We start from the raw sequence: 114,043 nt of genomic DNA, 5'->3' as shown, positions 1-114,043 counted from the left end.
CGGGCTTTATTCAGCGTTCGATAATCGAACGGTTATCCACAGTGCAGCGCTTGGCCAATTGACCAAATTAACCATTCAGTACATTTTGTCTCAATCAATAAAAACAACAGTGGAGACATCCCTATGGCGCCTATCGTGCTGGTCCTCAACGGCCCTAACCTGAACCTGCTTGGCACCCGCGAACCGGCCACCTATGGCCACGAGACCCTGGCCGACGTCGCCGCGCTGTGCGGTCGCAGCGCCGAACAGTTCGGGCTGAAACTGGAGTTTCGCCAGACCAACCACGAAGGCGAACTGCTGGACTGGATCCATGGCGCGCGCGCCCGTTGCGCCGGGATTGTGATCAACCCGGCGGCCTGGACCCACACCTCAGTGGCCATCCGCGACGCCCTGGTAGCCAGTGAACTGCCGGTGATCGAAGTGCATCTGTCCAACGTGCATGCCCGCGAACCCTTCCGCCATCACTCCTTCGTCTCGCCTATCGCCAAAGCCGTGCTCGCCGGGTTTGGCAGCCACGGCTATCACCTGGCCCTTGAGCATTTCAGCCGGGAGCTCAAATGAAGCCACGTATCCTCGCCGGCCTGATCGGTGCCGGCATCCAGGCCTCCCGCACGCCGGCCCTGCATGAGCAGGAAGGCGATGCCCAGGGGTTGCGCTACCTGTATCGCCTGATCGATCTGGATCAGTTGCAAATAGACAGCAGCGCCCTGCCCGACTTGCTCACGGCCGCCGAGCAGATGAACTTCACCGGGCTGAACATCACCTACCCGTGCAAGCAAGTGATCCTGGCGCTGCTCGATGAACTATCGCCCGAGGCCAAGGGTATCGGCGCGGTCAACACCGTGGTCTGGCGCGACGGCAAGCGCATCGGCCACAACACCGACTGCCTGGGTTTTGCCGAAGGATTTCGCCGCGGCCTGCATGCAGCTGCGCGCCAGCGCGTGGTGCAGATGGGTGCTGGTGGCGCGGGCGCGGCAGTGGCCCACGCACTGTTGGCCGAAGGTGTCGGGCAGTTGAGTATTTTTGATGTCGACAACGGGCGCGCGCAAAGCCTGGCGGATAACCTCAACCAGCATTTCGGCCCCGGCCGGGCATGTGCCGGCAGTGATCTGGATAGCGCCATGGCGGCGGCTGACGGCCTGGTCAACACCACGCCCATGGGCATGGCCAAGCTGCCGGGCATGCCAGTGCCAGCAGGGTTGTTGCGCGCAGCGCTATGGGTGGCGGAAATCGTCTACTTCCCGCTGGAAACCGAACTGCTGCGCACGGCCCGGGCTTTGGGCTGTCGCACCCTGGATGGGGGCAATATGGCCGTGTTCCAGGCGGTGAAGGCGTTTGAGTTGTTCAGCGGCAAGAAAGCAGATGCACAAAGGATGCTCGATCATTTCCAGAGCATGAATACTTCACTGTAGAAACCGGTTCCTAATGTGGGAGCTGGCTTGCCTGCTCCCACACAAGCCCGCACACATTGAATTCGGCGGTGGATCAGGCCTGTAGGTAACGCAGCACCGACTCGCAGATCATCGCCCGATGCCGTTGCTTGATCGCTTCATCCGATAACTCGATCTGAAAAATCTCACTGAAGGTATGCCGGTTGGACACCCGGTAAAAGCTGAACGAATTGATCAGCAAATGCACATCCAGCGGCTCCAGCCCCGCGCGAAACACCCCCTGCTCCGCGCCCCGGCGCAAGGTCGCGCCCAGCGCTTCAAGGATATTGCTGTTCATCGCCTTGATCGCATCCGACTGTTTCACATACTCGGCGTTGTGAATGTTCTCGATGCTGACGATCCGCACAAAATCCACATTCTGGTCATGGTGGTCGAATGTGAACTCCACCAGGCGCCGGATCGCTTCCCGCGGCTCCAACGCCGTGAGGTTCATCCGGGTCTCGGTGTTGCGGATATCACCGTAGAGCTTTTCCAGGACCTCGACGTACAACTGCTCCTTACTGCCGAAGTAGTAATAGATCATGCGCTTGGAGGTGTGGATGCGCTCGGCGATGGCGTCCACCCGCGCTCCGGAAAGCCCCTGCTGCACGAACTCGACAATGGCCTCTTGCAGAATGTTCTCGCGGGTCTTTTCCGGGTTGTTCTTGCGACTCTTGCGCGGCGCCACGGCGGCGGCGGGCAGTTCGGGCGTCGGGGTCATGGTGCGCTCACGGCCATTTATGCAGGCCGTGATTATGGGCCGCCAGGTCTCACGAAGGAAGCGCCAACGCCCTACAACTTGGCCTGGCGCACCGCCCCACTGCGCGACTTGGCCATCGCCGCCAGGCGGACCGCCACGTTGGCGGCGCCATAGCCGGCGTACCCGTTCTTGCGCTGGATAATCTCGAAGAAGAACCGCCCTTCGAAGGGCTCGGTGTACACATGAAACAGCTCACCGCCCTGGGCGTCACGGTCGTACAACACGTTGTAGTACGCCAGTTCGCTGAGGAACTGATCGTCGAAATCAAACCGCGCCGCCAGGTCATCGTAGTAATTGAGCGGGATATCCAGCAGTGGCACACCCGCTTCCTTGGCCCGGCTGACCTCGGCAAAAATATCTGCACAATCGAAGGCAATATGATGCACCCCAGAGCCACGATAGCTCGATAGCGCGTGGGAAATGGCGGTATTGCGGTTCTCGGAAATATTCAGCGGCAGGCGGATCGAACTGCAGCGGCTGCGCAGCGCTCGGCTCTTGACCAGGCCGTAGGGGTCCGGCAGCACCACTTCGTCGTCGGCCTCGAAATCCAACAGGCTCTTGTAGAACAGCACCCAACTGTCGAGGCTGTCGGCCGGCAGGGCCATGGCCATATGGTCGATGCGCAACAAGCCGCCGCCGCTGGCGCTGGCGGCCTGCAGGTTGAAATCGGTGTCGTAGATCCCGCCCGCGTGCTGGTCCACCAAGTAGATCAGGCTGCCATCCGGCGCGCGGACGGCCGCCAGCTCCAGTTCATTGGGCCCGACCAGGCCGCGATAAGGTTGGCCCTTGTAGGCCACCGCCCGTTCCAGGGCCTTGGCGCTGTCCTTGACGCGAATCGCCGTGGCGCACAACGACGGGCCATGGGCCTCGAAAAAGTTGTGGGCAAAGGAGTAAGGCTCGCAGTTGAGGATCAGGTTGATATCGCCCTGGCGCAGCAGGCTGACGCTCTTGGAGCGGTGCTGCCCAGCCTTGACGAAGCCCAGGCGTTGCAGCCACTGGGTCAGCCGAGCGCCGAGGTTTTCATCTACCGCAAACTCGAGAAACTCGATGCCGTCGTACTCGCTGGCGGCCGGTGTCTCAAACAGGATATCCAGCGGCATGGCCTGTTGTTCCAGGCGTTGACGGGTCTTCTCTTCCAGGTACAGCAACGACCGCAAACCATCCGCCGCGTTGGCCCGGGTGGGCGCGGCGCGAAAGCCATCGTTGAAAATCTCCAGGGACAGCGGCCCGGTGTAACCACTCTGGATGATCGGCGCGAGAAAACCCGGCAGATCGAACTCGCCCTGGCCGGGGAAGCAGCGGAAGTGCCGGCTCCACTCCAGCACGTCCATGGCCAGAATCGGCGCGTCGGCCATTTGCACAAAGAAGATCTTGTCGCCAGGGATCTGCGCGATCGCCGTTGGGTCGCCCTTGAGCGACAAGGTATGAAAGCTGTCCAGCAGCACCCCGAGGCTGGGGTGATCGATCTCGCGCACCAGTTGCCAGACCTGTTGCCAGGTGTTGACGTGCCGCCCCCAGGCCAGGGCTTCATAACCAATGCGCAAGCCACGGCGGCCAGCATGTTCGGCCAGCAGGCTGAGGTCATCCCGCAGGATCGAATGCTCACCCGTCGAGTCCGCCGAGGCATTGCTGCACACCAGCACCAGGTCAGTGCCCAATTCCTGCATCAGGTCGAACTTGCGCTCGGCCCGCTCCAGGTTGCGCGCCAGGCGCTCGCGGCGGCATCCTTCAAAGTCACGAAAGGGCTGGAACAAGGTGATAGCGATGCCCAAGTCAGCACACATCTGCCGCACTTCCCGGGGGCTGCCGTCGTAATACAGCAAGTCATTCTCGAAGATTTCCACCCCATCAAACCCGGCCGCGGCAATGGCTTCGAGCTTTTCCGGCAGGGTGCCGCTCAGGGAAACAGTGGCGATGGAACGTTGCATGGGGTGACTCCCGGCAATGAAGGCTGGTCTTGTTTGCGGCAAATTATTGGCCGCGCGCGATAAAGCAGCAATTTAAAATGTACCAACCAGTTAGTTTTATGGGCGATTATCGAACACAATGCCGATTGGCGAATTGACGATTTTTTAGCCACTGCGCACCATCGATTGCGCATCCAGGGCCGTTTTTTGTCGGCACGCACCTGTGATCACGACCCAGAACACACCATAAAAATTTCAAAAACGGGTACCTCTCATGCCTTCGCAAAATTCCGCCGTGGCCCCGCGCCCCGGCAACCCGCAAGCGGCCATTGGCGACAAGATTCGCGGCGCCCTCGCCGTCGGCAAAACCCGCTGGGGCATGCTGGCCCTGGTGTTTTTCGCCACCACCCTGAACTACATCGACCGCGCCGCCCTGGGCGTGATGCAACCGATCCTGGCCAAGGAGATGAGCTGGACGGCGATGGACTACGCCAACATCAACTTCTGGTTCCAGGTCGGTTACGCCATTGGTTTTGTCTTGCAAGGCCGGCTGATCGACCGGGTCGGGGTCAAGCGCGTGTTCTTCTGCGCCGTGCTGCTGTGGAGCATCGCCACCGGCGCCCACGGCCTGGCGACGTCGGCAGTGGGCTTTATGGTCTGCCGCTTTATCCTCGGCCTGACTGAAGCGGCCAACTACCCCGCCTGCGTCAAGACCACCCGCCTGTGGTTCCCCGCCGGTGAGCGCGCGGTGGCCACCGGCATCTTCAATGCCGGCACCAACGTCGGCGCCATGCTCACGCCGATGATGTTGCCGCTGGTGCTGCATGTGTGGGGCTGGCAGGCTGCCTTCTTGTGCATGGCGGCACTGGGTGGGATCTGGCTGGTGTTCTGGGGCCTGAAGTACTACAACCCTGAAGACCATCCGAGCGTGAAACAGTCAGAACTGGACTACGTGCAACAGGAAGTCGAGCCGGAACAACCGCGCGTGCCTTTCAGCCGTATCCTGCGCATGCGCGGCACCTGGGCCTTCGCCATTGCCTACGCCCTGACCGCCCCGGTGTTCTGGTTCTACCTGTACTGGCTGCCGCCGTTTCTCAACCAGCAATACAACCTGGGGATCAACGTGACCCAGATGGGTATCCCGCTGATCATCATTTACCTGACGGCGGACTTCGGTAGCGTGGGCGGCGGGATCCTGTCCTCATTCCTCATCGGTCGCGGCATGCAGCCGATCAAGGCGCGCCTGCTGTCGATGCTGCTGTTTGCCTGCTGCATCGTCGGCGTGATCATGGCCGCAGGCTCCAGCCAGTTGTGGGTCGCAGTGTTTGCCATCTCTCTGGCCATCGGCGCGCACCAGGCCTGGACCGCCAATATCTGGAGCCTGGTCATGGACTACACGCCCAAGCACATGATGAGCACGGTATTTGGCTTTGGCGGGATGTGCGCGGCCATCGGCGGGATGTTCATGACGCAGATCGTCGGCCATATCCTGACCGTGACCCACAACAACTACACCGTGCTGTTCACCCTGATCCCGGCGATGTACTTCATCGCCCTGACCTGGATGTACTTCATGGCGCCGCGCAAGATCCCGACGGTCGAGGTCTGATTCACCGCCGCCGCTGCTGCCAGGCAGCGGCCAACCCGCTCAAGCAGATCACCCCGATCCCGACCACCGTGGTCAGGTCCGGGGTGTGGTTGAACACCAGCCAACCCAGCAACCCCGCAAACACGATCTGGCAATAGCCAAACGGTGCCAGCAACGCCGGCGCGGCGAAGCGGAAGGCCTGGGTCAGCATCAAGTGCGCGGTCATGCCGCAACTGCCCAACGCCAGCATCAACAGGCCATGGCCCAGGGTTGGCACCTCCCAGAAGAACGGCACCAGCGCGCTCATGACCAGGGTGTTGCACAAGCCGGCGAAGAAGTTGCTGGTGGTCGGGCTGTCGTACTGGCTGAGGATGCGGGTCAGCAGTTGGTAGAAGCAGAAGAACAACGCCGAGACCAATGGCAACAACACCGCCGGGGTGAACAACTCACCGCCCGGGTGCACGATGATGAGCACCCCGACAAACCCGCAGATCACCGCCAGCCACTGGCCCCGCGTCACATGCTCGCCCAGCAGCGGTACCGACAGGGCCGTCACCAGGATCGGCGCGAGGAAGTTCACCGCCGTGGCTTCCGCCAGCGGGATGTAATGCAGGGCTGCGGTAAAAAACAGGCTGGTGCCCAGCAGGCACAAGGCCCTGGCGACCTGCAACAACGGGCGCTTGCTGCGCAGCACGCGCAGGCCCGATTGCGGTAGGAAAATCCCCGCCATCAGCAGCGTATGCACCATGTAGCGGGCCCACACCACCATCACGATGGGGTAGAAGCCAGCGAGGTATTTGGACAATGCGTCATGGCTGGAAAACAGGAACGTCGCCAGCACAATCAGCACAATGCCCTTGAAAGGATGGTTGACGCCGGAAAGTGGAGTGCTGAGGGTCATTGAATTCTCGTGCGTGACAGGCTGAAATGACCGCCGCAAGCAGTGGCACTCAACGCGCTAATCTAGAGCGGGTGGTGCATCGGTCTCAAGAGCATAACCAAACAGCGGGCGATCAGCGCACTAAATTGCCCAAACCCAGTCCAACGCTGCACGCCAGCCTGCCATTGCACGTTTTTTAATCAAGGCCAATTCTCCATGAAAAAAACCCTGTTGCTCCTTTCGACCCTCGCCCTGCTCAGCGCCTGCGATAAAGCCCCCGACGCCCCGAAGCCGGCGCCGCCCTCGGTGCAGGCGACCCTGGTCCCGGAAACCCTGCCCACCGACAAATGGGTCGGCAAGTGGATCGGCGTCGAAGGCCTGCACCTGACGGTCAGCAAAGACGAGAGCATTGGCCGCGGACACTACCTGCTGACCATGCAATACGGCCTGGATACAGACGCCTCCGGCACCTTCAAGGGTGAGGCTGGCGAAGGCGGCATCATCTTCAACCGCCCGGACGGCCCGCAAGTGCTGCGCGCCGGTGACGGTGCCGCGACCGGTTTGAAATGGCTGGCTGATAAAAAGGATTGCCTGGTGGTCAATACGGGCGAAGGGTATTGCCGCCAATAACGACCATACTCACTCACCACAACCCCGATTACTGTAGGAGCGAGCTTGCTCGCGAAAGTCGTTAACGCTAACGCCGCATGCCTGGTTTAACGCGGTGCCTTTGCGTTTTTCGCGAGCAAGCTCGCTCCTACATAACGATCATCAAGAGGATTGCCCCATGCTATGGAAAAAGGGTCGACGCAGCGATAACGTGGTCGACGCGCGCAATGACAGCGGCGGCGGTGGCGGCATGCGCTTTGGCGGCGGCAAGGGCCTGAGCCTGACCGCCATCGTATTGATCGTCGGCATCGGCCTGCTGACAGGCCAGGACCCGATGCAGATCCTCGGGCAACTGAGCGGCCAGATGACCGAGCAGGCACCTTCGGTCAGCCCACAAACGCGCCAGGCACCACCGGCCAACGATGAACAGGCGGACTTCGTGCGTGCCGTGCTGGGCGATACCGAAGACACCTGGGGCCAGGTATTCAAGGAAAACGGCCTGGCCTACAAGAATCCCAAGCTGATCCTGTTCCGTGGCCGGGTGAATTCCGCCTGCGGTGGCGCGACTTCCGCCAGCGGCCCGTTCTATTGCCCCGCCGACCAGCAGGTCTACCTGGACTTGGATTTCTTCCGGGAAATGTCCCAACGCTTCCAGGCGGCCGGGGATTTTGCCCAGGCCTATGTGATCGCCCACGAAGTGGGTCACCACGTGCAAACCCTGCTGGGGATTTCCTCGAAGATCCAGATGGCGCGTCAGCAAGGCCGGCAGATGCAAGGCGATGGTGGCCTGCTGGTCCGCCAGGAACTGCAAGCCGACTGCTTCGCCGGGGTCTGGGCCAACCGTGCGCAAAAGCGCCTGAACTGGCTGGAACCGGGTGATATCGAAGAGGCGCTGAACGCTGCCAACGCCATCGGCGATGACCGCTTGCAGCAACAGGGCCAGGGCCGCGTAGTCCCCGACTCGTTCACCCACGGCACCTCACAACAGCGGGTCCGCTGGTTCAAGACCGGGTTTGCCCAAGGTCAGATCAGCCAGTGCGATACGTTTTCGGCCAAGAGCCTGTAAATGAATAAGCGATGCGCATGGCTGCTGGGCCTGCTGATCACCTGCTCTACCGCCACCCTGGCCGCCGGGCAGGCGGTCAAGGTGATCAGCCCCGATCGATTCACCCTGCAAGCCGGCGACCTGAGCCTGGGCCTGAGCCAGGACTGGCGCCAGCCGCTGCCGCAGATCACCCGCGCGTTGATTATCGTGCATGGTCGACTGCGCAACGCCCAGACCTACCTCAAAAGCGCCCAAGCCGCTGCGGCCCTCGCGGGGCAAAGCGCCAACACCCTGGTGATCGCGCCGCAGTTTCTCAACGACGCCGATATCCAGCGCCATCACCTGGGCGATAGCGTGCTGCGCTGGCACGGCAATGGCTGGATGGCTGGCGAGTCGTCAATCGGCCATGGCCAGATCAGTTCCTACGGCGCGCTGGACCAGATCATCAAGCATCTGGGCAACCGCAAACTGTTCCCGGAGCTCAAGGAAATAGTGGTCGCCGGGCATTCCGGTGGTGGCCAGGTGGTGCAACGCTTTGCCCTGACCGGCCATGACCACCCGGCCCTGCACGCGGCGGGGATCAGCCTGCGCTATGTGATCGCCAACCCGTCGTCCTACGCCTACTTCAGCCCGCAACGCCCGGTGCAATTCGCCCCGGCCAGTTGCCCGGACTTCAATGACTGGAAGTACGGCATGCAAAAGCTGCCGGCCTACGCCAACGGCCAAAGCCCCGAACAATTGGAAAAAGCCTATGCCGCGCGCGAAATCACCTACCTGCTCGGCCAGCAGGACACCGACCCCAACCATCCGGCCCTGGACAAAAGCTGCGCGGCCGAGACCCAGGGCGCCTACCGCCTGATTCGCGGGCACAACTATTTCGACTACCTCAAACAGCGCCATCCGCAGTTGAGCCAGCGATTGGTTGAAGTACCAGGGGTTGGGCATGACGGTGACAAGATGTTTACCTCGCCGGAAGGGCAGGCGGTCCTGTTCCACTAATCCGTCAGACAAAACCCACATTTGATTTTTGATGCTTGCTTTAGATCATCTGGCGTAATGCCGCGCAGTCCTTGGCATGCCAATCGGCCAATTCCGGCCATGGGTTTTCGGGAAGGTTGACCAGCACCGTTCGCGTCCCCGCCGCCCGCCCGCAATCCAGGTCGAAACGATAGTCGCCCACCATCACCATCTCGGCCGGCGCCACATCCCAGGCCTGCGCCAGCTTCAACAGGCCACCGGGATCCGGCTTGGGCGGTGCGTCGTCGCGGCCCAACACGTCTTCCACGGCAAAACAGTCCGCCAGGCCGATCGCCTGCAAGGTGATATGGGCCAGTTCCTGAGCATTACGCGTCAGGATCCCCAGGCGATAGCCTCGTGCCGCCAAGTCCCGCACCAATTCCACCGCGCCCGTGGCCGCCACCGAGCCCAGTGCCAGCTCGCGCTCATGTTCCAGCAACCAGGCATGTTTGGCCGCCGACTCAGCGGCAGGCAGTGCCGCCAAGTGGGTGAGAATGTCGTCGGCAGGTGGAATATCCAGGGCCACGCGGATCGCTGCGAAGTCATGCACGGCCACGGTGAGGGTGCCGTCCATATCAAACACCCAGTGCTTAACATCCGCCAGGCTCATGCCCAATCCTTGCGATGGCGGATCAAGCCTTCCTGAGTCACCGAGGCCACCAGTTGGCCGGCGCGGTTATACACACTGCCACGGGAGAACCCACGGGAATTGCCGGCCCAGGGACTGTCCATGGCGTACAGCAACCAGTCGTCGGCCCGCAGATCGGCGTGGAACCACAACGCGTGGTCGAGGCTGGCCACTTGCATATCCTTCTGCCATACGGTCTTGCCATGGGGCAGCAACGAGGTGGTCAGCAGGCCGAAGTCGGAGGCATAGGCCAGCAGATATTTGTGCAGCGCTGGCAAGTCGGCCAGAGCGCCATCGGCGCGGAACCACACATATTTGACCGGATCGGTCGGCTGCGGGTTGAACGGGTCTTTCTCGGTCACCGGCCGCACTTCGATGGGCTTGGGGCACAGCAGTTTTTCGCGCATGGCTTCGGGAATCAGGTGCACGCGCTGCTGGGTCAGTTCCAACTCCGACGGCAGGTTCTCCGGCCCCACTACCACCGGCATGGTGGTCTGATGCTCGAAGCCTTCTTCGTCGTACTGGAACGAGGCGCTGCAGGTGAAGATCGGGTTGCCCTTCTGGATCGCCGTCACCCGGCGCGTGCTGAAACTGCCGCCATCGCGTACCCGGTCCACTTGATAGACCACCGGCAGCGCGGCATCCCCAGGGCGCAGGAAATAGCCGTGCAACGAATGCACATGCCGCGCTTCTTCGACGGTCTGGCTGGCCGCCGACAGCGACTGGCCCAACACCTGGCCGCCGAACAGTTGGCGAAAGCCCAAGTCCTGGCTGCGGCCGCGAAAGAGGTTTTCTTCAATCGGTTCCAGGGTCAGCAAGTCGACCAGATCTTCCAACACTTGGCTCATACACTCTCCTCAGAGCAAAACGGTTTCTACCTTCTATTTTCTACTGTAGGAGCGAGCTTGCTCGCGAAAAGAACAGCGACGACGCTGGGTATCAGGCCCTGCGCGTTATCGTTGACGTTTTTCGCGAGCAAGCTCGCTCCTACAAGTATTACCGCCTGCCTATCCGTGCAGCGTGTCCAACCATTGGGCGCGGGTGATGCGATACAACACATGATGGCGCAGCGGATCGTCCGCCGCGAGCCTGGGGTGTTGAAAATCTGCCGTCGGATCGTAATGCATGCCAATGGCCTGCATGACTTTCTGCGACGGCAGATTGGCCTCGGTGGTGAAGGCCACTATCTCGTCCAACTGCAAACGGTCAAAACCACAGCGCAATGCGGTCCATGCCGCTTCGCTGGCAAAGCCCAGGCCCCAGTGCTCGCGGGCCAGGCGCCAGCCAATCTCCACCGCTGGGGTGAAGTCAGCCTCAAAGCCGACATTCATCAACCCCGTCAGGCCGATAAACTCGCCGGTGTCCTTACGCTCAAGGGCCCACGCGCCAAACCCGTACTCGGCGAAATGCCCGCGTATTCGCCCGATCAATGCCGCGCTTTCCAGACGATCCAGGGGGGGCCGGAAAATAGCGCATCACCTGCGGATCGGCGCCCATCCGGGCAAACGCCGGCAGATCGCTGTCGCGCCATTGGCGCAGCACCAGGCGTGCACTTTCCAACTCCAGTATTGGCTCCATCGTTCCCCTCCCTTGCCATGTGCGTGAGTGTACAGCGCTGTTAAGATCCTTCGCTGGTTCCTGTCAGAAATTGCCATGCCTTTGCCACTGATCTACCACGACGACTACAGTCCCGAGTTCCCGGCGGATCATCGCTTCCCCATGGACAAGTTCCGCCTGCTGCGCGATCACCTGGTCGACAGCGGCCTGACCCAGGACAGCCAACTGCTGCGCCCGGCATTGTGCCCGGCCGAGGTCCTCGCCCTGGCCCATGACCCTGGCTATATCGAACGCTACATGAGCGGTGAGTTGTCCCGCGAAGACCAACGGCGCCTGGGCCTGCCCTGGAGCGAAGCCCTGGCCCGGCGCACCGTACGCGCAGTCGGCGGCTCGTTGCTGGCGGCCGAACAGGCCCTGGAACACGGCCTGGCCTGCCACCTGGCGGGCGGCACCCACCACGCCCATTACGATTACCCGGCGGGCTTTTGCATCTTCAATGACCTGGCGGTGATCAGCCACTACCTGCTGGCCAGCGGGCGGGTCAACCGCGTGCTGATCTTCGACTGCGACGTGCATCAGGGCGATGGCACCGCGCGCATCCTCCACGACACGCCGGATGCCATTACCGTGTCCCTACACTGCGAAAAAAACTTCCCGGCGCGCAAGGCCACCAGCGACTGGGACATCCCGCTGCCCATGGGGATGGGCGATGCCGACTACCTCAAGGTGGTGGACGACGCCCTCAACTACCTGCTGCCGTTGTACCAGCCTGATCTGGTGCTGTATGACGCCGGCGTCGATGTGCATAAGGACGACGCCCTCGGTTACCTCAAGCTGACAGACGCAGGCGTCGCCGCCCGTGATGAAAGCGTGATGCGCCATTGCCTGGGCCGCGACATCCCGGTGATGGGCGTGATCGGTGGCGGCTACAGCAAGGACCGCCCTGCCCTGGCCCGCCGCCACGGCATCCTGCATCACAGTGCCCAGCGGGTGTGGACGTCATCAGGTTGTCATTGAAGTGTGGGTGCGTTACCCACAATGCCTGTGGAACGGCCTGTGGATAAGTTGAGCGTAAACACCTGTAAGGCACGCACTGCATAGCCTGTAAGAAGGTGTACGTTTTTTGATCAGGCAGTTTCACGGTCCTCGGGTAGAATGCTCGGCCTACTTCGCCGAACCGCAGTCACCGCCATGCCCCAGATCCCAGCCCAGCCTTATCACGTCACGATCATCGGCGGCGGTCCCGCCGGGCTGATGGCCGCCGAAGTCCTGAGCCAGGCCGGGGTCCAGGTGGACCTGTATGACGGCATGCCCTCGGTGGGGCGCAAGTTCCTGCTGGCCGGCGTAGGTGGCATGAATATCACCCACTCCGAAGCTTATCCGGCATTTCTCTCGCGCTATGCCGAACGCGCCCCAGACATCGCCCCGCTGCTGCGCCAGTTTGGCGCCGAGGCGTTGTGCGAATGGATTCATGGCCTGGGGATAGAAACCTTTGTCGGCAGCTCTGGCCGGGTGTTTCCGACCGATATGAAAGCCGCCCCGCTGCTGCGCGCCTGGCTCAAGCGCTTGCGCGACCAAGGAGTAGTTATCCACACCCGCCACCGCTGGCTGGGCTGGAATGCCGATGGCGGATTAATTATCCACAGCCCGGATGGCGAGAAAACTGTCCACAGCGATGCCGTGCTCCTGGCCCTCGGCGGCGGCAGTTGGTCGCGTTTGGGATCCGACGGTGCCTGGCTCAAGTTGCTGGAAGACCAAGGCGTGCCTTACGCCCCGCTGCAACCGAGCAACTGTGGCTTCGAGGTAACGGCCTGGAGCGACTTGATGGTGAGCAAATTCGCCGGAGCACCGCTGAAAAACGTCGCCATTGGTTTGGCAAATGACAAACCCCGATTGGGCGAATGCGTGGTCACCGCGACCGGTATCGAAGGTAGCCTGATCTACGCGCTGTCGGCGCCGATTCGCGAAGCGATCAACCACGATGGATCCGCCACCGTGCATATCGACCTGCTGCCGGGCAAGCCGCTGGACAAGGTGCAGGCGGCATTGGCCAAACCCCGTGGGTCACGCTCGATGAGCAAGCATTTGCACAGTCAGTTGGGGCTGGATGGGGTAAAAGCCGCGCTGTTGCGCGAGTTGGCGCCCGCCGAACACTTCAACGACCCGCAACAATTGGCCACGGATATCAAGGCTCTGCCGCTGACACTGGTGAAAACCCGGCCAATGGACGAAGCCATCAGCACCGCTGGCGGTGTGCCGTTTGAGGCTCTGGATGAGCGCTTGATGATCAAGCAATTGCCGGGGGTGTTCTGTGCCGGGGAGATGCTGGACTGGGAAGCGCCGACGGGAGGCTATTTGCTGACGGGGTGTTTTGCCAGTGGGCGGGCTGCGGGGCGCGGGATGCTGGAATGGCTCCAACGCCGGTAATTGCGGCGAACTCAGGTCCGCCATCGCAGGCAAGCCAGCTCCTACCTTTGAATGTGTTCACAGTTCAAAATGTGGGAGCTGGCTTGCCGGCGATAAGGCCCTGACAGGCAGCAAAGAATTACTTCTTCTTACGCGGCCCGGTATTGAACACCGGCACCTTGCGCACCGGCTTGATCGAAGGCTCGGCCGCCACTTCCCCGCTTTCTACCCATTTGCCCAGATTGCGCTTGCCGCCACCACCCGAGGTTTTCGGCTTCTTCGGTTTTTTCGGCTTCTTCACCACCTGGCCACTGGCATCGGTGTCCGGCACGCGGTGTTCCGGTTCGAAATCCTGTTCCATTTTGCGGGTCAGGGTCTGGCGGGTCAGCATCTCGATGGCCGAAAGCATATTCACTTCATCGGCACACACCAGGGAAATCGCCTCGCCGGTGTTGCCAGCCCGGCCAGTACGGCCGATGCGGTGGATGTAATCCTCGGCGACAATCGGCAGGTCAAAGTTGACCACCATCGGCAAATCTTCGATATCCAGGCCACGGGCCGCCACATCGGTGGCCACCAGGATCTGCACGTCGCTGGCCTTGAAGCGGTCCAGGGCTCGTTGGCGCGTAGCTTGTGGCTTGTCGCCGTGGATGCCGTCGGCATTAATGCCCAGGCCTTGTAGCTTATCTACCAGCGCATCCACGCCATTGCGGGTCTTGGCGAACACCAGTACCTGCTTCCATTTGCCCTTGCGCATCAGGTGCACAAACAGCTCGGCCTTGCGCTTCTTGTCCACCGGCACCACCCACTGCTTCACCGTGTTGGCGGCGACGTTGCGCGGGCTGACTTCGATGCTCAACGGGTCATTGAGCATCTGCCCGGCCAGCAGGCGGATGTCATCGGAGAAGGTCGCGGAAAACAGCAGAGTCTGGCGCTTTTTCGGCAGCATGCGGTAAATGTTCGCCAGCTCTTCCGAGAAGCCCAGGTCGAGCATGCGGTCGGCTTCATCGAGCACCAGGGTTTGTAGCTGATTAAGCTTCAGCGCGTTCTGGCGGAACAGGTCGATCAAGCGCCCAGGGGTGGCAACCAGAATATCGACGCCCTTGCGCAGCTTCATCATCTGCGGGTTGATGCTGACGCCGCCGTATACCGCGTAGGTGGTCAGGGGCAGATGTTCAGCATACTCGGCGACGCTGGCGTGGACCTGCTCGGCCAACTCGCGGGTCGGGCACAGGATCAAGGCGCGCACCGAGTTAGCGGTGACTTTCGGCCCTTCCATGGTCAGCAATTGCAGGAGCGGCACGGCAAAACCGGCAGTCTTGCCGGTACCGGTCTGGGCCGCAGCCATCAGGTCGCGACCGGCCAGCACCGCCGGAATGGCTTGCGCCTGCACCGGCGTTGGGGTCTGGTAGCCAAGCGCCTCAAGGGCGCGCAGCAAGGGTTCGATCAGGCCAAGTGTGGCGAAAGTCATGTGTTTACCGTAGGAAAAATTCAGCGCAAGGGCGTAATGCGCGGCAGTTTACCTTATTTCCGGCTTCGGCTTACGCCACTGGGGCAGGCTGATCAACAGCACTGCGCTGATGATCACGAGCATCGCCAGGGCTTCTTCCAGGCCGATGGTCTCGCCGACAAACACAATCCCCAGCAATACCGCCACGGCCGGGTTGACGTAGGCATAGCTGGTGGCCGCAGCCGGACGCACGTGCTTGAGCAGGTACATATACGCGTTGAAGGCGATGATCGAGCCAAATACGGTCAAGTAGGCCAGGGCCAGCCAGCCTTCCACCGGGGGCATCGCGTCCAGGTGTTCGCCCTTGAGTGCGCTGCCGATCAACAGCACCACACCGGCGATCAGCATTTCAGCGGCGCTGGCCATGGCGCCCTGAGGCAACGGCAAGTGCCGGCTCCAGACCGAACCAAACGCCCAGGAAGCGGCGGCGAACAACAGCAGCCCAGCGCCCAGCGGGCTCGACTGCAGGTTGGAGCCCATATTGAGCATGGCGATGCCGATCATCCCCAGGATTACCCCGGCCCATTCCAGACGGGTATTACGCGCGCCCCAGAAATATCCGCAGAGCAAGGTAAACAGCGGCACCGTCGCCACCGCCAGCGCGGCGACGCCGGAGGTCACGCCGGTGTGTTCGGCCACACTCACGGCACCATTGCCGAATGTCAGCAGCAAAATGCCGATCATGCCCGCGGCTTTCCACTGCACCCAGGTCGGCGCCGGCACCCCGCGCCAGCGCAAGTAGCCATACATCAGCGCCCCCGCCGTACAAAAGCGAATCCCGGCCAGCATCAACGGCGGCCAGTACTCCACGCCAATGCGGATAACCAGGTAGGTAGAACCCCAGATCACGTACAACGCAAAAAAAGCGGCGATCAACGGTAACGGAAAACGACGTGGGCCAGGCATGGGCAGCTCTGCGGCAAGACAAGGGATCGCTATTTTAGGAATCCACGCCAGTAAACATAAGTTACAAAACCTGTTTAAAGCGCCCATACACTTTTCAAATCATGGTTATCAAGGCTATAAGCCTTGTATTCGAAAGCCCCCTATCGCCAGAGCCTTATCATGGACAAATACGACCGCATGCTTCTCAGCGCCCTGCTGGAGGATGGCCGCGCCACCTACGCGCAACTGGCCCGCACCGTTAACCTCTCCGCCCCCGCCGTGGCCGAACGCGTGGCCAAGCTGGAAGCCAGCGGCGTGATTACCGGCTACCAGGCCAAGGTCGACCTGTCCAAGATCGGCTTGCCGATCCAGTGCACGATCGAACTGCGCTTGACCAACAACGGCAGCCAGAAGGTGTACGACGCGCTGGCAGAAATCCCCGAGTTGACCGAATGCCACCGGGTCACCGGCGACCCGTGCGTGATCATGCAGGCGGCGGTGGGTTCGATGCCAGAACTGGAAAACCTGATCAACCGCGTGGCGAAGTTTGGCTTCAGCAAGACCTCGATCATCTTGTCGAGCGCCATAGCTCGGCGGGTGCCGCTGGGGCATTTGGAGGGGAAGAATGGCGGCGCCTGAGCGCAGGCCTAGTGTTGATCGGGTTGCCGGGGCTGGATGCGAGTAAGTGTTGGAGCGGGCTTGCCCGCGATAGCCATAGGTATCTACACAACTTTGCCGCAACGCCTAAATCCAGGCAGATAGCGCAGTTGTGGCGAGCGGGCTTGCCCCGCGCTGGGCTGCGAAGCAGCCCCAAAACCAGCCGCTGCGGTGTATCTGGTACAACGCATTCGGTTTATTGGGGCTGCTTCGCAGCCCAGCGCGGGGCAAGCCCGCTCGCCACAGGAGAGTTCGTCAGTTTCTGAAAGTTGTGTAGATACCTATGCCACGATAGCGGTGTGTCAGGCCCGAATGGCTAAACTGACCCACCTCCATCGCGGGCAAGCCCACTCCCACAGTTTGATCTTGGTTGTGCTCGGGATTGAGATCAGAACCCGCGATGCTTCTTCAGATGGTCATTGATCTTCGCCGCCGGCACTTTCTGCAAGCTGCACAGCAGGTCATGGGACAGCTCGCGCAAGCCGTGGGTGCGGCGCAGTTCCTGGGCCAGGTGGGCGGTGAGGTTGGCGGCCATTTCCGCGTCCGCCATCGCCCGGTGAGCCTTGCCGGTGTGGGGCAACTGGGCATAGGAGGTCAAGGTGCCGAGCTTGTGGTTGGGCGCCGTGGGCATCAGCCGGCGGGCCAGGAGCAGTGAACAGGCAAATTTTTGCAGGCGGGTGCGGCGGATCAGGCCCAGTTCGAAGTCCCAGAACTTCTGGTCGAACGCGGCGTTGTGCGCCAGCAGCGGCGTGGTGCCGACAAACTCATTGACCTCATTCATCACCCGCTCCGCCGGCGGTGCGCTGCGCAGCATGGCGTTGCTGATGCCGGTCAGTTGCTCGATAAACCCCGGCACGCGTACGCCGGCGTTCATCAGGCTCTGGTAGCGGTCCACGATCTGGCCCTGTTCCAGGATGACCACGGCAATTTCCGTGGCCCGGCAACTGCTGCTCGGCGAGATGCCGGTGGTTTCAAAGTCGATGACCGCTATACGTTCCAAACCTGTTCCAACCCCATCTGAAAATCTATTTGAGCAACAACGCGCCTTCGATAGGCACGTAGCGGCTGGCTGCGCGGATCAACGAGTTGGCCGTCAACCCCGGCACGCCGTAAGCCACGGCTTCGACGCCATGTTTATGAATGATGCGGTCAAGCAACATGTCGAAATCGCCATCCCCCGAGGCCAGTACTACTTCATCGACATGGTCGGCGGCGTCCATGATGTCGATGGTGATGCCCACGTCCCAGTCGCCCTTGGCCGAGCCATCGCTGCGCTGGATATAGGGCTTGAGTTTCACGGTAAAGCCCAGGTTGCGCAGGATCTGCTGGAACTGCTGCTGCTTGCTGTCGCCACGGTCGATGGCATAGGCATACGCCTCGACGATCTGCCCACGCTGGCTGATATCAGCCCACAGGGCGGCGTAGTTGAAGTGGCAGCCATAGGCTTGGCGCACGGTGTAGTAGAGGTTCTGCACATCGGCGAACACTGCTATTTTTTTCACCGCATATCCTCATGGCACCGGGGACGTGATGGCCCGCAAAGGCGCTCAGTATGCCAGCCAAGAGGAGGTTTCCGAGAAAAATCAGACCGGGGCGACAGAGCGCCCCGATTCAGTGAGTGTCAGACGAAGGAATCGTCGTCGCCAAAGTAGGAGGAATCGTCGGCATAACCACTGTCGGCGAAGCTGTCAGCGCTGTCATTGCCCCAACCGCTGTTGTCACTGGCCGGCGCCGGCTCTTCGCGGACGATCTCTTCCACCACCTGCGGCTGCTGGTTATGGCTGAACAGGCTGCTGATGCCTTGGGCCAGCATCACACCACCGGCCACGCCGGCTGCGGTTTTTAGGGCGCCGCCGAGAAAGCCGCCACCGGCGGGCGCTGCCTGCTGGGGTTGCTGATAATTCTGTTGCGGTGCAGGCGCGCTGTTGAAGCCCGGTCGGGTCGGCTCGCGCCAACCACCCGCGCCAGAGGCCGGCGCGCTGGGCACAGGCTGCGGCTCGCGGGAGCTGCCGCCAAAGATGCTCGACAGGAACCCACCGCTGCTCGCGGCCGGCTGCGCGGTCTTGGCCCGCTGCAACTCATCCTGCAATTGCTGGATCTGCTGCGCCTGCTGCTTGTTCTGCGCATCCAGGCTCTTGATCGCGGCTTCCTGCACCAGAATCGCCTGGGTCATGAAATACCCGGCGGCTGGTTGGCGAGTAATGTGCTCCTTGATCCGCGCTTCTGCCTGGGCGTCGCGGGGGGCTGAGTCCGTTTCGGCTTGCTGCAACCGTGAAAACAGTCCATCGATCAGGGTTTGCTCTTCGCTGTTCATGGCGACCTCGTTAGATTGCCGGTAAAAATCTGCGTCCCGCCCGCAATGGGCAAGGTACGCCACCAGTAATGGGGCTGGCCCGCGGCGTTTCAATGGTCTTTACCCAAGGTTTACGTTTGTCGGTGATCGGTTAAAGTGTCCGCTGCTTTTTTGGCCTGTGATGACTTTGATGAATCCGTTGACCGTTCTGCGCGACTCTTTCTACTTTTTCCAGCGCAACCTGGGCGCCATCGTGCAGTTGTGCCTGCCGCTGGTGATTCTGGAAGCCGTCCTGCAACAAGTGCTCGACCGTTCGCTGGGCCCGGATGCATTCCCCGGCTACAGCGTGGTCGTGGGGTTGCTGGTGTATCCGCTGTACACCGCGGCCTTGATCCTGTTCCTCGACGCCCGCAGCCGTGGCGAGTCGCCGCGCACCGCCGACGTGCTGGCCATGGCGCTGACCCTGTGGCCTCGCTATGCACTGCTGACCGCCATGAGCACCCTGCTGATCCTGCTGGGGCTGTCACTGTATTTCCTGCCGGGGATATGGCTGATGGTCACCCTGGCCTTCGCCGAGTACTTGTTGGTTTTGCGCGGCATGTCTGCGCTGGCGGCGATGAAGGAAAGTTTGCGCCTGACCCGGGGGCATTTCCTGCGCATCCTGGTGTGCCTGTTGTGCGTAATGGCCCCATTGTGGCTGCTCAAGGGCGCCAGCGTCGCAGCCTGGCCCGACCCGCAGAACCCACTGCTGGCGGTGCTGATCGACAGCGCCCATAGCTTCTTGCAGTTGTTTACGAGCGTGGTGCTGTTCCGCCTGTTCATGCTGATCGCCGGTGATGCAGACGCCCGCTAACATGACCCTTGGGCTCCCGGCCGCCGGTCGGGTATGCTCGGTGCCTGTCCAGCAGCGCCATAAGGCGAGCCGATGACCCGTTTACTGCGTATAACCCTGCTGAGCCTGCTGATCCTCGCAGGTTTGTTGAGCGCCCTGCTCTACAGCCTGACCTGGCGCCCCGCCGACAAACAGACCTTGCCCGTCAGCTGCGTCGCCCCGCGTGCGCCGACGCTGTTGCCCGGCCAGGCGCTCAAGGTGATGACCTGGAACGTGCAATACCTGGCGGGCAAGAACTACGTGTTCTGGTACGACACCCCCGACGGCAGCGGCCCGGACGAGCGCCCCACCATTGAAGACATGGCCTCCAGCCTGGACGAAGTGGCACGGGTGATCCGTGACGAACAGCCGGACGTGCTGTTGCTGCAGGAGTTGGACGAAGGCGCCAAGCCATCCCATTACCAGGATCAACTGGCGCTGCTCCAGGAGCGTCTGGTGGACCTCTACCCGTGCAGCGTCCAGGCCTTCGACTGGAAAGCCGATTTTGTCCCCGACTGGCATATATTCGGCAGCGTCGGCCGCAAGCTGGTAACCCTCAGCCGCTACCAGATCGAACATGCCGAACGCCTGCAACTGCCGGTGGCTTCGGGCAACCTGATCAGTCGCCAATTCCAACCCAAGCCAGCATTGCTGCTCAGCTACCTGCCATTGAGCGATGGCGGCCAACTGGCGGTGCTCAACACCCGCCTGGACAATGGCGCGCCCGGCCACAGCGCGGTGCGCGAACAAGTACAGGCAACCGTCAAACTGCTGGATAAATTCGAAAGCCGGGGCACGCCGTGGCTGATTGGCGGGGATTTCAACCTGCTGCCGCTGGGGCAATTCCTGCGCCTGGACGCCGGCAGGCGCGGGCAGTATTCACCGGACAGTGAGCTGCATCTGCTGTGGGACAAATACCCGATGATCCCCAGCAACAGCCAATCCAGCGGGATTGACCGAGCGCAGTGGCTGACCCACTTCCCCAATGACCCGAGCCTCGATGGGCCGGATCGCACGGTGGATTATCTGTTCTTCAGCCCAAGGCTGAAGAAAGTTGATGCCAGAGTGCGGCAGGACGATACGTTGCGTATTTCCAATCATTTGCCGGTGATAGCGCGGTTCCTGCTGCCTGCGGCGCAATAGCAAACACCCCCAAACCCACTGTGAAATAGGGTTTGTGTAGGAGCTGGCTTGCCTGCGATAGCGGTCTGTCATCCAGAACCTGGCTAACTGACCCACCGCCATCGCAGGCAAGCCAGCTCCTACATTTAGATCTTCATCGGGCTTACTTGCGCGGCTTGATCCGCGCAGTCGCCTCTGCCACCAAGGGGTCATCCGGCCAGTAATGCTTAGGATACCGCCCCTTCAGATCCTTCTTCACCTCGGCGTAGGTACTGCGCCAGAAGTTCGCCAGATCCTGGGTCACCTGCACCGGCCGCCGCGCTGGCGACAGCAGGTGCAACTTCACCACCTGCCGCCCACCGGCGATGCGTGGGGTGTCGGCCAGGCCGAACAACTCCTGCAAGCGCACCGCAAGAATCGGCGGCTGCTCACTGTAGTCCACGCGCACCGATGAGCCCGACGGCACTTTCAAATGATGGGGCGCCAGTTCGTCCAGGCGCTGGGGCAGCGGCCAAGGCAACAGGTTATGCAGGAAGCTGGAAATATCCAGGTTGGCGAAATGGCTCAAGCGCGAGACCTTGCCCAGGTACGGCATCAACCAGTGCTCCAGGCTGGCGAGCAAGGCACTGTCGCTGACGTCAGGCCACTCACTGGGTTTGCCGGCATCCAGTTGACGCAACAGCATGACGCGGGCCTGCCACTGGCGCAGCTCCGGGGTCCAGGGCAGCAGCTCCAGGCCCTTGCGCCGTACCAGATTGACCAGCGCCTGGCTGCGGGCGGACTCGTCCAGACCCGTCAGCGGCTCGCGGCTGAGCACCAGTTCACCAACCTTGCGCTGGCGTTCGGCGCGCAACACGCCTTCGCGCTCATCCCAATCCAGTTGATCGAAGCTGCGCACTTGCTCGGCCAATACCGAATCGAACAGCGCCGGATCAAAATCCGCAGCCAGGTAGATCCGCTCTTCACGCTGGCCCTGCCGGCTGCCCAGGTCGGCGATCACCAACCATGCTTGTTTCATCAGGCTATCGGCCTCTGCAAACAACGCGGCGCGACCGTTGGCCAGGCGATATTCCGCACCGCCCGCACGACGCTGCTGCGCCACCCGGTCGGGGTAGGCCAGTGCCAGCAACGCGCCAAGCCAACGCGGGTGATCGGGATCGGCCACCGGCTGCTCGGCCTTGCCTCTCAGATAGCCGCGATATTGCCGGGCCAATTGCCTGGCCCGCTGTACGCCACCCTGGGTGCCACGGGCGCGCTCCTCGCCGGACAACAACGCCAGGCGACTGTGCAAATCGGCGCCCGCACCGCGCAAGATGTCGCGCTCGCCCAGTAGCGCGGCGACATCACACGCCATGTTCGCCAGCCCCAGGTCCTGGCCGCGCAATAACAAATGCGCGATACGCGGGTGCGCCGGCAGGCTGGCCATTTTCTGCCCGTGGGGAGTCAAGGTCGCGTCCTTCAACGCGCCCAGACGCTCAAGCAAATCCTGAGCCTGGGCATAAGCAGCCGTAGGCGGCACATCGAGCCAGACCAACTGCGTCGGCGTCACGCCCCAACGCGCAAGTTGCAGGGCGAGGCCGGCCAGGTCCGCCGAGAGAATTTCCGCGCTGCCATAGGCCGCCAGCCCTTCATGCTGGTCTTCGGACCACAAGCGATAACACACGCCTGGCTCCAGTCGCCCGGCCCGGCCTGCGCGCTGGGTAGCACTGGCACGGGAGATGCGCTGGGTGTCGAGGCGGGTCATGCCGCTACCGGGGTCAAAACGCGGGACCCGCGCCAGCCCCGCGTCGATCACCACCCGCACGCCGTTGATGGTCAGGCTGGTCTCGGCAATGTTGGTGGCCAGCACCACCTTGCGCTTACCCGCCGGCGCCGGGTCAATGGCTGCCCGCTGGGCTGCCAGGTCGAGCTCGCCATGCAGCGGGCACAGCAGCACATCGCCACGCTCACCGAGGGCATCGGCCAGTTGTTGATTGACCCGGCGAATCTCCGCCTGCCCCGGCAGGAACACCAGCACGCTGCCGGTTTCGTCGTGCAGGGCTTCAAGGATGGTCTGCACCAACCGTGGCTCGATAAATTCACCGGGCTGGAACGGCCGCCCCCAGCGCATCTGCACCGGGTACATACGCCCTTCACTGCGCAGGATCGGTGCGTCGTCCAGCAGACCCGACAAGCGTTCGCCTTCGAGGGTGGCAGACATGAGGAGGATTTTCAGCGGCTGCTTGTCGCGAAACAGCTCGCGGCCATTAAGGCTAAGGGCCAGTGCCAGGTCGGCGTCGAGGCTGCGCTCGTGGAATTCGTCGAAAATCAGCAGGCCCACGCCATCGAGTGCCGGATCATCCTGCAGGCGGCGGGTGAGGATGCCTTCGGTGACTACTTCGATACGGGTGTTGGGGCCGACCTTGCTGTCCAGGCGGATGCGGTAGCCAACGGTCTCCCCGACCTTCTCCCCCAGTTCACTGGCCAAGCGCTCGGCGGCGGCACGGGCGGCGAGCCGGCGGGGTTCAAGCATCAGGATGGTTTGCCCGGCCAGCCAGGTTTCATTCAACAGCGCCAACGGCACCCGCGTGGTTTTACCGGCGCCGGGCGGTGCTTCGAGCACGGCTTCATGGCGCGTCGCCAAGGCTTCACGCAAGGCGGGTAAAACATCATCGATTGGCAACGAATTCATACTGGCTCCAAGGCAGAGCGGCGAGTATAACGGCGAACGGCTGGATATCGGTGGAGTGCCGCTTCCAATTGGAATGCGACTAAAAGTAGGCGCTGGCTGGCCGGCGATGGGCATAGGTATCGACACAACTTGAACCCGAGCAGATAGGACTTTTGTGGCGAGCGGGCTTGCCCCGCGTTGGGCTGCGAAGCAGACCCAGTAAGCCGAACGCGGTGTATCAGATACTCCGTAGCGGCTGGATTTGGGGCTGCTTCGCAGCCCAGCGCGGGCGATGCGGCGTTCCGACAAGCCCGCTCGCCACAGGGGAACTCATCAGTTTCTGAAAGTTGTGTAGATACCTATCCACTTTAGGTGGGTGGCGCACGGTAGATCTGCTTTATAGTCACCCCATACAAGTTCAGGAGAATCCCATGCGTATTGCTACCCGTGTCATCGGCGGTGTTCTGGCCGTCACCCTGTTGAGCCAACTGACGGCCTGCGGTTCGATTTTCTATCCTGACCGCCGTGGCCAGATCGACGGCAAGATCGACCCGGCGATTGCCGTGCTCGATGCGGTCGGCTTGCTGTTCTACGTGATCCCCGGCCTGATCGCCTTCGGCGTGGACTTCGCCACCGGCGCGATTTACTTCGAGCCGGGCAAGACCGCACAAGTGGCCCCCGAGAAGCTGCAAGAAGCCATCGGTGCCGACGGCAAGGTGGATAACACCAAGCTGCAAACCATCATCGAGCACGAAACCGGGCGCAGCCTGCCGCTGGATGACCCGCGCCTGATCCAGTTCAAGGGCAGCGTGCAGCAACTCGCGTCCCTGGGCCTGCAACCTGCCGCGTAAGGATTTGATTGCCCCATGAGCACCAGCACCGAACACGCCCGCCTACTGCGCCTGGCCACCCGCGCCTCGGTTGGCGTGGCCAGCATCCTGATTATTGGTAAGGCCGTCGCGTGGTGGTTCAGTGGTTCGGTGAGCATGCTCGCCGGGCTGACCGACTCGCTGCTCGACGGCGTGACTTCGCTGCTCAACCTGCTGGCGGTGCATTACGCGCTGCGCCCGGCGGATGACGAGCACCGTTATGGGCATGGCAAGGCAGAATCCCTGGCGGGCATGGCCCAGGCGCTGTTTATCGCCGGCAGTGCGGTGTTGATCGCCTTCCAGGCTTACCAGCGTTTGCAGCACCCGGAGCCGGTGGGCGCGCCATGGCTGAGTATCGCGGTGATTGTGCTGTCGCTGGCGCTGACCGTGGCGCTGCTGACTTTGCAATACCGGGTGATCCGCGAAACCGGCTCGAACGCGGTGCGCGCCGACTCGCTGCACTACCGTTCGGACCTATTGCTCAATGGCAGCATTCTATTGGCGCTGGTGCTGGCGGCCTTCGGCTTGCATCAAGTCGATGCCTGGTTTGGCCTGGGGATTGCCGCCTATATCTTGTGGAGCGCGATCCAGATCGCCCGGGAAAGCTTTGCCGTGCTGATGGACGAAGAACTGCCGGCCGAAGTCAGCCAGCACATGCTCGAACTGGCCCGTAGCGTACCCGGCGTGCTGGGGGCCCATGATTTACGCACGCGGATTTCCGGCCACCACTGGTTTGTGCAGTTGCATCTGGAGTTACCGGGAGAGTTGAGCCTGTCGGTAGCCCATGACATCAGCGACCAGGCCGCCGATGCCATCCATCAGGCTTATCCACGGGCCGAGGTGCTGGTGCACGCCGACCCGCTGGAAGTGGTCACCGGCAACAAGACTTAGTAGGTCACCTGATACCCGCGACTGCTCAGGCAGTTGCCCTGGGCCTGGCGGTAGGTTTGCACCACTGCCGGCGCAGGCGCGTAGGTGACGGTCTGCGGGTCGAAGCCACTCTGCTGCACCGCCCAGCGATAGCAATCGTAACCGTCCTGCTGCACCTGGGCGGGCGATTGGCCGTTGGCGGGATAGGCCACCACGTCATACCCATTGCCCTGGGGCGCCGGCTGCGGCGGCAAACTGGCCACCGGCGGTTGCACCACCACGTACTGCTGGGTACTGGTCTCGTAACTGTAATAGGCGCCAGCGGCGAGAAAAAACAGCGCGCCGCCCACCCATACTTCCCGCGCATAGTCCGGCAGGTAATGCACACGAATCCCATAGGGTGGCGCGACCACTACGTAGCGCGGGCCTTGGGGGCGATACCAATAGCCGCCCGAGAAGAAATAATCCTGGCCGCGATAGGGCACGCGGTAATTACGGTCGGGGAAGCGGTCCACCGTGTAGCCGGGCCGATACTGCGGGCCGGGGCCCCAGCCATTGCCATGCCCGTCGGGGCGGCCTGGCCAGCGATTGTCATTGGGATGGCCGTTGTAGCCAGGGCGCGAGCCGGGACCACCGGCTTGCCAATGCGGGTTGCCGTCGTTGCGCCTGGGAATATCACGGTAATTGCCCTGGCGCGGCTCCTGGGTCTGGCCTACGGAATCGGGCCGGCCCTGGATTGGCAGGTTGCTACCGGCCTGGGGTGCAGGGCGTGGTGCTTCGTGGCCTTGCGGACGAGCCTGCCACTGGCCATTCTGGCCGCCGCGCTCACCCTGCGGGCTTGGCTGGATGTGCTCCGGGCGCGGCGGGTTGGCTGAATGCCCTCGCTCTCGCTGCCCGTCACCGCCCTGCGGACCTTGCCCCTGCCGTGGAGAATTGTCTCGTTCATCGGCCATCACCTGCGTGCCGAAGGTGACCATCAACATCCCTACACCTGCCAAACGCCAGATGCGCTTCATGCTATTCCTCACTGCGGATTAGGGCCTACGCATGAGACTGGAAAAGCCGGGCCCGGTTCTGCAACAGGTTATCAGTCGCCAGAACAATTTTCGCCGGCAAAAGAAAAGGGGCGACCCGTCGGTCGCCCCTTGAGAACTTCGTCCTGGCTCAACGCTTATGACGTTGGCTCACCTCACGCCGTCTTGTGGACAGTGTGTAGCCCGGGGGCCGGCGCAACCCGGTGGGGTTGGCGGGCCGCAGCCGGCCTGATTGGGCGGGCTGCAGTGGACTGTATGTCCGGGCAGTGATTCTGTTGGTAATCATAGGCGTGAGGCGCCGGCAGATGATTGCGAAGATTGCGTCAATAAACAGTGCTTGCGCAATTTTTAACCCTGGATAGATAATTCACAGCAATAGTTACGACAAAGGCCATCCCCATGAGCAAACTTGACCGATACGACCTGAGTATTTTGGCGGAATTACAGCGCGACGCGAGGATCTCCAACCAGGAGTTGGCCGAGCGGATCGGCCTGTCGCCGTCACCCTGCTCGCGCCGGGTCAAGCAATTGGAAGACGACGGCTACATCTCACGCCAAGTCGCCCTGCTCGACCGCAAGATGCTTGGCCTAAGCCTTACAGCCTACGTATTGATCGGCATGGACCGACACACCCCCGAGCGTTTCGAGAACTTCGAAGCGGCCATCCGCACCTTGCCGCAGGTGCTGGAATGCAGCCTGGTCACCGGGATGGATGCCGACTATCAGTTGAAAGTGGTGGTGCCAGATATGGATCACTATCAAAAACTGCTGCTGGGACACCTGACCCGGATTGAGGGCGTGACCAGCGTGCGCTCAAGCTTTGTGCTCAACCAGGTGCTTAACAGCACGGAGTTGCCGTTGACTCACCTGCGTACCTAAGACTCACCATCGAACCCATGTGGGAGCTGGCTTGCCTGCGATAGCGGACTGTCTGCTGGCATATCAGCGACTGAAACACCGCTATCGCAGGCAAGCCAGCTCCTACATTTTGAGCGTGCTCAGGCAGTGACACCTGGGTGCGACGCACCGACGCAGGTCAACGTTGCACCTGCCTCATTGCCTTATACTTCGCGCCTGCCTTTGTCGGAAACTGCCCAATGAATTCGATTGACCCCGTGCTGTTTGAAGAGTGGATGATGACCGGACTGGTCACAATCCTGATCATTTTCATGGGCTTTATCGTCTGGGATCTGGCGAAGAAATCCAAAGCCGGGCGTTTTGGCTCGATGATTCTGTTCTTCGTGCTGGGCCTGGGCGTGGCCGCGTTTATCATCAAGAGCGTGGTGATCGGCCTGATCGAATCCGGGGCTTTATAAGCGCGCCGGCACTTCGCGGTACTGGCCTTGGCCTAGGCCTTCAATCGACCAATCGCCGATTTTCACCCGCACCAGGCGCAAGGTCGGCAAGCCCACGGCGGCGGTCATGCGCCGTACCTGACGGTTGCGCCCCTCGCGAATCACCAGTTCCAGCCAATAGGTCGGCAAGTTTTTACGAAACCGCACCGGCGGGTTGCGCGGCCATAGTTCTGGCTCATCCAATCGCCGGGCTTCAGCCGGCAGGGTCATACCGTCATTCAACTCCACCCCCGCGCGCAGGCGTTGCAGATGCTCCTCGGTGGGCTCGCCTTCTACTTGTACCCAGTAGGTCTTTGCCAGTTTGTGCTTGGGGTCGGCAATCCGCGCCTGCAACTGGCCATCGTTGGTCAGCAGCAATAGGCCTTCACTGTCCCGATCCAGGCGCCCGGCGGGGTAGATGCCTGGAATATCAATGAAATCCTTGAGGGTCGCGCGCCCGCCTTCGTCACTGAATTGGGTCAGCACGTCGAAGGGTTTATTGAACAGGATCAACTTCGGCTCGGCCGGCGGCGCCTTGGCGACACGGCGAGCAGCGGCATGTGGAGGTTTCACGCCAGGGCGGCGCGAGTCGGGACGGGCAGGACGGGACATGGCAACGGAATATCTAACAGTCAGGATCCACCATGCTAGTGGCCTGACCGTTAAATAACCACCCCGCTATTTAGCGGAACGGCGGCTCGTCGAAGCTGCGCAGTTTGCGCGAGTGCAACGAGTTGAGCTCGGTGCGCAACAAGTCCACCGCCTCGATACCAATCTTCAAGTGCTGGCTCACGGCCCGTTCATAGAACGCGTTGGCCGAACCTGGCAACTTGATTTCACTGTGCAGCGGCTTGTCCGACACACACAGCAATGTGCCGTAAGGCACCCGCAAACGATAGCCTTGCGCCGCAATGGTGCCGCTCTCCATATCCACCGCCACCGCGCGGGACAGGTTGATCAGCGGTCGCTCCTGGGCCCAGCGCAGCTCCCAGTTGCGGTCGTCGTAGGTCAACACGGTGCCGGTGCGCAGGCGCTTTTTCAGCTCTTCGCCCTTCTCGCCGGTGACGTTGGCCGCCGCTTGTTGCAACGCCATCTGCACTTCAGCCAGCGCCGGGATCGGGATGTTCGGCGGGACCACCCGGTCGAGAATGCCGTCGCGCCGCATGTAAGCATGGGCCAGCACATAGTCGCCGATGGTCTGGGATTGGCGCAGGCCACCGCAGTGACCGATCATCAGCCAGCAATGGGGACGCAACACTGCTAGGTGGTCGGTGATGTTCTTGGCATTGGACGGGCCGACACCGATGTTGACCAGGGTCACGCCATGGCCGTCGCTGGCCTGCAAGTGGTAGGCCGGCATCTGATAACGGTGCCAGACCACGCCTGCGGCAATGGCAGACGCTTCGCCATGGTCCATGCCTTTTTCGATAATCACGTTGCCCGGCAACACCATGCGGATAAAGCGTGGGTCGCTGCGCAACTGTTCCAGGCCATGGACGATGAACTGGTCGACATAGCGGTGGTAGTTGGTCAGCAGAATCCACGGCTGCACATGCCGCCAATCGCTGCCGGTGTAGTGCACCAGGCGGCGCAGGGAGAAATCCACGCGGGCCGCATCGAATAGCGCCAGGGGCAGCGGATCGGTGTTTTCCCAGTCGTACAGGCCATCGGCGATGCCATCGGTGGCGGCGGACAGGTCGGTGCTCGGGAACACCCGCGCCAGGGTCGCGGCGGTCACGCCGGAGCCGGCCAGCTCGTCGCCCTGCTCCACCACATAGGGGTACGGGATATTCTGCTGACTGACGCCCACTTCCACCGTCACGGTGAAGTCGTGCATCAACGGCACCAGCTGCTCCAGCAGGTATTTGCGGAACGCCGCCGGATGGGTGACGGTGACGCTATAGGTGCCCGGCAACTGCACCTTGGCGTAAGCGCGGGTGGTCTGTGGGACTTCGCCATGACAGTGGTAGGTCAGGCGCAGTTCAGGGTAGCGAAAGAGCGCACGTTGTGCAGCGTCGGGCTCGACGCGATCCTTGAGGTATTGCTTGAGAGCCTGGTTGAGCGCGCCGGTGGCCCGCTCATGCAGAGCCGCCAGCCGGTCAACGGCCTCTTCAGCGGTTTGAACGACAACAAAAGCTTCGGTCACGGTAAGCATCCTGTGTTCTGACGTGCAGGCCTTCATCTTGCCTGCATCGCCGCCAGACGCAAACTCTGAATTGGCATGCCTGGTTATCCATAGGCTGACCTAACCACCTCTGAATTGGAATGCGTTCAAATGTAGGAGCTGGCTTGCCTGCGATGGCCATAGGTATCTACACAACTTCAGACACTGATGAACTCCCCTGTGGCGAGCGGGCTTGCCACGGGGGGGCGTCAGTTTCTGAAAGTTGTGTAGATACCTATGGCCATCGCAGGCAAATCAGCCCCTACATCGTTTACCGTGGTTATTCAGAGCGATGGGGTTGAGCGGGCAACGATGGCCTGCACATCCACACCTCGTGGCAAGGTGCCGTACACCCGCCCCGACGACTCACCCAGGCGACTGGCGATAAACCCATCGCTGACACTGGCGTTGCCCGCCTCCAGCAACAACTTGGCCTGCAACGCCACGGCGATATCCTCAGTCAGTTGTCGCGCCCGGTACTGGATGTCCTGGGTATCCATAAACGCCGACTTCAATTGCTCGATATGCCGCGCCAGGCGCTTATCGCCATGCCCATCGCCCAATTCGACAAACAATGTCTCCAGCACCCCGGGCTCTTTCGACAAGGCCCGCAGCACGTCCAGGCATTGCACGTTGCCAGAACCTTCCCACGTCGAATTGACCGGCGCCTCACGGTACAGGCGCGGCAGGATGCTGTCCTCGACATACCCGGCGCCGCCCATGCACTCGGCGGCTTCGTTGATCATCGCCGGCGCGCGCTTGCAGATCCAATACTTGCCCACCGCCGTCACCAGCCGCGCGAACTTGGCTTGCTGCTCATCGTCCAGATGATCCAGCGCCTGGCCCATGCGCAAGCTCAAGGCCAAGGCCGACTCACTTTCCAGGGCCAGGTCGGCCAGCACGTTTTGCATCAAGGGCTGCTCACTGAGCACGCGGCCACCCACCAAACGATGGGCACAATGATGGCTGGCCTGGGTCAGCGCCTGGCGCATCAAGGCGCTGGAGCCGACCATGCAATCGAAACGGGTCATGGCGACCATTTCGATGATGGTCGGTACGCCACGGCCTTCTTCGCCGACCATCCAGGCCAGGGCGCCACGGAACTCGACTTCACTGGATGCGTTGGAGCAATTGCCGAGTTTGTTTTTCAGGCGCTGGATATAGAACTGGTTACGCGTGTCATCCGGGCGCTGGCGGGGCAGGAGGAAACAGGTCAGGCCCTTGTCGGTCTGCGCCAGGGTCAGAAAGGCATCGCACATCGGCGCCGAGCAGAACCACTTATGTCCCACCAACTCATAGGGCTGGCCAGGGCCACCGGCGCCTACGGGATAGGCGCGGGTGGTATTGGCACGCACGTCGGTGCCGCCCTGTTTCTCGGTCATGGCCATGCCGATGGTCGCGCCAGCCTTATGGGCGATGCCGACGTTGCGCGGATCATATTCGGTGTTGAGGATTTTCGGCAGCCAGGTGTCGGCCAGCTCAGGTTGCAGGCGCAGGGCCGGCACGCAGGCGAAGGTCATGGTCAGCGGGCAACCCGTGCCGGCTTCGGCCTGGCTGTGCAGGTAGGTCAGGGCAGCGCGGGCGACATGGGCGCCCGCCAGGGGATGGGCCCAGGGCAACGACGGCAAGCCATGCTCAACGGCGGTACGCATCAGCGCGTGATAGGCCGGATGAAACTCCACCAGGTCAATGCGGTGACCATAGCGATCATGGCTGCTGAACACCGGCTTGTTCTGATTCGCCAGGAACCCCGCCTCCATCAGCGGCCCGCCCGCCAAGGCGCCGTAGGCATCGATACGCGCCTCGGCCCAGCCCGCGCCAAAGCGCCGCGACCATTCCTGCAGGGGCAGGTCGAGGCGATACAGATTGGCGCCGTCCAGGGACGGCGGCTGGTTGGTAACGTCGTGGGTTTCGGCGAACTGGTGCAGATTCATGACGGGCCTCCTGAGAAAAGGCCACGCTGATTGAGGCCTTAAATTCAGTTAAGCATCGTCACCACGCTTAAAAAAGTGGCATATACGCCTAACTGCCGGCGCTTTCACCCTCTAGCGGGCACAGCAGGCGCCGCTGCAATACGGCCTGCAAAAGCTCGAAACGCACCGGTTTGAGCAACTGTTCGCTAAGGCCGATGCCGTGACAATGCTGGCGTGCGCCGCCTTGCAGGGAGTCACTCAAAGCGATCACCGGCAGCTCAGCACAGCCGGGCAAGGCACGGATCTGGCAGCACAGGGAGAAGCCATCCTCGGGCACATCCAGCAGCACCGCATCAAACGCCCCAGCCTGCAGCATGGACAGGGCCACGGGGCCACTGTCCGCCACTTTCACCCGGTAACCCAGCTTGAGCAACATGCCGCGCAAGACCAATTGCGTGACGTTGTTGTCGTCCACCAGCAGTACCGTGCAATCCTGTGGCGCGCGGTGCAGCTCCACCGCCCGGGCCGGCTCCGGCGGCACCGCAATGACGGCCACCTCCAGCTGGAAACGGCTGCCTTTGTGCGGTTCGGAGTGATGGGTCAAGCGCCCGCCGAGCAATTCGATCAACTGCCGGCAGATCGCCAGGCCAATGCCCAGGCCGCCATATTCACGGGTGGTCGAGCCATCCACCTGGAAGAAGCGCTGATACAGGGTCGCTTCATCCAACTGCGCAAAGCCGATCCCGGAGTCGGTGACGATAAAAGTCAGATCCAGATGGCCATCAGCCCGGGGCACGCCCACCACCCGCAGGCGCACGGCGCCTTCATGGGTGAACTTGAACGCGTTATCCAGCAGGCATTCCAGGCACTGCATCAGCTTGCCTGCGTCGCCCTCCAGGCGATCCGGCAATTGGCCCGCCACATCAATGGAAAACTCCAGGCCCTTGCCTTGGGCATTCCCCTGGAACTGCTGGCGCAAGGTATCGAGCACCCCGCGCAGGCTGAACACTTGCGGCTGCGCGCTAAGGCGCCCGGCTTGCAATTCGGTGAGGGTGAGGATGCCATTGACCATGCGCATCATGTCCCGCGCCGAGCCGGCGGCGGTGTACTGGTATTGCGCCAGGTCGCCGGCCAGGGGCACGGTCTGCATCAACTCCAACGAACCGATCACCCCATTCATCGGCGTGCGCAGTTCATGGGTCAGGGTCGCGAGGAATTCGTCTTTCAACTGGTTGCTGTGGGCCAGTTGCTGGTTGAGCACTTCCAGTTTCTGGCTGGCATCAAACAGGATTTGCGCCTGCTGTTCGCGCATCGCGTTGATCCGATCAGCCAAGGCCAGGGACAACAGGGCGACTTCGATGGCCGAGCCGATCTGGCTCGAATACATGGTGAGAAACACATTGGGCAAGTAGCCCAACACCATCATCGTGTTGACCACCCCGCCGATCAGGAACGCCGACCAGGCGATGATGAAATACCGTGCCACGCGCTGGCCGCAGCACCAGGCCCGGATCCCGGCGACAAAGATGGTCACGGTAAAAACCAGGGCCAGCGCGGTCGCCAGGCGCAGGGCCAGGGCGTAGCTGGTCATCAGCGACAACAACATCACCACCGCCCCCGTGCCCACCAGCACCAGCAGCAGCCGGTCCAGCCAGCGACTATAAAGGGCGGTGTGCAGGAAGCTGCGGGCAAACAGGCTGCCGAACAACGCTGACGCGCCGATCAGGAACGGCGTCGCCGCATTCGCCCACCAGGGGTTGTCAGGCCAGAAGTACTCCACCGCCGCGCCATTCACCGAGAGCTGGTACATGCCGAACGAGGCGATATAGAAGATGTAATAGAGGTAGCTGGTGTCGCGCACGCTGAGGTAGATGAACAGGTTGTACACCAGCATGCCCAGCAGCACGCCATAGATCAGGCCCAGCACATAGAGGCGCAGCGGCTGGTCTTCCAGGTACGCAGTGCTCGACCACAGGGTCAACGGCGCCTGGATCGAACCTTCGCTTTGCAGGCGCAGATAGAGCGTTTTCTGTTCACCGGCCTTGAAGTCGACAGTGAACAAGTAATTGTTCTGGTGAATCTCACGGCTGGCAAAGGGCAATGCGTCCCCGGTGCGCCCGGCCAGGCGGTAGCCACCGGCACCATCGGGAACGTACAACTCCAGATGATCAAGGGGCGGATAGGCCAGCTCCAGCAGCCAGGTGCGCTGGGCCTGGGGATCCTTGGGCAGGTAATGCAGGTCGACCTTGAGCCAGAACGCCGAGCGTGAATAGCCGGCATTGAGGGTGTCTTTATCATGGCGGGTGTAACGACTGGCCAGTACCGCAGAACGGGCATCGGCGATGGTGACGCTACCACTTGGGTCTTCGAGTACTTGCATGACCCGGCCCAAGGGAAGGCTTCGGGTAGTTTCATTGAACTCAACGGCGCCGGCCAACATCGGCAGCCCACACAAGAGAAACATCAGCAAATAGCGCATAGAGCCCCAGCGTGGCCTGTCCGGTTATGTCAAAAGCCCCCCATTCCTTTTGAGAAGACGTACACCGGCGATACATTAAGTTGTTTGGATCCACTCTAGCATAGCCGCTAAAGGCCAAAAGACACCATTGAAATAATTTTTTGAAAGGCTCTAGAACGGGCCTTTCAGGGCACCAAGTGCTGGAACTGAATGATAGCCCGTAGCCATCTTCCCAAGTGTTTCCGCCGGAAATACATGCGTTGCCCGACAGCCACGCAAAAAGCGTTTGGTGGTAAGCTCGCGCACCATGAATATCTACAGCTCTCGCCCCGTTGTCCTCTGTCTCTCCGGCCATGATCCCAGTGGTGGCGCCGGCTTGCAGGCAGATATCGAAGCCCTGCTCGCCCAAGGCTGTCACGCAGCCCCGGCCGTGACCGCGCTGACCGTACAGAACACCGTGAATGTCAGCGATTTCCGCGTGCTCGATCGCGAATGGGTGTTGGCCCAGGCCAACGCCGTGCTTGGCGACTCCGAAGTCGCGGCGGTCAAGTTGGGCATGCTCGGTTCCACCGTGATGGTGGATACCGTGGTCGAACTGCTGCAGCAGCACCCCCACCTGCCGGTGGTCTGCGACCCGGTGCTGCGCGCCGGTGGCGGTGGCAGCCTGGGCAAGGATGAAGTCGGCTATGCGATGCGCGAGCGGTTGTTGCCGTTGTCGCTGATTGCCACGCCCAACCTGCCTGAGGCACGCATCCTCGCCGAACTGCCCGATGGCACGGCAGACGAATGCGCCGACAAACTACTGCCGTTCATCAAGCACCTGTTGATCACCGGCGGCCACGGCGACGAGCATGAGGTGCACAATCGCCTGTACAGCCGCGACGGCACGCGCCACACCTTCACCTGCCAACGCCTGCCAGGCAGCTATCACGGCTCCGGCTGCACCCTGGCCAGCGCCCTCGCCGGTCGCCTGGCCCAGGGCGAAGGCCTGGCCAGCGCCGTGGAGTCGGCACTCAATTACACCTGGCGCACCCTGCGGGACGCCGAACAACTGGGCCAGGGGCAATTTGTGCCGCGGCGCCTGCCACTGGATTTCTGTTCGTAACACCAAGGGGCCTGCTCGATGAAACTACGTGGCCTGTATGCCATTACCGACAGCCAACTATTGGCCGGTAAGTTCCTGTCCTACGTCGAGGCCGCGCTGGAAGGCGGCGTGACCTTGCTGCAATACCGCGATAAAAGCAGCGACGATGCCCGTCGCCTGCGCGAAGCCGAAGCCCTGCGTAACCTGTGCTCGCGCTACAAGACCCAGTTGATCATCAATGATGACGCCGAACTGGCCGCGCGCCTTGTCGTCGGCGTCCACCTGGGCCAGACCGACGGCCCACTGACCCCGGCCCGGGCGTTGCTGGGGCGCAATGCAATCATCGGCTCCACCTGCCACAGCCAGATCGAACTGGCTGAACAGGCCGCGCGCGAAGGCGCCAGCTATGTTGCCTTTGGCCGCTTCTTCAATTCCAGCACCAAACCCGGCGCCCCGGCAGCCACCCTCGAAATGCTGGCCCAGGCCCGCGCCCGCTTGCAGGTGCCGATCTGCGTGATTGGTGGTGTCACCCTGGAAAACGCCGCGCCGCTGGTGGAGCACGGTGCCGATCTGCTGGCGGTGGTCCACGGCCTGTTCGGTGCCGACAGCCCCCAGGAAGTGACGCGCCGCGCCCGCGCCTTCAACGAACTCCTCAAATCCTGAATTCAGAGAGCCTGCCCATGTCTCGTTCCGAAACCCTGTTTGCCAATGCCCAGAAACATATCCCCGGCGGTGTGAACTCCCCCGTGCGCGCGTTCAAGAGCGTTGGCGGCACCCCGTTGTTCTTCAAGCACGCCGAAGGCGCCTACGTCACCGACGAAGATGACAAGCGCTATGTGGACTACGTAGGTTCCTGGGGCCCGATGATCCTCGGCCACAGCCACCCCGACGTGTTGGACGCGGTACGCAAGCAACTGGAGCACGGCCTGTCCTACGGCGCGCCAACCGCCATGGAGACCGAGATGGCGGACCTGGTGTGCGCCATCGTGCCGTCGATGGAAATGGTGCGCATGGTCAGCTCCGGCACTGAGGCGACCATGAGCGCAATCCGCCTGGCCCGTGGCTTCACCGGCCGCGACAGCATCATCAAGTTCGAAGGTTGCTACCACGGCCATTCCGATAGCCTGCTGGTCAAGGCCGGCTCGGGCCTGCTGACCCAGGGCGTACCGAGTTCGGCCGGCGTGCCGGCGGCATTTGCCAAGCACACCCTGACCCTGCCGTTCAACGACATCGCTGCCGTCGAAAAAATGCTCAGCGAAGTCGGCCAGGACGTGGCGTGCATCATCGTCGAGCCGGTCGCCGGCAACATGAACTGCGTGCCACCAGCGCCGGGTTTCCTCGAAGGCCTGCGCGAGCAGTGCGACAAGCATGGCGTGGTGTTGATTTTCGACGAAGTGATGACCGGTTTCCGCGTCGCCCTCGGCGGTGCCCAGGCTTACTACGGCGTCACGCCGGACCTGAGCACCTTCGGCAAGATCATTGGCGGCGGCATGCCAGTCGGCTGTTTCGGCGGCAAGCGCGAAATCATGCAGCACATCGCGCCGCTGGGCCCGGTCTACCAGGCCGGCACCCTGTCCGGTAACCCGTTGGCCATGGCCGCCGGCCTGACCACCCTGCGCCTGATCAGCCGTCCGGGCTTCCACGCCGAGCTGACCGACTACACCACGCGTCTGCTCGACGGCCTGCAACAACGCGCCGATGCGGCGGGCATCCCGTTCGTCACGACCCAGGCCGGTGGCATGTTCGGCCTGTATTTCAGCGGTGCCGATGACATCGTGACCTTTGACGATGTGATGGGCAGCGATGCCAACCTGTTCAAGCGTTTCTTCCACCTGATGCTCGAAGGCGGTGTGTACCTGGCACCGAGTGCCTTTGAGGCCGGCTTCACCTCCATCGCCCATGGCGACGCCGAGCTGAAACTGACTCTGGACGCCGCCGAACGTGCCTTCGCCGCACTGAAGTAAGCCAGCCACAACCTGACGTCGCCCCTGGCGGCGTCAGATTTGCTACCTTGCTTACAGAAATTTCCTTCTTTTTTCGAGAAATCACCTGCAATCCGGCAGATAACTTGCCCATGCAGCAGAAAAACGAGTAAAGACTTTGTAAGCAGGGGCCTGCTTATTTCATAATGCGCGCTTATTGGATCCCCACGTGGCTCCACGCGCCCCGTCAGAGGTAAGTCGATTCCCATGAAACGCACCGGCCGCACCCTGGTTCTGGGCTGCCTGTTGCTCCTTCAACCGCTGCTTGCACTTGCACAAGCGGGCGGCAACTCGTTGTTGATCCCAGCGATGGGTCGTTGCACCCTCAATACTCAGCCCGACAGCCAGGCCGAGGCGCTGAGCGCCTGCCAAACGCTGGCCGATGGCGGGGATGCGCAGGCGCAATACGAGTTGGGCGAATTCTTCTACGACGACAAAAACCCTGCCCGCGACCTGAACAAGGCCTTGAGCTTCTTCGAGAAAGCCTCGTTGCAGGGCCATGCCCAGGCACAGTTCAAGCTGGGCAGCATGTTCTTCCATGGCGAAGGCGTGCCGGCCAATAACGTGCAGGCGTATATCGTGCTGAAAATGGCCGCAGTCAACGGCGCCGAAGACGCGCTGGACACTGCCGACGAAGTCGCCGAACACATGCAGCGCGATGAATTGGAAGTAGCCACCCAGGTGCTGGGCCAGATTTTCCGCAACTACCTGCAGGAATTGCAGAGTGCGGATGGGCGTTCGCCTTTCTCGCCACTGCCCTGACTTCAGGGCGATAACAGATACCCCTGTCGATAGGCCTTCGCGCCAGCGACATGGGCAATCGTCATACCCGCCGTCGCCATTCGTCGCACAGACCGGACATATAAGAGCCCTGCCCGCGCACAAGCGACGGGTGTCACGCGGTCTGTGATCGGATCGATAACATCCGCCAGGATCTGCCCCGCTTCCAGGTAATCTCCCACCTGCGCGCAAAACACCATCAAGCCTCCCACCGGGCTCTGCACCGGCTCTACCCCCGCCAACGGTGTTGGCGGGTTGAGCAATGGCGGAAGCGGCGGCGCCTGGCCATCAATCGCGCCGCGCAGAATCAGGTAGTTGATCAACCCCTGGCAATCCTGCCGCGCAAGCCCGTGATCCACATCGGCGACACCCCGCAACTCCACGGTCACAGCGAACCCAGGGGCCGAAAAGCACCCGGCAAACCGCGCCTGCATCTGCTCCCAGAACAACGTAAAGCACTCATCGAACGATTGCCCACCTGCCTCCTTGGCCAAAAAACAGGCCCTGGCGCCCAGGTAACGGGCCAAGGGCTCCACATGCGGCCAGGAATCCGGCGACAGATACAGGTGCTGCACGGCTTCGAAATCACAATGCAAGTCCAGCACTATATCGGCGTCACAGGCCAGCGTTTGCAGGGTCAAGCGCATGGATTGCAGCTGCGTGGCCGGTACTTGGCTGGCAAGCGTTTGCAACAAAGTCGAACGGATCAGTCGCAGATTGCAGGCGGGGTCATCGCCCAGCAAGCCTTGCACGCGATCGCCGACCTGCTGGCTGACATCCAGGAAGAAACGATTGAAGTTCTCCCGACTGTCGTTATCGAAGCGCCCCTGCGGCACATCCATCAACACTTGCTCCAACCCCAGCGGGTTGGCCACCGGTACCAACACAACCGACCAGCGCAATAACCCTGCCGCTTCCAGGCACGCCAGTTGCTGCTTCAGGTGCCATAAAACCAGCATTCCCGGCAGTTCATCGGCGTGCAGGGACGCCTGGATATACACCTTGCCCGCCGCCTTGGCCGGGCCGTAATGAAAGCTGTGGATCTGGCGCGTCGTACCCGGTACGCCCGCCAGCAAAGGGTGCCTTTGAGTCTGCATATCGGTCTCCTATCGGCCCGCATCCAGAAAGCGCAGCCAACGTCGTTCAGCCAGGCGAAACAGCCCAACCAAGACAAAGGTCACGCCGAGGTAGAGAACCGCAGCGAAACCAAAGGATTGGAAGGTCAGGAAGGTGGCGGCGTTGGCATCCCGGGCAACCTTCAGGATGTCCGGCACCGTGGCCGTGAACGCCAACGTGGTGGAATGCAGCATGAAAATCACTTCATTGCTGTAGTAAGGCAATGAGCGGCGCAAGGCCGAAGGCATGATCAGGTGGACATACAGCTTCCAACCGTCAAACCCCAGGGACCGTGCGGCTTCGATTTCACCGCGAGGCATCGCACGAATGGCGCCCGCCAGTATTTCCGTGGTGTAGGCCCCGGTATTCAGGGCGAACGCCAACAGCGTGCAGTTCAGCGCCTCGCGGAAAAACCCGTCCAGCAACGGCTGTTCCCGCACGGCGGCGATGCTGTAGATACCGGTGTAGAAAATCAGTAACTGGATATACAGCGGCGTGCCGCGAAACACATAGGTAAAACCTTGCACCGGCCAACGCAGCCAGCGGCGGCCAGACACCCTGGCGATGGACAGCGGCAGTGCCAACAGCAAGCCTAAACACAGCGAGGCACTGGTCAGCCATAGGGTCATGGCCAGGCCGGTAACTTGTTGACCGTCTGAATAGATGAACGGCCGCCAGTATTCCAGGATCAGCTCAATCACCTTGAAGCCTCCTGTACACCGGCCCCGTAGCGGCGCGCCAACCAGCGCAAGATGGCGTTTGAAATGCTGCTGAGCAACAGGTAGATCAGCCCTGCCAGTATCAGAAAGGCCAGCAGTTGCTGGCTGCTTTTTCCTGCCTCCTGGGCCACCTTTACCAAGTCCGCCAAGCCAATGATCGAAACCAGCGCCGTAGCCTTGAGCAAGACCATCCAGTTATTGCCCAGTCCCGGCAGCGCGAACCGCATCATTTGCGGGAATATCACATGCACAAAGCCCTGGCTGAAGGTCATGCCCAGGGCTTTGGCGGCCTGGAACTGGCCGCGGGGCACTGCCAGCAAGGAGCCACGAAAGGTTTCGGTAAAATAGGCGCCGTAGATAAACCCCAGAGTGAGTACGCCAGCGGCGAAGGGATCGATTTCGATGTAGGCCCAGCCCAGCGCTTGCGTCAGACGACTCAAGCCCGTTTGCACCCCATAGAAAACGAAAAACATCAACAGCAGGTCCGGCACGCCGCGGATCAGCGTGGTGTAGAGCTGCGCGCAGAGTCGCAAGGTTCTGACCCTGGAGAGCTTGGCACCGGCACCGATCAGGCCGAATGCCAGCCCCAGCAACAGGGACAACAGCGCCAGTTGCAGGGTGACCCAGACGCCGCGCAGCAACAACGGCGCAAAACCTTCCAGGGTCGAGGCGAATTGAGTGAAGGTAGGTAGCATGGTTGCGCCCTCGCTGATCATTGACCGCTGAACATATCCACACCCGGGAAGTAGTGTTCCTGCAACCGGGCATAGGTCCCGTCGGCATGGAGCGCGGCCAATCCTTTGTCGAGCAGCGTTTTCAACCTGCCATTGCCCTTGGCAATGCCGATGGCGCTTCGGGAGGGCATCAACTCGCTTTCAATCAAAGGTCCCAGCACGAAATTCGCGCCTTGGGTGGAACGCAAAAATCCGCTTTGTGCCTGCTGCGCATCTTGAAGGGAGGCTTGCAAACGCCCCGCGACCAGATCGGCATACACCTGCTCCTGATCGGCATAAGCCACAATTTTCACACCCTGCGGCGCCAGCACTTGCCGGGCGTAGGCTTCCTGGGTACTGCCCTGCAAATAACCCACGGCAGTGCCGCGGGAGAGCTCAGTACCTGGCCGGAACACCATGGCGGAAGGGCTGGAAAAGACCTCCGAGGAGAAATCAATGACTTTCTGTCGCGCGTCAGTGACCGTCATTGAAGCCAGGATCGCATCGATTTTTCCCGCGTTCAGGCTCGGGACCAGTCCATCAAAGTCGCTCTCGACCCACTGACAGCGAACATTCAACTGTTCACAAATGGCATTACCGATATCAACTTCGAAACCTGCCAAAGTTCCTTTATTGTCTTTATAGGCAAATGGGGCATAGTTGGGATCGGCACCGAAGCGGATAACCGCATACTCGTTGGCAAAAGTTGGAAACGTCATAAAGAGTGCGGCGAATAACATCAGGATTATTTTTTTCATTATTGTCTTCCTCGTTATTGATGAAACAGCGGAACGAACTACACCTCGATATAGGGGACTTCTCTGCGTACAACCAGGGAGTCAGCAGGCACATCAAACTCTCGTGCCATTCGATGCCCCGAATACACGGCTGCGGCAATCGTGCCTGGCGCCACGCAGTCGCCGATCAACTTCAGTGTGCTGATACCGGCTGCGTGCACCCGTTCAGGTGCGTTGACCAAGGCCTGATACAAGTCCTGCTCGGGCTCGCGGGAGGTAACCAACAACAACGATGCAGCGGGGATGAAGCGTGTGCGGTCGGTGTACACGCAGCTGGCGACCAAGCCTTGCGGCGTACACCGCACTAGCGTATGGGACGGGACGATCGTGATATTCAATTCCAGCAGGCGCCGCTGGATGCGATGTTGTTCAAGGGTGTTGTGAGTCCAGGCGGCCACATCCGCCGCCGGAGTGACGAATATCACCTCCACGCCCCGCGCCACCAAGTGTTCGGCCAGCACGCTGCCCATGTAATAGTGATCGTCGTCGAACAGCAGCACCGGCGACGGTGGCAGGACACCGGCCATCAGGTCGTCCGGCGTCAGCACGGGCAGGCACTCCAGGCCCGATAATGATTGACGCAGGGAACGCCCCAGGCCGTCCCGCCGCCAGTGCGAGCCGGTGGCGATAAACACATGCTCGGCAGCGAAGTCCAGGACGTCCTGGGCCTGCAACGGGCTTTCCCGATAAATCTCAACCGATGCCAGACGGCTCAACGCATCCAGTCGATAGTCGATCACCCGCGCCCAACTCGCCAACCCCGGGAGTTTTGCCTCCAGCGCTACGCGCCCGCCCAACGTGCGCTGGCTGTCAGCCAACGCCACTTCCATCCCGCGCGCCCCCAGAATTCGCGCGCACTCAAGCCCTGCGGGGCCGGCCCCGACCACCAACACCCGCCCGGGTTGCTGCGCACACTTGACCGACTCGGGGTGCCAACCACGTCGCCACTCCTCACCCATGGTCGGATTCTGCGTGCAGCGCAAGGGCGTGCTGGTGTGGTCGCCACTGACACAGATATTGCAGCCGATGCACTCACGAATCTCCTCCGCGCGCCCCTCTTCAATCTTCTTCGGCAAGAAAGGGTCGGCAATCGAAGGGCGGGCGGCGCCAATCAGGTCCAGCACGCCACGGCGGATCAGAGAGACCATAGTGTCCGGCGAAGTGAACCGCCCTACGCCCACCACGGGCTTACGGGTCATGGCCTTAAGCCCCAAGAGAAAGGCCTCTTGGTAACCTTCCGAGGCAAAGCGCGCCGTCACGCTGTCGTTGGACCAATCGGCAACGTTGACATCCCACAAGTCTGGCAAGTCGGCCAGCATCGAAAAGATCTCAGCACCTTCGCCCTCGCGACTCAGGCCGCCAGCCATGTGTTCATCCACCGCCAGGCGTACCGCAACGGCGCACCGATCACCCACGGCATCGCGGGTGTCCTCAATCAATTCGCGTAACAGCCGCACGCGATTTTCCAGTACCCCGCCGTACTCATCGGTGCGGCGGTTATTGCGCGGCGTGAGGAAATGGAACGGCATGCCCAGGTCATGCCCGGCGTACACGTAGATAATGTCAAACCCCGCCTCCCGCGCCCGCAGCGCGGCGGCCCGGTGCATGACCCGCAATTGCTGGATATCGGCCCGGCTCATGGCCCGCGCCTGTACCGGGTCATAACCACGCACCGGCGTATTGGACGGTGCCCAGGGAATTTCCCGGCTGTAGCGGTTGGGCGCGGAATAGCCATTGAACGCCAACTCCACGCCGGCCAGTGAGCCGTGCTGGTGGACCGCCTCACACATGCGTGCCAGCGCCGGAATGTCGCGCTCGTCCCACAGGCGCGCCTCAATGTAGGGAGAGAACTCACTGAGTGGGCTGATTTCACATTCTTCCGTACAGACCACACCCCACCCGCCTTCGGCCTTTATGCCGCGCATGCGTGCCATGGCCGAGGGATGCACATGGCCCATGCCATTACAGTGGGGAACTTGATAAAAGCGATTACGGGTGCGCACCGGGCCAATTTGTACCGGCTCAAACAGAACGTCATAGCGAGGATCGCGCACAGGGCTACTCCCAAACAAGTAAGTTCGTTGATGGCTGCGTTAGAAAAAAACTCGACGTTAACTAATGGGTAGTGTTTAACGGGGCAATAGGATACGAATGCAGATCCATTTCAGGATCGCTTTTTTTCGATTACCCATTAAGTAAAAAGCAGGCGTAAAGTGCGGCTGAAGTTCGGAAAGTCTCACGGCGTTTTATTATTTATGTATTCAGGGCCTGCTCTCTGCATAAACAAAATCTGCTATTTTTCAAACAAAATGTCTATGCATTAGAGCGCAAAATCGGAAACACCCTACAAAATAATTGAATACTACTTCTCAGGCATCGGCATCGGAAATGGCATGACATTGCTCATGCCCCGGGCCTCGCTGATTTTCGGCGTGCCCAGGCGCTCGACTTCATCGATGCGCACGATCGAATGCATCGGCACAAAACTGCGCACCACGCCTTCGAACTGGGCCTTGAGCTTTTCCTCGCCCGGATCGACGACCAGTTGCGTGCGCTCGCCAAAGACGAACTCTTCCACTTCCAGGAAGCCCCACAGATCACTTTGATAGATCTGCTTGGCGTACATTTCGAACACCTGGCCCTGGTTAAGGAAAATCACCTTGTAGATTGGAGCTTCACGTTTGGTCATGGGGGGCGGGCAGCACATCGGCGGATATAAAGGAGGGCGCGAACTATAGCATGGCACCCGATGCACAGTGCTAGGAACCAATGGGCATGCCCCCTATAATGCGCGGTTCTTTACCACCAGTTGACGATTCCCATGGCCAAGAAGCTTTACATCGAAACCCACGGTTGCCAGATGAACGAGTACGACAGCTCGCGCATGGTCGATCTGCTGGGTGAACATCAGGCCCTGGAAGTCACGGCTCGCGCCGAAGATGCCGACGTGATCCTGCTCAACACCTGCTCGATCCGCGAACGGGCCCAGGACCGGGTCTACTCGCAACTGGGCCGCTGGCGCGAACTGAAACTGGCCAACCCGGAGATGGTGATCGCCGTCGGCGGTTGCGTAGCCAGCCAGGAAGGCGCCGCCATTCGCGACCGCGCGCCCTATGTCGACGTGGTCTTCGGCCCGCAGACCCTGCACCGCCTGCCGGAAATGATCGACGCCGCGCGCATTACCAAGCTGCCGCAGGTGGACGTCTCGTTCCCGGAAATCGAAAAATTCGACCACTTGCCCGAGCCACGCATCGACGGCCCGAGTGCCTATGTGTCGGTGATGGAGGGTTGCAGCAAATACTGCACCTTCTGCGTGGTGCCTTATACCCGTGGCGAAGAGGTCAGCCGCCCGTTCGACGACGTGCTGGCGGAAATAATCCACCTGGCCGAAAACGGCGTGCGGGAAGTCACCCTGCTGGGGCAGAACGTCAACGGTTACCGGGGCCAGACCCATGACGGGCGCCTGGCGGACCTGGCCGAGCTGATTCGCGTGGTCGCGGCGGTGGACGGTATCGAGCGCATTCGCTACACCACCTCGCACCCCCTGGAGTTCTCCGACAGCCTGATCCAGGCACACGCCGAAGTGCCGGAACTGGTCAAGCATCTGCACTTGCCGGTGCAATCGGGCTCCGATCGCATCCTGTCGGCGATGAAGCGCAACCACACGGCGCTGGAATACAAGTCCAAGCTGCGCAAACTGCGCGCCGCCGTGCCGGGCATCTGCATCAGTTCGGACTTTATCGTGGGCTTCCCCGGCGAGACCGAGAAAGACTTCCAGCAGACCATGAAGCTGATTGAAGACGTCGGTTTCGACTTCTCCTACTCCTTCGTCTACAGCCAGCGCCCCGGCACCCCGGCCGCAGACCTGGCGGACGAAACCCCGGAGGACCTGAAAAAGGAACGCCTGAACGCGCTGCAACATCGCCTCAACCAGCAAGGTTTCGAGATCAGCCGACAAATGGTCGGTTCGACCCAGCGCATTCTGGTCACCGATTACTCGAAGAAAGACCCGGGCGAATTGCAGGGGCGTACCGAGAATAATCGGATCGTCAACTTCCGTTGCGATAACCCGACGCTGATCGGCCAGTTCGCCGATGTGCACATCGACGCGGCGCAACCGCACTCGCTGCGCGGCTCGTTGATCCAGTAACCGATCAATACTCCTGACTGATGGAGATCAAAATGTGGGAGCGAGCTTGCTCGCGAAAGCGGTGGATCAGTGATAGATACATTGACTGACACACCGCTATCGCGAGCAAGCCCGCTCCCACATGGGAACCGCGCAGCATTCCGATAACTTAAGTGCTTTCGCACACCGGCAGCTGGCGTTATCCTCTATTTCACCTAAACAGCTAAAGGGCGGCTAAAAGCAACCTTGAACGCACCCATAGCAGAACCCCATCGTTTCCTCCTCGAGCCGTTTGAGGCTCGTCGTTTCGCCAATCTGTGCGGACAGTTCGACGAGCACCTGCGCCTGATCGAACAACGCCTGAGCATCGAGATCCGCAATCGCGGCAATCAGTTCGAGCTCATTGGTGAACCCCAGCACACCACGTCTGCAGAAAACCTCCTGCGTCGCCTCTACCGTGAAACCAAGGGTAGCGAGCTGTCGCCGGAAACGGTGCACCTGTACCTGCAGGAGTCGGCCGTGGAAGACCTGGCCAACAACCCGGTGGCCGAAGCCAGCGTGGCGCTGCGGACCAAAAAAGGCATGATTCGCCCACGGGGCTTGAATCAGCAGCGCTACGTCAAGGAAATCCTCGGCAACGACATCAACTTCGGCATCGGCCCGGCCGGCACGGGCAAGACCTACCTGGCCGTGGCCTGTGCAGTAGATGCCCTGGAGCGCGAACAGGTGCGACGCATCCTGTTGGTGCGCCCGGCAGTGGAAGCTGGCGAGAAACTGGGCTTTCTGCCCGGCGACCTGGCCCAGAAGATCGACCCGTACCTGCGCCCGCTGTACGACGCGCTGTATGAAATGCTCGGCTTCGAGTACGTGGCCAAGCTGATCGAGCGCCAGGTGATCGAGATCGCCCCGCTGGCCTATATGCGCGGCCGCACCCTGAACAACAGCTTCATCATCCTCGACGAAAGCCAGAACACCACGGTCGAGCAGATGAAGATGTTCCTGACTCGTATCGGTTTCGGCTCCACCGCCGTGATCACCGGCGATATCACCCAGGTCGACCTGCCCAAGGGCACCAAGTCGGGCCTGGGCCAGGTCATCGAAGTGCTCAAGGATGTGCCGGGGATCAGCTTCACCCACTTCATGCCCAAGGACGTGGTGCGTCACCCGCTGGTGCAGCGCATTGTCGAGGCCTACGAGCGCTTCGAACACCGCGACGACGGCCTGTCGAAGGACAACCGACGCGATGCTTGAGCTTGACCTGCAACTGGCCACCCAAGCGCCAGCCCCCAGCGAAGCACAGTTCCGCCAATGGTGCGCACTGGCCCTGCGCCAGCGCACCGCCGACTCGGAACTGACCATCCGCCTGGTGGATGAACCTGAAGGCCGCGAGCTCAATCACACCTGGCGCCAGAAAGACTACGCGACCAATGTGTTGTCGTTCCCCGCCGATGTACCGGATGAACTGCTGGATATCCCGCTATTGGGTGACCTGGTGATCTGCGTCGCAGTGGTGGAGCGCGAGGCAAAGGAACAAGGCAAGGCGCTGGAGGCCCACTGGGCCCACCTGGTCATGCACGGCTGCTTGCATCTGTTGGGTTACGACCATATAGATGATGAAGAAGCCGAAGAAATGGAAGCACTGGAACGAACGTTGCTTGCAGAGTTGGGTCATCCTGATCCCTACGCCGACGACGAACACTAATCGACACTCAACTGAAACAATCAAGGATTTAGAGTAATCGCTATGAGCGAAGACCGATCGAGCAACGGGCAAAAGTCATGGCTGGGTAAACTGACCCAGGCTTTTGCCCACGAGCCGAAAAACCGCCAGGAGCTTCTGGAGCTGCTGCGCGAGGCCCATCAGAACAAGTTGCTGGACAGCGAAGCGCTGGCCATCGTCGAAGGCGCCATCCAGGTGGCTGACCTGCAAGTTCGGGACATCATGGTCCCGCGTTCGCAGATGATCAGCATCAAGGCGACCCAGACCCCACGGGAATTCCTCCCAGCCGTGATCGACTCGGCGCACTCGCGCTACCCGGTGATCGGCGAAAGCCATGACGACGTCATGGGTGTCCTGCTGGCCAAGGACTTGCTGCCGCTGATCCTCAAGGAGAACGGCGACAGCTTCAACATCAAGGACCTGCTGCGTCCTGCGACCTTCGTTCCTGAATCCAAGCGCCTGAATGTGCTGCTGCGCGAATTCCGCGCCAATCACAATCACATGGCCATCGTCATTGACGAGTACGGCGGCGTCGCCGGCCTGGTGACTATTGAAGACGTGCTGGAACAGATCGTCGGCGATATCGAAGATGAACACGACGTCGAAGAAGACAGCTACATCAAGCCGCTGCCTAGCGGGGATTTCCTGGTCAAGGCGCTGACGCCGATCGAGAACTTCAATGAGTTCTTCGATAGCGAATTCTCCGACGATGAATTCGACACTGTCGGCGGCCTGGTGATGAGTGCATTTGGCCATCTGCCCAAGCGCAACGAAACCACCGAGATCGGTGCCTATCGCTTCCGCATCCTGAATGCCGATAGCCGTCGCATCCACCTGATCCGCCTGACACCTATTGCCCGCTAAGGACTGATATGCGCCGTCTCACCGCACCCGGCTGGCCCGGTAACCTGCTGGCCGTGGTGGCCGGTGCTATCACCACCCTGGCGCTGGCGCCATTCGATATCTGGCCGCTGGCGCTGGTGGCGGTCGGGGTGTTCTATGCCGGCATGCGCCAACTGACACCGCGCCAGGCCTTCGCGCGTGGCTGGTGTTTCGGTTTTGGCCTGTTTGGCGCGGGCACCAGCTGGATCTACTACAGCATCCATCACTTTGGCGGCGCTTCGGTGTTGCTGGCCGGGCTGTTGATGCTCGCCTTCACCGCCGCGATCGCCCTATTCTTTGCCCTGCCAGCCTGGCTCTGGGCACGCTGGATCCGCCGTAACGAAGCGCCCCTGGCCGATGCCTTGGCGTTTGCCGCGCTGTGGGTGGGCCAGGAAGCGTTTCGCGGCTGGTTCCTCACCGGGTTCCCCTGGCTGTACTCCGGTTACAGCCAACTCGACGGCCCCCTGGCAGGGCTCGCGCCGCTGGGCGGGGTGTGGCTGATTTCGTTTGCCCTGGCCCTGAGCGCTGCGCTGATCGTCAACCTGCCCCGCTTGCTGGCGGCCCGGCGCAACGTGTTTGTCGGCGCCGGCCTGGTACTGCTGGTGGCACCGTGGGCCATTGGCCTGGCGCTCAAACACCACGCCTGGACCAGCCCCGCTGGCGAGCCGCTGACCGTCGCCGCGATTCAGGGCAATGTCGAACAGAGCATGAAGTGGGATCCGGCGCAGCTCAACGAGCAGCTGGCGCTGTACCGCGACATGAGTTTTGCCTCCAAGCGCGTAGACTTGCTGATCTGGCCGGAAACCGCCGTGCCAGTACTCAAGGAGTCCGTCGAGGGCTATCTGGGGATGATGGGCAAGTTTGCCGCCGACCGGAACGGCGCGATGATCACCGGCGTGCCGATCCGCCAGGAAGTGCGCCATGAAAAGCGCTACTTCAATGGCATCACCGTGGTCGGCCAGGGCGACGGCACCTATCTGAAGCAGAAGCTGGTGCCTTTTGGCGAGTACGTCCCGCTGCAGGATGTATTACGCGGCCTGATTGCGTTCTTCGACCTGCCGATGTCGGACTTTGCCCGCGGCCCTGAAGACCAGGCGCTGCTGCAAGCCAAGGGCTATCAGATCGCGCCGTACATCTGCTACGAAGTGGTCTACCCGGAGTTCGCCGCCAGCCTCGCCGCCCGCAGCGACTTGCTGCTGACCATCAGCAATGACACCTGGTTCGGCACTTCCATCGGCCCCTTGCAGCACCTGCAAATGGCCCAGATGCGCGCCCTTGAGGCCGGCCGCTGGATGATTCGCGCCACCAACAACGGCGTGACCGGCCTGATCAACCCATACGGGCAGATCACCGAGCAGATCCCGCAGTTCCAGCGTGGCATCCTCTACGGCGAAGTGGTACCGATGCACAACCTGACGCCGTACCTGCAATGGCGTTCGTGGCCGCTGATCATCCTGTGCCTGGGGCTGTTTGGCTGGGCGCTGCTGGCCGGGCGCATGGCCAAGACCGTCTAAGCAGAAAAACACAAAACCCAATGTGTGCGGGCTTGCCCGCGATGGCAGTAGGTCAGTCAAGTATCCAATAACTGACACACCGCCATCGCGGGCAAGCCCGCTCCTACATGTTGATGTGCGGCGTTAACGGTAGAACAGACGGTAACCTACCTGTCCCACCGCCTCATTGATCAACTGCCCGCTCTGCCAGATCGACTTGAACTCGGGCATCCAACCGCCCAGTGGCCGGGCATTGTCCACCCCCAGGAAGCCGACCGGCGCCGGTACCACGGTAAAGCCGGCCTTCTCGAAGCTCCACACCGAACGGGGCATATGCCAGGCCTGGGTCACGACCACCACGCGCTTGATGCCCTGGGGCAACAGGATCTCGGCACTCATCTGCGCATTTTCCCAGGTAGTGCGGCTGCGCTCTTCCTTCCAGCGCACGGCCACGCCAAAGTCTTGCTGCATCGACACCGCCATCAACTCCGCCTCGCTGGGCGGCGTGCCATAGTGCAGGCCGCCGGTGGTCAGCACCGGCAGCCCCGACGCCTTGGCCAAGCGCGCTGCATAACGCTGGCGTTCCAGGCCGACACCGGTCGGTTGGTCTGCGCCCCAGGCCGGATCACCCCGCTCACGACCCGAGCCCAGCACCACAATGGCATCGGCCCGCTGCGCCAGGCTGGCCCAGTCTTCCACGGCCAGTGGCGGTTCGGTTTCCAGGGTGCGTGCACCCCACTCCACCATCACCGGCAGGCTGATCAGCCACATCCCGCCAAACCCCAGGGCAAAGCACAGCCCCGCCAGGCGCGGACGGGTACGCCGAAACCACCAGGCAAGCGCCAGCAACAGCAAGAGAATGCCGGGCGGCAGCAATAATTGTTTGATGAAATAACGAATAGGCATCGAGCATCTCCAAAGATGCTCGAAGCCTAAGGTGTAACGGGGTTTAGCGACAATCTTTACAAGCGGTGGATAACCCTGATCAGGTCACTTGAATCGCACAGACCGTAGCTTTTCCGGGCCGCGGCCGGCCGACAAGTCCTTGAGCCATACCACCTTGGACGATCGCACCGGCTCCCTGGCTGGCACAGGAGCCACCCATTGCGGGATTGGGTGCACGTTCAAGTCCAGGTAGGCCTTGATCACTTCAAACTCTGCGGGGCTCAAACCTCGCAGCTCCAGCTCATCAGGCCGTTCGTCACGCAATCGGCCAGCGGTTCTTGCTGCGTCCAGTGCTCGACCCAAGCGGTCGATCAGTCCTTCATACACGTCAGGTTTCGTTCTCATTCGCTGCGAATCAACCATCCCCTCACCTCATTAAAGATAAGTCTCACTCCCCAATAAACAGCGTAGCTGCACTGACGCAACCAACCGCGCGCCGCGACCAACGGCCTGCGCTGCGTAATCAGGGTTTCCCTCGATAGAGTGGGGTCATGTATGCTACGGCGCTTCCTGTAACTCCACTTCCCGCAGGGTTTGGGCACGGACGCGCCGCTTTTTGGTGTCGATCAACCCGGACAATGCACCGAAGAGGATTAGGCCACCCCTATTCAGTTCAAAAGTAGCCATGCACGAACAATATCAGCCCCGTGAAATAGAAAATGCCGCCCAAACTTTCTGGGATGAGCAAAAGTCCTTTGAAGTCAGTGAACAGCCAGGCAAGGAGACTTACTACTGCCTATCGATGTTCCCTTACCCCAGCGGCAAACTACACATGGGGCACGTGCGTAACTACACCATCGGCGACGTGATTTCCCGCTACCAGCGCATGCTCGGCAAAAACGTCCTGCAACCTATGGGTTGGGACGCCTTCGGCATGCCTGCGGAAAACGCCGCGATGAAAAACAACGTAGCGCCCGCCAAGTGGACCTACGAAAACATCGCCTACATGAAGTCCCAACTGCGCAGCCTGGGCCTGGCCGTGGACTGGTCCCGCGAAGTGACCACCTGCAAGCCGGACTACTACCGCTGGGAACAATGGCTGTTCACTCGCCTGTTCGAAAAAGGCGTGATCTACAAAAAAAGCGGCACCGTGAACTGGGACCCGGTCGACCAGACCGTCCTGGCCAACGAGCAAGTGATCGACGGTCGCGGCTGGCGTTCCGGCGCGCTGATCGAGAAGCGCGAAATCCCGATGTACTACTTCAAGATCACCGCCTACGCGGATGAACTCTTGTCGAGCCTCGACGACCTGCCGGGCTGGCCTGAACAGGTCAAGACCATGCAACGCAACTGGATCGGCAAGTCCAAGGGCATGGAAGTGCAGTTCCCGTACAACGTCGATTCCATCGGCGCCGAGGGCGCACTGAAAGTCTTCACCACCCGTCCGGACACCCTGATGGGCGCGACCTACGTCGCCGTGGCCGCGGAACACCCGCTGGCCACCCTGGCCGCCAAAAACAATCCTGAGCTGCAGGCCTTTATCGCCGAATGCAAAGGCGGCAGCGTGGCCGAAGCCGACGTCGCCACCCAGGAGAAAAAAGGCCTGCCGACCTCGCTGTTCGTCGAGCACCCATTGACCGGCGAAAAACTGCCGGTATGGGTCGCCAACTATGTGCTGATGCACTATGGCGATGGCGCAGTAATGGCAGTGCCGGCCCACGACGAGCGCGACTTCGAATTCGCAACCAAGTACAACCTGCCGATCAAGTCGGTGGTACGCACCAGCTCCGGCGATAGCAACCCGGCCCCGTGGCAAGACGCCTACGGCGAGCACGGCACCCTGATCAACTCCGGCGAGTTCGACGGCCTGGACTTCGTCGGTGCCTTCGACGCCATGGAAGTCGCACTGATCAAGAAAAACCTCGGCGCCTCGCGCACCCAGTTCCGCCTGCGCGACTGGGGCATCAGCCGCCAGCGCTACTGGGGCTGCCCGATCCCGATCATCCACTGCGAAAGCTGTGGCGATGTGCCGGTGCCGGAAGACCAACTGCCAGTAGTTCTGCCGGAAGACGTGGTGCCAGACGGTGCCGGCTCGCCCCTGGCGCGCATGCCCGAGTTCTACGAGTGCAACTGCCCGAAATGCGGCCAGCCTGCCAAGCGTGAAACCGACACCATGGACACCTTCGTCGAGTCCTCGTGGTATTACGCCCGCTACGCCTCGCCACACTATGAAGGCGGCCTTGTGGAGAAATCCGCAGCCGACCACTGGTTGCCAGTGGATCAGTACATCGGCGGTATCGAACACGCGATCCTGCACCTGCTGTACGCGCGCTTCTTCCACAAGTTGATGCGTGACGAAGGCCTGGTCAGTTCCGACGAGCCGTTCAAGAACCTGCTGACCCAGGGCATGGTGATCGCCGAGACCTACTATCGTCGCGAAGCCAACGGCGCCTACACCTGGTTCAACCCGGCAGACGTCGAGCTGGAACGTGACAGCAAGGCCAAGGTAATCAGCGCCAAGCTGAAATCCGACGGCCTGCCGGTGGAAATCGGCGGCACCGAGAAGATGGCCAAGTCGAAGAACAACGGCGTCGACCCACAGTCGATGATCGATCAGTTCGGCGCCGACACCTGCCGTCTGTTCATGATGTTCGCCTCGCCGCCTGACATGAGCGCCGAATGGTCGGACTCCGGCGTCGAAGGTTCGCACCGTTTCCTCAAGCGCGTCTGGCGCCTGGCGCACGCCCATATCAGCCAGGGCTTGCCGGGCAAACTGGACGTGGCATCGCTGAACGACGAGCAAAAACTCATTCGCCGTAGCACCCACCTGGCCATCAAGCAAGCCAGCCAGGATGTGGGCCAGCACCACAAATTCAACACCGCCATCGCCCAGGTGATGACGCTGATGAACGTGCTGGAAAAAGCGCCACAAGCCACCGCACAGGACCGCGCACTGGTACAGGAAGGCCTGGAAACTGTGGTGCTGTTGCTGGCACCGATTACTCCGCACATCAGCCACGACCTGTGGAGCCAGTTGGGCCACAGTGGCGCGGTGATCGATGCTGCATGGCCGGTCGCCGATGACAGCGCCCTGGTACAGGACACGCTGCAACTGGTGATTCAGGTCAACGGCAAGCTGCGCGGCCAGATCGACATGCCGGCCAGCGCCAGCCGTGAAGAAGTCGAAGCCGCCGCTCGCTGCAATGAGAACGTGCTGCGCTTCACCGAAGGCCTGACGATCCGCAAAGTGATCGTGGTGCCCGGCAAACTGGTCAATATCGTCGCTAGCTAATCGGATCGGGCGCCAGGGCAAGAGCCCCGGCGCCGAACAAAACCTCCAGGGCCTCGATAAGGCCCACATGGTTTCAAGGGGAGCAATAAAATGATCAAACGCAACCTGCTGGTTATGGGCCTTGCCGTACTGCTGAGCGCTTGCGGCTTCCAGCTGCGCGGCACCGGCACCACGGAACTGGCGATCAAGGAACTGGATGTCAGCGCACGCAACGCCTATGGCGAAACCGTGACCCAGCTGCGCCAAACCCTGGAAAACAGCGGCGTCAAAGTCTATCCCGGTGCAGCTTACAAGCTGGTGCTGATCGACGAGAAAGAAACCCAGCGTAATCTCAGCTACGCCAGTGCTGGCCGTTCTTCGGACATCGAGCTGAGCAACATGCTCATGTTCCAGATCCAGGGCCACGACCAACTACCGCTGATCAGCGACAAGCTGCAAGTGCAGAAGGTCGTGACCCATGACGGCAACAATCTGGTCGGCTCGGACACCGAGGTCAATCAGGTGCGCACTGAAATGCGTCGTGACCTGGTCCAGCGTATGGTGCTGCGCCTGCAGATGATCAGCCCGGCCCAACTGGATGCTCTGCAGCAGACTGCCGACGCCAAGGCCAAGGCGGATGCCGAGGCGCTGAAAGCCGCGCAGGACTATGAAAACAGCATCCCCAAGCAATCGCCTGTTGAAGTCCCTGCCGAGTAAACCAGACGGGGCGCGTCAAGCGCCCCGTTCATCCTGCCTATGAAACTCGCTCCCGCCCAACTCGCCAAACACCTGCAAGGCAGCCTCGCGCCTGTGTACATCGTTAGTGGCGATGATCCACTGCTGTGCCAGGAAGCCGCCGACACCATTCGCCAAGCTGCGCGCCAGCAAGGCTTTGATGAACGCCAGGTGTTCAGCGCCGACGCCAGCTTCGACTGGGGTACCCTGCTCCAGGCTGGGGCCAGCATGTCGTTGTTTGCCGAAAAACGCCTGCTGGAACTGCGCCTGCCCTCTGGCAAGCCTGGGGATAAAGGCGCGGCAGCCCTGATGGAATACTGTTCACGCCCCGCCGAGGACACGCTGCTGCTGATCAGCTTGCCCAAGCTCGATGGCAGCGCGCAGAAAACCAAATGGGGCAAGGCACTGGTCGAAGGGGCACAGACCCAGTTCATCCAGATCTGGCCGGTCGATAGCAGCCAGTTGCCACAATGGATTCGCCAGCGCCTGTCGCAAGCCGGGCTGTCGGCCACCCAGGATGCTGTCGAACTGATTGCTGCTCGGGTCGAGGGCAACCTGCTGGCCGCCGCCCAGGAAATCGAAAAGCTCAAGCTGATGGCCGAAGACGGGCAGATTACCGTCGAAACCGTGCAGGGAGCGGTGGCCGACAGTGCGCGTTTTGACGTGTTCGGGTTGGTGGACGCGATCCTCAATGGCGAGCCGGCGCATGCCCTGCGCATGCTCGAAGGGCTGCGCGGCGAAGGCGTGGAACCGCCAGTGATTCTCTGGGCCCTGGCCCGCGAACTGCGCGTGTTGGCCAATATTGCCCTGCAATACAGCCAGGGCACGCCACTGGACAAATGTTTCAGCCAGCCCCGCCCGCCGATCTGGGACAAGCGCAAGCCCCTGATGAGCAAGGCGCTGCAACGGCACTCGGCGCAACGCTGGGCGCAACTGTTACTCGAGGCCCAGCGCATCGATGCACAGATCAAGGGCCAGGCTGCAGGGTCGCCATGGATGAGCTTGAGCCGTTTGTCGCTGCTCATGTCCGGCCAGCGCCTGACACTGCCTGCCGAATAATAAATCCCCCAGAGCAACACAAAACCAATGTGGGAGCGGGCTTGCTCGCGAAGGCGCAGTGTCAGTCAATGGATCAGGCGACTGACACTCCGCCTTCGCGAGCAAGCCCGCTCCCACACCGGCATTTCACATTCAGACCGAGGCCATGTCCTACATCGCGCCGGGCTGGACAGCCGGCCAACTTCGGCAGATGATTTGCACCGCATTACCCACCCCATCGGAGAGTCCCGATCATGAGCAAAAAGCCATCCAAGCATGGCCCCAACAAGGCCAAATCCATCATCGCCCAGCCGTTGTTCCGCAGTCGCCAGGAACGAGCCGGCAAAGGCAAAGGCAGCTACCGCCGCGAAGCCTTCCAGTCTAATAGCTGGGAGGCTTCTTACTTTCTGGCTGCCTGAAGGCAAGCGCCCCTCTGGCATGATAAGGTCTGCACCTGATTCGTATTTCCTGGACCTGTGCATGCCCTCTAGTCTTTCCCGTCGTTGGCACCTTCGCCAATTGATTGCTGCCTCCAGCCTGATCCTGTTAGTCGCCTGCGCCGAAAAACCCACCGCCGCCGACGCTCAGCCCCTACCCACGCTCCAGACCGCACCGGTTGCCGCACCCGCCGTAGTTGCGCCCCTGGCCGTGACCAATCTCGATATCCAGCCGACCCAGACCTTCGCCCAATGGCAGGCAGGTTTTCGCGTCGAGGCCCTCAAGGCCGGCATTACCCCTGCGGTGTTCGACACAGCATTCTCCAACGTCACCCCCGACATGGCAGTCATCCGCGCCGATCGCAGCCAACCGGAGTTTTCCCGCCCGGTCTGGGAATACCTCAATGGCGCCTTGTCGCCAGTACGCGTGCGCAATGGCCAGGCGTTGCTGATCAAACACGCCGATATCCTGCAAAACATCGAACAACGCTACGGCGTCGATCGCCAGGTGCTGGTCTCTGTGTGGGGCATGGAGAGTAACTTCGGCACGTTCCAGGGCAACAACTCGGTGATCCGCTCCCTGGCGACCCTGGCCTACGAAGGCCGCCGCCCGGCATTCGCCCAGGCGCAGTTGCTGGCCGCGCTGCAAATCATCCAGCACGGCGATATCCCGGCCGAGCAGATGCGCGGTTCCTGGGCCGGTGCCATGGGCCAGACTCAGTTCATTCCAACCACCTATAACACCCACGCGGTGGACTTCGATGGCGACGGTCGCCGCGATATCTGGAATAGCTCGGCCGACGCCCTCGCTTCCACTGCGCACTACCTGCAGAGCTCGGGCTGGCAGAAAGGCCAGCCGTGGGGTTTTGAGGTGCAACAGTTACCCGTGAGCTTCGATTACGCGCTGGCCGATGGCGTGGTACGCAAGCCAGTGGGCGAATGGTTGAGACTGGGGCTGCAGGTGCCCGCCGGTGCCAGCGTACCGCCCAATGTAGATACGCTGTCCGCTGCCCTTCTGCTGCCGGCAGGCCACCGTGGCCCGGCATTCCTGGTGCTGGATAACTTCCGTGCGATCCTCAAGTACAACAACTCGTCGTCCTACGCCCTGGCGGTCGGCCTGTTGTCCGAACGCTTTGGCGGTGGTGGCGTGATTCGCGGGGATTGGCCAACGGACGAACTGCCGTTGACCCGCTCCCAACGTATCGAGTTGCAGACGGTGCTGAGCGCCAAGGGCTATGACGCTGGCAACGCGGACGGGATCATCGGCGCCAATACGCGTAAGGCGATTCGCGCGGCGCAGCAGTCGTTGGGCTGGCCGGCGGATGGGTATCCGACGGTGAAGTTGCTGGAGTCGTTGCAGAATCGCTGATGTGCTTGGTGGTGAGCGGGCTTGTCACAAAAGCCCGTTCGTCACAGCGCAGTGCCTAGTCAACAAAAAGCACTGGCCCACTGAAGTCAGGCTTACGCACCACATCCTGCTCCAACACCAACCGCTGCTCCCCCGCATCCAGGCGCACCAAAGCGCCCATCGGTAAGGTCAGGTTCGGGTCGCAATGGCCGCTGCGCCAGCCGGACAGGACCGGGATGCATAACGGTGCGAACGTCTGTTTCAGCAGCCTGTCCAGCGCCGTGCTATCTACCCCCGCTACATCCCCCACCAGCACACCGCGAACCTGCGCCAACTTGCCCGCCAGGCGCAAATGCGTCAGCAGGCGGTCGATACGGTAGATCGGTTCGTTGACGTCCTCGATAAACAGAATGATGCCCTCGGCATCGATTTCGAACGGTGTGCCCATCACGGCCGCGATCATCGACAGGTTGCCACCCAGCAGGCGCCCACAAGCGATGCCAGGTTCGATCGTGGTCAACGGGAAGGCCACCGGGTGCGCCAGCACACTGCCGGCACCTAGCTGCCCACGCAGCAGGCTGAACAGTGATGACTCGGTGGGTGGTTGTTTGTCGCCCAGCAGATCGGCATTGAGCATTGGGCCATGGAAGGTCACAAATCCGGCGTAGCGGCTGATTGCCAGGTGCAGCGCGGTGATATCGCTGTAGCCTACAAACGGCTTGGGGTTCGCGGCCAGCAGCTCGAAATCCACACCGTCGAGTAAGCGGGGAGTGCCATAGCCACCGCGCAGGCAGAAGATGGCATCGATCTCAGGATCGGCGAAGGCCGCGTGCAGGTCGCGCAGACGCACTTCATCGCTGCCGGCCAGGTAGCCGTCGCGCTCGTACACCCCCGTGAAGATCCGCAGCTCGTAGCCGCGGGCGCGCATCCATTGCCCGGCTTTCTCAACGTCCAGCGTGGCGGGGCCAGCGGGGGCGATCAGGCCGATAGTGCCTTCAACTCGCAACGCGGGTACGACGGCACTCGCTTGAGCGGTCATCCATGTTCTCCCTATCTGTAGCGCAGAACCCAATGTGGGAACGGGCTTGCTCGCGATGGCGCAGTGTCAGTCAATGGATCAGGTGACTGATACTGCGCCTTCGCGGGCAAGCCCGCTCCCACACAATGCCGCGCTTCACATTGATTCTGCGGTGCGGCTTAAGAAACCAGGCTCGCCTTGACCAGCTTGGCCTGCTCGTCGGCGTGATACGACGAACGCACCAGCGGGCCCGAGGCAACGTTCTTGAAGCCCATCTTGTAGCCTTCTTCGGCAAACCAGGCAAAGGTGTCCGGGTGTACGAAACGCTGCACCGGCAAGTGGCTGCGCGACGGCTGCAGGTACTGGCCCAGGGTCAGCATGTCGATGTCGTGTTCGCGCATGCGCTTCATGACTTCGATCACTTCCTCGTCGGTTTCGCCCAGGCCCAGCATCAGGCCGGACTTGGTCGGGATGTGCGGCATCATCTGCTTGAATTTCTGCAGCAGGGTCAGCGACCACTGGTAGTCCGAACCCGGACGCGCGGCCTTGTACAGGCGCGGCACGGTTTCCAGGTTGTGGTTGAACACATCTGGCGGCTCGGCAGCGGTGATTTCCAGGGCGACATCCATGCGGCCACGGTAGTCCGGGACCAGGGTCTCGAGCATCACGTTCGGCGACAATTTGCGGATTTCGCGAATGCAGTCGGCAAAGTGCTGGGCACCGCCGTCGCGCAGGTCATCACGGTCTACCGAGGTGATCACCACGTACTTGAGTTTCAGGTCGGCAATGGCGATGGCCAGGCTTTCTGGCTCGTTGACGTCCAGTGGCTTCGGCCGGCCATGGCCAACGTCGCAGAACGGGCAACGACGGGTGCAGATGTCACCCATGATCATGAAGGTGGCGGTGCCGCCGGAGAAGCATTCGCCTAGGTTCGGGCAGGAGGCTTCTTCGCACACGCTGTGCAGCTTGTGTTTGCGCAGCAGGGCCTTGATGCGGTCGACTTCCGGCGAGACCGGGATGCGCACGCGGATCCAGTCGGGCTTTTTCGGCAGTTCGGTGGTCGGAATGATCTTCACCGGGATACGTGCAACCTTCTCGGCGCCGCGCAGCTTGACGCCGGCTTCCACCTTGGCACGCGGAGCCGGGGCCGGACGTTCGGTAATGTCCAGCGTCGGGATCATGGTTTGCACAACATCAGTAGTCATATCAGTCGATTCCGCCCGTCAGGGTCGTCTGCTCAGCATAGTCGAGGTGTTTGACGAGCTGCGCGCGCAGCCGGGCACTTACCTCGGCAAATTCTATGGGTGTTGCGTGATCGCTCAACTGGGTCATGGCCAAACCGGCGTAACCACAGGGATTGATCCGGCGAAACGGCGCCAGGTCCATGTCCACGTTCAGGGCCAAGCCATGAAAGGAACAGCCATGGCGGATGCGCAGGCCCAGGGAGGCGATTTTCGCGCCGTCGACATACACACCGGGTGCATCGGGCTTGGCCGCCGCCGCTACACCGTAGCTGGCCAAGAGTTCGATCAGGCAGTTTTCCATGCGACTGACCAGCTCGCGCACGCCATAACCCAGCTTGCGCACATCCAGCAGCAAATAAGCCACCAGTTGCCCGGGCCCATGGTAAGTCACTTGACCACCTCGGTCGACCTGCACCACCGCAATATCACCCGGAAGTAGTAGATGCTCGGCCTTACCGGCCTGGCCCTGGGTGAATACCGGCGGGTGCTCCACCAACCAGACTTCATCAGGAGCCGAAGTGCCGCGCTCATTGGTGAAGCGCTGCATGGCGTGCCAGACGGGCTCGTAGGCCATCTGGCCGAGCTCGCGAAAGCCCAGGACCTGTGACATCACAACACCATGTGTACGAAACCGGTGGCTCGCAGTTCGCTGTTGATGTCGTAGAGCTGGTCTTGACCGATTGCAACGATGTGCAACTGGATCGTGGTGTACTTACCGTTGGTGCTCAAACGCTCATCCACACGGTTGTCGTTGATCGTTGCGTGTTTACGCATGATCTCGAGGATCTTGTCTTTGTTGCCTACACCGGTATCGCTAATCACCTTGACGGGATAGTCCACCACAGGGAATTCGATCTTTGGCGCCTTTACTTCTTTATCGGTCATGGCGTAACGGCCTCGTAAGCGGTAAGCCGTGGCGACGGGCAAAGCCCCGCGTCGGATCAACGCGGGGCTTTGCGGGTGCACACAATCAGTTGAACAAGCCGTAGAAGAATAGACGGATGCTATCCCACACGCGGCGGAAGATACCACCTTCCTCAACGGCGTCGAGTGCGATCAGATCGGCGCTGTGTACGACTTTGTCGTCCAGCTTCACTTCGACTTTACCGATCACATCGCCCTTGGCGATAGGCGCGGTCAGTTGTGGGTTCATGGTCATGCTGGCAGCCAGTTTCTTCAGCTGGCCTTTAGGCATGGTCAGGGTCAGGTCATCCGCCAGGCCGGCCTTGACTTGACGCTCGGTACCTTTCCAGACCGGAGCCTGGGCCAGTTCAGCGCCCTTCTGGTAGAAGGTCTGGGTTTCGAAGAAGCGGAAACCGTAGGTCAACAGCTTCTGAGTCTCGGCGGCACGGGCCTGCTCGCTGTTGGTGCCGAACACCACGGCGATCAGGCGTTGGCCGTCACGCACAGCCGAAGACACCATGCAGTAGCCGGCTTCGTCAGTGTGGCCGGTTTTCAGGCCATCGACAGTCTTGTCGCGCCACAGCAGCAGGTTGCGGTTAGGCTGTTTGATGTTGTTCCAGAAGAACTCTTTCTGGGAGTAGATGGCGTAGTGCACCGGGTCGACGCGAATGATCGCGCGCGCCAGGATCGCCATGTCATGGGCCGACGAGTAGTGGTCTGGGTTCGGCAGGCCGGTCGGGTTCATGAAGTGGCTGTTGGTCATGCCCAGGTCAGTCACGGTTTTGTTCATCATGTCGGCGAATGCATCTTCGCTGCCGGCAATGTGCTCAGCCAGGGCGACGCTGGCGTCGTTGCCGGACTGGATGATGATGCCGTGCAGCAGGTCGCTGACAGTTACCTGGGAGCCGACCTTGATGAACATCCGCGAACCGCCGGTACGCCAGGCGTTTTCGCTGACGGTCACCGGATCGTTTTCACCGATCTGGCCGCGACGGATTTCCAGGGTCGCGATGTAGGCGGTCATCAGCTTGGTCAGGCTGGCCGGCGGCAGGCGCTGGTCACCGTTGTTTTCGACCAGCACGTTGCCGCTGGCGGCATCCATGAGCACGTAGGACTTGGCAGCCAGTTGCGGTGGCGCTGGCATCATTTCGACGGCCCAGGCAGCGGGCGCGATGATCAGCGGGACAAGCAGGCACAGGCGTTTGGCTAAGGTGGTGATGTTCATCCGTCTCTCGAAATTGCTTATGGAAACTTGCCCTCGCGGGCAAAACTATTCAGACAACCCGTTGCCAGGCTGTCGCGTATTCAGTTGCCAGCTCAACCCTTGCCTTCGGGTTTTTATTATTCGACGAGCCTACAACCAGGGCCCCGGCACGCAAGCGCGCCAGCACCCTAGATCCGCTACTGCTTATTCGGCGCTGACCACGCTGGGCTGACCCAGGTTGGCCAATCGCACGCTGTTCTGCACCTGGGCAATCTCGCCCGCCGAGCCCAGGGGGCCCAGGCGTACCCGGTGCAGGGTCTGTTGGTTACGCACGATGGAGCTGATAAACACTGGCGCGCTGACCATCCCGCTGAGCTTGGACCTTAACAGTTCTGCCGCATCCGGGTTGGCGAAAGCACCGACTTGCAGGTACTGCCCGCCCGCCGCGTTGCCCGGCGCCGCCTGTGGCACGGCCACGACTGGCGCGGCGTGTTGCTGGGGCGGCGGCGTCCACTGCTCGACCTTGCCCGCCGAAGCGGTGATCTGCGGTTGCGCGCTTTGTGGTTCGTTGAGCATCAATGGCGCCGGTTTGCCGCGCTGGGCCCAGTACTGGGCCGGGTCGATGCCTTCGACCTTGACCCGCGCCGTGCCGGATTCGGCATAGCCGAGTTTTTTCGCGGCAGCGTAGGACAAGTCGATGATTCGATCGGAATAGAACGGCCCACGGTCGTTGACCCGCAGGATTACCGTGCGGTTGTTGTCCAGGTTGGTCACCCGCACATAGGCCGGCAGCGGCAGGGTCTTGTGTGCCGCGCTCATGCCGTACAGGTCATACACCTCGCCGTTGGCGGTGTTCTGGCCGTGGAACTTGGTGCCGTACCAGGACGCCGTGCCCGACTGCACGTAGTTCTTGGACTCTTGCAGTGGGAAGTAGGTCTTGCCCAGCACCGTGTAGGGGTTGGCTTTATAGTTGCCGGTATGCAGGGTCGGCGTGGCATCCGGGATGCGCGAGACATCGACGTCCCACCACGGCGCGCCGTCCTTGTGAGCCCGGTTGATATCCAGCCCCGGCTGCGCCCGGACTACCGGGCCCGCGGCCTTCTGCGCCGGCGCACGGCTGGTGGAGCAACTGACAACCAGCAAGGACAGTGCGGCTAGCGCCACCAGCTTGAGCGGTTTATTGATCGGCGATACCCGCATTACTTGACGCCCCGTGCTTGAACCAGCATGTCTGACAGCTGATGCACGGCCATGGCGTACATCACACTGCGGTTATAACGCGTAATTGCGTAAAAATTCTTCAGGCCCATCCAATATTCCGGGCCGTCTGCACCTTCCAGGCGAAAGGCGGTAACCGGCATATCATCGCGCAGCGCATCATGACTTGACCAGCCCAGCGCCCGCAACTCCCCGACGGTTTTCACCGGCTCGATGCCCTGGGTCAGGCCCTCATCGGCGCGATCTCCCGTGACATCGGCACGGATCACCACCGGCTCGCCAGCGACCCAGCCATGGCGTTTGAAGTAGCTGGCAACGCTGCCGATGGCATCATCGGGGTTGCTCCAGATATTGATATGGCCATCACCGTCAAAATCCACGGCATAGGCGCGAAAGCTGCTGGGCATGAATTGGGGCAGGCCCATGGCACCGGCGTAGGAGCCTTTGAGGGTCAATGGGTCGACCTGCTCTTCACGGGCCAGCAGCAGGAACTCACGCAGTTCCTTGCGGAAGAATTCGGCGCGGGGCGGGTAATCGAAGCCCAGGGTCGACAAGGCGTCGATCACCCGGTAACTGCCGGTATTGCGCCCATAAAAGGTTTCTACGCCGATGATCGACACGATCACCTGGGCCGGCACGCCGTATTCCTGCTCGGCGCGGGCCAGTGCGGCCTCGTGCTGCCGCCAGAAGTCCACACCCCGCGCTATACGTGCGTCGGTAAGGAACATCGGGCGATAGTCCTTCCACTGTTTAACGCGCTCGGCAGGGCGAGAAATGGCGTCGAGTATCGCCTGCTTGCGCTGGGCCTCGCGGAACACGCCCATCAGTTGTTCGCCGGCGAAACCATAGTCACGGGTCATCTCACCGACAAATTCGGCGACCTGGGGCGAGCCGTCGTAATCGCCGGCCAGGGCTGGCTGTGAAGCGCCAAAGGCGCCCAACAGGCCCAGACAGGACGCGTATCGAGCAGCCCAGCCGCGCATTGCTTGCATTGACATCTTCACCTTATTCAAACCTGTGCGATCCACTTGCGATGGGTATGGATCGACATCAAAACCCCAAACGCTGACAGTAATGTCACCAGCGAAGTTCCGCCGTAGCTAATGAACGGCAACGGCACCCCAACCACCGGCAGCAGGCCACTGACCATACCGATGTTGACGAAAACGTAAACAAAAAAAGTCATTGTCAGCGCACCGGCGAGCAATTTGCCGAACAGCGTCTGCGCTTGCGCGGTAATCACCAGGCCGCGCCCGATCAACAGCAAGTAGATCAACAGCAGTGCGCAGATGCCCACCAGGCCGAACTCCTCACCCATCACCGCGATAATAAAGTCAGTGTGGCTTTCCGGCAGGAAGTCCAGGTGCGACTGGGTGCCCAGCAGCCAGCCCTTGCCAAACACCCCGCCGGAACCGATGGCGGCCTTGGACTGGATGATATTCCACCCGGTGCCCAGCGGATCGCTCTCGGGATCGAGGAACGTCAGGACCCGCTGCTTCTGATAGTCATGCATGAAAAAGAACCACATGGCGACAGCCACTGGCACGGCCGCCACCAGCACGCTGACGATCCAGCGCCAGCGCAGGCCGCCCATGAACAGCACGAACGCACCGCCGGCGAGAATCAGCAGGCCGGTGCCGAGGTCCGGCTGGCGCACAATCAGGATGAAGGGGATGCCGATCAGGATCAGGCTGATCCCCACATGCTTGAGCTGCGGCGGCAAGGTGCGCTTGGCCAGGTACCAGGCGATGGTGGCCGGCATCAGGATCTTCATGAATTCCGACGGCTGGAAGCGAATCACCCCAGGGATATTGATCCAGCGGGTGGCACCCATGGCGTTATGCCCCATGACGTCCACCACCACCAGCAACAGTACGCCGGCGACGTATCCCAGCGGCACCCAGCGCGCCATGAAACGCGGTTCCAGCTGGGCGATCACCACCATCGACAACAGGCCCAAGCCAAACGACGACGCCTGCTTGATCAACAGATCCCAGTTCTTGCCACTGGCCGAATACAACACGAACAGGCTGCCGGCCGCCAGGGTCAGCAGCAGGATCAGCAACGGGCCATCAATGTGCATGCGCTGCAACAAAGTGGCGCGACGACGCATCACATCCTCACTGGAGAGAATGCGATCAAAATTACTCTTCACGGGCCGTAGCCTCCGCGCTTGAAGGGTTGGCAAACTCAGGCCTGAGCTTGCCGTCCGGGTCCAGCAACCAGGCGTCCATGATCTGGCGCACCACAGGGGCGGCCACACCGGAACCGGACTCGCCGTTCTCGACCATCACCGCCACGGTGATCTTCGGGTTGTCGGCCGGGGCAAAACCGACGAACAAGGCGTGGTCGCGATGGCGTTCCTGGACCTTGGAGCGGTCGTATTTCTCGCCCTGCTTGATTGCCACCACTTGGGCGGTCCCGCTCTTGCCGGCAATCCGGTACTGCGCGCCAACGGCCGCCTTGCGCGCCGTACCCCGGGCGCCGTGCATCACTTGTTGCATGCCGTGGTTGACCTTGGCCCAGTCGGACGGGTCGCGCAGGATGATGTCCGGAATCGGATTTTCATCCACCGGCTGTTCACCCTCGATGGTCTTGGCCAGGTGCGGGCGAATCCACTTGCCCTTGCTGGCCACCAGCGCTGTGGCCTGAGCCAACTGCAAGGGGGTGGCCTGCATGTAACCCTGGCCAATCCCCAGGATCAGGGTCTCACCAGGGAACCATGCCTGGCGACGGGTTGCGCGCTTCCACTCCCGGGAAGGCATCAGGCCTGGGGATTCTTCAAACATGTCCAGGGACACTTTCTGACCCAGGCCAAACTTGCCCATGTAGGTCGACAAACGATCAATCCCCAGCTTATGGGCCAGGTCATAGAAGTAAGTGTCGTTGGAACGCATGATCGCCGTATCCAGATCCACGTAGCCGTCGCCAGTACGGTTCCAGTTACGGTACTTGTGATCGTAGTTGGGCAACATGTAGTAACCCGGATCGTAGACCCGGCTGGAGGCGGTGACGACACCCGCGTCCAGGCCAGCAATCGCCACCGCTGGCTTGATGGTCGAACCCGGTGGATACAGACCGCGCAGCACTCGGTTGAACAGCGGTCGATCAATGGAGTCGCGCAACTCGGCATAGGCCTTGAAGCTGATCCCCGTCACGAACAGGTTGGGGTCGAAACTCGGCTGGCTGACCATCGCCAGGACCTCACCGGTGTTCGGATCCAACGCCACCACCGCGCCGCGACGCCCGCCGAGGGCCATTTCTGCGGCCTCCTGCAGCTTGATATCCAGGCTCAGGACAATGTCCTTGCCGGGAATCGGGTCAGTCCGCTTGAGCACCCGCAGCACGCGGCCACGGGCGTTGGTCTCGACTTCCTCGTAACCCACCTGGCCGTGCAACTGCGGCTCGTAGAAGCGCTCGATACCGGTCTTGCCGATATGGTGGGTGCCGCTGTAATTGACCGGATCGAGGGTTTTGAGCTCTTTCTCGTTGATCCGCCCCATGTAGCCAACCGAGTGGGCAAAGTGCGCCCCTTGCGGATAATGGCGCACCAACTGCGCCACCACTTCCACGCCCGGCAGGCGGAACTGGTTCACCGCGATCCTGGCGATCTGCTCTTCGGTCAGCTCAAACAGGATCGGCACCGGTTCAAACGGGCGCCGCCCCTGCTTCATGCGCTTCTCGAAGATCAGACGGTCTTCCGGCGTCAACTGCAGCACCTCGACAATCACATCGAGGACCTGTGGCCAATCACCGGAACGCTCGCGGGTCATGCTCAAGCTGAAACTGGGCCGGTTATCGGCGATCACCACACCGTTACGGTCGAAAATCAGGCCACGGGTCGGCGGAATCGGTTGCACATGCACCCGGTTGTTTTCCGACAACGTGGAGTGATACTCGTACTGAATCACCTGCAGGTAATACAGACGGGCGATCAACACGCACATCAACGCCACCACCGCGATAGCGCCAAAGATCACCCGCGCGCGTACAAGGCGTGCGTCTTTCTCGTGGTCCTTGATGCGGATCGGCTGGGTCATCAGGCAGGGCGCAGACTATTTGTGGTAAGGGTGCCCGGACAGAACTGTCCAGGCGCGATACAGCTGTTCACCAATCAGGATCCGCACCAGCGGATGGGGCAACGTCAGGGGCGACAGCGACCAGCGCTGATCGGCCCGGGCGCAGACTTCCGGCGCCAGCCCCTCGGGGCCGCCGACCATGAAGTTGACCGTACGCGAATCCAGGCGCCAGCGATCCAGTTCCACCGCCAACTGCTCGGTGCTCCAGGGCTTGCCGTGCACCTCAAGGGTGACGATGCGCTCGTTGGCACCGACCTTGGCCAGCATCGCCTCGCCTTCCTGACGGATAAAGCGCGCCACATCGGCGTTCTTGCCCCGGGTGTTGAGCGGTATTTCCACCAGTTCCAGCGCAAGCTCGGATGGCAGACGCTTGGCATATTCATGCCAGCCTTCTTCCACCCACTTGGGCATGCGTGAACCGACAGCAATCAGACGCAGGCGCACAGCCGTTCCTTATTCCTGGTCTTTGTTGAGCTTGTCGAAGTGCGCGTGACCGACTTCCGGGCTGTGGTGCTTGCCATCGGCGGCACGGCTCTGCTCGGCGCCTTTCCACAGACGCTCCAGGTCGTAGAACTGGCGGGCGTTGCTGGTCATCATGTGCACGATCACGGTGTCCAGGTCAGCCAGCACCCAGTCGCTGTCGCCCTTGCCTTCTTCACCCAATGGCTTGACGCCCTGGGCTTTGACGGCTTCGCGAACCTTGTCCAGCATCGCGCCGATCTGGCGGTTGGAGGTACCGGTGGCGATGATCATGTAGTCGGTGATGCTTTGCTTGTCACGCACGTCCAGGACCTGAATGTCCTGGGCCTTCACGTCTTCCAGGGCCGCGACGGCCAGCGCTACCAGCGCTTCACCCTCGGGAGCCGGGACCAACAGGGCTTCCACCGGCAACGGTGCGCTCTTGAACGTGCCTTTGCGCTTAACTTTGCTTACGTCTTTGTTCGTCATATAAAACTCGTTTTGCTCATTAGTTCGGGCGCTTCAATACACGACTATTCGTGCCTTCAAGCGCGCCTTTTCAGTTCGACGCACGGTAAAGCCCGTGCGCATCGATGTAGGCCAGGACCGCGTCAGGCACCAGGAAACGTACCGACTTACCGCTGGCCAGCAGTTGACGGATCTGGGTGGCCGACACCGCAAGCGGGGTCTGCCAGACGAATGCAATATTCCCGCTCGGCCCGGTCAGGGCCTGTGGGTCACTTACCGACCGCGCTGCCAGCAGGTTGCGCAAGGCATCCGGCGGTTCGCTGTCGGCATCCGGGCGTTGCAAAACCAGGATGTGGCAATGCTGGAGCAACTCTTCCCAGCGATGCCAAGTGGGCAGTCCGCAAAATGCGTCCCAGCCCAAAAGCAAAAACAACTGGTCATCGGCGGCCAACTCGGCCCGCGTCTGTTCCAGGGTGTCGATAGTGTAGGACGGTTTATCGCGCTTGAGCTCGCGGTCGTCCACAACCAACGGGGCAATCCCGGCCACCGCGCACTGCACCATCGCCAGGCGCTCCTGCGCGCTGACTTGCGGGGTGTCGCGGTGCGGCGGCCTGGCATTGGGGATCAGCCGCAGCTCTTGCAGCCCAAGGGTATCCGCCACTTCCAGGGCACTGCGCAAATGGCCGATGTGCACGGGGTCGAAAGTACCGCCGAACAGCCCGATGCGTTTACCCATCAAGTGCGCACATGACCGTCACCAAAGACCACGTACTTCTCGCTGGTCAGGCCTTCCAGGCCAACCGGCCCGCGGGCGTGCAGCTTATCGGTGGAAATCCCGATCTCCGCCCCCAGGCCATACTCGAAGCCGTCGGCAAAGCGTGTCGAGGCGTTGATCATTACCGAAGCGGAGTCCACTTCGGTGAGGAAACGCCGGGCATCGCTGAAATGCTCGGAAACAATGGCGTCAGTATGCTTGGAACCGTAGGTATTGATGTGCTCGATGGCCTGGTCCAGATCATCGACGATGCGAATCGACAGGATCGGCGCGGTGTATTCGGTGTACCAATCCTGCTCGGTAGCCTCGATCACATCGCTGCCCAACAGCGCCCGGGTACGCTCGCAACCACGCAGTTCCACGCCCTTGTCGCGGTAGATCGCAGCCAGCGGCGGCAACACGCGCTCGGCAATACCGGCGTGGACCAACAGGGTTTCCATGGTGTTGCACGGCGCATAGCGATGGGTCTTGGCGTTGTCGGCAATGCGGATCGCCTTGTCGAGATCGGCAGCCACATCGATAAAGACGTGGCAGACGCCATCCAGATGCTTGATCACCGGCACCTTGGCATCACGGCTGACGCGCTCGATCAGGCTCTTGCCGCCACGCGGCACAATCACATCGACATATTCAGGCATGGTAATCAGCGCGCCAACGGCAGCGCGGTCGGTGGTTTCCACCACTTGCACCACTTCGGCCGGCAACTCGGCCACGGCCAGGCCTTGCTGGATGCAGGCGGCGATGGCGCGGTTGGAATGGATGGCCTCGGAGCCACCACGCAGGATGGTGGCGTTGCCGGACTTCAGGCACAGGCTCGCGGCGTCGATGGTCACGTTCGGACGCGACTCATAGATGATGCCGATCACGCCCAGGGGCACGCGCATCTTGCCGACCTGGATGCCTGACGGCAGGTAACGCATATCGCGGATTTCACCGATGGGGTCAGGCAGCTTGGCTACCTGGCGCAGGCCTTCGATCATGTCGTCGATACGGGCCGGCGTCAGCGCCAGGCGATCCAGCAATGCCGGCTCCAGACCATTGGCCCGGCCGTTGGCCAGGTCCAGCTCGTTGGCGGCGGTCAACTCGGAGCGCGAGGCATCCAGAGCATCGGCGGCAGCCAGCAGGGCACGGTTCTTCTGCGCGGTGCTCGCACGGGCGATCAACCGCGAGGCCTGACGGGCAGCGCGACCCAGGCGGGTCATGTAGTCAAGAACGGACTCAGTCATGGTCTGGTGGGGTCTTGGCAAAGAGGAAAGCGGCAGATTATAGCTGTCGCGCCGTCCTACGGACAGCGGTGAGGGGCGGATGGTCGAAATGAACTGTAAAAACTCGAGGTTCAGCGGTGATTAAGCCTGGAGTTGATATCATCCTGTCACATTTGGCCTGCGCAACCGTCCATCGTCATGTCCAGTTCCCACCCCAAGATCCCCGCCAACCCCCTGCCTGATGGGTTTTTCGACCGCGATGCGCAAACGCTCGCGAAAGATTTGCTGGGCAAAGTCATCCGCCATCGTGTCGGCGACTTGTGGCTGTCGGCGCGAATTATTGAAACCGAAGCCTATTACCTGGCCGAAAAAGGCAGCCATGCGTCCCTCGGCTACACAGAAAAGCGTAAGGCTTTGTTTCTGGATGGCGGCCACATCTATATGTACTACGCCCGTGGTGGGGACTCCCTGAACTTCAGCGCCCAGGGGCCAGGCAACGCCGTCTTGATCAAGTCGGCCTACCCATGGACGGATGAGGTCTCAGGGCCTGCAAGCCTGGCGCAAATGCTCTTGAACAATCCCGACGCCAGCGGCCGGCCGCGCCCGTCCCAGAGGCTCTGCGCCGGGCAGACCCTGCTGTGCAAGGCCCTGGGTTTGAAGGTACCGATGTGGGACGCCAAACGCTTCGACCCTGAGTGGCTCTACGTCGAGGATGTGGGTCTGGCGCCCACGCAAATTATCCAGACCACCCGCCTGGGCATTCCCGGCGGGCGCGATGAACACCTGATGTATCGCTTTGTGGATGCTGGCTTCGCGCCCTATTGCACACGGAACCCGTTGCGACGCGGCCAGGTCGAAGGCCGCGATTACGTTTTGATTTGAATATTTGAAACAACCGTTTCTGCTGGAAATGGCATCTGCAACACAGCGCCTACAGGGGGCGCCGGTGTTTTGAGAAGCGCATTCCAGGTAACGGTTCATTGATGGAGTGATTTTATGGGCCCATGGCTCGATGGCATTACCGGCTGGCTGACCCTTAACCCGCAATGGCTGGCGGCGGCGGTGTTTATCGTCGCTTTTGTGGAATGCCTGGCCATCGCCGGGATTATCGTGCCGGGGACGGTACTGCTGTTCGCCATTGCCGCGCTGGCCGGCAGCGGCGCGCTTTCGCTGGGCGAAACCCTGCTGCTGGGCCTGCTCGGCGGGCTGCTGGGCGATGGGGTTTCCTACTACCTGGGCCGACATTTCCACCAGAACATCCGCCGCCTGCCAGGCCTGCGTCATCATCCCGAGTGGATGGACGGGGCTGAGGCCTACTTTCAGAAGTACGGCATCGTCAGTTTGCTGGTAGGACGTTTCATTGGCCCATTGCGTCCGATGTTGCCCATGGTCGCCGGGATGTGCGACATGCCCTTCCCGCGCTTTGCCGCCGTCAGCGTGCTGGCCGCCGCCGGCTGGACGGTAGCCTATCTGCTGCCAGGCTGGGCTGCTGGCGCGGCGTTTCGCCTGCCGTTACCCGAAGGGTTCTGGCCCGAGGCCGGGGTGGTTGCCGCCTGCTTGGCCGTGTTGTTCGGCGTCACCCTCAATAGCACCCTGCGCGGCCACCGCCGCGCCACACTGTGGATGGGTTGCGCCAGCCTGGCGCTGCTGATTGCGATGTTTATCGGCTACCCCTACCTGAACCATTTCGACCAGGGCTTGATGGCGCTGGTCCAGGAACACCGCAGCCCGGCCATGGACCAGGCCATGGTGATGATCACCCAACTGGGCGAGTTCAAGAAGATGTTCGTCGCCAGCGCCGTGCTGACCGGCCTGCTGTTGCTGGCACGGCAATGGCGCCAGGCGATTTTCGTCGGCGCCACCCTGCTGGGCGCCGCGCTGATCAACACGGCAAGCAAGCTGTTCTTTGCCCGTGGTCGGCCAGAAATCCTCGTCGACCCGTTGACCAGCTTCAGCATGCCCAGCGGTCACGCCTCTGGCTCGTTTGCGTTCTTCCTTGCGCTGGCGGTGCTGGCCGGTCGCGGCCAGCCAATTCGCATGCGCCTGGCCTGGTTGCTGCTGGGTGCCATCCCGGCTGCGGCCATTGCCCTGTCGCGGGTGTATCTGGGGGCACACTGGCCGAGCGATATTCTCGCCGGCACCTTGCTGGCCATGACGGTCTGCGCCTTCAGCCTGACCTTGAGCCAGCGCCACAGCCTGCTCCCGCCCATGGCGCCAAAGGTGTGGTGGTTGATCGTGCCGGGGTGCGTGGCGGTCTTGGGGTTCTTTGCCCTGAGCGGAACCTCCCACGCCCTGCTTCGATACGCTTATTGAGCTACGCCGACGGCAATTTCGACAATGGCCTGCGGGGCGGACTCACTGGAACAGTTCGCCCTGCAACTCATCCAGCATCAACTGAATGGCGTCCAGCCGTTGCAGGGGATCGTCAAGCTCCAGCAACTCGATCTTGTCGGTGTCGGCAAACGGCAATAGGTAAGCCAGACGGTTGCTCAACTGTTGCTGCCCTTGCACATCGGCGTCCATGCCCAGGGAGGCGACCATCGGGTGTTCCGCCAGGGCCATCAGCAGCGCCAATAGATCGCCATCTTCCTCCTCCAAGTCGCGCTCGGGCATCTCCTCCAGCCACTCGACATCGGCCACCAGTAACTGATCGCGCTGCACCTGGGCCCCGCGCACGCGGAACCTGCGCCCACCCTCGACCCGAATCCCCAGCAAGCCGTTGTCCTGCTGCTCGAAATCACGAATCAGCGCTTCGCAGCCAATCACCGCATAGCGCTCCGGCACCTGGCCGACCTCCTGGCCGCCGAAGAGGCAGACCACCCCAAAGCCTTCACCCTTTTTCATGCAGCGGCCGATCATGTCCAAGTAGCGCGCCTCGAACAGCTGCAGGTCGAGGGTGCAGCCTGGAAACAGCACCGTATTGAGAGGGAACAGCGCCAGACTCATAAAGCGTTCCTTAAACCCGACTTAAATCACCAAAGACACGGCCAGTGGCAGGAACACTGCCGTGGCCACGCCCATCAAACTCATCGCCAGTGCGGCAAAGGCCCCGCACTCCTCGCTTTCTTGCAAGGCCACCGAGGTGCCGACCGCGTGGGCGGTCATGCCCAGGGCCATGCCCCGTGCCTCAGGGCTGTGTACCCCCAGGCGCGACAGAAAGGCCGGCCCGATCATCGCACCGATCACCCCGGTGATCAGCACGAACACCGCCGCCAGCGCCGCGACCCCACCGATCTGCTCGGCCACCAGCATGGCGATGGGCGAGGTCACGGACTTGGGCGCCATGGTCATCAGCACCATGTGTTCGGCGCCAAACCACCAACCGAGCCACACGCACAGGCCGGTGGCAAACACTCCACCCACCAACAGCGTAGTAAAAATCGGCCAGAACAGCTGGCGTATCCGCCGCAGGTTCAAATACAGCGGCACCGCCAGCGCCACGGTGGCTGGGCCCAGCAGGATGCTCATGATCTCGGTGCTTTTGCGGTACTCGACGTAGGTCAGCCCGCACCCCAGTAGCACGCCGATCACCAGCAACATCGAGACCAGCACCGGCTGCAGGAAGATCCAGCGGGTTTTCTCGAACCCCGCCAGTACCAGTTGATAGGCGCCCAACGTGATGCCAATACCAAATAAGGGATGGTGGATCACCGCCGTCCATGCGCCCTGCCAATCGAAGGTCATTGCCCCTCCTCCCGCCGTGCCTGGCGCTTGACCAGTTTTTGCATCATCACGCCAACAACGCCCATGGCGATCACCAACGACAATACCAGCGCCCCGACGATGGCCCAGAAATCGGCGGCAATGTCCTTGGCATACACCATCACCCCCACCGCCGGCGGCACCAGCAGCAGTGGCAGGTAACGCAGCAGGCTGCTGGCCGCCAGGCTCAGCGGTTCACCGACCTCGCCGCGCCACACCAGATACGCCAGCAGCAACAGCAGGCCGACAATCGGCCCGGGCAAGATCGGCAGGAACAAGTGATTGATCGCCGTGCCCAGCAATTGAAACAACACCAGCCAAGTCAGACCGCGTAACAGCATGGGTTTTCTCCCCCCAAAAGCCCGTGGGCATTATAAGCACGCCGCTCCTATGAACAGGCATTCGCCAAAAGCATGGTGGGTTGACCGGGCCATTTGCCCATGATGATCTACATTGGTTCTCGGGAATCCACCTAAAACAACAACACCCTGTAGGAGCGAGCTTGCTCGCGAAAGCCGTCAGCGATAACGCGGGCATCCTGGATATGCTCGGTGCCTGGACGTTCTTCGCGAGCAAGCTCGCTCCTACAGGGAGACTGAGGAGAGTCGCAATGCCCTTCGTACCTGTAGCGCAACTCAATGATTATGTCGGCAAGGAACTGGGACGTTCCACATGGCTCACCATCGACCAGGAGCGTATCAACCTGTTCGCAGAAGCGACCGGCGATTTTCAGTTCATCCACGTCGACCCGATAAAAGCCGCCCAGACCCCATTTGGCAGCACTATCGCCCACGGCTTCCTGTCGCTGTCGCTGATCCCAAAGTTGATCGAAGACATCCTGATCATGCCCGAGGGCCTGAAGATGGCAGTCAACTACGGCCTGGACAGCGTGCGCTTTATCCAGCCGGTGAAGGTCAACTCCAAGGTGCGCCTGGCGGTGACCCTCACCGACGCCACCGAGAAAAAGCCTGGCCAGTGGCTACTCAAGGCCACCTGCACCCTGGAAATCGACGGCCAGGAAAAACCCGCCTACATCGCCGAGTCATTGTCACTGTGCTTCGTCTGATACATCCGTAGGAGCCGGCTTGCCGGTGATAGCGCCCGCTGCGGCGCCATCGCCGACAAGTCATGATTACCACACAGACCACTAGGTATAGCTTCCCCCGCTGCGGCATACTCGGCGCTCAATTATCCGGATCCCGCTATGCGCCCAATCGTTCCCCTTGCTCTGGCCTTGTTGCTCACCGCTTGCGGCGACGGCGAACCCCTGTTGCCGCCCGACGCACGGCTGCCGGACGGCGGGCGTTATCGCGGGGATGTGGTCGATGGGCTGCTGCAAGGCCAGGGCCGGGTGGACTACCCCAACGGCAGTTGGTACGCCGGGCAGTTCGACAAGGGCCAGTGGCATGGCCAGGGCGAATGGCACGGCAGCAACGGCGAGATCTATAAAGGGCAGTTCCAGCAAGGCCTGTTCGATGGCCAGGGCACCCTGACCACGGCGGCCAACACCTACGTCGGCGGCTTCAAGCAAGGCCGGCGCAACGGCGAAGGCACCCTCAAAGAGGGGCAAATGACCTATCGCGGCGAATTCAAGGACGACCAGTATTCCGGCCTCGGTCGCCTGGAGCTGGCGGATGGCAGTCAATACCAGGGATTGTTCGCCCACGGTAAACCCAACGGTGAAGGCCAGCGCAACGACGACAGCGGCAATCAGTTCAGCGGTCACTTCGTCAATGGCCAACTGGAAGGCAACGGCACCTTCAACAGCGCCGAAGGCGACATGTACATCGGCCACTTCAAGCAGAACCAACTCAACGGCAAGGGCCGCTACGAAAATGCCGACGGCGATGTGTGGACCGGCGAATTTCGCGAAGGCGCCCTCAGCGGCAAAGGCGAACTGACCGGCGTGGACGGCAGCCATTACATCGGGCAATTCAGTGACTGGCGCTTTACCGGTGAAGGGCGCCTGAACCTCAGCGATGGCAGTTTCTACATCGGTGGCTTCGACAACGACAGCTATCACGGGCAAGGCACCCTGGTGCTCACCGATGGCACGGTGCAAGCCGGGACCTGGGCCAATGGCCTGCGCGTGCGCGATGCCGACGGCAAGCTGTTGCCCGACACCCTGGAGGTCGGGGTACTGGCCCAGGGCCGCTTGCTCGATAGCGCCCTCGCCGCCGTGCCGGCGTCCACCCCGGCGGTCGAGCTGTACACCCTGGTGGTGGCCGGCGACGGCAAGCAAAGCGTGTTCTTGCGCGAGGCCGACTATGTCAGCAACCTGCTGGCCAGCCGTTTCGGCGCCCGCGGGCAGATCCGCCTGGTCAACCACCGCGACCATATCGCCGACCGCCCGATGGCGACCCGCGAAAGCCTGCGCCGCGCCGTACAGACCCTGGCCGAGCGCACCGGCCCCGAAGACCTGGTGTTTATCTACCTGACCAGCCACGGCACCCACGAACACCAACTGGTGCTCGACCAACCCCGCATGGAGCTGGCCGACCTGCCGAGCGACGAACTGGCTGCGGTGATGGCGCCGCTGAAAAACCGTGACAAGGTCATCGTGATTTCAGCGTGCTACTCCGGCGGATTTATCCCGGCGCTCAAGGATGATCACACCCTGATCATGACCGCCTCCCGCGCAGATCGCGTGTCATTTGGTTGCTCGGAAGAAGCCGACTTCACCTACTTCGGCGATGCCTTGTTCGCCCAGGCCCTGACCCAGACCGACGACTTGCAGCACGCCTTCAAGCTGGCCCAACGGCATGTGACCGAACGCGAAATGGCTGACAGCTTCGAAGCCTCCGAACCACAGATCTGGGCCCCCAAGAGCGTCATCGCCCGCTGGCAATTATTACGCAAACAGCAGGCACGAAAGGCGCTGGAAAGCGTCTCTATCAATAGCAAGGAAGCAAAGAGCAACTAAGCTGAAACTGTATCAAGGGGGGAAACACCATGTACTTGACGCCTCAGCATATATTGCTTGCCGGAGCCTCTGGCTTGACCGGGGAACATCTGCTGGACCGCCTGCTCAACGAGCCCACCGTCACCCGCGTATTGGCGCCCAGCCGCCGCCCGCTGGCCGAACACCCGCACCTGGAAAACCCGGTCGGCGACCCCAGCGTATTGCTGCCACAACTGAGCGGCAGGGTGGACCTGGCCTTCTGCTGCCTGGGCACCACTCTCAAGCAAGCAGGTTCCGAACAGGCGTTCCGCGCCGTTGACCTGGACCTGGTCGTCGCATTCGGCAAGCGTGCCCGGGAAATGGGGGCGCGGCACCTGATCGTGATCAGCGCAATTGGCGCCGACCCGAAATCCTCGGTGTTCTACAACCGGGTCAAGGGTGAGATGGAGCAGGCCTTGCAGGCCCAGGACTGGCCGCAACTGACCATCGTGCGGCCCTCGCTGCTGCTGGGCGAACGCCTGGAAACACGCCTGGCAGAAAAACTCGTGGGGCCGTTGTCGCGGCTGATTCCCGGCAAGTATCGTGGCATTGAAGTGTGTGAACTGGCCCGGGCCATGTGGCGCCTGGCGCTGGAAGAGCAGGATGGGGTGCGGATCGTCGAGTCGGATGAGTTGCGCAAGCTCGGCAAATAAGTCTGTTCAACGGTTTTGCACCGCCCCAATGTGGGAGCGGGCTTGCTCGCTCCCACATTTCAGGTCGGTGTTAAACCTTGGCTCAGCGTTACAACCCACCCGTCGCATTAAACCCAACCCCCAGCACCGCCAACGCCGACAGCGGCAACAGCAGCGTGTCGAGTAGCGCACTGGCTGGCAGGTCGAGACCTGGATAGCTCGGCGCTTGCGCGCCGAAGCGGTCCATGGCGCAACAACCACCTTGCATCGCATACAAGTCCAGGCGTGTCCCCGCATACACCACCGGCGCCCCAGGTTTCGCCGCATCGAGGGTGCGCACCGTGGCGCAGCCTGTCAGGTGCAGCGCCAGCAGCATCAGCAACAGTCTACTCATCACTGCTCAAATGATGCTCGCCCCAACGCGGCAACATGTCCTGGGGGATATTCAGCAGGTTGAGAATCCGCGCCACCACGAAATCCACCAAGTCATCAATGGTCTGTGGCTGGTGATAGAAACCCGGCGATGCCGGCAGGATGGTCACGCCCATATTCGACAACTTGAGCATATGCTCCAGATGAATGCTCGAGTAAGGCGCCTCACGCGGCACCAGGATCAACTGGCGGCGCTCCTTCAAGGTCACGTCCGCCGCGCGCTCGATCAGGTTATTGCAAGCGCCGGTGGCGATCGCCGACAACGTGCCGGTGGAACACGGCACCACCACCATCGCCGCAGGCGCACCGGAACCGGAGGCCACCGGTGACATCCAGTCTTCCTTGCCATAGACCTTGATCTGTCCCGCCGCTGCACCGGTGTATTCGGTGAGGAAGGCCTGCATCATCTGCACCTTGGGCGGCAGCGAGACGTCAGTCTCAGTAGCCATCACCAATTGCGCAGCCTTGGATATCAGGAAATGCACTTCGCGGTCTTCACGCACCAAACAGTCCAGCAAACGCAACCCGTAAGGCGCGCCGGACGCGCCGGTCATCGCCAGGGTAATGCGTTCCGGCCCGCTCATTGCAGCGCCTCGGCCAGTTTGCCGTGCAAGCCGCCGAAGCCGCCATTGCTCATGATCACCACGTGGGTACCGGGTTTGGCCTGGCTCTTGACCCGCTCGATGATGCCTTCCAGGGAATCGCTGACAATCGACGGCACGCTGCAGAGTTCGGCCACCGCCGCCAAGTCCCAGCCCAGGTTGGCCGGGGCGTACCACACCACCTGATCGGCATCGTTGACACTTTCAGGCAGGCCGTCGCGGTGTGCGCCGAGCTTCATGGAGTTGGAGCGTGGCTCGATAACGGCGATTATCGGCGCCTCGCCAACGCGTTTGCGCAGGCCGTCGAGGGTGGTGGCAATCGCCGTAGGGTGGTGGGCAAAGTCGTCATAGATGGTAATCCCATTTACCTCAGCGACCTTTTCCATCCGCCGCTTGACGCTCTTGAACGCACTCAGCGCCGCAATGCCCATGGCCGGCACCACGCCAACATGGCGTGCGGCCGCCAGGGTCACCAAAGCGTTGGCGACGTTATGCTGGCCCGTCATATCCCAGTCAACGATGCCTTGGGCCTCGCCCTCGAACAGCACTTCAAACCGGGACCCATCCTCACGGAGCAATTTGACCTGCCACTGCCCGCCCGCGCCGGTGGTTTGCACCGGGGTCCAGCAGCCCATCTCGATCACGCGCTGCAAGGCAGGTTCGGTGGTCGGGTGGATCACCAGGCCTTCGCTGGGAATGGTACGCACCAGGTGATGGAACTGCCGCTCGATGGCTGGCAGATCGGGGAAGATGTCTGCGTGATCGAACTCCAGGTTGTTCAGGATCGCCGTGCGTGGACGGTAGTGAACAAACTTGGAGCGCTTATCAAAGAAGGCACTGTCGTATTCATCAGCTTCAATTACGAAGAACGGTGTATCGCCCAGGCGGGCCGACACCGAGAAGTTCTGCGGTACGCCGCCGATCAGGAAGCCGGGGCTCATGCCCGCGTGCTCCAGGACCCAGGCCAGCATGCTGCTGGTGGTGGTCTTGCCGTGCGTACCGGCAACGGCCAGTACCCAGCGCCCTTGCAACACATGATCGGCCAACCATTGCGGGCCGGAGACATAGGGCAGGCCTTTGTTCAGCACGTATTCCACGGCAGGGTTGCCACGGGACATGGCATTGCCGATCACCACCAGGTCCGGGACCGGGTCGAATTGTGCCGGGTCGTAGCCTTGGGTCAACTCGATGCCCTGGGCCTGCAGTTGCGTGCTCATGGGCGGATAGACGTTGGCGTCGGAACCGGTGACATGATGGCCCAGCTCCTTGGCCAGGACCGCCATCGAACCCATGAAAGTGCCGCAAATACCGAGAATATGAATGTGCATAGTGGACCTCGTAAAACTTCGAGGCAGGTTAGCGTAGGGTGGGAAAATTCGCACTCTTTTAGCGATTAGCGTGCAATTTTTTCCGCCAGCGAGCGTCGCCATCATTGATAAACCGCTGGCTTTTTCTACTCTTTATGCAATTTCACAAACTGAGATCAAGCCTGGCATTTAGGCAGAGTTGCACAACACCAGGCCTGATAGCCGCCACTCAGAAAGTATACAAGCACTCAAACTACCAAACCAAAAACAGACCGGCTTTTATCACGCAGTATCTTCCTTCCCTTTTGCTTCCAGGTCCCGAATGGCAATCATCCTCGCAATAAAGTTATTGGCTGCCTCATGCCTTTTATCAAGTGCATCCAGGCGAGCGGCAACAGTTTTAGGCTCGCTTGCGGCGTCCCCTTTATAAGGCTTGAAAACGAAATCGTTTTCCGTAGCAATTGCCTGCATACTTTTCTCTTGCGCATCATACAACTTCTCAATATTACTGAGACGCTCATTGGTCTCGGTCGGCCAGTTCGGACTTTTGCCAAGGGCCTTTGCCTCCCCGCCTTCAACTAGCAGCTGAGTCGTGTTAGCCAAATATAGAAGTTTTGTCTCAGCATTATCCATACGCAACTTAATCATTTCGGCATTTTGCTCGCCTGTATTAGTTGCTGTTGTTGCGACTCCATTCGCTTGCTGACTTGGGGCCGGCTGGTGGGCCGGGGGCAACAATGGGGTATTGGGAGTAAAGTTACCCTTGATGGTTTCACCGGTCCAAACAGATCCTGCATAAGTACCAATACTCAACGGCGTGCTAACGAGCCCATTTACCGACGCCCCTATAAAAGCATCACGTACGACGGTCTTCAAAGGCGTGTCGGTTTTGAATACACCGGCTTTGACCAGGCGATCAGCCGCAATTAGATTGTAGGCCATATCGCCAAATGTCTTGGGTTTGGCAACTACAGGCTTAACTGGACCAATGATTGACGCGCCGGGGTTCAGAGTTCTGTGTACCAACGCCCTGAAATTAGTTATCCCTGGGCTATTCGTCGGACTAACGGACCCACGAGGACCGAGAGGGGAAGTCGGTCTGTAATGACCCTGTGTCCCACTGATAAACGGCGGAATCGTCGGCTTTTTTGAAGGAAGAAATTTGGGAAATTTAAGAGAATTAAACCCCCGCTTAGTACGTACAGAACCGTTATCCAGCTTTTCACCAGCGATACTTTCCTCGCTGTACAACTGGCTCTTCTGATTGTCCGCTGATTTCTCCATACCAGACACAACTTTTGTATCGCCGACTGCCTGCTGACTCGGCGAGCCCGCCTCCACATCTTTCACCTGCAAAGGAACAAAAACAGGAAACCCTGTAATACTCATATCTTCACCTATATAGTAAAAACACGTACATGACGCGCCACCAAACTTATTTATCCTTGCGCCCCAAAAAGCAAAAACAGTGAATCATCCTTTCCCTATGAGTACAAAAAATCACACATTCGGTTCCATAAACCACAGAATTAAAATCACCCCCCTCTTTCCACACGCAACCTTTCTTAACACCGACATACCGCGCAACGATTACAGACACCGGGCAGATTAAATAGCCACTTTACAAACCGTCTTCTGAAAGTTAACGCACAGCCTGACAACCACAACAAATATAAAGATGTACTACCAGATTTTAACGACACTTCCACCCACACCTAAAAAAAGCAAAGGCGTGAGTGAGTTATTCAGGAACGGAGTAAAAAACCCAAAGCAGCCTTTTACGTCACTCAGAGCGCTGAGCGCAGGGCGATGCCATGCTTGCGTAATTTGCGGTACAGCGTATTACGACTGACACCCAATTGCTCCGCGACAAGGGTCATATGCCAGCGCTGCTGCTCCAGCGTAGTAAGCAACGCCAAGCGCTCGGCATCCTCCAAAGGCTGCTTGCCCCGCTGTACGGTGGCCTGGGTCTGGGAGGGCGTCTGGCGAATGACCGCCGGCAAGTCGTTCAACCTTACCCGCCCACTCTCACACAGTGCGGCCAATGTACGCAGCACCGTACGCAGCTGTCGGACGTTACCCGGCCAGGAGAAATCCAGCAGCGCCCGGCGAGCATCAAGCTCAAGTGTTATCGACTGCCCCTGCGCCTCTTGTGCCAGGAGAAAATCCAGTAACTGCGACTTGTCACTGCGCTCACGCAAGGGCGACAAGGCGATTTCCAGACCATTGAGCCGGTAATACAAATCCTCGCGGAAGCTGGCGTCTTGCACCCGTTCCAGCAGGTTGCGGTGGGTCGCGCTGATCACTCGGACATCCACGGCTTGCGGCTCCCCACCAATGGGCACCACCAGCCGATCCTCCAGCACCCTTAACAGGCGGGTTTGCAGGGCCAGGGGCATGTCGCCGATTTCATCGAGAAACAACGTGCCACCGTCGGCCTGTTGCAGCTTGCCCTGCATGCCTTCCTTGCGGGCACCGGTGAAACTGCCGCCGCGATAACCGAACAACTCGCTTTCGATCAGGCTTTCAGGGATGGCTGCGCAGTTCAGGGCCACGAAGGCTTTGTCGGCACGCTGGCTGGCGTGATGGACGGCCTTGGCAAAGGCCTCCTTGCCGGAGCCGGTTTCGCCATTGATCAGCAGCGGCACATCGCGTTCGAAGACCCGCAAGGCTTTGCGAAAGTCACTTTGCAGCGCCTCGTCCCCCATGCAAATCCCCGGCAACCGGGGCCGCTCAACCTTGGGCGGTGCTTGCACCTGCGGGCTTGGCGCCCGGCGGGCCTCGCCGCGCAGCACCGCAAACACGCTACGTCCGTCGCGGGTGCGCAACGGCCAACTGGCGCTGGCATTGGCACTGGCACGACCGAGCAATTGATCCAGGGTGCAATCGAAGAACATCTCTACCGGCAGGCCCAGCAGACGCCCACGCGGCTGGCCCAGCAGGTTCTGTGCACTTTGATTGAGCGCACAGATCCGTCCTTCACCGTCGAATGCCAGCAGTCCTTCGCTGAACAGGCCCACGGATTCAGCCTGCAAGTGGAAACGCAGCAACCAATGATTCTCGAAGTGCCGCAGGAAATAGCAGCTCTCGATCATCTTGGCCGAGAGGTTGACCAGTGCCATGGTGTGGAACTGACTCTGGCGTGAAACCGCTTCGCGGGCCGACGACACGTCGAGCACCGCCAGCAGTTCGCCATGGGGATCAAAGACCGGGCTCGCCGAGCAGGTCAGCCCGGTATGACGCCCGCGAAAATGTTCGTCGCGGTGAATGGTCAGGGCCTGGCGCTCCACCAGGCAGGTGCCGATGCCGTTGGTGCCTTCGCAGGCTTCGCTCCAGTCGGCGCCGAGCCACAGGCCGGCATGCTCGAACACCTTGCGCTCGGTGGGCGCGGTGACGCAATTGAGGATCACCCCACGCGCATCGGTCAGCAGCACCGCGTGGCCGGCGCCGGAAAGTTGTTGATGCAAATTGTTCATTTCATTGCCGGCGATGTGCAGCACTTGTTGCAAGCGCTCGCGGCTTTCCAGCAGGCGATCATGCTCCAGCACCGTGGGGGCAATGGTCAGCGCCGGGTCGAGGTGGTAATCCTCCACGCAACGCAGCCAGGAGCGAGCAATCGATGGATCGCTACCGGGACCGTGCAGTGGGTCTTGGCCACGGGTGACCGTCAGGACTTGGCGGGCATGGCGACTGAAATGATCGTTATGCATATTCTTATTGTTCTCCTGTTGCGCGAAACACACCGCGGACCGGGACGCCCAGCATCCTCCAGGCCTGGACGCATTGCAATCCCGGGGCGACCCATGGGTCACGACCTGTATCGCTTATGGCACAAAGTGTCACCCTGACTGTACCAACTGTGTCACAGCAACGCCTTGCAACAAACCTCAAGCCCTTGATTTACCTGGGCTGTAAGGCACTGGCCCGACCTTTGCTCTAGGCTTTATCAAGCGCAGCAATGCTGCACTCCAATAAACATAAGAAGTCAGGAGATACCCACCATGCGTTACGCACACCCCGGTACTGAAGGCGCTATCGTTTCGTTCAAGGCCAAGTACGGCAACTACATCGGTGGCGAATTTGTGGCACCGGTCGATGGCAACTACTTCACCAATACTTCGCCGGTGAACGGCAAGCCCATCGCCGACTTCCCGCGCTCCACAGCCAAGGATATCGACAAGGCGCTGGATGCCGCCCACGCCGCCGCTGACGCCTGGGGCAAGACCTCGGCCCAGGACCGTTCGCTGGTGCTGCTCAAGATTGCCGACCGTATCGAACAGAACCTCGAACTGCTGGCCATCACCGAAACCTGGGACAACGGCAAGGCCGTACGCGAAACCCTCAACGCCGACATCCCCCTGGCGGCTGACCACTTCCGCTACTTCGCCGGTTGCATCCGCGCCCAGGAAGGCAGCAGCGCCGAGATCAACGAACACACCGCCGCGTATCACTTCCACGAGCCCCTGGGCGTGGTCGGGCAGATCATCCCGTGGAACTTCCCGCTGCTGATGGCCGCCTGGAAACTCGCGCCAGCCCTGGCCGCCGGTAACTGCGTGGTGCTCAAGCCCGCCGAGCAGACTCCGCTGGGCATCAACGTGCTGATGGAAGTGATCGGTGACCTGCTGCCACCTGGCGTGCTGAACGTGGTTCACGGTTTCGGCAAGGAGGCAGGCGAAGCCCTGGCCACCAGCAAGCGCATCGCCAAGATCGCCTTCACCGGCTCCACTCCGGTGGGCTCGCACATCATGCATTGCGCGGCCGAGAACATTATTCCGTCCACCGTTGAGCTGGGCGGCAAGTCGCCGAACATCTTCTTCGCCGACATCATGAAAGCCGAACCGCAATTTATCGAAAAGGCCGCCGAAGGTCTGGTGCTGGCGTTCTTCAACCAGGGCGAAGTGTGCACCTGCCCATCCCGCGCGCTGGTGGAAGAGTCGATCTACGACGACTTCATGAAAGTGGTGATGAAAAAGGTCGAGTCGATCAAGCGTGGCGACCCGCTGGACACCGACACCATGGTCGGCGCCCAGGCGTCCGAGCAGCAGTTCGACAAGATCCTGTCGTACCTGGAAATCGCCAAGGGCGAAGGCGCCGAGCTGCTGACCGGCGGCAAGGTGGAGAAACTGACCGGTGACCTGGCCACCGGTTATTACATCCAGCCGACCCTGCTCAAGGGCACCAACAAGATGCGCGTGTTCCAGGAAGAAATCTTTGGCCCGGTGGTGAGCATCACCACCTTCAAGGATGAAGCCGAAGCGCTGGCGATTGCCAACGACACCGAGTTTGGCCTGGGTGCCGGCTTGTGGACCCGCGATATCAACCGCGCCTACCGCATGGGCCGAGCGATCAAGGCTGGGCGCGTGTGGACCAACTGCTATCACCTCTACCCCGCGCATGCGGCGTTTGGTGGCTACAAGAAGTCCGGTGTCGGTCGTGAGACACACAAGATGATGCTCGATCACTATCAGCAGACCAAGAACCTGCTGGTGAGCTACGACATCAATCCACTGGGCTTCTTCTAAGCCGCTAACAGACAACCGACTCCCACATTTGAAATACCTTCAAATGTGGGAGCTGGCTTGCCTGCGATGAGGCCAGCACAGCCAACACTCATGTTGAATGTGAAGCCGCTATCGCTGGCAAGCCAGCTCCCACACTGAATCGTCATAAATACTCGGCCTCTCATCCGGCTCAAGTCAGTCGGGATAAAACAATAAGAACCAAAGGTACTTCCCCATGCCTAGCGAACCGACAGGATCCTCCGTCGACTTCGAAAAAGTCGACTCCGAATATTTCCAACAACGCGAACTGAAAAAAGGCGCCGCCGGCTGGGTGCTATTAGTCGGTCTCGGCGTCGCCTATGTCATTTCCGGCGACTACGCCGGCTGGAACTTCGGCCTGGCCCAAGGCGGCTGGGGCGGGATGTTCCTCGCCACACTGCTGATGGCCACCATGTACTTGTGCATGTGTTTTTCCCTCGCTGAACTGTCTTCCATGATCCCCACCGCAGGCGGCGGCTACGGGTTTGCCCGCAGTGCATTCGGGCCTTGGGGTGGATTCCTCACCGGCACGGCAATCCTCATCGAGTACGCCATCGCCCCCGCCGCCATCGCGGTATTTATCGGCGCCTATTGCGAGTCGCTGTTCGGCATTGGCGGCTGGATGATCTACCTGGCGTTCTACATCATCTTTATCGGCATCCACATCTTTGGTGTCGGGGAAGCGCTGAAGCTGATGTTTGTGATCACCGCCATCGCCGCGATTGCCCTGGGCGTGTTCCTGGTGGCGATGGTGCCGCACTTCAACGTCGCCAACCTGCTAGACATTCCCGTGACCGAGGCCAAGGGCGCCAGCAGCTTCCTGCCGTTTGGCTATGTGGGTGTATGGGCGGCAATTCCTTATGCCATCTGGTTCTTCCTCGCCGTCGAAGGCGTGCCCCTGGCCGCCGAAGAAACCAAGAACCCGAAACGCGACCTGCCCCGCGGCCTGATCGGCGCGATTGTGGTGCTGACCAGTTTCGCCCTGCTGATCCTGGTAATCGCACCGGGCGGCGCCGGCACTCTGGCGCTGGTCAAGTCCGGCAACCCGTTGGTGGAATCCCTGGCCCTGGCCTACGGCGGTTCGACCTGGATGGGCAGCTTCGTCAACCTGGTGGGCCTGGCCGGGTTGATCGCGAGTTTCTTCTCGATCATCTACGCCTACTCCCGGCAGATCTTCGCCCTGTCCCGCGCCGGCTACCTGCCGCGCAAGCTGTCGCAGACCAATAAAAGCAAAGCGCCGGTGCTGGCCCTGGTCATCCCCGGCATCATCGGGTTTGGCCTGTCGCTGACCGGCCAGGGCGACCTGCTCATCCTGGTGGCCGTGTTTGGCGCGACCATTTCCTACGTGTTGATGATGGCCGCGCATATCACCCTGCGCATCCGTCGCCCCAAAATGGAGCGGCCATACCGCACCCCGGGCGGCATCTTCACTTCGGGCCTGGCCTTGATACTGGCCTGCATCGCCGTGGTGGCGGGTTTCCTGGTGGATCCACGCGTGGTGATTGGCGCGGCGATCATCTATGGAGTATTAATTGCTTACTTTGCTTTCTACAGTCGGCATCACTTGGTAGCAGGCACGCCGGAAGAAGAATTCGCGGCGATCCAGGCCGCAGAGGCCGCCTTGCACTAAACGCCGTAAACCACGACGCGGGCCAGCGCCCGCGTCGTCATGGAGAGTCTGTATGGCAAGTTTTTCCCACTCGGTCGGTGCATTGACCTACCGTTTCGACAGCCTCAAGGACGTGATGGCCAAGGCCAGTCCCGCCCGCTCCGGGGACTTTCTCGCCGGCGTCGCCGCGCAGAACGATGGCGAACGGGTTGCGGCGCAAATGGCCTTGGCCAATATCCCGCTCAAGCACTTCCTTGAAGAAGCGTTGATCCCTTACGAAAGCGATGAAGTCACCCGGCTGATCATCGACACCCACGACCAGCAGGCCTTTGCGGTGGTCAGCCACCTGACCGTCGGCGGCCTGCGCGACTGGCTGCTCAGCGATGCGGCCGACGAACACAGCCTACGTGCGCTGGCGCCGGGGCTAACCCCGGAAATGGCCGCGGCAGTGTCGAAGATCATGCGCGTGCAGGACCTGGTGCTGGTGGCGCAGAAGATCCGCGTCGTCACCCAGTTTCGCGGCACCCTGGGCCTGCGCGGACGCCTGTCCACGCGCCTGCAACCCAACCACCCCACGGATGAACCGGCGGGCATCGCCGCGAGCATCCTCGACGGGCTGCTATACGGCAACGGCGACGCCATGATCGGCATCAACCCGGCCACCGACAGCATCGCCTCGATCTGCGCCATGCTGGAAATGCTCGACGCCATCATCCAGCGCTACGAGATCCCGACCCAAGCCTGCGTGCTGACCCACGTCACCACCTCCATCGAAGCCATCAACCGTGGCGTGCCCCTGGACCTGGTGTTTCAGTCGATTGCCGGCACCGAGGCGGCCAACGCCAGCTTCGGGATCAACCTGAATGTGCTGCAGGAAGGCTACGACGCAGGCTTGAGCCTGAATCGCGGGACCCTGGGGCAAAACCTGATGTATTTCGAAACCGGGCAAGGCAGCGCCCTGTCGGCCAACGCGCACTTTGGCATCGACCAGCAAACCTGCGAAACCCGCGCCTATGCCGTGGCGCGGCATTTCAAGCCGTTTTTGGTCAACACCGTGGTCGGTTTTATCGGCCCTGAGTACCTATATAACGGCAAGCAGATCATCCGCGCCGGCCTCGAAGACCACTTCTGCGGCAAGCTGCTGGGCGTGCCCATGGGTTGCGACATCTGCTACACCAACCATGCCGAAGCCGACCAGGACGATATGGACACCCTGCTGACCCTGCTGGGGGTGGCCGGAATCAACTTCATCATGGGCATCCCGGGCTCAGACGACATCATGCTCAACTACCAGACCACGTCCTTTCACGACGCGCTCTACGCCCGGCAGACCCTGGGCTTGAAGCCCGCGCCGGAATTTGAACAGTGGCTGGCGAAAATGGGCATCTTCACGCAAGCCGATGGCAAGGTGCAGTTTGGCAATAACCTGCCCCCGGCCTTCCGCCATGCCTTGGCGCAATTGGGATGAAGAAGGAGCCTGAAGTGCAGCTTGATACCCCAGAAAACGACAACCCATGGCTGGAACTGCGGCGCCTGACCCCGGCGCGGATTGCCCTGGGCCGCACCGGCACCAGCATCCCCACCGGCGCGCAACTGGACTTCCAGTTCGCCCACGCCCAGGCCCGCGACGCGGTACACCTACCGTTCGACCATGCCGGCCTGAGCAGCCAGATGGCCGAGCGCGGCCGCGACAGCCTGTTGCTGCACAGCGCCGCCCCCGACCGCCACAGCTACCTGCAACGCCCGGACCTGGGGCGACGCCTGAGCGATGAATCGGCACAGACCCTGCGCGACTATGCCCTGGCCAACCCGGGCGGTGTGGACCTGGCGGTGGTGGTGGCCGATGGTTTATCGGCGCTGGCGGTGCATAAACACACCGTGCCGTTTCTGACTCGCATGGAAGAACAGACCCAGGCCGAAGGCTGGTCGTTGTCGCCGGTGATTCTGGTGGAACAAGGCCGGGTGGCGGTCGCCGACGAAATCGGCCAATTGCTCGGCGCCAAAATGGTGGTGATCCTGATCGGTGAACGGCCGGGACTCAGTTCGCCGGACAGCCTGGGGTTGTATTTCACCTACAACCCCAAGGTTGGCCTGACCGATGCCTACCGCAACTGTATTTCCAATGTGCGCCTGGAAGGCCTGAGCTACGGCATGGCGGCGCACCGCTTGCTGTACTTGATGCGCGAGGCTTGCCGACGGCAGTTGTCGGGGGTCAACCTCAAGGATGAGGCGCAGGTTCAGACCCTCGAATCGGATGATCCGGACTTGATGAAAGGCAACTTCCTGCTCAGTCCGCCCAAGGAGTGATACCAGCACGATTGCGATTTTTCACCGCTTTAGGCAGCATCAAGCAGCGGGCGCCCGAGTAAAGGACCGTTTGCCGTCGTATTCCTATAGAAGTTGAGGCCTAGCATGCGGATCACTCAAGCGACTCTGGAACACCTGGACCTGTTGACCCCATTATTCGTCAAGTACCGCGAGTTCTATGGCGCGCTGCCCTTTCCTGACTCATCCCGGGCCTTTCTGGAAAAGCGTCTGCGACGCAAAGAGTCGGTGATCTACCTGGCCCTGCCCGATGACGACGACAGCAAGCTGCTGGGCTTTTGTCAGCTGTATCCGAGCTTTTCCTCGCTGTCGTTGAAACGGGTGTGGATCCTTAATGACATCTACGTCGCCGAGGACGCTCGCCGCCAACTGGTGGCTGACAACCTGATGCGCACCGCAAAAAAGATGGCCAAGGAAACCAATGCCGTGCGTTTGCGCGTGTCGACCAGCAGCGACAACGCCGTGGCGCAGAAGACCTATGAGTCCATGGGCTTTCGTGAAGACACCGAGTTCAAGAACTACACATTGCCGATCAGCGAAGACTGAAACACCAAAAAAATGTAGGAGCTGGCTTGCCTGCGATGCATACACCTCGGTGTGTCAGTCAGACCTCGGTGATGCTATCGCAGGCAAGCCAGCTCCCACATTTGAATCAGCGCGAGCCAGAATAGATGCGACATCCCCCGCTACAAAACCAACACGCTTTTCATCATTCAATACGTATAATGCCGACCTTTTAGGGTTGTAAGAAAAACGGCATACACGCGTAGCCTTATTGCCCAAAGCCTCCGCACAGGCCCGCTGAGTCGGGCCATTCACACAGGTGCCATCCATGGATTTCAACCCGCTCGACCTTATCCTGCATCTCGACGTGTACCTCGACTTGCTGGTAACCAATTACGGTCCGTGGATCTACGCCATCCTGTTCCTGGTGATTTTTTGCGAAACCGGCCTGGTGGTCATGCCATTTTTGCCCGGCGATTCCTTGCTGTTTATTGCCGGCGCCGTCGCTGCAGGTGGCGGCATGGACCCGGTCCTGCTGGGCGGCCTGCTGATGCTAGCGGCGATCCTCGGTGACAGTACCAACTATGTGATCGGCCGAACCGCCGGGGAACGTTTGTTCAGCAATCCCAACTCAAAAATCTTCCGCCGCGACTACCTGCAAAAGACCCACGACTTCTACGACAAGCACGGCGGCAAAACCGTGACCCTGGCGCGCTTCCTGCCGATCCTGCGCACCTTCGCGCCATTCGTCGCCGGCGTCGCCAAAATGCCCTATCCGCGGTTCTTCGGCTTCAGCGTGCTGGGCACCATTCTCTGGGTCGGCGGCCTGGTCACCCTCGGCTACTTCTTCGGTAACGTACCGTTCATCAAGAAGAACCTGTCACTGCTGGTGGTATTCATCATCCTGCTCTCGCTGGTGCCGATGATCATTGGCGTGGTCCGCAGCCGTTTTGGCCGCACCTCATCCGAAGCCAAGCCGCACTGACCGGCCATGTGGTCCCTCAGCGCCTGGCGTCGCCGGCGCCTTCTGGCCAAGCATCCCGTTGCCGATGAAACCTGGCAGCGGGTGCGCCATCACCTGACCTTCCTCGACGGCATCAGCGCCGAACAGGACCAATGGTTGCGTGAAGCCAGCGTGCTGTTCCTCGCCGAAAAACACCTCACTGCCCTGCCCGGCGTCGAACTGCACCAGGAACAACGCCTGCTGCTCGCCGCCCAGGCGCAACTGCCACTGATGAACCTGGGCGAGCTGGATTGGTACCAGGGCTTCCACGAAATCATCCTCTACCCCGATGACTTCCGCAGCCCCCAGCGCCATCGCGACGCCAGCGGTGTGGAACATGAGTGGGATGGCGAACACAGCGGCGAAGCCTGGCAACAGGGCCCAGTGATCCTCGCCTGGCCGGGCGTGCTGGCCAGTGGCAATTGGGAAGGCTACAACCTGGTGATCCACGAACTGGCGCACAAACTCGACATGCTCAATGGCGATGCCAATGGCCTGCCCCCCCTGCACCACGACATGCGCGTCCAGGCGTGGGCAAGCGTGATGCAGAGCGCTTATGACGACCTCAACCGCCAGCTCGACGACAACCCCGACGCCGAAACCGCCATCGACCCATATGCGGCAGAAAACCCGGCAGAATTCTTTGCCGTCACCAGCGAATATTTTTTCAGCGCCCCGGATTTGCTCATCGACAGTTATCCACAGGTCTACGCGCAACTGAGCCTTTTTTACCGCCAGGATCCACTGGCCCGTCTGAAACATCTGCAAGCCAGCGACCCGCGCTATCAGACTGAAGGCTAAGTACCGTACGACGTCTGGCGCGTGGCATCGGCGCAGGAATATGCCTATAATCGCCGCCACTTTTAGGCCAATCCGGCCAATTCACTTGGCCAACAACGGGGGCAACGCCCAATGAGCTACAGCAAGATTCCGGCTGGCAAAGACCTGCCGAACGACATCTACGTCGCCATCGAGATTCCGGCCAACCACGCGCCGATCAAATACGAAATCGACAAAGACAGCGACTGCCTGTTCGTTGACCGTTTCATGGCTACCCCGATGTTCTATCCGGCCAACTACGGTTTCATCCCCAACACCCTGGCTGACGACGGTGACCCCCTCGACGTGCTGGTGGTGACTCCTTACCCGGTCACCCCAGGTTCGGTTATCCGCGCCCGTCCAGTCGGCATCCTGAACATGACCGACGACGGTGGTGGCGATGCCAAAGTCATCGCCGTGCCACACGACAAGCTGTCCCAGCTGTACGTCGATGTGAAGGAATACACCGACCTGCCGCCACTGCTGCTGGAGCAGATCAAGCACTTCTTCGAGAACTACAAAGACCTCGAAAAAGGCAAATGGGTGAAGATCGACGGTTGGGGCAACGCAGACGCCGCCCGTGCCGAGATCATGAAGTCGGTAGCCGCCTACAAAGGCTGATACCCGCTACTCATTGCCACGGCAATCAAAAAAGCCCCGATTATTCGGGGCTTTTTTTGTGGGAAAAAATAAACAACAAGTTCAATCAAGTAAACAAAACAGCAACTAACGTTTAACTCGCTATAATTCAAACAGGATTTCACTTGCTTTAAGGAAACACCTACATACACCAACTCAACGCATGGTTTATTTGATCTAATTTTCCGGCCAGTAAACTCTGCGTTTATGAATACATCAGGTGATCGCTTAAGAATGTTACTTCGGGAAGTTCATCTTTCCGCATCCGACTTCGCCAAGAATCGCGACGTCACGCCCCAGCACGTCAACAACTGGTTCAAGCGTGGCGTGCCCATGGCCCGGCTCGACGAAATAGCAGAACTGCTGTGTGTCACCAGCCGCTGGCTGCGTACCGGCGAAGGCCCCAAACACCCGCCGACCAACTACCAACAGGAAGGCTCCAACCCCGCAAACAACGCGCCCGCACGCGAAGACTGCGGCCACTACCTCTGCGGGCCCAGCAGCGACCCGAAAAAAATCGACGTGGAAATCCCCCTCCACGCCTCCTTCAATTCCCAGGAAAATCTACGCCTCTCCCTGAGCACCCTGGAACAACTCAACGTCACCGCCGAACGCGCCTTGGTGGCCTATATGGTCGGCAACAGCATGATCGACATCATCCAGGACGGCGCCATCCTGGCCATCGACCGCGGCCGCACGCAAATCATCGACGGCGAAATCTACGCCCTCGAACACGACGGCATGCTGCGCATCAAATACCTCTACAACCGGCCCGGCGGCGGCCTGCGCATCCGCAGCCACAACAGCAACGAACACCCCGACGAACTCCTGACCTACGACCAGCGCTTCGAGCAAAACGTACATATCCTGGGCTGGGTGTTCTGGTGGTCCACCCTCAACAACCGCCGCCCTCCCGTCCCCCTGGACGACCATCTGATCGGCCACGACAGCTCTAAATCAGACCAGACGCTGGGAAAACGAGAGAAATGTGAGTAACATGCGCGGCACATTTGGCAGGGTCGGCGTAAAGCCCACACACCCTGCCCGGCGACGCGGAGGAGTTCCCGCCGATGCCCCCCTCATCATTTGAGCGAGAGCTTGGATGAACGATTGAAGGCTGGTGAGGTTTACCAAAAATAGACTTAACCAGTCCCCGAGAAGCCGGCCACAAGCCGGCTTTTTAATTGTCCGAAATAATCTAATCCCATCTAAAAGCCCCCTGGCAGCCTAACTACTTAGGGGACTAGGTCCGTTTTAACAACGCTCGAAAACAAGCAAAGAGCCGCGCCCTCAAGCACAGCTCTCCCCGCCCAACTAACAACGACAGCCCTATCGAGTCCCGCGCAAGCGCAACGCCGACGGCATAAAGTACGAGTCCTCCGGAATCGGCTGCGCAAAATCCACTGTCTGCGGTTCTTCGTTATCCAGGTTTTGCACGTAGTACCGTCGCGCCTGCAGGTCATGGAACACGTCCAATGCGCTCCAGGTAGTCGGCAAATCGTAGAAGTTTTTCAGATAGGCCATCGACACCCGCCACAGTTCACCACGGCCGTCGTACTGGTCGACCACTGCTGCACCCCAGCTGTCTTCGTCGAGGTAGAGCACGCGTTTGGAGTACAGGTGCCGCGCCGTTGCTTTCAGGGTGCCTTCGACTACCCATACGCGGTGTAGCTCGTAGCGGGCGTATTGCGGGTTGAGGTGGCCGACCTTGAGCAGGTCGGCGTATTTCACGTCGGCGCTGGCGAGTTTGTAGTTGTTGTAGGGGATGTAGATTTCTTTCTTGCCCAGCAGTTTCCAGTCGTAGCGATCCGGTGAGCCGTTGAACATGTCGGTGTCGTCTGCCGTGCGCAGGCCATCGGAGGATGAGATCGGTGTGTCGTAGGCCAGGTTCGGTGCGCGGCGTACGCGGCGTTGGCCGGCGTCGTAGATCCAGGCTTGGCGGGCGTCTTTGATCTGGTCGAGGGTCTCGTGCACCAGGGTCGCGCCACCGGCCAGGCGGGCCGGGCTTTTTACGAAGGTCAGGTAGTAGAACAGGATGTTTTTCAGGTCGGCGTATTGCCCGCCCTGGCGGTAGTAGTTGAACAGCCCTTCCTGCTGCGCCGTGACCAGGGCGAAGCTGCCGTTGCGTTGCACGGGCGCCTCCGAAGCACGGCGCACGATGTAGGTGCCGCGATAGCGGGTGATGTGGTTCCACAGTGCTTCCACGCCGTTTTGCGGAATGGGGAACGGCACGCCACCAAAGGCGTCGGCGAAGCCGGTGCCGCCGTCCAGCAGTTTGGCGCTGGTGGCGTTCTTGAAGGTGTTGTCATACACCCACTGCGGCGCCGAGCCGGAACGCCGGCTTGGGTAGATGGGCATCTGGAAGCTGTCGGGGTAGCTGTTGAACAAGGCGATCTGACCCGCCGTCAGGCTGGCCTTGTATTGCTCCAGGTTGGCCTTGGTGATGGTGAACAGCGGTTTGTCGCCGGCAAAGGGGTCGAGGTGGTGCTTGCCCTTTTCATAGCCCTTGGGCGCCTGGGTGATGCCGCCCTCCCAGGTGGGGATGGTACCGGCGGCATTGCCCGCGCGCTCGGCGCCGAAGGGAGTGAGCTGGGTCTTGAGTTGTTGCGCGTCTTGGGGCGAGAGCGCCGCAAGGGCATTGCCAGCGGCCAGGCCAAGGGCCAAGGCCAGGCTGGCGGTGAGCATTCGAGGTGCGTGGAACATGGCAAATCTCCAAAAGAACGAGAGCGGGTAGCCGCCCTCGCGACGCAGCATGGCTGCGGCTTACAGGAAGTACTTGAGGTTGAAACCAATGTTGTCGCGGTCGCGGATCACGTTGTTCTGGCCGCCGCCAAAGAACTCGGTGTACTGCAGTTCGGCTTCCAGCTTGTTCTGGTAGTTGGCCTTGAGCCCCAGGGTGTAAGCCTTGCGGCCCTCGATGTAGTTGCCGGCCTGGTAGGAGTTGCCTTTGAAGTCGTCCTTGTAGACCGCGTAGGGCGACAGATTGACCCCGGCGTACACGTCGTTCCAGGTACCGTTGAACATCACCGTGTAGCTGTAGGAATCACGGCTGACCTGGTCATCACGATCACCACCCGACACATAGGAAGTGTTGCCGCTGCCCGCGTAGTAACGGGTGCTGCCATCGTAGGCCTGGTACTTCAGGCCACTGCCGCGCAGGTGCTCGGAGGCCAGTTCGAAGACGCCGAACAACGAGTCGAAGCTCAGGCCCGGGCCGAAGTTGTAGATGCTGCCCAAGGAGGTGTTGAAGGCCTCTACACGCTCGGAGTTGTCGATCTGGCTGTCGAGGTTGACCATCTGCCCGCCGACATTGATGAACTGCCCGCCCGCCGCCGCGCCGGCACCATTGGCCAGGTCGCCGATCAGGTCGTTGGTGGCGGCGACGCCGATGGGCAGGTTCGGCCGATAGGCCAGCTCGCCAAACACCGAGGCTTTGCCCAGGGTGGTGTTGAAGCTGAAGCCGTACATGCGGATATCTTCGGCGTAGCGGCGGTGCGCCTGGATGTTGCCCATCACGTCCACCGTCGCCAGGCCATGGGCCAAGGCCGCCGCCTGGCTGCCAGCCACCGACGACAGCATGCTGGTCAGTGCCGCCATGTCGATGCCTTTGTAGCCCGCCAGGTCAGCGGCGATGGTCGGCTCCTTAGCGTGGTAGTTGACCAGGTACAGGCCGAACTCGGTGCTGTTGAGCTCCTCGGCGATGTAACGGAAGGCGAAGCCGAACTGGCCATCGTTGCGCGCGTTGTAGTCCTTTCCGATCGACGCCACCTTGAGGGTGTTGCCGTAGGCCGGGGTCATGCCGTTGGCGTAGAGCCCGGTACTGCGCAGCATGCCCCCGAGCATCGGATTGTTGCCCAGGGCGTCATATAGCCCGATGACGTTGCCGCCGATGGGCGTCGGGGTGTCGAGGGCGCTACCGGTAAAGTTGTTGTAGCCGGTGCGGCCGCCATCGGCGAACAGGTCGCTCTGGGAGTAGAAAGTGCCGACCGGATCGATGCGTGTCTCCTTCCAGTTCCACTGGTAGAAACTCTCCATCGACAGGTTGTCGCTCAAGCCGATGTTGAAGCTGATGGCCTCCACCGGCATCAGCACTTCCTTGACCTCGGCGCCCGGCAGGCGGTACTTGGCCGCGTCCACCGGGTTGGTGGTGTTGACCCCGCCGCGATAGAAGATGCCCTCGCCCCAGTTGAATACCTGGCGCCCCAGGCGCGCGGTCAGGGGCATCTGGCCAACGTCCCAGTTGCCATAGATGTAGGAGTCGAGAATCTCCACGCGGCTTCCGGCAATGTCCCGGGTCTGGTCGGTGAAGCGGTCGTCCCGCGGATGGTTCTGGCTGGGTTGCGATGGGTTGTTGTTGCGGTAGTAGTCGTTGCGCTTGTCCATGATCTGGGTGTCATAGAACCCCGTGCCCCGCACGAACAGCCCGTAGTTCTGATAATTGGCTTCCAGCTCCGACGTGATCTTGTACACCTCGGAAACCAGCCCGGTATCGAAGTTGCGATTGCCGTCATTGGTGTTGACGTCGTCGTTGCCCTTGTCCCGCCCCTGGACCCGCCACAAACGCCCATACGACAGGGTGCTGTCGAACGAGCCGGTGACCTGGTTGTCCAGCACGCTGAACTCCATGGCCTGCACGTTCCCGCCGCTGCACAGTTGCAGCAGGCCCGCCAGGCCGACGCCAGCCCCAGTGGATGTGATGGACCATTTACCCTCGGATCCCGAGCCTTGCGCGCGCACTGTGGTGCTCATTGCCGTCTCTCCCCTGCAACCTTTTTTGTTGTTATTGCACTGCGATGTCTGTTGTTTCACTGCGCCGGGCGGTCGAGGCCGGCCCGGACGTAGTTGCGACTGTGGGCGCCAAAGTGGCGCAGCAACTGCACCACCTGTTCGTTGAGCCGGGCATGGTCGTAGCGCTCGGCGGGCAACTGGTTGCCTGTACTGAAACTCTGGGTCGCCCCCGGCGTGGCCAGCCACTGGCCGATGGCCTCGTCGAACGCCACCGCCTGGGCATCCGCCTCGGCGCTGACCACCTGGCGCAGGTAGTCCGTCGAATAGCCGGGATAGTCGGTGTCCCGACTGGTGTCGGCGTAGGCCGCCAGCATCGGGTTGCTCGCCCCCGTCAGCAGCAGGTGGCGCAGCCAGGCGAACTGATAGCGTTCCACCTCGTTGTGGCGCGTGGCGACACGTTCGATCGCCGCCCGCTTGTCGCTGTCGTAGCCGGCCAGGGCCTTGCCTTCCATCAGCAGCATGCTGGTCAAATCGTCGCCCGGCAGCGTGGTGGCGTGATACGGCTGGGTCAGGTCCTGCAGGTAGTGCATGCCCCAGCCGAGGAAGCGATAACCCCAGTAGGGATGGCCATTGGCGAAGGCAAAACGCGCCAGGCCGAAGTACTGGTAGGCCCGCCAGTCCGGCCAGTTGCGCAGCAGGAACGGCGCCGCGACGTAGACCACCGCGCTCTCGTGAAAGAAGCCCATATGGAACGGCGCCTGGGAGCTGTACTGGAAACGCGCATCGCCAAACGACTGCACGCCAAAGCCATACAACGCACCGACGGCCCCCGGGTTATCGCTGAACAGGTTGATATCGTGGCCGTAGTCCGGCTCATCCGCAGCGGTCGCCAGCACCGCCAGCGGCGCGACCTTCTGCCCCGGCTGCAGTTGGATAAAGCGCTGGCGATTCCACGGTGAGAGGGTTTGTTCGACCATCACTTCGGCCGCCTTGAGCTGCGGGCGACCCGCCAGGTCTTCGCCGGGCATGGGCTGGATCACCTGGGCCAGGTGGATCTGTGGATTGACCCGCAAGGCCATGAGGAAGTCGCGGCGCAGATCGGCCCCGGGCCGGGGTGCCAGGCGCAGGTTGTCGGGGCGCGGCGGATAGTCGGGAAAGTGACTGCGGGCGAAGTGTTCCTGCTCGTCCAGCAAGGCCACCAGGCCAGGGTATTGCTGGGAGATAAACTGCTCGAGGGTCTCGACCTGCACCTCGGGCGCCTCGCGCAACGCGGGCAAATCTTGCAGGGCCAGGTAGCTGCCCACGCTGTGATTGGACCATGCACTGACCCCGGGCGACAGACTCCATAACCCCAGGCACAGCAGCAACGACGGCAACTTCATGGCTTTACGCTCTTGTTGTAGATGCGTTCAGCCTAACAATCCGGGTATGCCCCGACACTGTCCGATCTTGCCAAAACGACTCACCAATAGCGCCACGCACGATCGGGACTATCTGTAGGAGCGAGCTTGCTCGCGAAGAACTTGAGAGCGCCGCGTTTATCCTGCAGGCACGCGTTATCGTTGACGTTCTTCGCGAGCAAGCTCGCTCCTACAGTGGGGCCTACGCCGGGTAGCCGGTGATCTCGCGGATGCTCTGGTACAGCGGCTTGAGCTGGCGATACATGCGCAGGTAAACCTCGCGGTACAAACGCTCGTACATCTGTTGCGCCTCGGGTTGAGGCATGAAGACCTCGGCGGTGCGGGTCATGGCGGCGATGGCGGTATCGAAATCCGGGTACAGCCCAAGCCCCACGGCACAGGCAATCCCAGCCCCCAACCCGGACGCCTCATACACATGCGGACGCTCGGCGGGCAGGCCAAAGATATCGGCGGTCAGTTGCATCGCCGCGTCGCTCTGGGAGCCGCCACCGGCCACGCGCAAGCGCGTGATCGACAGTTTCGAACGGCGCTCGATTCGCTCCTTGCCCTGGCGCAATGCATAGGCCAGACCCTCAAGAATCGCCCGGTAGATATGGGCCCGAGTATGCACATCGCCAAAGCCGATCATCGCCCCCTTGGCCTCCACTCCCGGTTCGCGGATACCTGGCGACCAATAGGGTTGCAGGGTCAGGCCCATGGAGCCGGGCGGTACCGCGTTGACCAGCGCATCAAACAGCTGCTCCGGCTCCAGGCCCTGCTCACGGGCCTGTTGCATTTCCCGTAGGCCGAACTCGTTTTTGAACCAACTGACCATCCAGTAGCCGCGATAGATCATCACTTCGCAGTTGTAGTGATCGGGGATTGCCGCCGGGTAAGGCGGGATCAGCGGGACAATCTCCAGATAGCGCGAGCGAGTGGTGGTGATGGTCGCCGTAGTGCCGTAGGACAGGCACGCGGTCGTCGCTTCCACCACGCCGGAACCGAGCACCTCGCAGGCCTTGTCGGAGCCGGCGGCAATCAGCGGCAACCCCTGCGGGATGCCGGTATGGCGGCTGGCCTCGGCGGTGATGCGGCCCAATTCTTCCCCCGGTTTGTACAGGGTCGGCAGTTGCTCCGCACGCACCGCCAGGGCCTGCCATTTCCAGTCCCGGGGCGCGGCCCAGCGCAGATGCTTGAAGTCGAATGGCAGGTAACCCACGCAGCACCCCACCGAGTCGACAAAACGCCCGGTCAGGCGATGACTGAGAAACCCCGAGAGCAGCAGGAACTTGTCAGTGGCAGCCCAGATATCCGGCTGATGCTGGGCGATCCAGTTGGCCTCGGCCTGGGCACGAAAGTAGTCCACCGTGGCCTCGGCCCCCACCAGTTTGAACAGCCAACCCCAGGGCCCCTTGATCCCGCCCTCCGGCTGGCACTGGCGTTGGTCGAGCCAGAGAATGGCCGGTCGCAATGCCTGGCCCTGGGCATCGACATTGATCAGGGTGCCGCGCTGGGTGGTCAGGGATACGCCACGGATCAAACTGCGGTCGATGCCGGTCTGCGCCCACAACTGCTGGCAAGCTTCTCCCAGCTTGCGCCAGTAATAATCCGGGTCCTGCTCGGCCCAGCCGGGCTGGCTGGAGTAGTAGGCCTGCAACTCGACCTTGCCTTTGCCCAACAGGTTGCCCTGCAGGTCGAACAACAGCGCACGGACACTCTGGGTGCCGTTGTCGATCGCCAGCACATAGTCTTTGCCGGGGGTGTTGTTATCCATGAAGCTCGCTTTTTTCATGAGGCACTCTTCAGATCGAGGCGCTGGGTACGCTGTGATGGCGTTGCCACAGTTGCAGGTAGCGCTGCTGTTCCTGTTCCCAGCGCGCGTCGTCCCAGCCCAGGCGCGGCTGACATAGCCGGCGGATATCTGCCAGGTAATGCGCAGCGCCTTCGGGCAGGAGCAGGCCGAGGCGCGTGCGCCGCAGTAGCAGGTCATCCAGGTGCAAAACCATCTCGGTCTCGGCGGCAAACGCCAGCTCCGCCCACAGGGTATCGCTGGCACCCACACAATCGCTGCCCAGGTTGTTGATCAAGCTGGCCAGGCGCGGCAGATCACGACCATGGCGCCCAGCCAGGCGACGCAGGCCGGCACCGCTCAGCCCGGGAATCGCCTGCAGCGCCAAGGCCTGGAACACCGGCGCCCCGTCATCCTCCAGGGTTTTGCCGAGCATCCCGGCACAGGCCCGCAACACCTCGATGGCCTGGGGCCGGAAGGTGGTCAGCTTGCCCCCTGCCAGGGTCACACAGCCGGGTTCCTGCCACAGCACATGCTCGCGGGTTTCATTGGATGGCTTGGCCTGGGAGTCGGCGGCGCCCACCACCGGACGCACCCCGGACCAGGTGCACAGCACGTCCGCCGCCGTTACCTCGGCCTGGGGAAATGGTTGGGCGCAAGCCTCCAGCAGGTAGTCGAGTTCTTCACGGGTGATGCTTGCGCCAAGGTCCAGATCCTCGCGATGATCCAGGTCGGTGGTGCCCACCACCGTGGCTCCCTCCCAGGGAAAAACGAACACCGGGCGACCGTCACGCCGGTGCATGAAACTGAAGGCATGGGCCACCGGCAAGCGCCAGCCGGGCAACAGCAGGTGGCTGCCACGCAAGGGCCGCAACTGGCGCTGCCCACCACCCGGTTGCAGGCGCTCAGCCCAGGCGCCAGTGGCCACCGCCAACACCGCGCAGCGCACTTGCATAAGCGTGCCGCCTTCAGCGTCCTCGACCTCGACCCCACACACACGCTCGCCGTCGCGCAATACCTGTCGCACCCGCAGGCCATTGAGTGCCCAGGCGCCATCGGCACGGGCCTCGGCCAGCACGCGCATGACCAGCCGCGCATCGTCGGTCAGTGCATCGCGAAACTGCGAAGCCCCCAGCAACCCCGGCGCCAGGAGCCCCGGTGCCAGATAGCGCAGTTGCTCAGGCTTATGGAACTGCCGGCTACGACAACCGGCCAGGGCGTCATACAGGCGCAGCAAACCGCCGAATACCCGCGGCCCGGGGAACCCGCCGCGATAGTGCGGCATCAGGAAACTCATGGGCTCCACCAGCCCCGGTGCTTCGCCCATCAAACGTTGGCGCTCGTGCACTGAATCACGGGCCAGGCGCCATTGGCCCTTGGCGATATAACGCAGCCCACCATGGACCATTTTCGACGAGCGGCTGGAGGTGCCCCAGGCAAAATCCCGTTGCTCCAGCAGCAGGCAGCGCCAGCCGCGCCGGGCCGCCTCGCGCAGGATCCCGGCGCCGCTGATGCCGCCGCCAATCACGATCAGGTCCCAGGTTTCACTCGCCAGTTGCGCCAGCGCGGTCTCGCGCCATTGGGCATTCCAGTCATTGCTCATGGGCCTAGTCTTCCAGCAGCGTGCCGGGGTTGAGGCGCCCGGCCGGATCGAAATGCCGGCTCAGGCTGTGCAGCGCAGCCATTGCCAATTCGCCCTTCTCCCTCGGCAGGTAAGGCGCGTGGTCCTTGCCCACGCCGTGCTGGTGGCTGATGGTGCCGTGGTTTTCGACGATGGTACGGCTGGCCGCCTGCTTCAGGGCCTTCCAGCGTTCGAGGGTGGCCGGGTAGTCCGCCGCCGGGCGGAACACATAGCTGGTGTAGATGCTCGAACCTTCGCCATACACATGGGACAGATGGGTGAACACATGGACCCGCTCGCCCTCGGCCGCCAGGCAGTCGCGCAGGCTGGCCTCGATAGCGTGCAGCAAGGTATCGACATGGCACCAGTCGGTCGCGGTCTCCAGGGTGTCGACCACGTAGCCGGCCTGCCAGAGGTTCTCCCGCAGGTAGGGGAAGCGAAAACGGTTCTGTTGCCACTTCTTGCCCAACAGGGTGCCGGTAAACACGCCGCCAAAGGCCTTGAGATGCTGGCGGGCCTGGCGCAACGACAGGGCATTCTGCCGACGATTGCCAGTGACACCGAAGGTCAGCAGGCACTTGCCCTCGCCCGCGCCACGCAGCGCCAGGTAGCGCTCCAGCCAGGCGATTTGATTGGGATGGCCAGCCAGCGCCAGCTGGGTCTGGGTTTCCATGGCATTGGACAGGCGCAGCATCGACAGCGGCACCCGGGCCTGCACCAGTTGCCGAATGGCCTGCAGGGCTTGGGGCCAGTCCGGTATGAACACACCATAGAAACGCTCGTCCTCGGGCAAGGCACTGACCCGCACCTTGACCTGGGAAATGATGCCGAAGCGCCCTTCACTGCCCAGCACCACTTCCCGCAGGTCGGGGCCCGCGGCCGACGCCGGGAAGCTCGGGATCTCCAGGGGCCCGGCGAATGTCTCCAGGGTGCCGCCGGCGAACAGTTGCTCGATCCGCCCATAGCGCAGCGATTGCTGGCCGCTGGAGCGACTGGCGACCCAGCCGCCCAGGGTCGACAGTTCCCAGGACTGCGGGAAGTGCCCCAGGGTGTAGCCTTTGGCGCGCAGTTGGCTCTCCACCTGAGGCCCGCTGACGCCGGGGCCGAAGGTGGCGATCAGGCTTTGCTCGTCGAGGTCGAGCAGGCGATTCATGTGGGCCAGGGACACCGTCAGTACCGGGCGCGTGGACGCCGGCGGGTTGATATGCCCGGCCACGGAGGTGCCACCACCATAGGGAATCAGGCACAGGTCTGCACTGTCGGCCAGGGCCAGCAACTGGCGGATCTGCTCGACACTTTCCGGTAGGGCCACGGCATCCGGGTAGCGGCCCAGTACACCTTCACGCAGGGCCAGCCAGTCCGGCAGGCTCTGGCCTCGGGCATGCATCAGGCGGTCCCTGGGTTCAATACTGTAGAGCGGATGGGGCGCCAGGCGCGATGCGGGAACCCCGGCCAGGGCGCTGTCCAGGCTGGCGTCGGGCAGGGTGTGCCCATCGCCCAGTCGCTCGCACAGAAACGCCGCCCCATGAGCAGGCATCTCCATCTGCGTGGTTTCTTCGCCCCAGCCGTTCCAGCGTCGCATGCCTGTTTCTCCCAGCAGATCGTGTGATTTTCAGTGCCCCCATACTAGTCAGCCGGCGCAAGCTGTCACGGTCGCATCGAGACAGATGGAGTAGCCAATTGGGTCAATCGGTCCATTTCCCGATGTCGCCACGGGAGCATTTACTTTAGTCATGGTTTCAAATTACCTTGCCAGCCATCGACGCGCGCAAGGTACTGCCGCCAGCAACACCCCCGCCAGGAACCCGATCATGCAGACAACCGGCTCGACCTCAGTCCCTCCTCTGCTGAAATACCTGCGCCATGCCGAACAGCTCGGCGTGGCGACCGGCCCCGCCCTGGCGGCAGCCGGAATCACTGCGGGCCAACTCGACGACAACAGCCTGCGCCTGCCCGTGGAAGCCCACGAACGCCTGCTGGAGTATTTCTGCGAACATTCCGGGGACCTGCTGTTCGGGCTCAATTCGGCGCGTTTCGTGCTGCCAAATTCGTGGAGCGTGCTGGGCTACATCACCATGAACTGCGCGACCCTGGGCGAGGCGATGAACCGCATCATGCCGTTCGAAAAGCTGGTGGGCGACATGGGCACCAGCCGCGCGGAGATGGTCGATGGGCAGGTGCGGCTGATCTGGAACTGCCGCCACCAGCAGCCGCGGATCCGCCGGCATATGGTGGAGAACGTGCTGGCATCCTGGCTGGTGTATACACGCTGGATCGCCGACACCGAACTGTCGCCCAGCCAGGTACTGCTCGAACACCCGCTGCCGGACGGCGCGCAACTCAGCCAATACGAGGACTTCTTCGGTTGCCCGGTGTTGTTCGAGCAGCCCTGCTCGGCCCTGGTGGCGCCGTTGAGTTACCTGCAAACGCCCCTGCGCCAGGCCGATGCGCAATTACTGCGGACCCTGGAGGAACACGCCCTGGCCCTGATGGCCTCGCTGGACGATTCGACCCTCGCGCTGCGGGTGAAAAACGCCCTGCGCCAGTTGCTCAAGGAAGGCCTGCCGCGCAAGGAACAAGTGGCCGAGCAGTTCGCCATGTCGGTGCGCACCCTGCAACGCCAATTGCAGCAGGCGGGTACGTCCTACCAGCAGATCCTCGACGACCTGCGTCAGGAACTGGCCGAACACTACCTGCTGCACAGCGACCTGCCGATCCAGGACATCGCCCAATATTTGGGCTTTACCGAACCGCGCTCATTCCACCGTACCTTCAAGAGCCGCACCGGCATGCCGCCGGGCGAGTATCGGCAGACCCACCGGGCCAGTTGAAGCGTCGCAAATTACAGGCGGTCGAGCCCCAACCCCTCAATCAAATCCTCCCCGGCCTCATCCGCCCGCCACCGCCGACTGGATATGCGCATGGTGTATCGCCGCCGATACTCCGAAGGCGTAAGCCCCGTAGTGCGCAAAAACAGGCGTCGAAACGCACTGGCATCCTGATAACCGCAGTACTCCATGACTTCCGTCAGATCGATCAAAGTCACTTCCAGTAACTGCTTGGCCCGTTCAACCCGCAGGCGATGCAGGTAGTCCAGAGGGGTCATGCCTTCCACCTCCTTGAAGTGACGCAGCAAAGTCCGCGGGCTGGCGGTCGCGGCCTGGGCTACCGCGTCCAGGCTGTAGGGCATCTGAATATGCTGCTGCAGCCATTGCTTGGCGCGGAACACCACGCTGTCGCGGGTTTTTACCGAGATGCCGGGGAAGTTAAGGCTGGAATGCTCAAAACGCATCGGGTGGTACAGCAGGCCGTTGGTGGCGATCTGGGCCATTTCTTCGCCGGCGAAGTGACGGATCAATTCCACCATCAGGTTGCAGACCGCTGCAGGGGCTCCGGCGGTGAAGACCGGGCCGTCAACCACCACCGGGCCTTCCATCGCCAATTGCACCGTGGGAAAGGTGGACGCGAACCAATTGGCAATCATCCAGGTAACGGTTGCGCGCCGACCATCCAGTACCCCAGCACGGGCAAGCAGCACGGCACCATTGAAGCTGGCAGCCACCACACGCCCTTGGGCGTGATAACGCGCAATGCAGTTCAGTTCGTCGGCGCATTGAGCAAGAACCTGGTTCAGGTCCGGCACGTTTTTCATTTGCACGCCAGGAACAAACAGGACCGTCTGCGAGGGCCGCAGGGTTTTACGGCCTGGGCTGGGCGGGCGCATTTCCGACAGCCAGTCCGGAAGCGCCAGTTCATTGCCCGCCGCATCGATCAAGCGCCAGTGAAAAAACGCCCCGCGCTTGTCCGGGTTGCGCAACTGCCAGAGGTTGTTGAAGGTGCGCAGCATGTCGATCACGCTAAACAGCGTGCCGGCAAGATTGTGCGGGCCATGCAATAAATCGACGCGGACATTCATGGGCTTACCTGGCGATATTGGATTTATTGTTGGCGATATTAGCCCTATCACCTTTAAACACCAGCCCCGCTCACTGCACTGACTTGTGCTGAGGAGCTTGCCTCCTTCACTACAGGTCAGTAGAACCTGGATTTTTACTTGGCGATATTGGCTTTATTGCTGTCGGTATTCGCCGTATTACCGCAATCACTTCGACGCTAGACTGAAAAACACCTGGCCTCAGCAAGAAAAAAAACAAGGGTATCAGTCAGTGAAAACAACAATAAGAAACGCCTGGGGAAGTACCGGCAAGCCAGTGGTTGCAGGGTTGGCCACGACATTGCTCAGTGCGGGCTTCGGCACTCCAGTCAGCGCTGGAGAGCTGGTGTTCAGTGACCTCAAGTCAGGGCTGGGTAACGGCATGCAATGGCAACATGACGACGCGCGCCTGCAGGTCAAAGGCGCCCTGGCCCTGGGCACGGTACGACGCATGGACGACCCCAGCCACCGCCTGACCAGCGCCGAATACGGTATGAACCTGTTCAACGACGGCAACCTCAACTACAAGCGCGGCGATGCGGTTTCTACGTCGGCCGAAGCCTACCTGCAAGCAGATTTGAGCCACCGCAACCTCGGGGTTTTCGTCAGCGCAAAGGGTTGGTACGACTACACCCAAAAGCATCAGGACGTCGACCATGGCAGCGTCCCCAACGGCTATCGCTCGGGAGAGCCGCTCAGTGATTCGGGGTTCGATTCCCTGGCGCGGTTCTCCAATGCGGTGTTCAACGACGCCTACGTCTACGGCAACTTCCAGCCTGGCGGGCATGACCTGCTGGTGCGCCTGGGCGACCAGGCGATCCCGTGGGTCACACCGACCACCATCAGCGGTGGCCTGCAGGCGGTAAACGCGTTTGACTGGGCCGCCGCACGTCGAGCCACCTCGATTGCCGAAGCCCGCACCGTGCCAATGCCGACCCTGTACGCCAAGCTGGCGCTGACCGAGAACCTGTCGCTGGATGCGTTCAATCAGTTTGAATTGCGCCCCAGTGCCTACTCTGGCTGCGGCACATTTCTGTCGACCAGCGACTACGCACAACCGGGCTGCAACCAATTCATCCTTAACGGCAGCGTGATGAGCGCCATAGCGGGACGGCCGATCTACACCACCGATGGCCAGGCCCTCAACAACCCCATCGACCATGTGGCACGCGGCCCGGACCATCGCCCAGGCAACAATCAATTCGGCGCCAGCCTGCAGTATTTGTGGAAGGACGTGGGGTTGTTCGGCTTGTATTTCGCTGACTACAGTAGCCGCGAAGCGCTGACCCAGGTGGTGCGCACCGGCCCCGGCGTACTGACGCCACCGGCTGCGAACGTGGGGCAGGCAATACCCACCGGCGTGGCGGCTTATTATCAGCGCGCCTATCCAACCCGCATTCGCCTGTATGCCCTCAACTTCAAGACGCGGCTACCGGGCGGCACCGGGATTTATGCCGAATACAGTTACCGGCCCAATCAACCGATTGCGTGGAACGGCGCCGACTTTATCGCCGGGCTGCTCGCCGGCAGCGGGCCCATGGGCTACCTGTCCAAAACCCCGACGGGCTACCTGGCAAGCGGCTACGACCGCTTCCACGTCAGCCAATTGAATCTGGGCGCCAGCCATCCTTTTGGCCAGGTGTTGGGCGGCGCGATGAAGCTATCGGCAGAAGCCGGGTTGAAATACGTACACGACCTGCCCGACACCGACCAGATCCGTTATGGCCGCCCCGGTTTCGGCAGCGCGCCCTACGGCAAGGCCGCGAAGTGCACAGGCCCGGCGGCCAAATGCGCAGATGACGGATTTGTCACCCCGTTTGCCTGGGGCACCCGCGTCAAAGGAGAAATCAACTACAGGAATGTATTGCCCGGGCTGGACGTGACGCCTTCGCTGACACTCGTCTACGACATCAAGGGTCACGCCTATGACGGGGTATTTTCCGAAGGCCGCTACGCGCAAATACTCGGCGTGCGCGGCGATTACAAAAGCACCTACACCTTCGATCTCAGCTACCTGAACACCGGTGGCGGCGATTACAACCTGGTGGCAGATCGCAGCCTGTTAGAGGCCAGTGTCGGCATTCGCTTCTAGCCCCCCCTTAAAACAAGGCCATTTCCATGCGTTCATTGACCGATAGCCGACGCCCGCTCGTAGTTGCCCTGCTGATGACAGTGGTGATTATCAGCGTGCTGGACAAGACCATTTTCGCCTTCGCCGGCCCGCAGATCATTGATGAGTTAAAGCTCACGCCAGCGCAGTTCGGCTTTATCAGCAGCGCGTTCTTTTTTCTCTATTCGGTCTCGGGCGTGCTGGTGGGTTTTCTCGCCAACCGCATGCCGAGCCGCTGGATTCTCTCCGGCATGGCCCTGGTGTGGATGACCGCCCAATTGCTCGCGGCCCTGTCCACCAGTTTCTTTACCCTGCTGGCCAGCCGCGTCCTGCTCGGCGCCGGTTGCGGCCCGGGCACGGCGGTGACTCAGCACGCCTGTTTCAAGTGGTACACCAGCCGCGAGCGAGTGCTGCCAGCAGCGCTGATCCAGGTAGCAATCATGCTCGGTGCGATTGCCGGCGCGGTGGCCCTGCCCAAGTTGATCGAGCAGTACGGCTGGCGCACGGGCTACGTGCTGTTGGCCGGTGTCGGCCTGGTGTGGCTGCTGCTGTGGCAACGTTATGGCCGCGAAGGCCAGCATGACGATACACGGGGCACCCAGGGCGACCTGTTGCCCACGTTGCCCTACAAGCGCCTGTTGCTCAACCGCACGTTTGTCTGCATTACCTTGGTTGCGTTCTGCAGCTACCTGCCCAATGCCTTGCTCTACAGTTGGTTGCCCACCTACCTGCAAAGAGGCCTGGGCATGACGCCGATGCAATCGGGCTACCTGGTGCTGGCCACCACACTGGGGGTGATCTTTATCAACCTGCTGGTTTCCAGCCTGGCGCAACGCGCAATGAAACGCGGCGCCAGCATCCGCAAGGCGATGGTCGTGCCGCCGCTTCTGGCTTGCCTGATCGCCGCCGTGACTTACATCCTGATGGGTTTTACCAACACCAGCCTGACCGTGACCCTGGTTTTTTTCCTGCTCGGCAGCATTCTCCTCAACCTGCTGTCGGCCTTCGGTTTCAGCATCGTTGCCCACATCGCCCCGGCTCGCCAACGCGGGAGCATGCTGGCGATCCATATCGCCCTGCTGACCACCGCCGGCATGCTCGCGCCCGTGCTGGTCGGGCAAGCCATCGGCTGGCAGAACGGCGACCTGGTGAGTGGCTTCGAACTGGCCATCGGCCTGTTTGGTATTGCCCTGCTGGTGTTCAGCCTGCTCGGGCTGGCGCTGATCGACCCGGAACGCAGTCGCCGCGCACTCACGGCCAGCATTCCCGGCGCAGGTTCTGCGGCCATCAGCCCGGCATAAGCCGCGCAGCGGCGGCCCCACCACCTTGATCGCTGCGCGCAGCGCCCAGCACGACTGCCAATAGGGAACACCCGATGGACTTATCCTGCTTTTCACAAAGCTACGCCGAAGCTCGGCAAAAATTCCTCCAGGCCTGCGCCAGCGCCGGCCTGGAGGTCCAATCCCATCCTCACCCGTTACCGGGCAGCGATGGCGAGGAACTGGCCCTGGATGTGGCGCTTGCAGGCTCGCCCACGGCCACCAACCTGCTGGTCCTGAGCAGCGGCGTGCATGGCGTGGAAGGCTTCTGCGGCTCGGCCGTACAGGTTGACCACCTGCGCAACCGCGAGTGGCTGCAACACTGCCAGCGCCAAGACCTGGCGGTGCTGTATCTGCATGCGATCAACCCGTACGGTTTCTCCTGGCTGCGTCGGGTCAACGAAGACAATGTCGACCTCAACCGTAACTTCATTGACTTCGCGCAACCGCTGCCCGACAACCCCGACTACCGCATCCTCGCCCCACTGCTGCTGCCACGACGGCAACCACCCACCCTGCTCAGCACGCTTGGCCTGGCCGGATACGCCCTGCGCCATGGCCGCAAAACCCTGCAGTCAGCCATTACCCGCGGCCAACACAGCCACCCCGAAGGTTTGTTTTTCGCGGGCACGGCACCTGCCTGGAGCAACCTGCAACTGCGCCAGATTATCCGGCGCCTGGGCAACCACTGCCGGCGTATCGGCTGGATCGATGTGCACACAGGGCTAGGACCGTGTGGCGTGGGTGAGCGGATCTACAAAGGGCGCAATCACCCCAGCGATATTGCACGGGCGCGCAGCTGGTGGGGCCCGCAGGTCACGACCAACGCAGACGGCACCTCCTCGTCGGCCATGCTCAACGGCACCCTGGACCTGGCGGTGATGGAGGAATGCCCCCACGCGCAGTACAACGGTTTGACCCTGGAGTACGGCACGCAGCCGGGGCCACGAGTGCTTGAGGCCCTACGCGCCGATCACTGGCTGCACACCCATCCACAGACAGCACAAGCCCGGCGAGTGCAGATCAAGCGCCGGTTGCGCGATGCGTTCTACATCGATACCGAGGGCTGGAAACGCCAGGTACTGGAGCAGGCGCGCGAAGTGACTGCGCTGAGCCTGCGCGGTCTTGCCACGCGCTTGGAATGACAAAAATGCCCACTATCAGGTGGGGTACACACTCAAACCACAGAGGATGTTCATGATGAGTGCATATTTGGCACAGGCTTTAAGAGAGGTCATGCAAAAGGTCCAGGCCCGTCTCGACCAGCATCAGGATGAGGTCGTCGCCACACTCAACCGGGTAGCGACTGGCGAACTGAAGATGACCGAAACGCTCAGCCCCCTGGAGCAGGAAAACGCCCGGGTGCTGTTCGGCTGGGTGGCCCAGGAGGGCCCGCAAAAGGTGTTTGCCGCGATCCAGCCGATCTTGGCCGACCCTGCCAAGTTGAGCGCGGGCGTCACCTTCGATGACCTCATCAACGGCCCGCCGTTCGGGATCATCCCCCCTGCTCTCAAGCACATTGACCTGCGCGGCCTGACCCGACTCGCGGTCCTGCTGGCCAGCTACATTTTCTATGAGCAATTCCACTACCCGCAGCCAGAAACCGGGGTGTACGACATCTCGGGCAAGCCCTTCCAGAAACTCAAGTGGCTCTACCGCTACTGGTTCAATCAACTTGAAGTGGCCGAGAAAGACTCCGGGCTGGAGGAGCTATTTGAGTCCCAGGCGTTCAACTTCTTCAACCTGAATCAATCACCGACGGACCCAGGCTTCAGCTACCCGCCGTTGCGCTCGGTCTCGGTGTCATGTGCCGGAGACCTGCTGGCGGTCGATGTCCTGACCCCGGAAAACACCCCGCACCTGTTCGATGACATCACGGACTTCTACAGCACCGCAGACATCGTCAGCGCCAACCTGGAATCGACCGTTGACCGGGACAGTGAACTGGGACGCTATCAGGACAAAGGGCAACCGGCCAAGATGAACACATCCGAGGCGATGTTCCGCAAGTTCCGTGATGAGGCGAACATCAACTTCTTCAGTACCGCGACCAATCACGCCCTGGACTGGGGTGAACAAGGCGTACTCGCCACCCTCGATGTACTGAAAAAATCCGGCGCCTACTATGCCGGCACTGCCGCCAGCCAGGCCGAGCAGGATGACGTGGTGGTGGTGGAGAAAAACGGCATCAAGGTTGCCCTGCTGGCCTATACCTTTGACCTCAACGGCCGCGACCCATCGCCTGACAAGACGTACCTGGCCAACGTGGTGCGCTTCAACGATGTAAACCCGGCGCCCGACTACTCACTGATCGAAGAACAGGTCGCCCGCGCCAAAGCCAAGGGTGCGGACTGGATCATCGCCTACTGCCACTGGGGCTGGGAGTTCGAGATGTACCCCCACGTCAATATCGTGGAAGCCGCACGCAAGGTGATTGCCTGCGGTGTAGACACGATCCTCGGCAACCATGCCCATGTCAGCCAGCCCGCAGAACTTATCCCGCGCCCTGGCAAGCAGGATGCGCTGGTGATCTACGCGTTCGGCGACTTCGTCAGTTATCACCCCGAAAGCCGCAACTCAAAACTGGCCTACACCCTCAAATTCAGCATCGGCAAATTCCTGGGGGTTACTCGCCTGTTCAACGTCAAGGCACTGCCTATCTACATCGTTAACGAAAGATTGGATGGCAACCGTTTCAACTGCCGCATCGTCAAGTTTTTCGATGTGCTGGAGAACCCGGATGGCTACGGGCTGAACGAGTTGGAGAAGAGCCAACTGCCCCATCTGCGGGACAAGGTGTGGAACGATATTCTGTCGCCACTTTCCAGCCTCCCGGACTGATGTAAGCAACAGCACCAAGCCTGCCTTGAACCGCAGGCTTTTTTGTCACTGCCCTTGACTCTCCCCTATACGGCAGACCCTACGCTGAATGCCATTTCTCTCAGGACATTCCCCGTGGTTCAGCGCACCTTGGTCATCCTTGGCCACTCCTCCAGCACCAGCTTCTGTTCGGCCCTCGCCGAGACCTACCTGCAGTCGGCCAGAAACGCCGGCCACGAGGTGCGCATCCTGCGCCTTGGCGAGCTGGTTTTCGACCCGATCCTGCACCACGCCTATCATCAGGACCAGCCCCTGGAACCCGACTTGCTCGGCGCCCAATCCGACATTCTGTGGGCCACTCACCTGACGTTCGTGTTCCCCATCTGGTGGGGCGGCGTTCCGGCATTGTTGAAGGGGTTTATCGATCGGATTTTCCTCGCCGGTTTTGCCTTCAAATACCGCAAGGGCAAGGCGTTCCCCGACAAGCTTCTGAAGGGCCGAACCGCCCACCTGCTGGTGGCCCTGGATACGCCGCCGTGGTATTACCGTTGGTTCTACCGCATGCCCGGCCTGCACCAGATGCGCAAGACCACCCTCGAGTTTTGCGGCATCAAGCCGATCAAGACCGTGATGCTCGGGCCTGTACTGGGCTCTACAGCGGCGCAGCGCGAAAAGTGGCTGAAAAAGGCCGGCACACTCTTTTAGGAAAGGATCTGCATGTACATCGGTAAAGCCGCGCAGTTGTCAGGCACGACAATCAAAGCCATTCGTCACTATGAGGACATCGGCTTGCTGCCACCGCCACAACGCGAGGGGCGCTATCGGGTTTACTCGGCGCAGAGCGTGGAGCTGCTGACGTTTATCAAGTGTGCGCAGCAACTGGGTTTCAAGCTCAAGGAGTTGCAGGAGATTCTGCACGGGCACCATGGCGATGAGCTGCCGTGGCAGCGCGCCAACCAGGCGATAGCGCAAAAGAAACTCGAGTTGATGACGCAAATCCAAGCCCTGCAACAGGTGCATACAGGGCTGGTGGCGTTTGAGAGCAGCCTGGAGCAGGCCCAGGGTCAGTGCCAGTTTGCACGGTTGGTGGAAACCGGCACTGCACGCAACCGCTAGTTCAGCAGATCGCCCCATTTTTTTTGCAGGGCGCGTTCTTCGGTCAGGATTTCCCGCGTCATGGCGTCAACCCAGCGCTGGGCAAAACCATTGGCTGGACCCCAAACCCGAGGCCCAGCAGATTGTGGTGAAAAACCTGCAGGATCTGAAGCCTTGGCTATATGACTAAAAGGCGGCTTTTGCCAGTCAGCAGCATCGCCGTTTCATGTGGGCATAAGCGACGATCCCACCGAGTAAATTCTGCCTGCACGTAAGCCCATTCTGATTTAACAGACCACACCTCCAACCGCCCTTTTCCTGCGGCATTCTCCGACGCCTTTCTTTTGCAGAGACGTCATGGATGCCAGCTCCTGCCCCTGATTCATCCCCCCTCGACCTGATCGAATACGAGCTGAACGGCTTTCACCAGAGCCTGGCGGTGTATCGCCAGCAGGTAACCAGCTGGTACGCGCAAGCCCTGGACAAGGCCAGCCATGCCACGGATTTGCCGTCGTTGCTGGGCATGGAGCGAGTGCTGCGGGTCGGCGATTCCCAGGTATCGGTGAGCATGACCGACACCGATTTTGCTTCCAGTGTTGCCGTGTGCCCGGCAGGCGGCGAGCTGAAGATCCAGAGCAAATTCGAGTCGGTGTATGACGTGCCGCTGGGCAATCTCCAGGTGCAGGTGCTTGGCCTGGATGACGGCAGCTCCACGTTTATCCAACTGGATGAACAGGGCAAGGGCTCCCATCACTGCGCAGCCGGCGGGCGCTATCAGCTGCGTGTACAGGGCGGGGTGTCGCCGGCGCAGGTGGAGGCGCTGTTTGCGTCCTACGACGGTTTGACCGTTGAGCTGGAAGCCTGGTTGCGCAAGGAGTGGAGTGGGTTCAAACCGCACTGGCAGGCCTCCACGGCGAGCGCTATTGGCAGTGGGATATTGGCCGGTACCTGGTCAGCCATTTCCGAGGTGTGGGACAGCCTTTCGCTGGTGCAGGACATCCTCAAGGACCCGG

101 protein-coding genes and 3 pseudogenes are annotated in these 114,043 nt (G+C 61.3%); 51 read left to right on the top strand and 53 right to left on the bottom strand.

The window, feature by feature from the left end; all coding sequences use genetic code 11:
• Positions 1 to 123: 123 nt before the first annotated feature.
• Complete coding sequence (gene aroQ, locus HBO09_RS19805; RefSeq protein WP_169999390.1) at positions 124 to 561, top strand: type II 3-dehydroquinate dehydratase; 438 nt, start codon at positions 124 to 126, stop codon at positions 559 to 561.
• Positions 558 to 1,412 carry a shikimate dehydrogenase gene (locus HBO09_RS19800; RefSeq protein WP_169999389.1) on the top strand — a complete coding sequence of 285 codons (855 nt, stop codon included), beginning with the start codon at positions 558 to 560 and terminating at the stop codon, positions 1,410 to 1,412. Before aroQ ends, HBO09_RS19800 begins: the two co-directional genes overlap by 4 nt.
• Positions 1,413 to 1,485: 73 nt before the next feature.
• Here the strand turns inward: HBO09_RS19800 and HBO09_RS19795 are convergent, their stop codons facing one another.
• Positions 1,486 to 2,151: a TetR/AcrR family transcriptional regulator gene (locus tag HBO09_RS19795; protein WP_169999388.1), complete on the bottom strand. Its 666-nt coding sequence runs from the start codon at positions 2,149 to 2,151 to the stop codon at positions 1,486 to 1,488.
• Positions 2,152 to 2,222: 71 nt separating this feature from the next.
• Positions 2,223 to 4,118 carry a 3-dehydroshikimate dehydratase QuiC gene (gene quiC, locus HBO09_RS19790; protein WP_169999387.1) on the bottom strand — a complete coding sequence of 632 codons (1,896 nt, stop codon included), beginning with the start codon at positions 4,116 to 4,118 and terminating at the stop codon, positions 2,223 to 2,225.
• Positions 4,119 to 4,371: 253 nt separating this feature from the next.
• Between quiC and HBO09_RS19785 the strand changes: the two genes are divergently transcribed.
• A complete protein-coding gene (locus tag HBO09_RS19785) occupies positions 4,372 to 5,706 on the top strand; it encodes an MFS transporter (protein WP_169999386.1) in 1,335 nt (444 codons plus the stop codon).
• 1 nt (position 5,707) lies between these two features.
• Here the strand turns inward: HBO09_RS19785 and HBO09_RS19780 are convergent, their stop codons facing one another.
• Entirely contained in the window at positions 5,708 to 6,586 is an 879-nt protein-coding gene (locus HBO09_RS19780; protein WP_169999385.1) for a DMT family transporter, read from the bottom strand.
• Positions 6,587 to 6,781: 195 nt separating this feature from the next.
• Between HBO09_RS19780 and HBO09_RS19775 the strand changes: the two genes are divergently transcribed.
• The 3 genes from HBO09_RS19775 to HBO09_RS19765 all read left to right on the top strand — a co-directional run bounded on the left by HBO09_RS19775 (position 6,782) and on the right by HBO09_RS19765 (position 9,218).
• Positions 6,782 to 7,195, top strand: a complete 414-nt coding sequence (locus HBO09_RS19775; RefSeq protein WP_169999384.1) for a hypothetical protein — start codon at positions 6,782 to 6,784, stop codon at positions 7,193 to 7,195.
• A 157-nt stretch (positions 7,196 to 7,352) separates the two neighbouring features.
• On the top strand, positions 7,353 to 8,240 hold the full coding sequence (locus HBO09_RS19770) for a neutral zinc metallopeptidase (RefSeq protein WP_169999383.1): 888 nt from the start codon (positions 7,353 to 7,355) through the stop codon (positions 8,238 to 8,240).
• A complete protein-coding gene (locus HBO09_RS19765; protein WP_169999382.1) occupies positions 8,241 to 9,218 on the top strand; it encodes an alpha/beta hydrolase in 978 nt (325 codons plus the stop codon). It abuts the gene before it with no gap.
• A 40-nt stretch (positions 9,219 to 9,258) separates the two neighbouring features.
• Here HBO09_RS19765 and HBO09_RS19760 read toward each other — a convergent pair whose 3' ends face one another.
• From HBO09_RS19760 to HBO09_RS19750, 3 genes and pseudogenes are all read right to left on the bottom strand, one after another.
• Entirely contained in the window at positions 9,259 to 9,846 is a 588-nt protein-coding gene (locus tag HBO09_RS19760; RefSeq protein ID WP_169999381.1) for an HAD family hydrolase, read from the bottom strand.
• Positions 9,843 to 10,712, bottom strand: a complete 870-nt coding sequence (tesB, locus tag HBO09_RS19755) for an acyl-CoA thioesterase II (protein WP_169999380.1) — start codon at positions 10,710 to 10,712, stop codon at positions 9,843 to 9,845. Before tesB ends, HBO09_RS19760 begins: the two co-directional genes overlap by 4 nt.
• A gap of 159 nt (positions 10,713 to 10,871) precedes the next feature.
• Positions 10,872 to 11,442, bottom strand: a pseudogene (locus HBO09_RS19750) (GNAT family N-acetyltransferase).
• A 75-nt stretch (positions 11,443 to 11,517) separates the two neighbouring features.
• On the opposite strand from HBO09_RS19750, the gene HBO09_RS19745 reads away from it, so the two are divergent.
• Positions 11,518 to 12,438: a histone deacetylase gene (locus tag HBO09_RS19745; RefSeq protein WP_169999379.1), complete on the top strand. Its 921-nt coding sequence runs from the start codon at positions 11,518 to 11,520 to the stop codon at positions 12,436 to 12,438.
• 138 nt (positions 12,439 to 12,576) lie between these two features.
• Positions 12,577 to 13,848: a TIGR03862 family flavoprotein gene (locus HBO09_RS19740; protein WP_262381289.1), complete on the top strand. Its 1,272-nt coding sequence runs from the start codon at positions 12,577 to 12,579 to the stop codon at positions 13,846 to 13,848.
• Positions 13,849 to 13,966: 118 nt separating this feature from the next.
• On the opposite strand, the gene HBO09_RS19735 is transcribed toward HBO09_RS19740, so the two are convergent.
• Positions 13,967 to 15,298: a DEAD/DEAH box helicase gene (locus HBO09_RS19735; protein WP_169999377.1), complete on the bottom strand. Its 1,332-nt coding sequence runs from the start codon at positions 15,296 to 15,298 to the stop codon at positions 13,967 to 13,969.
• Between the two features lie 48 nt (positions 15,299 to 15,346).
• Positions 15,347 to 16,243: a drug/metabolite exporter YedA gene (gene yedA / locus HBO09_RS19730; RefSeq protein ID WP_169999376.1), complete on the bottom strand. Its 897-nt coding sequence runs from the start codon at positions 16,241 to 16,243 to the stop codon at positions 15,347 to 15,349.
• Between the two features lie 159 nt (positions 16,244 to 16,402).
• Between yedA and HBO09_RS19725 the strand changes: the two genes are divergently transcribed.
• Positions 16,403 to 16,861 carry an Lrp/AsnC family transcriptional regulator gene (locus tag HBO09_RS19725; protein WP_169951152.1) on the top strand — a complete coding sequence of 153 codons (459 nt, stop codon included), beginning with the start codon at positions 16,403 to 16,405 and terminating at the stop codon, positions 16,859 to 16,861.
• A 406-nt stretch (positions 16,862 to 17,267) separates the two neighbouring features.
• On the opposite strand, the gene HBO09_RS19720 is transcribed toward HBO09_RS19725, so the two are convergent.
• The 3 genes from HBO09_RS19720 to HBO09_RS19710 form a co-directional block, all read right to left on the bottom strand.
• Positions 17,268 to 17,879 carry a 3'-5' exonuclease gene (locus HBO09_RS19720; RefSeq protein WP_169997625.1) on the bottom strand — a complete coding sequence of 204 codons (612 nt, stop codon included), beginning with the start codon at positions 17,877 to 17,879 and terminating at the stop codon, positions 17,268 to 17,270.
• A gap of 25 nt (positions 17,880 to 17,904) precedes the next feature.
• Positions 17,905 to 18,381 (bottom strand): NYN domain-containing protein, encoded by a 477-nt coding sequence (locus tag HBO09_RS19715; protein WP_169997627.1) that lies wholly within the window; start codon positions 18,379 to 18,381, stop codon positions 17,905 to 17,907.
• A 119-nt stretch (positions 18,382 to 18,500) separates the two neighbouring features.
• A complete protein-coding gene (locus tag HBO09_RS19710) occupies positions 18,501 to 19,193 on the bottom strand; it encodes a DUF2076 domain-containing protein (RefSeq protein ID WP_169997629.1) in 693 nt (230 codons plus the stop codon).
• 169 nt (positions 19,194 to 19,362) lie between these two features.
• Here HBO09_RS19710 and HBO09_RS19705 point away from each other — a divergent pair, with 169 nt between their 5' ends.
• Both HBO09_RS19705 and HBO09_RS19700 read left to right on the top strand, forming a co-directional pair.
• Positions 19,363 to 20,025 (top strand): YciC family protein, encoded by a 663-nt coding sequence (locus HBO09_RS19705; RefSeq protein WP_169997631.1) that lies wholly within the window; start codon positions 19,363 to 19,365, stop codon positions 20,023 to 20,025.
• Positions 20,026 to 20,097: 72 nt separating this feature from the next.
• Positions 20,098 to 21,186: an endonuclease/exonuclease/phosphatase family protein gene (locus tag HBO09_RS19700; RefSeq protein WP_169997633.1), complete on the top strand. Its 1,089-nt coding sequence runs from the start codon at positions 20,098 to 20,100 to the stop codon at positions 21,184 to 21,186.
• 142 nt (positions 21,187 to 21,328) lie between these two features.
• Here the strand turns inward: HBO09_RS19700 and hrpB are convergent, their stop codons facing one another.
• Entirely contained in the window at positions 21,329 to 23,836 is a 2,508-nt protein-coding gene (gene hrpB, locus HBO09_RS19695; protein WP_169997635.1) for an ATP-dependent helicase HrpB, read from the bottom strand.
• A gap of 410 nt (positions 23,837 to 24,246) precedes the next feature.
• Here hrpB and HBO09_RS19690 point away from each other — a divergent pair, with 410 nt between their 5' ends.
• Together HBO09_RS19690 and HBO09_RS19685 are read left to right on the top strand one after the other, a co-directional pair.
• Entirely contained in the window at positions 24,247 to 24,666 is a 420-nt protein-coding gene (locus HBO09_RS19690) for a polyribonucleotide nucleotidyltransferase (protein WP_169997637.1), read from the top strand.
• A gap of 15 nt (positions 24,667 to 24,681) precedes the next feature.
• Entirely contained in the window at positions 24,682 to 25,575 is an 894-nt protein-coding gene (locus HBO09_RS19685) for a cation diffusion facilitator family transporter (protein ID WP_169997639.1), read from the top strand.
• Here HBO09_RS19685 and HBO09_RS19680 read toward each other — a convergent pair.
• A complete protein-coding gene (locus tag HBO09_RS19680; protein ID WP_169997641.1) occupies positions 25,572 to 26,570 on the bottom strand; it encodes a DUF6515 family protein in 999 nt (332 codons plus the stop codon). The two genes, HBO09_RS19685 and HBO09_RS19680, sit on opposite strands and share 4 nt — an antisense overlap.
• A gap of 417 nt (positions 26,571 to 26,987) precedes the next feature.
• On the opposite strand from HBO09_RS19680, the gene HBO09_RS19675 reads away from it, so the two are divergent.
• Positions 26,988 to 27,467, top strand: coding sequence for an Lrp/AsnC family transcriptional regulator (locus HBO09_RS19675; protein WP_003176264.1), 480 nt, complete (start codon positions 26,988 to 26,990; stop codon positions 27,465 to 27,467).
• A gap of 227 nt (positions 27,468 to 27,694) precedes the next feature.
• Positions 27,695 to 27,904: a DUF2788 domain-containing protein gene (locus HBO09_RS19670; RefSeq protein WP_032861950.1), complete on the top strand. Its 210-nt coding sequence runs from the start codon at positions 27,695 to 27,697 to the stop codon at positions 27,902 to 27,904.
• Here the strand turns inward: HBO09_RS19670 and HBO09_RS19665 are convergent.
• The 4 genes from HBO09_RS19665 to HBO09_RS19650 all read right to left on the bottom strand — a co-directional run bounded on the left by HBO09_RS19665 (position 27,899) and on the right by HBO09_RS19650 (position 34,478).
• The gene (locus HBO09_RS19665; protein WP_240344666.1) at positions 27,899 to 28,534 is read right to left on the bottom strand and encodes a pseudouridine synthase; all 636 of its coding nucleotides are present in this window, start codon (positions 28,532 to 28,534) and stop codon (positions 27,899 to 27,901) included. The two genes, HBO09_RS19670 and HBO09_RS19665, sit on opposite strands and share 6 nt — an antisense overlap.
• Before the next feature lie 70 nt (positions 28,535 to 28,604).
• Positions 28,605 to 30,104, bottom strand: a complete 1,500-nt coding sequence (gene amn / locus HBO09_RS19660) for an AMP nucleosidase (RefSeq protein WP_169851182.1) — start codon at positions 30,102 to 30,104, stop codon at positions 28,605 to 28,607.
• Positions 30,105 to 30,370: 266 nt separating this feature from the next.
• Positions 30,371 to 32,020 (bottom strand): acyl-CoA dehydrogenase family protein, encoded by a 1,650-nt coding sequence (locus HBO09_RS19655; protein ID WP_169997643.1) that lies wholly within the window; start codon positions 32,018 to 32,020, stop codon positions 30,371 to 30,373.
• Positions 32,021 to 32,108: 88 nt separating this feature from the next.
• The gene (locus tag HBO09_RS19650) at positions 32,109 to 34,478 is read right to left on the bottom strand and encodes a 7TM diverse intracellular signaling domain-containing protein (RefSeq protein WP_169997645.1); all 2,370 of its coding nucleotides are present in this window, start codon (positions 34,476 to 34,478) and stop codon (positions 32,109 to 32,111) included.
• Positions 34,479 to 34,764: 286 nt separating this feature from the next.
• Here HBO09_RS19650 and HBO09_RS19645 point away from each other — a divergent pair, with 286 nt between their 5' ends.
• The 4 genes from HBO09_RS19645 to HBO09_RS19630 all read left to right on the top strand — a co-directional run bounded on the left by HBO09_RS19645 (position 34,765) and on the right by HBO09_RS19630 (position 38,285).
• Positions 34,765 to 35,562, top strand: coding sequence for a hydroxymethylpyrimidine/phosphomethylpyrimidine kinase (locus HBO09_RS19645; protein ID WP_169997647.1), 798 nt, complete (start codon positions 34,765 to 34,767; stop codon positions 35,560 to 35,562).
• An 18-nt stretch (positions 35,563 to 35,580) separates the two neighbouring features.
• On the top strand, positions 35,581 to 36,204 hold the full coding sequence (thiE, locus tag HBO09_RS19640; RefSeq protein ID WP_169997649.1) for a thiamine phosphate synthase: 624 nt from the start codon (positions 35,581 to 35,583) through the stop codon (positions 36,202 to 36,204).
• A 17-nt stretch (positions 36,205 to 36,221) separates the two neighbouring features.
• A complete protein-coding gene (gene hemL, locus HBO09_RS19635) occupies positions 36,222 to 37,505 on the top strand; it encodes a glutamate-1-semialdehyde 2,1-aminomutase (RefSeq protein ID WP_169997651.1) in 1,284 nt (427 codons plus the stop codon).
• Positions 37,506 to 37,730: 225 nt separating this feature from the next.
• Complete coding sequence (locus HBO09_RS19630) at positions 37,731 to 38,285, top strand: tetratricopeptide repeat protein (protein WP_169997653.1); 555 nt, start codon at positions 37,731 to 37,733, stop codon at positions 38,283 to 38,285.
• 2 nt (positions 38,286 to 38,287) lie between these two features.
• On the opposite strand, the gene HBO09_RS19625 is transcribed toward HBO09_RS19630, so the two are convergent.
• From HBO09_RS19625 to HBO09_RS19600, 6 genes are all read right to left on the bottom strand, one after another.
• On the bottom strand, positions 38,288 to 39,400 hold the full coding sequence (locus HBO09_RS19625; protein WP_169390280.1) for a succinylglutamate desuccinylase/aspartoacylase family protein: 1,113 nt from the start codon (positions 39,398 to 39,400) through the stop codon (positions 38,288 to 38,290).
• Positions 39,401 to 39,409: 9 nt separating this feature from the next.
• Complete coding sequence (locus tag HBO09_RS19620; protein WP_029292225.1) at positions 39,410 to 40,120, bottom strand: ABC transporter permease; 711 nt, start codon at positions 40,118 to 40,120, stop codon at positions 39,410 to 39,412.
• Positions 40,117 to 40,833, bottom strand: coding sequence for an ABC transporter permease subunit (locus HBO09_RS19615; protein WP_169997655.1), 717 nt, complete (start codon positions 40,831 to 40,833; stop codon positions 40,117 to 40,119). The genes HBO09_RS19620 and HBO09_RS19615 overlap by 4 nt, the downstream gene beginning before the upstream one ends.
• Positions 40,834 to 40,850: 17 nt before the next feature.
• Positions 40,851 to 41,609, bottom strand: a complete 759-nt coding sequence (locus HBO09_RS19610; protein ID WP_029292229.1) for a transporter substrate-binding domain-containing protein — start codon at positions 41,607 to 41,609, stop codon at positions 40,851 to 40,853.
• A 38-nt stretch (positions 41,610 to 41,647) separates the two neighbouring features.
• Entirely contained in the window at positions 41,648 to 43,702 is a 2,055-nt protein-coding gene (locus tag HBO09_RS19605) for an FAD-dependent oxidoreductase (protein WP_169873591.1), read from the bottom strand.
• Between the two features lie 308 nt (positions 43,703 to 44,010).
• Positions 44,011 to 44,337: a DUF1820 family protein gene (locus HBO09_RS19600; protein WP_003215457.1), complete on the bottom strand. Its 327-nt coding sequence runs from the start codon at positions 44,335 to 44,337 to the stop codon at positions 44,011 to 44,013.
• Between the two features lie 132 nt (positions 44,338 to 44,469).
• Between HBO09_RS19600 and miaB the strand changes: the two genes are divergently transcribed.
• The 5 genes from miaB (at position 44,470) to lnt (ending at position 49,893) form a co-directional block, all read left to right on the top strand.
• Positions 44,470 to 45,798, top strand: coding sequence for a tRNA (N6-isopentenyl adenosine(37)-C2)-methylthiotransferase MiaB (gene miaB / locus HBO09_RS19595; protein ID WP_170060951.1), 1,329 nt, complete (start codon positions 44,470 to 44,472; stop codon positions 45,796 to 45,798).
• Positions 45,799 to 46,023: 225 nt separating this feature from the next.
• Complete coding sequence (locus HBO09_RS19590; RefSeq protein ID WP_029292238.1) at positions 46,024 to 47,028, top strand: PhoH family protein; 1,005 nt, start codon at positions 46,024 to 46,026, stop codon at positions 47,026 to 47,028.
• The gene (ybeY, locus tag HBO09_RS19585) at positions 47,021 to 47,479 is read left to right on the top strand and encodes an rRNA maturation RNase YbeY (RefSeq protein WP_169997659.1); all 459 of its coding nucleotides are present in this window, start codon (positions 47,021 to 47,023) and stop codon (positions 47,477 to 47,479) included. Before HBO09_RS19590 ends, ybeY begins: the two co-directional genes overlap by 8 nt.
• A gap of 42 nt (positions 47,480 to 47,521) precedes the next feature.
• Positions 47,522 to 48,361 (top strand): HlyC/CorC family transporter, encoded by an 840-nt coding sequence (locus HBO09_RS19580; protein WP_005791724.1) that lies wholly within the window; start codon positions 47,522 to 47,524, stop codon positions 48,359 to 48,361.
• An 8-nt stretch (positions 48,362 to 48,369) separates the two neighbouring features.
• Positions 48,370 to 49,893 carry an apolipoprotein N-acyltransferase gene (gene lnt / locus HBO09_RS19575; protein ID WP_169997661.1) on the top strand — a complete coding sequence of 508 codons (1,524 nt, stop codon included), beginning with the start codon at positions 48,370 to 48,372 and terminating at the stop codon, positions 49,891 to 49,893.
• A gap of 123 nt (positions 49,894 to 50,016) precedes the next feature.
• Here lnt and HBO09_RS19570 read toward each other — a convergent pair whose 3' ends face one another.
• Together HBO09_RS19570 and HBO09_RS19565 are read right to left on the bottom strand one after the other, a co-directional pair.
• A complete protein-coding gene (locus HBO09_RS19570) occupies positions 50,017 to 50,778 on the bottom strand; it encodes a YdcF family protein (RefSeq protein WP_169997663.1) in 762 nt (253 codons plus the stop codon).
• An 84-nt stretch (positions 50,779 to 50,862) separates the two neighbouring features.
• Positions 50,863 to 51,180, bottom strand: a complete 318-nt coding sequence (locus tag HBO09_RS19565) for a hypothetical protein (protein ID WP_169997665.1) — start codon at positions 51,178 to 51,180, stop codon at positions 50,863 to 50,865.
• Positions 51,181 to 51,442: 262 nt separating this feature from the next.
• Between HBO09_RS19565 and leuS the strand changes: the two genes are divergently transcribed.
• From leuS to HBO09_RS19540, 5 genes are all read left to right on the top strand, one after another.
• Positions 51,443 to 54,049, top strand: coding sequence for a leucine--tRNA ligase (leuS, locus tag HBO09_RS19560; protein ID WP_169997667.1), 2,607 nt, complete (start codon positions 51,443 to 51,445; stop codon positions 54,047 to 54,049).
• 90 nt (positions 54,050 to 54,139) lie between these two features.
• On the top strand, positions 54,140 to 54,745 hold the full coding sequence (gene lptE, locus HBO09_RS19555; RefSeq protein ID WP_169997669.1) for an LPS assembly lipoprotein LptE: 606 nt from the start codon (positions 54,140 to 54,142) through the stop codon (positions 54,743 to 54,745).
• A 39-nt stretch (positions 54,746 to 54,784) separates the two neighbouring features.
• Positions 54,785 to 55,822, top strand: coding sequence for a DNA polymerase III subunit delta (holA, locus tag HBO09_RS19550; protein ID WP_169997671.1), 1,038 nt, complete (start codon positions 54,785 to 54,787; stop codon positions 55,820 to 55,822).
• A 233-nt stretch (positions 55,823 to 56,055) separates the two neighbouring features.
• Positions 56,056 to 56,220, top strand: coding sequence for an alternative ribosome rescue factor ArfA (arfA, locus tag HBO09_RS19545; RefSeq protein ID WP_003176285.1), 165 nt, complete (start codon positions 56,056 to 56,058; stop codon positions 56,218 to 56,220).
• Positions 56,221 to 56,281: 61 nt separating this feature from the next.
• Positions 56,282 to 57,607: a lytic murein transglycosylase gene (locus HBO09_RS19540; protein WP_169997673.1), complete on the top strand. Its 1,326-nt coding sequence runs from the start codon at positions 56,282 to 56,284 to the stop codon at positions 57,605 to 57,607.
• A 55-nt stretch (positions 57,608 to 57,662) separates the two neighbouring features.
• Here HBO09_RS19540 and HBO09_RS19535 read toward each other — a convergent pair whose 3' ends face one another.
• From HBO09_RS19535 to HBO09_RS19475, 13 genes are all read right to left on the bottom strand, one after another.
• A complete protein-coding gene (locus HBO09_RS19535; protein WP_169997675.1) occupies positions 57,663 to 58,625 on the bottom strand; it encodes an LD-carboxypeptidase in 963 nt (320 codons plus the stop codon).
• Positions 58,626 to 58,783: 158 nt separating this feature from the next.
• The gene (lipA, locus tag HBO09_RS19530; RefSeq protein WP_057444888.1) at positions 58,784 to 59,785 is read right to left on the bottom strand and encodes a lipoyl synthase; all 1,002 of its coding nucleotides are present in this window, start codon (positions 59,783 to 59,785) and stop codon (positions 58,784 to 58,786) included.
• Positions 59,786 to 59,810: 25 nt separating this feature from the next.
• On the bottom strand, positions 59,811 to 60,458 hold the full coding sequence (lipB, locus tag HBO09_RS19525; RefSeq protein ID WP_169997678.1) for a lipoyl(octanoyl) transferase LipB: 648 nt from the start codon (positions 60,456 to 60,458) through the stop codon (positions 59,811 to 59,813).
• Positions 60,458 to 60,733: a DUF493 domain-containing protein gene (locus HBO09_RS19520; RefSeq protein WP_169997680.1), complete on the bottom strand. Its 276-nt coding sequence runs from the start codon at positions 60,731 to 60,733 to the stop codon at positions 60,458 to 60,460. Before HBO09_RS19520 ends, lipB begins: the two co-directional genes overlap by 1 nt.
• 85 nt (positions 60,734 to 60,818) lie before the next feature.
• Positions 60,819 to 61,976, bottom strand: a complete 1,158-nt coding sequence (locus tag HBO09_RS19515) for a D-alanyl-D-alanine carboxypeptidase family protein (protein WP_029292257.1) — start codon at positions 61,974 to 61,976, stop codon at positions 60,819 to 60,821.
• 183 nt (positions 61,977 to 62,159) lie between these two features.
• The gene (locus HBO09_RS19510) at positions 62,160 to 63,155 is read right to left on the bottom strand and encodes a septal ring lytic transglycosylase RlpA family protein (protein WP_169997682.1); all 996 of its coding nucleotides are present in this window, start codon (positions 63,153 to 63,155) and stop codon (positions 62,160 to 62,162) included.
• A complete protein-coding gene (mltB, locus tag HBO09_RS19505; RefSeq protein WP_169997684.1) occupies positions 63,155 to 64,165 on the bottom strand; it encodes a lytic murein transglycosylase B in 1,011 nt (336 codons plus the stop codon). The genes HBO09_RS19510 and mltB overlap by 1 nt, the downstream gene beginning before the upstream one ends.
• A 17-nt stretch (positions 64,166 to 64,182) precedes the next feature.
• Positions 64,183 to 65,286 carry a rod shape-determining protein RodA gene (gene rodA, locus HBO09_RS19500; protein ID WP_050492738.1) on the bottom strand — a complete coding sequence of 368 codons (1,104 nt, stop codon included), beginning with the start codon at positions 65,284 to 65,286 and terminating at the stop codon, positions 64,183 to 64,185.
• Between the two features lie 31 nt (positions 65,287 to 65,317).
• Positions 65,318 to 67,213, bottom strand: coding sequence for a penicillin-binding protein 2 (gene mrdA / locus HBO09_RS19495; protein WP_169997686.1), 1,896 nt, complete (start codon positions 67,211 to 67,213; stop codon positions 65,318 to 65,320).
• Positions 67,214 to 67,228: 15 nt separating this feature from the next.
• Positions 67,229 to 67,696, bottom strand: a complete 468-nt coding sequence (gene rlmH / locus HBO09_RS19490; RefSeq protein ID WP_029292262.1) for a 23S rRNA (pseudouridine(1915)-N(3))-methyltransferase RlmH — start codon at positions 67,694 to 67,696, stop codon at positions 67,229 to 67,231.
• A 9-nt stretch (positions 67,697 to 67,705) separates the two neighbouring features.
• A complete protein-coding gene (gene rsfS, locus HBO09_RS19485) occupies positions 67,706 to 68,200 on the bottom strand; it encodes a ribosome silencing factor (protein ID WP_169997688.1) in 495 nt (164 codons plus the stop codon).
• Positions 68,201 to 68,270: 70 nt separating this feature from the next.
• A complete protein-coding gene (nadD, locus tag HBO09_RS19480) occupies positions 68,271 to 68,915 on the bottom strand; it encodes a nicotinate-nucleotide adenylyltransferase (RefSeq protein WP_029292264.1) in 645 nt (214 codons plus the stop codon).
• Positions 68,915 to 70,180 (bottom strand): glutamate-5-semialdehyde dehydrogenase, encoded by a 1,266-nt coding sequence (locus HBO09_RS19475; protein ID WP_169866003.1) that lies wholly within the window; start codon positions 70,178 to 70,180, stop codon positions 68,915 to 68,917. Before HBO09_RS19475 ends, nadD begins: the two co-directional genes overlap by 1 nt.
• Before the next feature lie 177 nt (positions 70,181 to 70,357).
• Between HBO09_RS19475 and HBO09_RS19470 the strand changes: the two genes are divergently transcribed.
• Together HBO09_RS19470 and HBO09_RS19465 are read left to right on the top strand one after the other, a co-directional pair.
• On the top strand, positions 70,358 to 71,041 hold the full coding sequence (locus tag HBO09_RS19470) for a DNA-3-methyladenine glycosylase (protein WP_169997690.1): 684 nt from the start codon (positions 70,358 to 70,360) through the stop codon (positions 71,039 to 71,041).
• Between the two features lie 114 nt (positions 71,042 to 71,155).
• Positions 71,156 to 72,472, top strand: a complete 1,317-nt coding sequence (locus HBO09_RS19465; RefSeq protein ID WP_169997692.1) for a bifunctional DedA family/phosphatase PAP2 family protein — start codon at positions 71,156 to 71,158, stop codon at positions 72,470 to 72,472.
• 42 nt (positions 72,473 to 72,514) lie between these two features.
• Here the strand turns inward: HBO09_RS19465 and HBO09_RS19460 are convergent, their stop codons facing one another.
• Genes HBO09_RS19460 through HBO09_RS19450 form a run of 3 tightly spaced genes read right to left on the bottom strand, consistent with a single transcriptional unit; the run spans position 72,515 to position 74,202 of the window.
• On the bottom strand, positions 72,515 to 73,105 hold the full coding sequence (locus HBO09_RS19460; protein WP_169997694.1) for an LON peptidase substrate-binding domain-containing protein: 591 nt from the start codon (positions 73,103 to 73,105) through the stop codon (positions 72,515 to 72,517).
• Between the two features lie 21 nt (positions 73,106 to 73,126).
• Positions 73,127 to 73,843 (bottom strand): LrgB family protein, encoded by a 717-nt coding sequence (locus HBO09_RS19455; protein WP_169997696.1) that lies wholly within the window; start codon positions 73,841 to 73,843, stop codon positions 73,127 to 73,129.
• Positions 73,840 to 74,202: a CidA/LrgA family protein gene (locus HBO09_RS19450; protein WP_029292271.1), complete on the bottom strand. Its 363-nt coding sequence runs from the start codon at positions 74,200 to 74,202 to the stop codon at positions 73,840 to 73,842. The genes HBO09_RS19455 and HBO09_RS19450 overlap by 4 nt, the downstream gene beginning before the upstream one ends.
• A gap of 269 nt (positions 74,203 to 74,471) precedes the next feature.
• Here HBO09_RS19450 and HBO09_RS19445 point away from each other — a divergent pair, with 269 nt between their 5' ends.
• From HBO09_RS19445 to HBO09_RS19435, 3 genes are all read left to right on the top strand, one after another.
• Positions 74,472 to 74,927: a MaoC family dehydratase gene (locus HBO09_RS19445; protein WP_169997698.1), complete on the top strand. Its 456-nt coding sequence runs from the start codon at positions 74,472 to 74,474 to the stop codon at positions 74,925 to 74,927.
• A 138-nt stretch (positions 74,928 to 75,065) separates the two neighbouring features.
• Positions 75,066 to 76,784, top strand: coding sequence for a C13 family peptidase (locus tag HBO09_RS19440; RefSeq protein ID WP_169997699.1), 1,719 nt, complete (start codon positions 75,066 to 75,068; stop codon positions 76,782 to 76,784).
• A gap of 29 nt (positions 76,785 to 76,813) precedes the next feature.
• Positions 76,814 to 77,455, top strand: a complete 642-nt coding sequence (locus HBO09_RS19435; RefSeq protein WP_169997700.1) for an oxidoreductase — start codon at positions 76,814 to 76,816, stop codon at positions 77,453 to 77,455.
• Positions 77,456 to 77,543: 88 nt separating this feature from the next.
• Here the strand turns inward: HBO09_RS19435 and HBO09_RS19430 are convergent, their stop codons facing one another.
• The 5 genes from HBO09_RS19430 to HBO09_RS19410 all read right to left on the bottom strand — a co-directional run bounded on the left by HBO09_RS19430 (position 77,544) and on the right by HBO09_RS19410 (position 83,485).
• The gene (locus tag HBO09_RS19430; protein ID WP_169997701.1) at positions 77,544 to 77,828 is read right to left on the bottom strand and encodes a YceK/YidQ family lipoprotein; all 285 of its coding nucleotides are present in this window, start codon (positions 77,826 to 77,828) and stop codon (positions 77,544 to 77,546) included.
• On the bottom strand, positions 77,821 to 78,450 hold the full coding sequence (ubiX, locus tag HBO09_RS19425; RefSeq protein WP_038443595.1) for a flavin prenyltransferase UbiX: 630 nt from the start codon (positions 78,448 to 78,450) through the stop codon (positions 77,821 to 77,823). The genes HBO09_RS19430 and ubiX overlap by 8 nt, the downstream gene beginning before the upstream one ends.
• Positions 78,447 to 79,796: a UDP-N-acetylmuramate:L-alanyl-gamma-D-glutamyl-meso-diaminopimelate ligase gene (gene mpl, locus HBO09_RS19420; protein ID WP_169997702.1), complete on the bottom strand. Its 1,350-nt coding sequence runs from the start codon at positions 79,794 to 79,796 to the stop codon at positions 78,447 to 78,449. Before mpl ends, ubiX begins: the two co-directional genes overlap by 4 nt.
• Before the next feature lie 261 nt (positions 79,797 to 80,057).
• A complete protein-coding gene (locus HBO09_RS29005; protein WP_262381287.1) occupies positions 80,058 to 81,164 on the bottom strand; it encodes a hypothetical protein in 1,107 nt (368 codons plus the stop codon).
• A gap of 398 nt (positions 81,165 to 81,562) precedes the next feature.
• Positions 81,563 to 83,485 (bottom strand): sigma-54-dependent Fis family transcriptional regulator, encoded by a 1,923-nt coding sequence (locus tag HBO09_RS19410; protein ID WP_169997703.1) that lies wholly within the window; start codon positions 83,483 to 83,485, stop codon positions 81,563 to 81,565.
• Between the two features lie 291 nt (positions 83,486 to 83,776).
• Between HBO09_RS19410 and HBO09_RS19405 the strand changes: the two genes are divergently transcribed.
• From HBO09_RS19405 to HBO09_RS19365, 9 genes are all read left to right on the top strand, one after another.
• Positions 83,777 to 85,297 (top strand): aldehyde dehydrogenase family protein, encoded by a 1,521-nt coding sequence (locus HBO09_RS19405; protein ID WP_029292280.1) that lies wholly within the window; start codon positions 83,777 to 83,779, stop codon positions 85,295 to 85,297.
• A 214-nt stretch (positions 85,298 to 85,511) separates the two neighbouring features.
• Positions 85,512 to 86,945, top strand: coding sequence for an ethanolamine permease (eat, locus tag HBO09_RS19400; protein ID WP_169997704.1), 1,434 nt, complete (start codon positions 85,512 to 85,514; stop codon positions 86,943 to 86,945).
• 52 nt (positions 86,946 to 86,997) lie between these two features.
• Positions 86,998 to 88,392 (top strand): ethanolamine ammonia-lyase subunit EutB, encoded by a 1,395-nt coding sequence (locus HBO09_RS19395; RefSeq protein WP_092230694.1) that lies wholly within the window; start codon positions 86,998 to 87,000, stop codon positions 88,390 to 88,392.
• Entirely contained in the window at positions 88,389 to 89,231 is an 843-nt protein-coding gene (gene eutC / locus HBO09_RS19390) for an ethanolamine ammonia-lyase subunit EutC (protein ID WP_169997705.1), read from the top strand. The genes HBO09_RS19395 and eutC overlap by 4 nt, the downstream gene beginning before the upstream one ends.
• A 105-nt stretch (positions 89,232 to 89,336) precedes the next feature.
• Entirely contained in the window at positions 89,337 to 89,795 is a 459-nt protein-coding gene (locus tag HBO09_RS19385; RefSeq protein ID WP_029292284.1) for a GNAT family N-acetyltransferase, read from the top strand.
• Between the two features lie 286 nt (positions 89,796 to 90,081).
• On the top strand, positions 90,082 to 90,738 hold the full coding sequence (locus tag HBO09_RS19380) for a DedA family protein (RefSeq protein WP_169865984.1): 657 nt from the start codon (positions 90,082 to 90,084) through the stop codon (positions 90,736 to 90,738).
• A 6-nt stretch (positions 90,739 to 90,744) separates the two neighbouring features.
• The gene (locus HBO09_RS19375; RefSeq protein ID WP_169997706.1) at positions 90,745 to 91,557 is read left to right on the top strand and encodes a M90 family metallopeptidase; all 813 of its coding nucleotides are present in this window, start codon (positions 90,745 to 90,747) and stop codon (positions 91,555 to 91,557) included.
• A gap of 111 nt (positions 91,558 to 91,668) precedes the next feature.
• Positions 91,669 to 92,196 (top strand): inorganic diphosphatase, encoded by a 528-nt coding sequence (gene ppa / locus HBO09_RS19370; protein WP_003176323.1) that lies wholly within the window; start codon positions 91,669 to 91,671, stop codon positions 92,194 to 92,196.
• 225 nt (positions 92,197 to 92,421) lie between these two features.
• On the top strand, positions 92,422 to 93,210 hold the full coding sequence (locus tag HBO09_RS19365; RefSeq protein ID WP_169997707.1) for an XRE family transcriptional regulator: 789 nt from the start codon (positions 92,422 to 92,424) through the stop codon (positions 93,208 to 93,210).
• A 333-nt stretch (positions 93,211 to 93,543) separates the two neighbouring features.
• Here the strand turns inward: HBO09_RS19365 and HBO09_RS19360 are convergent, their stop codons facing one another.
• The 6 genes from HBO09_RS19360 to HBO09_RS19335 all read right to left on the bottom strand — a co-directional run bounded on the left by HBO09_RS19360 (position 93,544) and on the right by HBO09_RS19335 (position 103,334).
• Positions 93,544 to 94,917 carry a DUF1329 domain-containing protein gene (locus HBO09_RS19360; protein ID WP_169997708.1) on the bottom strand — a complete coding sequence of 458 codons (1,374 nt, stop codon included), beginning with the start codon at positions 94,915 to 94,917 and terminating at the stop codon, positions 93,544 to 93,546.
• 60 nt (positions 94,918 to 94,977) lie between these two features.
• Positions 94,978 to 96,963 (bottom strand): DUF1302 domain-containing protein, encoded by a 1,986-nt coding sequence (locus HBO09_RS19355; RefSeq protein ID WP_169997710.1) that lies wholly within the window; start codon positions 96,961 to 96,963, stop codon positions 94,978 to 94,980.
• A gap of 56 nt (positions 96,964 to 97,019) precedes the next feature.
• On the bottom strand, positions 97,020 to 98,324 hold the full coding sequence (locus HBO09_RS19350; protein WP_169997712.1) for a phospholipase: 1,305 nt from the start codon (positions 98,322 to 98,324) through the stop codon (positions 97,020 to 97,022).
• 220 nt (positions 98,325 to 98,544) lie between these two features.
• The gene (locus tag HBO09_RS19345; protein WP_169997739.1) at positions 98,545 to 100,116 is read right to left on the bottom strand and encodes an FGGY-family carbohydrate kinase; all 1,572 of its coding nucleotides are present in this window, start codon (positions 100,114 to 100,116) and stop codon (positions 98,545 to 98,547) included.
• A 28-nt stretch (positions 100,117 to 100,144) separates the two neighbouring features.
• Complete coding sequence (locus HBO09_RS19340) at positions 100,145 to 101,734, bottom strand: glycerol-3-phosphate dehydrogenase/oxidase (RefSeq protein WP_169997714.1); 1,590 nt, start codon at positions 101,732 to 101,734, stop codon at positions 100,145 to 100,147.
• Positions 101,735 to 101,738: 4 nt separating this feature from the next.
• Complete coding sequence (locus tag HBO09_RS19335; RefSeq protein ID WP_169997716.1) at positions 101,739 to 103,334, bottom strand: FAD-binding oxidoreductase; 1,596 nt, start codon at positions 103,332 to 103,334, stop codon at positions 101,739 to 101,741.
• A gap of 229 nt (positions 103,335 to 103,563) precedes the next feature.
• Here HBO09_RS19335 and HBO09_RS19330 point away from each other — a divergent pair, with 229 nt between their 5' ends.
• The gene (locus HBO09_RS19330) at positions 103,564 to 104,583 is read left to right on the top strand and encodes an AraC family transcriptional regulator (RefSeq protein ID WP_169997718.1); all 1,020 of its coding nucleotides are present in this window, start codon (positions 103,564 to 103,566) and stop codon (positions 104,581 to 104,583) included.
• A gap of 11 nt (positions 104,584 to 104,594) precedes the next feature.
• Here the strand turns inward: HBO09_RS19330 and HBO09_RS19325 are convergent, their stop codons facing one another.
• Entirely contained in the window at positions 104,595 to 105,668 is a 1,074-nt protein-coding gene (locus tag HBO09_RS19325) for a helix-turn-helix domain-containing protein (protein ID WP_169997721.1), read from the bottom strand.
• Positions 105,669 to 105,918: 250 nt separating this feature from the next.
• On the opposite strand from HBO09_RS19325, the gene HBO09_RS19320 reads away from it, so the two are divergent.
• From HBO09_RS19320 to HBO09_RS19290, 7 genes and pseudogenes are all read left to right on the top strand, one after another.
• A complete protein-coding gene (locus HBO09_RS19320) occupies positions 105,919 to 107,778 on the top strand; it encodes a DUF1302 domain-containing protein (protein WP_346266439.1) in 1,860 nt (619 codons plus the stop codon).
• Between the two features lie 26 nt (positions 107,779 to 107,804).
• The gene (locus HBO09_RS19315; RefSeq protein ID WP_169997723.1) at positions 107,805 to 109,097 is read left to right on the top strand and encodes an MFS transporter; all 1,293 of its coding nucleotides are present in this window, start codon (positions 107,805 to 107,807) and stop codon (positions 109,095 to 109,097) included.
• A gap of 74 nt (positions 109,098 to 109,171) precedes the next feature.
• A complete protein-coding gene (locus HBO09_RS19310) occupies positions 109,172 to 110,260 on the top strand; it encodes a M14 family metallopeptidase (RefSeq protein ID WP_169997725.1) in 1,089 nt (362 codons plus the stop codon).
• Between the two features lie 91 nt (positions 110,261 to 110,351).
• Positions 110,352 to 111,956, top strand: coding sequence for a CapA family protein (locus HBO09_RS19305; RefSeq protein ID WP_262381286.1), 1,605 nt, complete (start codon positions 110,352 to 110,354; stop codon positions 111,954 to 111,956).
• 114 nt (positions 111,957 to 112,070) lie between these two features.
• Positions 112,071 to 112,666 (top strand): annotated as a pseudogene (locus HBO09_RS19300) (NAD(P)H-dependent oxidoreductase).
• A complete protein-coding gene (locus HBO09_RS19295; protein ID WP_169997731.1) occupies positions 112,653 to 113,051 on the top strand; it encodes a MerR family transcriptional regulator in 399 nt (132 codons plus the stop codon). Before HBO09_RS19300 ends, HBO09_RS19295 begins: the two are co-directional and overlap by 14 nt.
• Positions 113,052 to 113,391: 340 nt before the next feature.
• A pseudogene (locus HBO09_RS19290) lies at positions 113,392 to 114,043 on the top strand (type IV secretion protein Rhs); the annotation flags it as partial.

The sequence above is a fragment of the Pseudomonas sp. WS 5027 genome, assembly GCF_012985695.1.
In the GTDB taxonomy this organism is placed as follows: domain Bacteria; phylum Pseudomonadota; class Gammaproteobacteria; order Pseudomonadales; family Pseudomonadaceae; genus Aquipseudomonas; species Aquipseudomonas hygromyciniae.
This window is presented reverse-complemented; position numbering and strand designations above follow the sequence as displayed.

What these genes read in the sequence shown, in the direction of transcription:
- aroQ (WP_169999390.1), top strand. Translation starts at nt 124, where the DNA reads ATGGCGCCTATCGTGCTGGTCCTCAACGGCCCTAACCTGAACCTGCTT.
- HBO09_RS19800 (WP_169999389.1), top strand. Translation starts at nt 558, where the DNA reads ATGAAGCCACGTATCCTCGCCGGCCTGATCGGTGCCGGCATCCAGGCC.
- HBO09_RS19795 (WP_169999388.1), bottom strand. Translation starts at nt 2,151, where the DNA reads ATGACCCCGACGCCCGAACTGCCCGCCGCCGCCGTGGCGCCGCGCAAG.
- quiC (WP_169999387.1), bottom strand. Translation starts at nt 4,118, where the DNA reads ATGCAACGTTCCATCGCCACTGTTTCCCTGAGCGGCACCCTGCCGGAA.
- HBO09_RS19785 (WP_169999386.1), top strand. Translation starts at nt 4,372, where the DNA reads ATGCCTTCGCAAAATTCCGCCGTGGCCCCGCGCCCCGGCAACCCGCAA.
- HBO09_RS19780 (WP_169999385.1), bottom strand. Translation starts at nt 6,586, where the DNA reads ATGACCCTCAGCACTCCACTTTCCGGCGTCAACCATCCTTTCAAGGGC.
- HBO09_RS19775 (WP_169999384.1), top strand. Translation starts at nt 6,782, where the DNA reads ATGAAAAAAACCCTGTTGCTCCTTTCGACCCTCGCCCTGCTCAGCGCC.
- HBO09_RS19770 (WP_169999383.1), top strand. Translation starts at nt 7,353, where the DNA reads ATGCTATGGAAAAAGGGTCGACGCAGCGATAACGTGGTCGACGCGCGC.
- HBO09_RS19765 (WP_169999382.1), top strand. Translation starts at nt 8,241, where the DNA reads ATGAATAAGCGATGCGCATGGCTGCTGGGCCTGCTGATCACCTGCTCT.
- HBO09_RS19760 (WP_169999381.1), bottom strand. Translation starts at nt 9,846, where the DNA reads ATGAGCCTGGCGGATGTTAAGCACTGGGTGTTTGATATGGACGGCACC.
- tesB (WP_169999380.1), bottom strand. Translation starts at nt 10,712, where the DNA reads ATGAGCCAAGTGTTGGAAGATCTGGTCGACTTGCTGACCCTGGAACCG.
- HBO09_RS19745 (WP_169999379.1), top strand. Translation starts at nt 11,518, where the DNA reads ATGCCTTTGCCACTGATCTACCACGACGACTACAGTCCCGAGTTCCCG.
- HBO09_RS19740 (WP_262381289.1), top strand. Translation starts at nt 12,577, where the DNA reads ATGCTCGGCCTACTTCGCCGAACCGCAGTCACCGCCATGCCCCAGATC.
- HBO09_RS19735 (WP_169999377.1), bottom strand. Translation starts at nt 15,298, where the DNA reads ATGACTTTCGCCACACTTGGCCTGATCGAACCCTTGCTGCGCGCCCTT.
- yedA (WP_169999376.1), bottom strand. Translation starts at nt 16,243, where the DNA reads ATGCCTGGCCCACGTCGTTTTCCGTTACCGTTGATCGCCGCTTTTTTT.
- HBO09_RS19725 (WP_169951152.1), top strand. Translation starts at nt 16,403, where the DNA reads ATGGACAAATACGACCGCATGCTTCTCAGCGCCCTGCTGGAGGATGGC.
- HBO09_RS19710 (WP_169997629.1), bottom strand. Translation starts at nt 19,193, where the DNA reads ATGAACAGCGAAGAGCAAACCCTGATCGATGGACTGTTTTCACGGTTG.
- HBO09_RS19705 (WP_169997631.1), top strand. Translation starts at nt 19,363, where the DNA reads ATGAATCCGTTGACCGTTCTGCGCGACTCTTTCTACTTTTTCCAGCGC.
- HBO09_RS19700 (WP_169997633.1), top strand. Translation starts at nt 20,098, where the DNA reads ATGACCCGTTTACTGCGTATAACCCTGCTGAGCCTGCTGATCCTCGCA.
- hrpB (WP_169997635.1), bottom strand. Translation starts at nt 23,836, where the DNA reads ATGAATTCGTTGCCAATCGATGATGTTTTACCCGCCTTGCGTGAAGCC.
- HBO09_RS19690 (WP_169997637.1), top strand. Translation starts at nt 24,247, where the DNA reads ATGCGTATTGCTACCCGTGTCATCGGCGGTGTTCTGGCCGTCACCCTG.
- HBO09_RS19685 (WP_169997639.1), top strand. Translation starts at nt 24,682, where the DNA reads ATGAGCACCAGCACCGAACACGCCCGCCTACTGCGCCTGGCCACCCGC.
- HBO09_RS19680 (WP_169997641.1), bottom strand. Translation starts at nt 26,570, where the DNA reads ATGAAGCGCATCTGGCGTTTGGCAGGTGTAGGGATGTTGATGGTCACC.
- HBO09_RS19675 (WP_003176264.1), top strand. Translation starts at nt 26,988, where the DNA reads ATGAGCAAACTTGACCGATACGACCTGAGTATTTTGGCGGAATTACAG.
- HBO09_RS19665 (WP_240344666.1), bottom strand. Translation starts at nt 28,534, where the DNA reads ATGTCCCGTCCTGCCCGTCCCGACTCGCGCCGCCCTGGCGTGAAACCT.
- amn (WP_169851182.1), bottom strand. Translation starts at nt 30,104, where the DNA reads ATGAAGGCCTGCACGTCAGAACACAGGATGCTTACCGTGACCGAAGCT.
- HBO09_RS19655 (WP_169997643.1), bottom strand. Translation starts at nt 32,020, where the DNA reads ATGAATCTGCACCAGTTCGCCGAAACCCACGACGTTACCAACCAGCCG.
- HBO09_RS19650 (WP_169997645.1), bottom strand. Translation starts at nt 34,478, where the DNA reads ATGCGCTATTTGCTGATGTTTCTCTTGTGTGGGCTGCCGATGTTGGCC.
- HBO09_RS19645 (WP_169997647.1), top strand. Translation starts at nt 34,765, where the DNA reads ATGAATATCTACAGCTCTCGCCCCGTTGTCCTCTGTCTCTCCGGCCAT.
- thiE (WP_169997649.1), top strand. Translation starts at nt 35,581, where the DNA reads ATGAAACTACGTGGCCTGTATGCCATTACCGACAGCCAACTATTGGCC.
- hemL (WP_169997651.1), top strand. Translation starts at nt 36,222, where the DNA reads ATGTCTCGTTCCGAAACCCTGTTTGCCAATGCCCAGAAACATATCCCC.
- HBO09_RS19630 (WP_169997653.1), top strand. Translation starts at nt 37,731, where the DNA reads ATGAAACGCACCGGCCGCACCCTGGTTCTGGGCTGCCTGTTGCTCCTT.
- HBO09_RS19625 (WP_169390280.1), bottom strand. Translation starts at nt 39,400, where the DNA reads ATGCAGACTCAAAGGCACCCTTTGCTGGCGGGCGTACCGGGTACGACG.
- HBO09_RS19615 (WP_169997655.1), bottom strand. Translation starts at nt 40,833, where the DNA reads ATGCTACCTACCTTCACTCAATTCGCCTCGACCCTGGAAGGTTTTGCG.
- HBO09_RS19610 (WP_029292229.1), bottom strand. Translation starts at nt 41,609, where the DNA reads ATGAAAAAAATAATCCTGATGTTATTCGCCGCACTCTTTATGACGTTT.
- HBO09_RS19600 (WP_003215457.1), bottom strand. Translation starts at nt 44,337, where the DNA reads ATGACCAAACGTGAAGCTCCAATCTACAAGGTGATTTTCCTTAACCAG.
- miaB (WP_170060951.1), top strand. Translation starts at nt 44,470, where the DNA reads ATGGCCAAGAAGCTTTACATCGAAACCCACGGTTGCCAGATGAACGAG.
- ybeY (WP_169997659.1), top strand. Translation starts at nt 47,021, where the DNA reads ATGCTTGAGCTTGACCTGCAACTGGCCACCCAAGCGCCAGCCCCCAGC.
- HBO09_RS19580 (WP_005791724.1), top strand. Translation starts at nt 47,522, where the DNA reads ATGAGCGAAGACCGATCGAGCAACGGGCAAAAGTCATGGCTGGGTAAA.
- lnt (WP_169997661.1), top strand. Translation starts at nt 48,370, where the DNA reads ATGCGCCGTCTCACCGCACCCGGCTGGCCCGGTAACCTGCTGGCCGTG.
- HBO09_RS19570 (WP_169997663.1), bottom strand. Translation starts at nt 50,778, where the DNA reads ATGCCTATTCGTTATTTCATCAAACAATTATTGCTGCCGCCCGGCATT.
- HBO09_RS19565 (WP_169997665.1), bottom strand. Translation starts at nt 51,180, where the DNA reads ATGGTTGATTCGCAGCGAATGAGAACGAAACCTGACGTGTATGAAGGA.
- leuS (WP_169997667.1), top strand. Translation starts at nt 51,443, where the DNA reads ATGCACGAACAATATCAGCCCCGTGAAATAGAAAATGCCGCCCAAACT.
- lptE (WP_169997669.1), top strand. Translation starts at nt 54,140, where the DNA reads ATGATCAAACGCAACCTGCTGGTTATGGGCCTTGCCGTACTGCTGAGC.
- holA (WP_169997671.1), top strand. Translation starts at nt 54,785, where the DNA reads ATGAAACTCGCTCCCGCCCAACTCGCCAAACACCTGCAAGGCAGCCTC.
- arfA (WP_003176285.1), top strand. Translation starts at nt 56,056, where the DNA reads ATGAGCAAAAAGCCATCCAAGCATGGCCCCAACAAGGCCAAATCCATC.
- HBO09_RS19540 (WP_169997673.1), top strand. Translation starts at nt 56,282, where the DNA reads ATGCCCTCTAGTCTTTCCCGTCGTTGGCACCTTCGCCAATTGATTGCT.
- HBO09_RS19535 (WP_169997675.1), bottom strand. Translation starts at nt 58,625, where the DNA reads ATGACCGCTCAAGCGAGTGCCGTCGTACCCGCGTTGCGAGTTGAAGGC.
- lipA (WP_057444888.1), bottom strand. Translation starts at nt 59,785, where the DNA reads ATGATCCCGACGCTGGACATTACCGAACGTCCGGCCCCGGCTCCGCGT.
- lipB (WP_169997678.1), bottom strand. Translation starts at nt 60,458, where the DNA reads ATGTCACAGGTCCTGGGCTTTCGCGAGCTCGGCCAGATGGCCTACGAG.
- HBO09_RS19520 (WP_169997680.1), bottom strand. Translation starts at nt 60,733, where the DNA reads ATGACCGATAAAGAAGTAAAGGCGCCAAAGATCGAATTCCCTGTGGTG.
- HBO09_RS19515 (WP_029292257.1), bottom strand. Translation starts at nt 61,976, where the DNA reads ATGAACATCACCACCTTAGCCAAACGCCTGTGCCTGCTTGTCCCGCTG.
- HBO09_RS19510 (WP_169997682.1), bottom strand. Translation starts at nt 63,155, where the DNA reads ATGCGGGTATCGCCGATCAATAAACCGCTCAAGCTGGTGGCGCTAGCC.
- mltB (WP_169997684.1), bottom strand. Translation starts at nt 64,165, where the DNA reads ATGCAAGCAATGCGCGGCTGGGCTGCTCGATACGCGTCCTGTCTGGGC.
- rodA (WP_050492738.1), bottom strand. Translation starts at nt 65,286, where the DNA reads ATGCGTCGTCGCGCCACTTTGTTGCAGCGCATGCACATTGATGGCCCG.
- mrdA (WP_169997686.1), bottom strand. Translation starts at nt 67,213, where the DNA reads ATGACCCAGCCGATCCGCATCAAGGACCACGAGAAAGACGCACGCCTT.
- rsfS (WP_169997688.1), bottom strand. Translation starts at nt 68,200, where the DNA reads ATGACGAACAAAGACGTAAGCAAAGTTAAGCGCAAAGGCACGTTCAAG.
- nadD (WP_029292264.1), bottom strand. Translation starts at nt 68,915, where the DNA reads ATGGGTAAACGCATCGGGCTGTTCGGCGGTACTTTCGACCCCGTGCAC.
- HBO09_RS19475 (WP_169866003.1), bottom strand. Translation starts at nt 70,180, where the DNA reads ATGACTGAGTCCGTTCTTGACTACATGACCCGCCTGGGTCGCGCTGCC.
- HBO09_RS19470 (WP_169997690.1), top strand. Translation starts at nt 70,358, where the DNA reads ATGTCCAGTTCCCACCCCAAGATCCCCGCCAACCCCCTGCCTGATGGG.
- HBO09_RS19465 (WP_169997692.1), top strand. Translation starts at nt 71,156, where the DNA reads ATGGGCCCATGGCTCGATGGCATTACCGGCTGGCTGACCCTTAACCCG.
- HBO09_RS19460 (WP_169997694.1), bottom strand. Translation starts at nt 73,105, where the DNA reads ATGAGTCTGGCGCTGTTCCCTCTCAATACGGTGCTGTTTCCAGGCTGC.
- HBO09_RS19455 (WP_169997696.1), bottom strand. Translation starts at nt 73,843, where the DNA reads ATGACCTTCGATTGGCAGGGCGCATGGACGGCGGTGATCCACCATCCC.
- HBO09_RS19450 (WP_029292271.1), bottom strand. Translation starts at nt 74,202, where the DNA reads ATGCTGTTACGCGGTCTGACTTGGCTGGTGTTGTTTCAATTGCTGGGC.
- HBO09_RS19445 (WP_169997698.1), top strand. Translation starts at nt 74,472, where the DNA reads ATGCCCTTCGTACCTGTAGCGCAACTCAATGATTATGTCGGCAAGGAA.
- HBO09_RS19440 (WP_169997699.1), top strand. Translation starts at nt 75,066, where the DNA reads ATGCGCCCAATCGTTCCCCTTGCTCTGGCCTTGTTGCTCACCGCTTGC.
- HBO09_RS19435 (WP_169997700.1), top strand. Translation starts at nt 76,814, where the DNA reads ATGTACTTGACGCCTCAGCATATATTGCTTGCCGGAGCCTCTGGCTTG.
- HBO09_RS19430 (WP_169997701.1), bottom strand. Translation starts at nt 77,828, where the DNA reads ATGAGTAGACTGTTGCTGATGCTGCTGGCGCTGCACCTGACAGGCTGC.
- ubiX (WP_038443595.1), bottom strand. Translation starts at nt 78,450, where the DNA reads ATGAGCGGGCCGGAACGCATTACCCTGGCGATGACCGGCGCGTCCGGC.
- mpl (WP_169997702.1), bottom strand. Translation starts at nt 79,796, where the DNA reads ATGCACATTCATATTCTCGGTATTTGCGGCACTTTCATGGGTTCGATG.
- HBO09_RS29005 (WP_262381287.1), bottom strand. Translation starts at nt 81,164, where the DNA reads ATGAGTATTACAGGGTTTCCTGTTTTTGTTCCTTTGCAGGTGAAAGAT.
- HBO09_RS19410 (WP_169997703.1), bottom strand. Translation starts at nt 83,485, where the DNA reads ATGCATAACGATCATTTCAGTCGCCATGCCCGCCAAGTCCTGACGGTC.
- HBO09_RS19405 (WP_029292280.1), top strand. Translation starts at nt 83,777, where the DNA reads ATGCGTTACGCACACCCCGGTACTGAAGGCGCTATCGTTTCGTTCAAG.
- eat (WP_169997704.1), top strand. Translation starts at nt 85,512, where the DNA reads ATGCCTAGCGAACCGACAGGATCCTCCGTCGACTTCGAAAAAGTCGAC.
- HBO09_RS19395 (WP_092230694.1), top strand. Translation starts at nt 86,998, where the DNA reads ATGGCAAGTTTTTCCCACTCGGTCGGTGCATTGACCTACCGTTTCGAC.
- eutC (WP_169997705.1), top strand. Translation starts at nt 88,389, where the DNA reads ATGAAGAAGGAGCCTGAAGTGCAGCTTGATACCCCAGAAAACGACAAC.
- HBO09_RS19385 (WP_029292284.1), top strand. Translation starts at nt 89,337, where the DNA reads ATGCGGATCACTCAAGCGACTCTGGAACACCTGGACCTGTTGACCCCA.
- HBO09_RS19380 (WP_169865984.1), top strand. Translation starts at nt 90,082, where the DNA reads ATGGATTTCAACCCGCTCGACCTTATCCTGCATCTCGACGTGTACCTC.
- HBO09_RS19375 (WP_169997706.1), top strand. Translation starts at nt 90,745, where the DNA reads ATGTGGTCCCTCAGCGCCTGGCGTCGCCGGCGCCTTCTGGCCAAGCAT.
- ppa (WP_003176323.1), top strand. Translation starts at nt 91,669, where the DNA reads ATGAGCTACAGCAAGATTCCGGCTGGCAAAGACCTGCCGAACGACATC.
- HBO09_RS19365 (WP_169997707.1), top strand. Translation starts at nt 92,422, where the DNA reads ATGAATACATCAGGTGATCGCTTAAGAATGTTACTTCGGGAAGTTCAT.
- HBO09_RS19360 (WP_169997708.1), bottom strand. Translation starts at nt 94,917, where the DNA reads ATGTTCCACGCACCTCGAATGCTCACCGCCAGCCTGGCCTTGGCCCTT.
- HBO09_RS19355 (WP_169997710.1), bottom strand. Translation starts at nt 96,963, where the DNA reads ATGAGCACCACAGTGCGCGCGCAAGGCTCGGGATCCGAGGGTAAATGG.
- HBO09_RS19350 (WP_169997712.1), bottom strand. Translation starts at nt 98,324, where the DNA reads ATGAAGTTGCCGTCGTTGCTGCTGTGCCTGGGGTTATGGAGTCTGTCG.
- HBO09_RS19345 (WP_169997739.1), bottom strand. Translation starts at nt 100,116, where the DNA reads ATGGATAACAACACCCCCGGCAAAGACTATGTGCTGGCGATCGACAAC.
- HBO09_RS19340 (WP_169997714.1), bottom strand. Translation starts at nt 101,734, where the DNA reads ATGAGCAATGACTGGAATGCCCAATGGCGCGAGACCGCGCTGGCGCAA.
- HBO09_RS19335 (WP_169997716.1), bottom strand. Translation starts at nt 103,334, where the DNA reads ATGCGACGCTGGAACGGCTGGGGCGAAGAAACCACGCAGATGGAGATG.
- HBO09_RS19330 (WP_169997718.1), top strand. Translation starts at nt 103,564, where the DNA reads ATGCAGACAACCGGCTCGACCTCAGTCCCTCCTCTGCTGAAATACCTG.
- HBO09_RS19325 (WP_169997721.1), bottom strand. Translation starts at nt 105,668, where the DNA reads ATGAATGTCCGCGTCGATTTATTGCATGGCCCGCACAATCTTGCCGGC.
- HBO09_RS19315 (WP_169997723.1), top strand. Translation starts at nt 107,805, where the DNA reads ATGCGTTCATTGACCGATAGCCGACGCCCGCTCGTAGTTGCCCTGCTG.
- HBO09_RS19310 (WP_169997725.1), top strand. Translation starts at nt 109,172, where the DNA reads ATGGACTTATCCTGCTTTTCACAAAGCTACGCCGAAGCTCGGCAAAAA.
- HBO09_RS19305 (WP_262381286.1), top strand. Translation starts at nt 110,352, where the DNA reads ATGCAAAAGGTCCAGGCCCGTCTCGACCAGCATCAGGATGAGGTCGTC.
- HBO09_RS19295 (WP_169997731.1), top strand. Translation starts at nt 112,653, where the DNA reads ATGTACATCGGTAAAGCCGCGCAGTTGTCAGGCACGACAATCAAAGCC.